The organism is Pseudomonas sp. NyZ201 (assembly GCF_049860765.1).
In the GTDB taxonomy this organism is placed as follows: Bacteria; Pseudomonadota; Gammaproteobacteria; order Pseudomonadales; family Pseudomonadaceae; genus Aquipseudomonas; species Aquipseudomonas bharatica.
Map to the genome: position 1 here is coordinate 6,205,870 of NZ_CP187557.1, position 112,664 is coordinate 6,318,533.

The following is a 112,664-nucleotide window of genomic DNA, read 5'->3' on the forward strand; positions in this document are numbered from 1 at the left end:
CCCGCCTGCTTTTGCATCGCACACAACAGCAACTCCAGCCTCAGCGGTTCGAACCAGGGCGAGGGATCACCGGCCTCGTCGGCGGTGGTATAGCAACGGGCGGCGATATGAGCCGCGACGACCTCCAGCGGCTCCCGACTGGTCAGCCAACCGCAGATGTAGCGTTCGTCGTAGTTCAGGTCCCAGGCGGAATAGTCGGCGCTGAGGTCGAGATAATCCTTCGACACCCCTTCCCCCGGCGTCGCCAACTGGATCAAAGCCGGGCAGTGATCCTGCTCGTGGGACATATCCGGCCGCGGCACACGGGTGACGGCTGCCTCGCCAAATGACCGGGTCAGGGACGGCACGCTGAGTGGATGATCGAGCGCACATTCGGCCTGGCCGTCCACCAGCAGGTAGAAGTAGTCGCTTGCGGTACGGTGTCGCCGTGCAAAATCGATGACGGTTTCTTTGCTCATGGCCGGGGCTCCCTGCATTTCACCCTTTCTTCCTGTGCGATTTCGCTCGCCAGCACCAGGCTGTTGCCGGAGCCTCCGCCCGACTTGGTCATCGGGCCGATCAGATTGATCACAACGCCATCCAGGGTGATGCCCGAGGCATCGATGCGCAGCGTGCCGCCCGGGCCTTTGATGACCACAGCCTCTGAGGAGTGGATTTCATACACCTTGGTGTGCTGCGTGATGCGCTGGCCGGCCTGCAGATCAACCGTGCCCTGCACCTGCTGATCCAGATTGCCGCCGATCTCCACGCTGTGGTTGGCGGCGGTCTTGTCCAGGCGACTACTACCGACCTCTTCGGTCCGGTCCCCGGCGGTGCTGATGATGTGGTTGCCGCCGATGATCAGGTCGTCGTTGTTGCCGATCTCATGCCGGCGGTTCTCCCCGATCAGCACCTGCTCGTCATTGCCCACGGTTTCCTTGCGGTCGTGGCCGACGGTGAGGCTCTCGTCGTTATCCACCCGCTCGCTGCGGTCGTGCCCGACGTGGGTGGTTTCGTCGTGCTTGACCTCGTTCCTCTGGTTCCTCTGGGCATGGATGAACACCTCTTCCTGCCCGGCCTCGTCCTCGAAGCTCAGCTCGTTGAAACCATCGCCCTTGTGGGTCTGGCTCTTGAGGGTCATGCGCGTCTTGTTGGCGGGCAGTTCATAGGGCGGGCGCTGGATTGCCGTGTAGCATCGACCGGTGATCACTGGCTGGTCGGCATCCCCGTTCTGGTAGCTGACGATCACGCCCTGGCCGATGCGCGGGATCGCCATATGCCCCCACAGCGCACCGGCGATGTTCTGCGAGACCTGTATCCAGCAGGAGCTGTGTTCGTCTTCCTTGCCCAACCGGTCCCACGGGAACTGCACCTTCACCCGGCCGTATTCATCGCAATAGATTTCCTCGCCCTTCGGCCCCACCACCGTGGCCGGCTGCGGGCCGTCGATGCGCGGTTTGGGCAGCGGTTCGGGGCGCCATTCGGCCTCGTGTGGCACCAGCGTGGCGATGCAGTTGTAGTGGGTGCCGCGGTCGGCTTCGGCACTTTCCTCTTCCTGGCTGACGTACTGCTTGCCGCAGTGCTCCAGGCGCACCGGGCGCCAGCCGCGGTTCAATTCCTCGCGAGGATGCCCGACCAGTTCGAAGAACAGGCCCGGCACCATCCGGGCGTCGTCACCCTCGGCAATGACCTGGCAGGCGTCCCTGCGCAGGCCGAGCAGGCGGCTGCGGCTGAAGGCCTCGCCGGGCTTTTCTCCGCGGTAGCGGCCGGGGTAGTCGTAGCGTTCGTAGCTGTCCGCCTGGTGCTCGAGGTCGGTGGCCTTGTACGTGCTCTGTTCAGGGTATCTCGGGTTCTTGAAGCTGTAGTCGCGCTGCACCTGGCGGGCGCTGCGTACGTTTTCGCTGTAGGTGAAGCGGTGCAGCGCGGGACCCGGGCGGTCGGCGCCGGGCTTGGGGTTGTATTCCACCGGCGGGCCGGCCTGCTTGCCGAAGATCCACAGGTAGTCGCAATGGATCAGGCGATGGCCTTCCTCGCTGTGCAGGAAGCCGTAGAAAAAGCCTTCCTCGCGCATGATGCGTTCGACGAAGTGATAGTCGGTGTCGCCGGCCTGCACGCAGTATTCGCGGACAGTGTGGGGCTTGGCCGCGCGCAGTTCGTAGTCGAGGGTGAGGGCGTGCTTTTTCAGCATCTCGTTGGCGATGTCGGGCACGCTGAGGGTCTGGAAGATGCGCCAGTCCGAGCACAGGCGCAGGCGGGCCAGGCGCGGTTCGACGACCGCGCGGTAGCGGGTGCGGCTGAAACCGGTTTCGCCCTGCTGGAAGGAACTCACCAAGCCATGGACATAGCGCACGGGCTGGCCGCCCTGCCAGAGGGTGAACAGCGCGGGGCGGTCGAGGATCTCGCCGAATTTCACCGCGGCATCGTTGCTGCTCAGGTCGACTTCGAGGCGAAAGGTTTCGGAGAGGGCCTCGGTGAGGTGGAATTCGACGACATCGAACTCACCGGCTGCTGCGGTGAAGGTGAAGCGCAGATCGGACTGAACGGCCATGGCGGATGTCCCGGGGAACGAATTCCCGGGAATCCTGACTGCCGGCCAACGGCTGAGATATAGGAAAAATCCTAAGCTAACGCATGAAGCGTCCTTGCTTGCAAAAACACGTTTGCGCGATCAATCAGGGACGGCAACCGCCTCGAAAGCATTGGCCCGACGCGACAACAGCACCAGGACGAAAGCCCCTGCTGCCATGAACCACGGCAACGCATGCCCACTCAGCCACTGGCTCCCCGCCCCCGCCGCCAACGGCCCGATCAGGCAGCCAAGTCCCCACAACTGCGCCACATGCGCGTTGGCCCGCACCAGCGCGTCATCGCGGTAGCGCTCGCCGATGAGGATCAGCGACAGGGTGAACAAGCCACCGGCGCTGGCGCCGAACAACACCCACAGCGGCCAGATCAGCTGGGTTTGCAGGAGCAAGGGGATCATCAGGCTGGACACCGCCAGCGTCACCGCGCAACCACTGAACAAGGTGCGCCGGGACATGCGGTCGGCCAGGGCACCGATCGGCAGTTGCAGCACCGCATCGCCCACGACCACGGTGCTGACCATGAACAGCGCGACTTCCGCAGTGAAGCCCTGTTGCAGGCAGTACACCGGCAGCAGGGTCAGGATCATTGCCTCGAATGCCGCGAACAGGGCAATCGCCCACGCAATCACCGGCAACTTCCGACAGAAGCCGAACAGGTCGAAGAAGGTCACGCTGGCCGCCTCGGTGCTCGGCGCACCGCCGCGCCCGAACAGCAGCAGCGGCGAGACGACCAGCAGGCCGACGCCAATCCAGAAACCGAGGTCGTCGTCCGAGCCCACCACGCCCAGCAACAAAGGCCCGGCCAGTTGGCTAAGGGCGTAGCTGCTGCCATACAGCGCCACCAGGCGGCCGCGCCATTCCTCCACTACCAACTGGTTGATCCAGCTTTCACCGAGGATGAAGACGATAGTCAGGACCACGCCGATCAACAGGCGCAGCACCAGCCACACCGGATAGCTTGGCAACAACGCCAAGGCACCGATGGACAGCGCGCCAGCCCACAGGCACAGGCGCATCAAGCCTGGGGTGCCGAAGCGTGCCGCCAGGCGGCTGGCCAGGCTGGCGCCAAGCAATACGCCGATCGCCGGCATCGCTGCCATCACGCCGATGGCGAAGCTGCCGTACCCCCAGCCTTCCAGGCGCAAGGACACCAGCGGCATGCTGACCCCCAGCGCCAGGCCGACACTGAGCACAGCCGCCAACACGGCGAAGTAAGTCCCCCAACGCATCTCATCTCCCTCGAAGCATTTCCCTACAGCACAGACGACACAGCCGGACCCGCCTGGTGGCAAGGTCCGGCTGCATGACCGGATCGAACTGACGCGGCCTTTCAGCCGCGCAGGGTGCTTACAGCTTGATCCAGGTAGCTTTCAGCTCGGTGTACTTGTCCAGTGCGTGCAGCGACTTGTCGCGACCGTTGCCCGACTGCTTGAAGCCACCGAACGGTGCGGTCATGTCGCCGCCGTCGTACTGGTTGACCCAGACGCTGCCGGCACGCAGGGCTTTGGCGGTCTTGTGCGCCTTGCTGATGTTGGAAGTCCATACACCGGCAGCCAGGCCGTACGGGGTGTCGTTGGCGATGGCGATGGCTTCTTCGACGGTGTCGAAGGTGATCACCGACAGCACCGGCCCGAAGATCTCTTCCTTGGCGATGCGCATGGCATTGGACACGCCGTCGAAGATGGTTGGTTCGACATAGGTGCCGCCGGTCTCTTCGAGGATGCGCTTGCCGCCAACCAGCAGCTTGGCGCCGTCGGCGTGGGCGGACTCGATATAGCCCAGCACGGTGTTCAGTTGCTGGGTGTCGACCAGGGCGCCGACGGTAGTCGCCGGGTCCAGCGGGTTGCCCGGTTTCCAGGCTTTCAGGGCCTCCAGGACCATCGGCAGGAACTGGTCCTTGATCGAGCGCTCCACCAGCAGGCGCGAGCCGGCGGTGCAGACCTCGCCCTGGTTGAAGGCGATGGCGCTGGCAGCGGCTTCGGCGGCGGCCTTCAGGTCAGGTGCGTCGGCAAAGACGATGTTCGGGCTCTTGCCGCCAGCTTCCAGCCAGACGCGCTTCATGTTCGATTCGCCGGCATAGACCATCAGTTGCTTGGCGATCTTGGTCGAACCGGTGAACACCAAGGTATCGACGTCCATGTGCAGGGCCAGGGCCTTGCCCACGGTGTGGCCATAGCCAGGAAGGACGTTGAGCACACCGGCCGGGATGCCGGCATCCACAGCCAGCTGGGCGATGCGAATGGCGGTCAGCGGGGATTTTTCCGACGGCTTCAGGATTACCGAGTTACCGGTGGCCAGGGCCGGACCGAGCTTCCAGCAGGCCATCAGCAGCGGGAAGTTCCACGGCACGATGGCGCCGACAACACCCACCGGCTCGCGGGTGACCAGGCCGAGCTGGTCATGCGGGGTAGCGGCGACTTCGTCGTATACCTTGTCGATGGCTTCGCCGTTCCAGGCCAGGGCATTGGCCGCGCCCGGAATATCGATGGTCGAGGAGTCACTGATTGGCTTGCCCATGTCCAGGGTTTCCAGCAGCGCCAGCTCCTCGACATTCTGCTTGAGCAAGCCGGCGAAGCGGATCAGGGTGGCCTTGCGCTTGGCCGGGGCCATGCGCGACCAGACGCCGGACTCGAAGGTAGCGCGGGCGTTTTCCACGGCGCGCTGGGCGTCGGCTTCGTCGCAGCTGGCGATGTGCGCCAGCAGGCGACCGTCGACCGGGCTGATGCATTCGAAGGTCTGGCCGGAAGCGGCCGCGGTGTATTCGCCGTTGATGAAGGCACGTCCTTCGATCTTCAGTTGCCGGGCACGCTCTTCCCAATCCGCACGCGTCAGGGTGGTCATAGCAAACTCCTCTTGTTGATGTGCAGCGTCGCACGAGAGGTCGTCGACACTGTCAGAAAATTCCGCCGGAGCTGTCATCGCTCTACAGCATCCGACACCCTAAACTACTGGGACCCGGATTATCAATATATTTGACATTAAGCTGTCAAAAGCCTAGTCATGTTCATTTTATTTAACAATCAGGTGAACCCGCGCCATGAATATCCAGCAGATCGTTGATTTCGCTCAGATCTTGACCGAAGCCGAACGCTATCGCCCCGCCGCCGAAAAGATCCTCAAAGGCGACCCCGAGCAGGCGGTCTATAACCACTATTCCAGCCCGTGCGGGCAGTTTGCCGCGGGCGTATGGGAAGGCGAGGTCGGGCAATGGACGGTCAACTACACCGAGCATGAATACTGCGAAATCGTCCAGGGCGTTTCGGTGCTGCGCGATGAGCAAGGCGAGGCCAAGACCTTGCGCGCCGGCGACCGCTTCGTGATTCCGGCTGGTTTCAAGGGCACCTGGGAGGTGCTGGAGCCGTGCCGCAAGATCTACGTGATGTTCGAACAAAAATAGATATGTAGCGCATGACAGGGTGTGCGCTTCGGGATCATGGCCTTGTCCGTCCGGACATCCACTTACAAGGAAGAAAAAGCCATGAACAATGAAGAAGCAAAAGCTGCCCTGGCCAAGCTGATCGGCTGCGAATACACCGCAGCTACCAAGGCCGAGATCACCAAACTGACCGGCCGCGCACGCGTCGTCGGTCCGAATGAGCCGTCCACCATGGAAGTCGACGATGCGCGTATCCATGTCGTGGCCGACGGCAATGGCGTGATCACCGGCTTCCGCTTCGGTTGATCCCCCCCTCGCGTCCGGGACACGGGGGCCAATAGTCCCCGCTGTCTCTGCGCACGAGCACCATCAAGGAAGACAAGATCATGACCAATGAAGAAGCGCTCGTAGCCCTGGCTCCGCTGGTTGGCTGCCCATTCACCGATGAGACCGGTGCCCGTATCACCCGCCTGACCGGACGCCCTCGCGTGGTCGCCCCGAACGGCGTTACCACCAAGGAATTCGACGAATTGCGTATCCATGTGATCACTGGCGGTAACGGCGTGATCACCGGTTTCCGCTTCGGCTGATTCCTCCTCGCCAAAAAAACCGGGGCCGGTGGCTCCGGGCTTTTTACGCCTGGCAAAACACAGGCCCAGCAACGCAAGCCCGTAGTATTCGAAAGATATGTAACGCACGACATGAGGCGTCGTTAGGGAATATGGCGCCGTCCATCCGGACAACCCCAAACAAGGAAGAAAATCATGAGCATCGCAATTTCAATGAGCAACGACGAAGTCAAAGCCGCAGTGAGCAAGCTGATCGGTACCAAATATTCCGAAGCCGTCCGTGCCGAGATCGCCAAACTGACCAACCGCGCTCGCGTCGTTGGTCCGAACGACCCACACACCATGGAAATCGACGACGCGCGCATCCAGGTGTTAACGGACGACAACGGTGTCATCACCGGCGTCTGCTTCGGCTGATCTCGCCTCACAACAAAAACGCCCGGTGCCAATTGGCACCGGGCGTTTTCGTTTTCACGTGATTGGCTTACGAGGACATCCGGAACACAGGCATAAAAAAAGCCCGTATCCGGAAGATACGGGCCTTTCGCGAAAACCGGATCAATTACTTGATCTTGGCTTCCTTGTACATCACGTGCTTACGGACGACCGGATCGTATTTCTTGATCTCGATCTTGTCCGGAGTGGTGCGCTTGTTCTTGTCGGTGGTGTAGAAGTGGCCAGTACCGGCGCTCGACACCAAACGGATCAGTTCACGCATGACGTTCTCCCTTAGACCTTGATGCCGTTACGGCGAATGTCGACCAGAACGGCGTCGATGCCGCGCTTGTCGATGATACGCATGCCCTTGGCGGAAACGCGCAGACGCACGAAACGCTTCTCGGACTCGACCCAGAAGCGGTGATGCTGCAGGTTCGGCAGGAAACGACGACGGGTTTTGTTGTTTGCGTGGGAAATGTTGTTCCCGGTTACTGGACCCTTACCAGTAACTTGACAGACTCTCGACATGCCTCAGCCCTCTAAAACCACATGCCCAACCCGGCATGGGTTGGCCGCTTAATCTCTCAGTTTCTGGCGCCAGGCGCCGTGATTCTTCGGGGTCTTACCGGCTACACCCGAGGATGCTACACACCGGGCCCCTAGAAAAGAGCGCTGCTTTATACCAGAAAGACCAGAGCACAACAACAAACAATATCACTGGCCCCTGTGCCGCCCAGGCCCGCACGGCGTGGCAAACGGGCTGCACGGCAGTTTACCGCTCGTCGTGCGATTCGTTGAAAAAGATGTTGGCGATTTGTAATCCGGGGCACTAGGGTAGGTCTTTTCCAGACTGCACTGGCAGATGGGTCGTCGTTCAGCCTAGGAGTTATCATGCGCCCCGCCGTTCTATCCCTGTTGCTCGCCTCCCTGCTCGGCCCTGCCATGGCCCAGGCCGCCGCCCTCAGCGTATGCACCGAAGCCAGCCCCGAAGGCTTCGACGTGGTCCAGTACAACTCGCTGACCACCACCAATGCCTCGGCCGACGTGCTGATGAACCGCCTGGTGGAATTCGACGCAGCGACCGGCAAGGTGGTGCCGAGCCTGGCCCAGAGCTGGACGGTGTCCGACGACGGCCTGACCTGGGAATTCAAGCTGCGGCCCGAGGTGAAGTTCCATACCACCCCGTACTTCAAGCCAAGCCGCACGCTGAACGCCGATGACGTGCTGTTCAGCTTCCAGCGCATGCTGTACCCGGCGCACTCCTGGCACAAGATCGCCCAGAGCGGCTTCCCCCATGCGCAATCGCTGCAACTGCCCGACCTGATCAAGCAGATCGACGCCCCGGATCCGTTGACCGTGCGTTTCACCCTGAGCCACCCGGACGCTACCTTCCTCGCCACCCTGAGCATGGGCTTCGCCTCGATCTACCCGGCGGAATACGCCGATCAGTTGCTCAAGGCGGGCACCCCGGAAAAGCTCAACAGCCAGCCGGTGGGCACCGGGCCGTTCGTCTTCAACCGCTTCCAGAAGGACGCGGTGGTGCGTTATCGGGCCAACCCGGACTACTTCAATGGCAAGCCGGCAGTCGATCCGCTGATCTTCGCCATCACCCCGGACGCCAACGTGCGCCTGCAAAAGCTGCGACGCAACGAATGCCAGATCGCCCTTTCGCCAAAGCCGCTGGACCTCGCTGCGGCAAGCGAGGACGCCAACCTCAAGGTGGAAAAGACCGAAGCGTTCATGACCGCCTTCGTCGCCATCAACAGCCAGCACCCGCCGCTGGACAAGCCGGAAGTGCGCCAGGCGATCAACCTCGCCTTCGACAAGGACAGCTACCTCAAGGCCGTATTCGAAGGCACGGCAGTCACTGCCAACGGCCCGTTCCCGCCGAACACCTGGAGTTATGACAAGTCGCTGCCGGGCTACCCGACCAACCTCGACAAAGCCCGCGACCTGTTAAAGAAAGCCGGCCTGCCCGACGGTTTCAGCACCACGATCTGGACCCGCCCGTCCGGCAGCCTGCTCAATCCCAACCCGAGCCTCGGCGCGCAGCTGTTGCAGGCAGACCTGGCCAAGGTCGGGATCAAGGCGGAAATCCGCGTCATCGAGTGGGGCGAACTGATCCGTCGGGCCAAGGCTGGCGAGCATGATTTGCTGTTCATGGGCTGGGCGGGCGACAACGGCGACCCGGACAACTTCCTCAGTCCGCAGTTTTCCTGCGCTGCGGTCACCTCCGGGACCAACTTCGCGCGCTATTGCGACTCGCGCCTTGACCAGTTGATCAGCGCCGGCAAGACCACCACCGACCAGAGCGTACGCAGCCGCCTGTACCAGCAGGCCCAGGCGCAGATCCAGCAGCAGGCCCTGTGGTTGCCGCTGGCCCACCCGACCGCTGCGGTGCTGCTGCGCAAGGATGTGGAGGGATACCAGGTGAGTCCATTCGGGCGGCAGGACTTTGCCGGGGTGAAGGTAGAGAAGTAGCGGCCTGGTCGGGCCCTATCGCTGGCTTGCCAGCGATAGGGCCATCAGCCCCCCCTCAGGACGGGTTGCTGAAAAAACACCCCTGCTCCAGCATCGACAACGGCTCGCCGTCGCCGATGATGAAGTGATCGAGCACGCGCACCTCGATGCTTTCCAGGGCATCCACCAGCCGGTGGGTCAGGCGGATGTCGGCCTTGCTTGGCTCGGGGTTGCCCGAAGGATGGTTGTGACACAGGATCAACGCCGCCGCGTTGTAGGCCAGGGCTCGCTTGACCACCTGGCGCGGATACACCGTGGCGCTGTCGATGGAACCACGGAAAAGGATTTCGAAGCCTAGCGGCCGGTGCTTGGTGTCGAGGAACAGGCAGCCGAACACCTCGTTGCGCTCATGCCGCATCTGCGCCTTCAGGTAGGTGCGCACCGCCTCTGGCCGCTCCAGCGCCGAACCCCGCTGCAGGGTTTCCCCCAGGTTCCGGCGCGCCATTTCCATCACCGCCTGCAACTGGGCGAACTTGGCCGGGCCAAGGCCTCGCCCCTGGCTGAAACCACGCTGATCCGCCTCCAGCAACCCACGCAGGCCGCCAAAGCGCTGCAGCAGCTCCCGGGCCAGGTCCACCGCGCTTTTTCCACGTACGCCGATGCGCAGGAAAATCGCCAGCAATTCGGCGTCCGACAGGTTTGCCGCGCCCCGTTCCAACAGCTTTTCCCTTGGCCGTTCCGCCGCAGGCCAGTCCCTGATGCTCATCGCAAATCCCTCTGTCTGTCCGTTACTGCTTCCGGCGCTCTTGCTGGAAGCGGCGCTGTGCTACATTAGCCGCCACTTTTTGCACAGCGATTCGGCCTGGGGAGGCGTCGGCGCGGTGCACAACTTCCATCGGAAAAAGGCAGGCCTATGCAGCGGCTGTATCGGAAACGCATTGTTCTCGGCGTCGGCGGCGGCATTGCCGCCTACAAGAGCGCCGAGCTGGTTCGCCGACTTCTGGAACACGGCGCCCAGGTGCGCGTGGTCATGACCCGCGGCGGAGCCGAATTCATCACTCCGCTGACCATGCAAGCGCTGTCCGGGCACCCCGTGCACATGGACCTATTGGATCCCGCTGCCGAAGCGGCGATGGGCCATATCGAACTGGCCAAATGGGCCGACCTGGTGCTGATCGCACCCGCCACCGCCGACCTGATCGCGCGCCTCGCCCAGGGCGTGGCCGACGATCTGCTGACCACCCTGGTACTCGCCACCGACGCCACCGTGGCCGTCGCTCCGGCGATGAACCAGGCGATGTGGCGCGATCCGGCCACCCAGGCCAACCTCGATACCTTGCAGCAACGCCGGATCCAGGTCTTCGGCCCGGCGTCGGGCAGCCAGGCCTGCGGCGACGTGGGCCTCGGCCGCATGCTCGAAGCCACCGACCTGGCCTGGTGCGCCGCCGAATGCTTCAAGCGCGAGTCGCTGACCGGCAAGCACGTACTGATTACCGCCGGCCCGACCCAGGAAAACATCGACCCGGTGCGCTACATCACCAACCATAGCTCCGGGAAAATGGGCTTCGCCCTGGCCGAGGCCGCAGTGGAAGCCGGCGCCCGGGTAACGCTCGTCACCGGCCCGGTGCACCTGCCGACCCCGGACCGGGTCACCCGGATCGACGTGGTCAGCGCCCGCGATATGCTCGCGGCCTGCGAGGCGGCAATCCCCTGCGATTTGTTCATTGCCTCGGCGGCGGTCGCGGACTACCGCCCGGAAGTCGTCGCCCCGCAGAAACTCAAGAAAGACCCTACGACCGGCGACGGCCTACTGCTGCAGATGGTGCGCAACCCGGACATCCTGGCCACCATCGCCACTCGTCCCGACCGTCCGTTCAGCGTCGGCTTCGCCGCCGAAACCGAACACCTGCTCGATTACGCCGCCCGCAAGCTCAAGGACAAGAACCTCGACCTGATCGTCGCCAATGACGTGGCCAACCCCAGCATTGGCTTCAACAGCGAGGAAAACGCCTGCAGCGTGATCGACCGCCAGCTCCACGAAACCCTTTTCGCGCAGACCAGCAAGGGCAAGATCGCCCGCCAGCTGATCGCTTTCATCGCTGAACGCCTCAACCAGGTTTGATCCACATGCACGCTCTCCAAGCCAAGATCCTCGACCCACGCATCGGCGCAGAATTCCCGCTGCCGCAATACGCCACCCCCGGCTCGGCCGGCCTCGACCTGCGCGCGATGCTCAAGGAAGACACCGTCCTCGAGCCGGGCCAGACCCTGCTGATCCCCACCGGACTGTCGATCTACATCGGCGACCCGGGCCTGGCGGCCATGATCCTGCCGCGCTCCGGCCTGGGCCACAAACACGGCATCGTCCTGGGCAACCTGGTCGGCCTGATCGACTCGGACTACCAGGGCGAACTGATGGTGTCGTGCTGGAACCGCGGCCAGACCGCCTTCAATATCGCCGTCGGCGAGCGCATCGCGCAGCTGGTCCTGGTGCCGGTGGTACAGGCGCATTTCGACATCGTCGAGACCTTCGACGAGACCCAGCGCGGCGCCGGCGGCTTCGGTCATTCCGGTAGCCATTGATCCACTGATCGCCCTCGACGGCCTGTCGAGGGCGAACTCTCCGCCGGAAAGGCCGTCCAAGCGTTCCATACGCCCGAAAGCCTTCGAGACTGGAGTCCCGTGATGAACGATATGGCCCAACTGATCCCCGCACTGCCTGACAGCATCTTCCGCGCCTACGATATCCGTGGTGTGGTCGGAAAGACCCTGCACGCCGAAACGGCTTACTGGATCGGCCGCGCCATCGGCGCCCAGAGCATCGCCCAGGGCGAGCCGAACGTTTCCGTTGGCCGTGATGGCCGCCTGTCCGGCCCGATGCTGGTGGAACAACTGATCAAGGGCCTGGCCGACGCCGGTTGCCAGGTCAGCGATGTCGGCCTGGTGCCGACCCCGGCCCTGTACTACGCGGCCAATGTGCTGGCCGGCAAGTCCGGGGTGATGCTCACTGGCAGCCATAACCCGTCGGACTACAACGGCTTCAAGATCGTCATCGCCGGCGACACCCTCGCCAACGAGCAGATCCAGGCCCTGCTGAACCGCATCAAGAACGAGGACCTGCCGCGCGGCGCCGGCAAGGTGGAAAAGGTCGATATCCTCCCGCGCTATCACCAGCAGATCGTCGGCGACATCAAGCTCGCCCGGCGCCTGAAGGTGGTGGTGGACTGCGGCAACGGTGCAGCCGGGGTCAACGCGCCACAGCTGCTGGCCGCGCTGAACTGCGAGGTCATCCCATTGTTCTGCGAAGTGGACGGCAACTTCCCCAATCACCATCCGGATCCGGGAAAACCGGAGAACCTCGTCGATCTGATCGCGAAAGTGAAGGAAACCGGCGCCGACATCGGCCTGGCCTTCGACGGCGACGGTGACCGCGTCGGCGTGGTGACCAACACCGGCAGCATCGTCTATCCCGACCGCCTGCTGATGCTGTTCGCCCAGGACGTGCTGGACCGCAACCCGGGCGCCGAGATCATCTTCGACGTCAAGTGCACCCGTCGCCTGACCCCGCTGATCGCCGAACACGGCGGCCATGCGCGGATGTGGAAAACCGGCCACTCGCTGATCAAGAAGAAGATGAAGGAAACCGGCGCCCTGCTTGCAGGCGAGATGAGCGGGCACATTTTCATCAAGGAACGCTGGTTCGGCTTCGACGACGGTATCTACAGCGCCGCGCGGCTGCTGGAAATCCTCAGCAAGGCCGAAACGGACGCCGAAACCCTGTTCGCCGGCTTCCCGAATGATATTTCCACGCCGGAAATCAACATTGATGTGACCGACGAGAGTAAATTCGCCATCATTGATGCACTGCAACGCGACGCCGACTGGGGCCAAGCCGACCTGACCACCATCGACGGTGTGCGGGTCGATTATCCCCACGGCTGGGGCCTGGTCCGCGCCTCCAACACCACCCCGGTGCTGGTGCTGCGCTTCGAGGCCGACAATGACGCTGAACTGCAGCGAATCAAGGCTATATTCCACGCGCAGCTCAAGCGCGTAGCCCCTGACCTGCAACTACCGTTCTGACCGAACCACTTGTTCCAACTGGAGCCCTGCATGACCCTCGATCGCGATGCCGCCACCCATGTCGCCAAGGTACTGTCCGAAGCGCTGCCTTATATCCGACGCTTCGTCGGCAAGACCCTGGTGATCAAGTACGGCGGCAACGCGATGGAGAGCGAAGAGCTGAAAACCGGCTTCGCCCGCGACGTGGTGCTGATGAAGGCGGTCGGCATCAACCCGGTGGTGGTGCACGGCGGTGGCCCGCAGATCGGTGACCTGCTCAACCGTCTGTCGATCGAAAGCCGTTTCGTCGATGGCATGCGGGTTACCGACGCCGCGACCATGGACGTGGTGGAAATGGTGCTTGGCGGCCAGGTGAACAAGGACATCGTCAACCTGATCAACCGTCACGGCGGCAGCGCCATCGGCCTGACCGGCAAGGACGCCGAGCTGATCCGCGCGAAAAAGCTCACCGTCACCCGTCAGACCCCGGAAATGACTACCCCGGAAATCATCGACATCGGCCATGTCGGCGAAGTGGTGGGCGTCAACACCGACCTGCTGAACATGCTGGTGAAGGGCGATTTCATCCCGGTCATCGCGCCAATCGGCGTGGGCCCGAACGGTGAGTCGTACAACATCAACGCCGACCTGGTTGCCGGCAAGGTTGCCGAAGCGCTGAAAGCCGAGAAGCTGATGCTGCTGACCAACATCGCCGGCCTGATGGACAAGCAAGGTACCGTGCTGACCGGTCTGAGCACCGAACAGGTCGACGCACTGATCGCCGACGGCACCATCTACGGCGGCATGCTGCCGAAGATCCGCTGCGCGCTGGAAGCGGTCCAGGGCGGCGTGCACAGCTCGCACATCATCGACGGCCGGGTACCGAATGCCGTACTGCTGGAAATCTTCACCGACAGCGGCGTCGGCACCCTGATCACCAACCGCAAACCGCGTCAGTAAGCGTTTTGCGGGCAAGAAAAAGGCGACCCTCGGGTCGCCTTTTTCATTTCCTCCGGCTCAGATGCCGTACTGCGCGCGGTAGGCCTCCACCGCTGGCAGGTGCTGCTTGAGCTGCGGGTCGTCGGCAAGGAACTCGAGGACCTGGGTCAGGGAAACGATGCTGACCACCGGAATGCCGAAGTCGCGCTCCACTTCCTGGATCGCCGACAACTCGCCATTGCCGCGCTCTTCGCGGTTCAGCGCGATCAGCACGCCGGCGGCACGGGCTTGCTGGGCCTTGATGATCTGCATGACTTCGCGGATCGCGGTGCCGGCAGTGATCACGTCGTCGATGATCAGCACGTCACCAGCCAGCGGCGCGCCAACCAGGCTGCCGCCTTCGCCGTGGTCCTTGGCTTCCTTGCGGTTGAAGCACCATGGCACGTCGAGCTGATGCTGCTCGGCCAGGGCGACCGCGGTGGCCGCAGCCAGGGGAATGCCCTTGTAGGCCGGGCCGAACAGCACGTCGAACGGAATCTTGCTGTCGACGATCGCCGCCGCGTAGCAACGACCGAGCTGGGCCAGGGCCGAACCGCTGTTGAACAGGCCGGCATTGAAGAAATACGGGCTGGTACGGCCCGACTTGAGAGTGAACTCACCGAAGCGCAGAACCCCGCGATCGATGGCAAAACGAATGAAGTCGCGCTGATACGGCTGCATGAGGAGTCCCGGATACCACGGATTTAGCTAATTGAGTAGAGCTCGGGTATCATACACGCACGTGATTTTTGGGGCCATTTATGCGGATCATCAGTGTGAACGTTAATGGCATTCAGGCTGCGGTCGAGCGTGGTTTGCTCAGCTGGCTGCAAGCCCAGAATGCCGACGTCATCTGCCTTCAGGATACCCGCGCTTCGGCCTTTGAACTCGACGACCCGGCTTATCAGCTCGATGGCTACTTCCTTTATGCCTGCGACGCAGAAGTACCCGCCCAAGGCGGCGTGGCACTTTATTCGCGGTTGCAGCCCAAGGCAGTCATCAGCGGCCTGGGCTTCGAGACAGCCGACCGCTACGGACGTTACCTGCAGGCCGATTTCGACAAAGTCAGTATTGCTACCTTGCTCCTGCCTTCCGGGCAGAACGGCGACGAAGACCTGAACCAGAAGTTCAAGTTGATGGACGACTTCGCCAAGTACCTGGACAAGCAGCGTCGCAAGCGCCGTGAATACATCTACTGCGGCTCGCTCTACGTGGCGCAGCAGAAGCTCGACATCAAGAACTGGCGCGACAGCCAGCAGTCGCCGGGCTTCCTTGCCCCCGAGCGTGCCTGGATGGACGAGATCGTCGGCAACATGGGTTATGTCGATGCCCTGCGCGAAGTCAGCCGCGAAGGCGACCAGTACAGCTGGTGGCCAGACAACGAGCAGGCCGAGATGCTCAACCTGGGCTATCGCTTCGACTACCAGTTGCTGACCCCGGGCCTGCGCCGCTTCGTGCGCAGTGCACGCCTGCCACGCCAGCCGCGCTTCTCGCAGCACGCGCCGCTGATCGTGGACTACGACTGGACGCTGACGATCTGATCACCAGACGCAAAAAAGCCGACCTCATGGGTCGGCTTTTTTGTGCCTGATATCCCGAAAGACGACGCGGCACCTGTGGGAGCGGGTTCACCCGCGATAGCTGTAGTGAAACCACCATCGCAATCGCGGGTGAACCCGCTCCCACAAGGCCCGCGCTGGATCAATCGGCCAGCGCAGCCTTCTGCAGCTCGAACAGATCGGCCATGCCTTTCTGCGCGATCGCCAGCATGGCGTTCAGCTCTTGCGGCTGGAACGGCGCGCCTTCTGCGGTGCCCTGGACCTCGATGAAGCCGCCCGAGCTGGTCATGACCACGTTCAGGTCGGTCTCGGCGGCGGAGTCTTCCAGGTAGTCCAGGTCGAGGACCGCTTCGCCCTGGTACATGCCCACCGATACGGCGGCGATCATGTGCTTGAGCGGGTCGCCGCCCTTCAGGCCGCCACGCTTCTTGACCACGCGCAGGGCATCGACCAGGGCGACCATCGCACCGGTAATGGATGCGGTGCGGGTGCCGCCATCGGCCTGGATCACATCGCAATCGACATACAGGGTGATGTCGCCAAGCTTGCTCATGTCCAGGGCGGCGCGCAGCGAGCGCCCGATCAGGCGCTGGATTTCCAGGGTCCGGCCGCCCTGCTTGCCACGGCTGGCCTCACGCTGGTTACGCTCGCCGGTCGAACGCGGCAGCATGCCGTATTCGGCGGTCAGCCAGCCCTGGCCCTGGCCTTTGAGGAAGCGCGGAACACCGTTCTCGACGCTGACCGTGCAGACCACCTTGGTGTCGCCGAACTCGACCAGTACCGACCCTTCGGCGTGCTTGGTGTAGTTGCGGGTGATGCGGATCGAGCGAAGCTGATCGGCGGCGCGACCACTTGGACGTTTCATAGGGGTTACCTGTACTGGGGGTTCGAACTGCCGAGCATTATAGAGCGCCAGGGCCGCAGTGGACATGCCTGAAGCTGTATTGGCTGTACCGGCCTCATCGCTGGCAAGCCAGCTCCCACAGGGTCCGGGTCGCTGCAGAACCTGTGGGAGCTGGCTTGCCAGCGATGAGGCCCGGGAGAACAGCCCAAAGCCCCCGGTCGGTATTCACCCTGTCCTTCCACACCGGTTTGTAACATCAGTAGATGGGACCGGGCGGCGCACTGCGTTACAATCCTGCGCCTTTGCAGCCGTCGGCATTCTCCTTCATCCATCTGCGAGGTACTTCCCATGGTGCACAGCATGACCGCCTTCGCTCGTGTCGAACGAGCCGGGACCCAGGGCACCCTCATCTGGGAATTGCGCTCGGTCAACCATCGCTATCTCGAGCCGCATCTACGCCTGCCGGACGCCTTCCGCGACCTCGAAGGCGCGGTACGCGAAGCCCTGCGCCAGGGCATTTCCCGCGGGAAAGTGGAGTGCACCCTGCGCTTCACCGAAGAGAACGCCGGCAAATCGCTACAGGTGGACCAGGAGCGCGCCCGCCAGGTGGTGGAAGCCGCCGAGAGCGTCGCCAGCCTGATCAAGAACCCTGCGCCGCTGAACCCGCTGGCCGTGCTGTCCTGGCCTGGCGTGCTGGTGGCCGATGCTGCCGACCCGCAGGCCCTGAACCAGGAAGCCCTGGCGCTGTTCGAAGACGCGCTCGCCGAACTCAAGAACGGGCGCAATCGCGAAGGCGCCGAGCTGGCCCGGCTGATCAACGAGCGGCTGGACAGCATGAGCCACGAGGTCGCTACCCTGCGCACCCTGGTCCCGCAGATGCTCGCCGCGCAACGGCAGAAGATCCTCGACCGCTTCAACGACATGAAAGCCGAGCTGGACCCGCAGCGCCTGGAACAGGAAATGGTCCTGCTGGCCCAGAAAAGCGATGTCGCCGAAGAGCTCGACCGCCTCAGCACCCACGTCACCGAGGTGCGCCGCGTGCTCAAGTCCGGCGGCGCCGCAGGCCGGCGCCTGGACTTCCTGATGCAGGAGCTCAATCGCGAAGCCAACACCCTCGGCTCCAAAGCCTTCGACCCACGCAGCACGCAATCGGCGGTGAACCTCAAGGTCCTGATCGAGCAGATGCGTGAACAAGTACAGAACATCGAGTAAGGCCACCCCCATCATGAAACACAGCAGCGGCACCCTGTTCATCATTTCCGCCCCGTCCGGCGCCGGCAAGACCAGCCTGGTCAAGGCCCTGACCGACGACCTGAACCACATCCGCGTGTCGGTCTCGCATACCACCCGCGCCATGCGCCCGGGCGAGCGCGATGGGGTCAACTATCACTTCGTCGATCGCGCCGAATTCGAGCGGATGAACGCCCAGGGCGACTTCCTCGAACAGGCCGAGGTCTTCGGCAACTGCTACGGCACCTCGCGCAGCGCCCTGCAGCAGACGCTGGACCAGGGCCACGACCTGATCCTGGAAATCGACTGGCAAGGCGCCCAGCAAGTACGCAAGCTGATGCCGCAGACCCGCTCGATCTTCATCCTGCCACCGAGCCAGCAGGCCCTGCGCCAGCGCCTGACCAACCGGGGCCAGGACAGCGACGAGATCATCGAAGGCAGGATGCGCGAAGCGGTCAGCGAGATGGAACACTACGACGAGTACGAGTACGTCATCATCAACGACGACTTCGCCACCGCGCTGGAAGACCTGAAAGCCGTGTTCCGCGCCAACCGCCTGCAACGGGACGGTCAGCAGCAGCGCCACGGCGAGCTGCTCAAGCAACTGCTGGCTTGAGCCCTCGCCGCCCTGGCCGCCTCAGCGGCGGCTGGGGACAGTGGCGTGACGACGCAGCGTCACGCCCAGGAAGAACGCCGGCGCACGCAGGCGCGACAGCAGCATCAGGACGATGCCCAGCAGCAGGATGATCATCGCGATCACGAACACCAGCCCCAACCCGCCCACATGCGAGCCGCTGCCGAACTCCGGCGAAGCGCTGTCGAAGGCCGTCTGCACGAAGATTACCGACAGGATCGCGCCGCCCAGCAAAGGACACACGCCACGCATGAAGAAGTGGCGCAGGCTGTCGAACAGGCTGTGGCGGAAGTATCAGACGCAGGCGAAGGCCGTCAGCGAATAGTAGAAGCAGATCATCATGCCCAGCGCGGTAATGGTGTCGGCGAGCACGTTCTCGCTGAGGGTACGCATGGTCACGTAGAACACCCCGGCGGCGACCCCGGCGCAGATGGTGGCATAGCGCGGGGTCTGCGAGCGCGGGCAGATACGCGCGAAGCGCTCAGGCACGGCGCCGTAGTAGCCCATGGCGAGCAAGGTCCGCGCCGGCGACACGAAGGTCGATTGCAGTGACGCGGCAGTGCTCGCCAGCACGGCGATGGACATCAGGATCGCCATCGGCCCCATCACCGGCCCGGCCAGATGGGCAAAGACGTTTTCCTGGATGCGCGGATTGTTCAGGCCCAGGCCTTCCTCGCTGATCCCGGCGAACTGCAGGGTGGCGATCGCGGTGACCAGGTACAGGCCCAGAATCAGCAAGACCGTGAGGGTTGCCGCTCGACCGGGAACCTCATCGCTGCCGACCGACTCTTCGCTCACGGTCAGGCAGACGTCCCAGCCCCAGAAAATGAAAATCGACAGCGAAAGCCCGGCTGCGAAGGCCGAGAACGACTCGACACCGAAGGGGTTGAACCAGCTGATATCGAAGTCCATCGGCGGCGTTTGCGCAGCCCCGCCGAACGCGGCCATGGCGAAGCCCACCAGCACCACCAGTTGCAGGGCCACCAGGCCATATTGCACGGTCATGGTGGTACCGATGCCGCGACAGCAGATCCACACCGCCATGGCGATGAACACACAGCAGGTGACCACGTTGACCAGCAGGTTGTCACTGAGCGCAGCCAGCTCGCGGCTGCCGGTCAGTTGCCCGAGGAACAGATAGAAGAAATCCACTGCCACCCCGGCCAGGTTGGACAGCACGATGGTGGTCGCCGTGACCAGGCCCCAGCCGCCGATCCAGCCGATCATCGGGCCGAAGGCCCGCGCCGACCAGGTGAAGGACGTACCGCTGTCCGGCTCTGCGGCGTTCAGCTCACGGTAGCCCAGGGCAACCAGCAGCATCGGCAGGAAGCCGACGATGAACACCGCCGGCAGATGCTGGCCGACCTCCCGTACGGTCGGCCCGAGGGCGCCGGTCAGGGTGTAGACCGGGGCAATGGTGGAAATGCCCAGCACGATGCTGGCGAGCAGGCCGAGCCGGCCCTTGGCCAGCCCCTTGGAGGCTTTGCGAGCCAGTCCCGCCGTGCCCGAGGACAGGCTTGCTTCGAATTCGCTCATGAGATGTCGCCGCTATTGGAATTGTTCTTCAGGGCATCCGGGGATGCCCGCTACAGAGTGGCCTCGCGGTAGCGCTGGCCACCGGCGTAAGCCTCGCAGGCTGCACGGAACGCCTGGAAAAGTCGCAACGAAACCGGGTTCTCGGCAAAACGCCATTCCGGATGCCATTGCACCCCGAGCACGAAGCCGGGTGCGTCCTCCATGGAAACCGCTTCGATCAGACCATCGGGAGCCAATGCCTCGACCCGCAGGCCGTCGGCCAGACGGTCGATGCCCTGGCCGTGGAGCGAGTTGACCATGAAGCTGCGCGGCAAACCCAGTCGCTGGAATTGCCCGTCGGGCTCGACGGTGACCAGGTGGCGCGGGCTGTACTGCACCTCCAGCGGGGCGTCGTGCGGCTCGCGGTGGTCCAGGTAGCCGGGCAGCTCGTGCACGCGCTGGTGCAGGCTGCCGCCCAGCGCCACGTTGAGCTCCTGGAAACCCCGGCAGATGCAGAAGACCGGCACACCGGCGGCGATGGCCGCGCGCAGCAGCGGCAGGGTCAGGCGGTCACGATAAACGTCGTGCCGGGTGCCTTCCGCGCTGGGCGCGCCATTGTAATGATGCGGCTCGACATTTGAAGGCGAACCGGTAAAAACAATGCCGTCGAGGCGTTCCAGCAGGCGCTGTGGCTCCAGCGCCTCGTTGAGCGCCGGCAGGATCAGCGGCACGCCGGCAAAGGCGGCAGCCTCGACGTACTTGTCGCCCACGGTGTGGGAGGCCGTGTGACCGAGCATCTGGCGGCACGCGGTGACGCCGATCAAAGGGGTTCCGACTTGCTTCATTGATCCAGCCTCGCGTGGAACAACATACAATTCATGGTTCGCCACGGACCTTGTGGGAGCGGGTTCACCCGCGATTGAGTCGGTGAATTCACTACCGTCATCGCGGGTGAACCCGCTCCCACAGGGTCCGTGGCGCTTCAGAGATCTCTTAGAGCTTGATCCAGGTCGCCTTCAGTTCGGTGTACTTGTCGAACGCATGCAGCGACTTGTCGCGGCCATTGCCCGACTGCTTGAACCCGCCGAACGGCGCGGTCATGTCGCCGCCGTCGTACTGGTTGATCCACACGCTGCCGGCACGCAGGGCGCGGGCGCAACGGTGGGCCCGGGAGATATCCGCCGTCCACACGGCCGCCGCCAGGCCGAACGGTGAGTCGTTGGCAATGGCAATCGCTTCCTCGGGGGTATCGAAAGTGATCACCGACAGCACCGGGCCGAAGATCTCTTCCCGAGCGATACGCATGGCGTTGGTCACGCCATCGAAGATCGCCGGCTGCACATACACGCCGCAGGTGTCTTCCAGCACACGCTGGCCACCGGTGACCAGGGTCGCGCCATCGGCCTTGCCGGCTTCGACATAGCCGAGCACGGTATCCAGCTGGGTGCCGTCCACCAGGGCGCCGACGCGGGTCTGCGGATCCAGCGCATGGCCCGGCTTCCAGGCCTTGAGCGCGTCCACCACCATCGGCAGGAAACGCTCCTTGATCGAGCGCTCCACCAGCAGGCGCGAACCGGCGATGCAGACTTCGCCCTGATTGAAGGCGATGGCGGCAGCCGCGGCTTCGGCAGCGGCATTCAGGTCCGGCGCATCGGCGAAGACGATGTTCGGGCTCTTGCCACCGGCTTCCAGCCACACGCGCTTCATGTTGGATTCGCCGGCATACACCATCAGTTGCTTGGCGATCCGGGTCGAACCGGTGAATACCAGGGTATCCACGTCCATATGCAGGGCCAGGGCCTTGCCCACGGTGTGGCCGTAGCCCGGCAGTACGTTGAACACCCCGGCCGGAATACCGGCTTCCAGCGCCAGTTGGCCGACACGGATGGCCGTCAGTGGCGATTTTTCCGATGGTTTGAGGATGACCGAGTTACCGGTAGCCAAGGCCGGACCGAGCTTCCAGCAGGCCATCATCAGCGGGAAGTTCCACGGCACGATGGCGGCCACCACGCCGATCGGCTCGCGGGTAACCAGGCCGAGCTGGTCGTGCGGGGTCGGCGCCACTTCGTCATAGACCTTGTCGATGGCCTCGGCAGACCAACGAATCGAGTTCGCCGCCGCCGGAATGTCGATACTCAAGGCGTCGGCGATCGGCTTGCCCATGTCCAGGGTTTCCAGCAGCGCCAGCTCCCTGGCATTGGCCAGCAGCAGGTCGGCGAATGCGATAAGTACGCGCTTGCGCTCGGCCGGGGCCTGGTTGGCCCAGACGCCACTGTCGAAGGTGCGGCGGGCGGCGGCTACCGCCAGCTCCGCGTCGGCGATATCGCAGCTGGCGACGGAAGCGAGGACGCGGCCATCCACCGGGCTGACGCACTCGAACACCTCACCGCCAACGCTGTCGCGGTAGACGCCATCGACGAGGGCACGGCCTTCGATGCGCAGGCTCTGGTAAAGGGATTCCCACTGTTCGCGAGACGGGATTGTCATTGTTGTTCTCCGGGCATCAGACCGTGTGCAGGTACCAGTTGTATTCGAGGTCGGAAATCGACACCTCGAACTCCGCCAGTTCGCTTTCCTTGCAGGCGACGAAAATATCGATGTAGTCGGGGCTGATGTACTGGTTCAGCACCTCGCTGTCGTCCAGCTCGCGCAGCGCATCGCGCAGGTTGTTCGGCAGGCTCTGTTCCAGTTGCTCGTAGGAATTGCCTTCGATCGGCGCACCCGGCTCGATCTTGTTGGTCAGGCCATGGTGAATGCCGGCGAGGATCGCCGACATCATCAGGTAAGGGTTGGCGTCGGCGCCGGCCACCCGGTGCTCGATACGCACTGCATCGCTGCTGCCAGTCGGCACGCGGACCGCGACGGTACGGTTGTCCAGGCCCCAGCTCGGTGCGTTGGGCACGTAGAACTGGGCGCCGAAACGGCGATAGGAGTTGATGTTCGGGCAGAGGAAGGCCATGGATGCCGGCATGGTTTCCAGCACGCCGCCGATGGCGTGGCGCAGGGTTTCGCTCTGCTCGGGATCCTCGCTGGCGAAGATGTTCCTGCCGGTGGCCTTGTCCAGCAACGAGATGTGCACGTGCAGGCCGTTGCCGGCCTGGCCCGGATAGGGCTTGGCCATGAAGGTGGAGTCCATTTCATGGTCGTAGGCGATGTTCTTGATCACCCGCTTGAGCAGCAACGCGTAGTCGCAGGCTTTCATCGGATCGGCAACGTGGTGCAGGTTCACTTCGAACTGCGCCGGGGCACTTTCCTTGACGATGGCGTCGGCGGGGATGCCCTGTTCCTTGGCGGCCTCGAGCATGTCCTGCAGGCAATCGACGTACTCGTCGAGGTCGTCGATGAGGTACACCTGGGTCGATTGCGGACGCTTGCCGGATATCGGCGAACGCGGCGGTTGCGGACGACCGTTGAGGTTGTCCTGGTCGATCAGATAGAACTCCAGCTCGAACGCGGCGCAGATAGTCAGCCCCAGCGCGTCGAATTTCTCGACCACGCCACGCAGCACTTCCCGCGGATCGGCAAAGAACGGCGTGCCATCGAGCTCGTGCATGGTCATCAGCAGCTGCGCGGTCGGCCGTTTTTGCCACGGCTCGAAGCTCAGGGTGCCGGGAATCGGATAACAGATGCGGTCGGAGTCGCCGATATCCAGGCCCAGGCCGGTGCTTTCCACGGTGGAGCCGTTGATGTCCAGGGCGAACAGCGATGCGGGCAGGTTGATGCCCTTTTCATACACCTTTACCAGGCTCGCGCGCTCGATGCGCTTGCCGCGCACTACCCCGTTCATGTCGGCGATCAGCAGATCGACGAATTGCACCTCGGGGTGGGCCTTGAGGAATTCGCCCATTTCATCAACGGGGATGGCGCACGGGGAGACCGACGTCATGGCTAGGCATCCTTTGGAATTTTTATAGGGGCAGCGATGTAAGGAGGTAACGCGGGTATTCGGAGGCGATGGCTGGTCTTGTTCTCGGGTAGTCCATCGGAGGAACGAATGGCGCGACAAACCTTGCTCGACGGCCACGTTCGCACTATAGAATGGCCGTCACGCAAACAGACATTGGCGTTTTGGCAAGCGAAGAGTGCACCGATGCAATATCAGATCAGCCACGCCGACCTCTCCCTGGTTCTCGCCCTGGTGCGTGGTCGCTCCCTGGCCAAAGCGGCGGAACTGCTCAAGGTCGACGTTTCCACGGTGTTCCGCTCGATCCGGCGGATGGAGGCTGCGCTGGGCACGGCCTTGTTCGTCAAGAGCCGCAAGGGCTACATCCCTACCGGTACCGCCCAGGCCCTGGCGGAACAGGCCGAGCGCGCCGAACAGGCCCTGGACGCGGCGCGCGTCGCCCTGGCCCACGGCGAGCAGGTGGTCAGTGGCACGGTGCGCCTGACCTGCACCGATGCCGTGCTGCACAGCCTGCTGCTGCCGGCGCTGGCCGAGTTCATGCCGGCCTACCCGGCACTGAACCTGGAACTGGCGACGTCCAACACCTTCGCCAACCTCAGCCGACGGGATGCCGACTTGGCGCTGCGCCTGACCAATGCGCCGCCCGAGCACCTTGTAGGACGCTGCCTGGGTTCGGCGTCCTACGTTATCTGTGGCCGTGAGGAGTTTCGCCAGCGCCTGACGGAGAATCCGGCGAGCGTGCCGTGGATCGCCCCGGACGACTCCATGCAAGACCACCCTACCCTGGTCTGGCGCAGCGAAAAGCTCCCCGGCGTACTGCCGCGCTACCGCTGCAGCGGAATAGCCTCCATTGCCCAGATGGTCGGTGCCGGCCTCGGTGTTGCCGCGCTGCCCGACTACATGGCGCATACCCTGCCGGGCGTGGAGCAATTGAGCGATGCCCTGCCTGGCTGCGACATTCAGCTTTGGCTGCTGACCCGCCCGGATTGCCGTGCCCTGCGCTCGGTCCAGACGCTGTTCGACGAACTGACGCCGCGTCTGCGCAATGCCTTGATCTGATCCATAGACGAAGACTATTGAAATAGACGCTTACATCTAGGTATCGTCAGCGTATTCAGGGCTCGGGGCCGAAAACAGCGCTTCCCTAACGGCTGGTTATTTTTTAAACTGCCGAGTCCACTCGCCCACTCCCGGGCAGAACACCGCATTCGCTATTCGAGGAACACCATGGCCCGCGTAACCGTTGAAGACTGCCTGGAACACGTTGATAACCGCTTCGAGCTGGTCATGCTGTCCACCAAGCGTGCCCGTCAACTGGCAACCGGCGGCAAAGAGCCGAAAGTGGCCTGGGAAAACGACAAGCCTACCGTCGTAGCGCTGCGTGAAATCGCCGAAGGTATCGTCACCCCCGAGTTCATCGCCGCAGAAGAGATCGTCACCGAAGACCCGGTCTTCCCGACGTTCGAGGACGAGGCCAACGAGGCCGTCTAAGTCCATGCCTGGTCGACGTTGTACGGCGCGGGTCCCTTATCCTCGGCAGGAGGTCGAATCTTGCCGAGCATAGATGCCCTCGCCGATCGCCTATCGACCTATCTGGGTCCCGAGCAGGTCAACCTGGTCCGCCGGGCCTATTTCTACGCCGAACAGGCCCATGACGGCCAACGCCGCCGCAGCGGCGAGGCGTACGTCACGCATCCCCTGGCCGTCGCCAGCATCCTCGCCGACATGCACATGGACCATCAGAGCCTGATGGCAGCCATGCTGCACGATGTGATCGAAGACACCGGCATCGCCAAGGAAGCCCTCAGTTCGCAGTTCGGCGAGACCGTCGCCGAGCTGGTCGATGGCGTCAGCAAGCTGACCCAGATGAACTTCGAGACCAAGGCCGAGGCCCAGGCGGAAAACTTCCAGAAGATGGCCATGGCCATGGCCCGGGATATCCGCGTGATCCTGGTCAAGCTGGCCGACCGCCTGCACAACATGCGCACCCTGGAAGTGCTGTCCGGCGAAAAACGCCGGCGCATCGCCAAGGAAACCCTGGAGATCTACGCCCCCATCGCCAATCGCCTGGGTATGCACAGCGTGCGTATCGAATTCGAGGACCTGGGTTTCAAGGCGATGTACCCGATGCGCTCGGCGCGTATCTACCAGGCGGTCAAGCGCGCCCGCGGCAACCGCAAGGAAATCGTCAACAAGATCGAGGAATCGCTGAGCCATTGCCTGGCCGTCGATGGCATCGAAGGCGAGGTCAGCGGCCGCCAGAAACACATCTATGGCATCTACAAGAAGATGCGCGGCAAGCGCCGGGCCTTCAACGAGATCATGGATGTCTACGCGTTCCGCATCATCGTCGACAAGGTCGACACCTGCTACCGCGTGCTCGGCGCCGTGCACAACCTGTACAAGCCGCTGCCCGGGCGCTTCAAGGACTACATCGCGATCCCCAAGGCCAACGGCTACCAGTCGCTGCACACGACCCTGTTCGGCATGCACGGCGTGCCCATCGAGATCCAGATCCGCACCCGCGAGATGGAAGAGATGGCCAACAACGGCATCGCCGCCCACTGGCTGTACAAGTCCAGCGATGAGGAAAAGCCCAAGGGCACCCATGCCCGTGCCCGGCAGTGGGTCAAGGGTGTGCTGGAACTGCAGCAACGTGCGGGCAACTCCCTGGAATTCATCGAGAGCGTGAAGATCGACCTGTTCCCCGACGAGGTCTACGTGTTCACGCCCAAGGGCCGCATCATGGAGCTGCCCAAAGGCTCCACCGCGGTCGATTTCGCCTACGCGGTACACACCGACGTCGGCAACAGTTGCATCGCCTGCCGCATCAACCGCCGCCTGGCGCCGCTGTCGGAACCGCTGCAAAGCGGCTCCACCGTGGAAATCGTCAGCGCCCCGGGCGCCCGACCCAATCCGGCCTGGCTCAACTTCGTGGTCACCGGCAAGGCGCGCACGCATATTCGTCACGCCCTCAAGCTGCAGCGCCGCTCCGAGTCGATCAACCTCGGCGAACGCCTGCTGAACAAGGTGCTCAACGGTTTCGACAGCGCCCTCGACAAGATTCCGCCGGAACGCATCCAGGCCATGCTCGCCGAGTACCGCCTGGAAGTGATCGAAGACCTGCTGGAAGACATCGGCCTGGGCAACCGCATGGCCTACGTGGTCGCCCGCCGCTTGCTGTCCACCGAGGGCGAGCAGTTGCCCAACCCGGAAGGGCCGCTGGCGATCCGCGGTACCGAAGGCCTGGTGCTCAGCTACGCCAAGTGCTGCACGCCGATCCCGGGCGATCCGATCGTCGGGCACCTGTCGGCGGGCAAGGGCATGGTGGTGCACCTGGAGAGCTGCCGGAACATCAGCGAAATCCGCCACAATCCGGAAAAGTGCATCCAGCTGTCCTGGGCCAAGGACGTTACCGGCGAATTCAACGTCGAACTGCGCGTCGAGCTGGAACACCAGCGCGGCCTGATCGCGCTGCTTGCCAGCAGCGTCAACGCCGCCGACGGCAACATCGAGAAAATCAGCATGGATGAACGCGATGGCCGCATCAGCGTCGTCCAGTTGGTGGTCAGCGTGCACGACCGCGTGCACCTGGCCCGCGTGATCAAGAAACTGCGCGCGCTGACGGGCGTCATCCGCATCACCCGCATGCGCGCGTAGCCCTTCCCTTGCAAGGAGTCCCCATGACCAAGACCGTCATCAACAGCGACAAGGCACCCGCCGCCATCGGTACCTACTCCCAGGCGATCAAGGCCGGCAACACCGTCTACATGTCGGGCCAGATTCCCCTCGATCCGAAAACCATGGAACTGGTCGAAGGCTTCGAAGCCCAGACCGTCCAGGTGTTCGAGAACCTCAAGGCCGTGGCCGAGGCTGCTGGCGGCTCCTTCAAGGACATCGTCAAGCTGAACATCTTCCTGACCGACCTGAGCCATTTCGCCAAGGTCAACGAAGTCATGGGCCGCTACTTCGAGCAGCCGTACCCTGCCCGCGCGGCCATCGGCGTCGCGGCGTTGCCACGCGGTTCGCAGGTCGAGATGGACGCTATCCTGGTACTCGAGTAACACGCCTGCGGCGGGCGATCCGGCCCGCCGCACCTTTTCCTGAAGGACCCCGCCATGCGCCACGCGCTTGCCCTTTCCCTGGTTGCCGCACTGCTGGGCGGCTGCGCCAGCCACAAACCCGAAGACTACAACGGCATCTGGATCAACCAGGCCGCGATCGACGCTGCCGCCAAGGGCACCGGCCTGCGCTATGCGCTGGAGCGCAACGGTCCGAACTTCGAGTGGAAGGTCAATATCGCTGCGGGCCAGGCCAGCTATAGCAACGGCTTCGAACTGGTCGAAGGCCGGCTGAGCGCGGTAGACGAAAATCACTGGCAAGTGCAGCTGGACGGGGACCAGGTGGAGAACCTCGAGCTGGACGGCAAGGAACTGGTCCAGGCCACCAGCGACTGGGCGCCGGAGCAACGCTTCCAGCGCACGACCAATGTGATCGACGCCGATGTTCCGCCGGGTGCGATTTTCGAGAAGGCGCTGTATGGCGCCTACATGAAGGGCGACTGGCGTGTCCTGGAGGGTCCGGGCCAGGGCGGTACCGTACGCTTCCGCGACAACGGCAGCCTGGACGGCCTGCCCAACCTCGACCGCTATGCCCTGTGCCTGGCCGGCGACTGCGCAACCATGACCGGCAAGTACGACAGCATGTGGCTCGAGCGCAACCAGCAAGGCAACCCGTGGATTTTCAAGCGTGATGGCAAGCAACTGGAGATTTTCCAGGCCGTCAACGAAGCGCGACCGGACGAGATGCCGGAACTGCGTCCGGGTGCCCGGCGCTGGTTGCTGGAGCGCAAGTAAACACGCGGACCCTGTGGGAGCGGGTTCACCCGCGATTGCAGTAGTGAAGTCACCATAGCCATCGCGGGTAAACCCGCTCCCACAGGGTCCGCGTTGTGCTTTAGAGCTTTTGCCCTTCAAGGATCGCGGCGTAGCCTTCGCGGTAGCTCGGATAAGTCGGTGCCCAGCCCAGCGCCCGGGCCCGGGCGTTACTGCAACGCTTGCTCCCGGTACGCCTCACCCGCTGCTGCTCCGACCATTCGGTAACGCCCATGTACTCACGCAGCCAGCCCACCACTTCGGCCAGCGGCGCGGGCGCGTCGTCCACACCGATATAGCAGTCGTCCAGCGCCCGCCCGTCGTGATCGGCACGCAACAGGAAAGCCAACAACCCGGCGGCGTCCTCGGCGTGGATACGGTTGCCATACAACGGCGGCTCTTCCGTCACCCGATAGCCCTGCCGCACCTGGCTCAGCAACCATTCGCGACCCGGACCGTAGATCCCGGTCAAGCGCACCACGCTGGCCGGAATCCCGCTCTCCAGGGCCAGGCGCTCCGCCTCCAGCATCACCCGGCCGGAATATTCCTGCGGCGCGGTTTCCGCGGTCTCGTCGATCCATTCCCCATTCTTCTGGGCGAACACGCTGCTGCTGGAGACGAACAGCAGGCGACGCGGCCTCTGGCCACGTTCTGCCAGCCAGCCCAGCACGTTACGCAGCCCCTCGACATAGGCCGAGCGGTAGCCGGGCTCGTCATGCTGGCTGGCAGCCACGCAATAGACCAGGTAATCGGGGCCTATCGTCGGCCAATCTGCGGGGATTTCGCGCCTTTCGAGATCCGCAGCGATAGCCGTGACGCCTGCAGGCACTGCGCTGGCAGTACGCCGCAGACCACTCACCGACCAGCCGCCCGCCAGCAATTGCCTGGCCAGGCGACCACCGACATCGCCACAACCAACGATCAGGACTGAAGGTGCTGACATGCTGAAACTCCCGTAATCAAAGGCTGGACTATCCCGGCAAAATCGATAGGCGGCTAGCGATGAAGTTAAAAAAAGCTACTTTATTACTTTTGCTAACAAGAATTACTTGCAATAATGGCCGCCCATTTTTCTGTTCTCGGCCTGTTTCGAGGCCCTGAAGAGCATCCACCCATTCTTCTTCATCAGGTCCGGCCAGCATGACACGCATCCAACCTTCCGCTTCGCCAACCACATCGCGCGCCCTGCGCGCCATCGCAGCGCTGATGTTCAGCCTGATGCTGGCACCCGCTGCGATGGCTGAAGAGCCAACGACCGCCGCGCCAGCCCCTGCCGCCGCCGCTGCCCCGGCCACTCCGGCTACGCAAGCGGCCGCGCCTGATGCCGAACAACCAGCGGCCGCTCCGGTTGCTGCGCCCGTGGAAGGCACGGCCGAGCCCCTGAATGCGGACGGCGAGCCCCTGGCCGAAGACACCACCCTGGGCATGGGCCACGACCTGTCGCCATGGGGCATGTACCAGAACGCCGACGTGGTGGTCAAAGCGGTCATGATCGGCCTGGCCATCGCCTCGATCATCACCTGGACCATCTGGATCGCCAAGGGCTTCGAGCTGCTGGGTGCCAAACGCCGCCTGCGGGGTGAAATCGCCGCGCTGAAGAAATCGGTATCGCTCAAGGACGCCGCCGACAAGGCCGACAAGCCCGGTACCCTGGCCCATGTGCTGATCCACGACGCCCTGGAGGAGATGCACCTTTCGGCCAACGCCCGTGAGAAGGAAGGCATCAAGGAACGCGTCAGCTTCCGCCTCGAGCGCCTGGTTGCTGCCAGCGGCCGCAATATGTCCAGCGGTACCGGCGTGCTCGCCACCATCGGCTCCACTGCACCGTTCGTCGGCCTGTTCGGTACCGTGTGGGGCATCATGAACAGCTTCATCGGCATCGCCAAGACCCAGACCACCAACCTCGCCGTGGTTGCCCCGGGTATCGCCGAAGCGCTGCTGGCCACCGCCCTGGGCCTGGTCGCGGCCATCCCTGCCGTGGTCATCTACAACGTCTTCGCCCGTTCCATCGCTGGCTACAAGGCCCAGGTGTCCGACGCTTCGGCGCAGGTCCTGCTGCTGGTCAGCCGTGATCTGGACCACCAGCCAGGCGAGCGCTCCGCTCAGCCGCACATGGTGAAAGTGGGGTAAGCCATGGGCCTGCATCTTAATGAAGGTGGCGACGATCTCGCCGAAAACCACGAAATCAACGTAACGCCGTTCATCGACGTCATGCTGGTGCTGCTGATCATCTTCATGGTCGCAGCGCCGCTGGCGACGGTCGACATCAAGGTCGACCTGCCCGCCTCGACCGCGAAACCTGCGCCGAGGCCGGAAAAGCCGGTGTTCCTCAGCGTCAAGGCCGACCAGAAGCTGTACCTGGGCGACGATCTGGTCCAGCAACATGACCAGTTGGGCGCGTTGCTGGATGCCAAGACCAAGGGCGACAAGGAAACCACGATCTTCTTCCAGGCCGACAAGGGCGTGGACTACGGCGATCTGATGGATGTCATGAACATTCTGCGCGCCGCCGGCTACCTCAAGGTCGGCCTGGTCGGGCTTGAGACGGCAGCGAAGAAATGATCGAGACCCGGTACAAGCTGGGGCGTTACGGCGGTAGCCTGTTGATCGTGCTGGCGGTGCATGCCGTTGCCATTGCGCTGACCCTGAACTGGTCAAAGCCCGAGGCTATCGAATTGCCGCCTGCGGCCATGATGATCGCAATGCCACCGATGCCGGAGCCGGCACCGCCACCGCCGCCCAAGGTGGTGACACCGCCACAGCCACCGGCACCGGTGGAAGAGCCGCCGCTGCCGAAGCTGGTCGAGGCGCCAAAACCAAAGATCGCCATTCCCAAGCCCGCCAAGCCGAAGGCCAAGCCCCAGCCGCCCAAGCCCGAGCAGAAGGAAGAGCCGAAGCAGAAGCCGGTCGAGCAGGAAGTCGCCAACGCACCGCCTAGCCCCGCCCCGGCTACCAAGCCGGCAGCCGCGGCACCTAGCGTGGCGAGCAACAGCGAGGCCAAGGCGACCTGGCAGAGCGACCTGCTGAACCATCTGGCGAAGTACAAGCGCTATCCGGAAGATGCACGCCGCCGGGGCCAGACGGGCATTACCCAGCTGCGTTTCGTGGTCGATTCCGAGGGCCGCGTGGTGTCCTACGAACTGGTGGGCAAGTCCGGCAGCGCCTCGCTGGACCGTGCGACCCTGGAGATGATCCGCAGGGCCCAGCCGCTACCCCCGCCGCCGAAGGACATCCTGACCAACGGCGTGATCGACCTGAAGGCACCGTTTGTCTTCTCCCTCGAGAAGGGCCGGCGCTAGATCGGATTGGGGCCGCGTTGCGGCCCCATGATTTATTGCCAATCATCATTTCTGTCGCACGCAAGCAAGTCTGATAACGTGCGTCTATCGGTTGCAGCCGCTATGCTGGGGCCGCTACTTCATGGACGCACGTTATGACCCTTACAGAATTGCGCTACATCGTCACTCTTGCCCAGGAACAGCACTTCGGCCACGCCGCCGAGCGCTGCCACGTCAGCCAGCCGACGCTGTCGGTGGGCGTGAAAAAGCTGGAGGACGAACTCGGCGTGCTGATCTTCGAGCGCAGCAAGAGCGCGGTGCGCCTGACCCCGGTCGGCGAGAGCATCGTGGCCCAGGCGCAGAAGGTCCTGGAACAGGCCCAGGGCATCCGCGAGCTGGCCCAGGCCGGCAAGAACCAGCTGACTGCGCCACTCAAGGTCGGGGCGATCTATACGGTCGGGCCCTACCTGTTCCCGCACCTGATTCCACAACTGCACCGGGTCGCCCCGCAGATGCCGTTGTACATCGAGGAAAACTTCACCCACGTATTACGCGACAAACTGCGCAACGGCGAACTGGATGCAGTGATCATCGCCCTGCCGTTCAACGAAGCGGACGTGCTGACCCTGCCGCTCTATGACGAGCCGTTCTACGTGCTGATGCCCAGCGGCCACCCCTGGACCCGCCAGGAAACCATCGACGCCAGCCTGCTCAACGACAAGAGCCTGCTGCTGCTCGGCGAAGGCCACTGTTTCCGCGACCAGGTCCTGGAAGCCTGCCCGACCCTGGGCAAGGGCAGCGAAGGCGCCAAGCACACCACGGTGGAATCCAGCTCGCTGGAGACCATCCGTCATATGGTCGCCTCTGGCCTGGGCGTGTCGATCCTGCCGCTCTCGGCCGTGCACAGCCATCATTACGCCCCGGGCGTGATCGAAGTGCGCCCGTTGAGCCCACCCGCACCGTTCCGTACCGTGGCCATCGCCTGGCGCGCCAGCTTCCCGCGGCCCAAGGCGATCGAGATCCTCGCCGACTCGATTCGCCTCTGCTCCGTGGCCAAGCCGCCAGCGAACGGGTAGGCCGGCGCCATGACCGAGTTGTCCCATGTGTCGGTCACGGCACTGAAAGGTGTTGGTGAAGCCCTGGCCGAGAAACTGGCCAAGGTCGGCCTGGAAACCCTCCAGGACGTACTGTTCCACCTGCCCCTGCGCTACCAGGACCGTACCCGCGTGGTGCCGATCGGCGCCTTGCGCCCGGGTCAGGACGCGGTGATCGAGGGTGTCGTCAGCGGTGCCGACGTGGTCATGGGCAAGCGCCGCAGCCTGGTGGTGCGGCTGGGTGATGGCAGCGGCGTGCTCAGCCTGCGCTTCTATCACTTCAGCATGGCGCAGAAGGACGCGCTCAAGCGCGGCACCCACGTGCGCTGTTACGGCGAGGCGCGTCCCGGAGCCTCCGGCCTGGAGATCTACCATCCGGAATACCGCACCCTCAACGGCAACGAGCCGCCGCCCCCGGTGGACCAGACCCTGACGCCGATCTACCCGACCACCGAAGGCCTGACCCAGCAGCGCCTGCGCCAGTTGAGCCAGCAGACCCTGGCGATGCTCGGCCCGCGCAGCCTGCCGGACTGGCTGCCGGAAGAGCTGGCCCGGGACTATCACCTCGGCCCGCTGGACGAAGCCATCCGCTACCTGCATCAGCCGCCGGCGGATGCCGATGTCGATGAGCTCGCCGAAGGCCAGCATTGGGCCCAGCATCGCCTGGCCTTCGAAGAGCTGCTGACCCACCAGCTGTCGCAACAACGCCTTCGTGAAAGCATGCGTTCGCTGCGCGCGCCGGTCTTGCCACGGGCCAGCCGGCTGCCGCAACAATTCCTCGCCAACCTGGGCTTCCCGCCGACCGGTGCGCAGCAACGGGTCGGCAACGAGATCGCCTACGACCTGAGCCAGCAGGAGCCGATGCTGCGTCTGGTCCAGGGTGACGTTGGCGCGGGCAAGACCGTGGTCGCCGCCCTTGCCGCCCTGCAGGCGCTGGAAGCGGGTTACCAGGTTGCCCTGATGGCGCCCACCGAGATCCTCGCCGAGCAGCATTTCATCACCTTCAAGCGCTGGCTCGAGCCGCTGGGCATCGAGGTCGCCTGGCTCGCCGGCAAGCTCAAGGGCAAGGCCCGCACCGCGGCACTCGAACAGATCGCCACGGGCACGCCGATGGTGGTCGGCACCCATGCCTTGTTCCAGGAAGAAGTGAAGTTCCATAACCTGGCCCTGGCGATCATCGACGAGCAGCACCGCTTCGGCGTGCAACAGCGCCTGGCCCTGCGGCAGAAGGGCGTGGGCGGGCGCTTCTGCCCGCACCAGTTGATCATGACCGCGACCCCGATCCCGCGGACCCTGGCCATGAGCGCCTACGCCGACCTCGATACGTCGATCCTCGATGAACTGCCCCCGGGCCGAACGCCGGTGAACACCGTGCTGGTCGCCGATAGCAGGCGCTTCGAAGTGGTCGAGCGGGTCCGCGCCGCCTGCGCCGAAGGACGGCAGGCCTATTGGGTGTGCACCTTGATCGAGGAATCCGAGGAGTTGACCTGCCAGGCCGCCGAAACCACCTTCGAAGAGCTGTCGAGTGCCCTGGGCGAGCTGCGCGTAGGATTGATCCACGGGCGGATGAAAGCAGCGGAAAAAGCTGCGGTAATGGCCGAGTTCAAGGAAGGCCACCTGCAATTGCTGGTGGCGACGACGGTGATCGAGGTAGGCGTGGACGTTCCCAACGCCAGCCTGATGATCATCGAAAACCCCGAGCGCCTGGGCCTGGCCCAACTGCACCAGCTACGCGGCCGGGTCGGACGCGGCAGCGCAGCGAGCCATTGCGTGCTGCTCTATCATCCACCGCTGTCGCAGATCGGCCGGGAACGCCTGGGGATCATGCGCGAAACCAATGATGGTTTCGTCATTGCCGAGAAGGACCTGGAACTGCGCGGCCCCGGAGAAATGCTCGGCACCCGCCAGACCGGCCTGCTGCAATTCAAGGTCGCCGACCTGATGCGCGATGCCGACCTGCTGCCCGCCGTACGCGACGCAGCCCAGGCGCTGCTGGCGCGCTGGCCCGATCACGTCAGCCCGCTGCTGGAACGCTGGCTGCGTCATGGCCAACAATACGGCCAGGTGTGATGCGCTCGACGGAATTGGATCCAGCCGGCCGGCCAAGCTGGTTATAATCTCGACACTGTGAAGAATTTGGATACAGACCATGATTGAAGTTGCCCTCGAAACCGCAACCCCACAGGTTCCGTCTGTTATCCGGCTGCTGCTCGACAAGCTGGGTGTCGCCTACCGCGAAGTGGCCGATCACCCGCAGCTGCCGCCCGAAACCCGCGTTCAGGCCGTTCTTCTCGACGACACGGTCGGCGCGCTGATGGTGCTGTTCCCGCAGAGCCAGTTGCTCGACCTGAGCCGTCTCACCGAGCTGACCGGCCGCAAGCTCGCCGCCGTGCCGCTGGAGCGCCTGCAGGGCATGCTGGACAAGCACGGGCTGAAAATCCTTCCCGGTATCCCGGCCCTTACCAGTTCGCCCTGCCTGTACGAGGAAAGCCTGCTCAAGCCGGACGCCCTGCTGGTGCAGTCGGGTGAACCCGGGCTGCTGCTGGAGATCGAGCGCGACGACTTCCGCAAGATGCTCAACAAGGCCAGCGCCGGCCAGTTCGGCGAGCTGCTGAGCAAGATCCATCCGAACCTCGACCGCCCCCTGGACGACCGCGACGAGATCACCCAGGCGGTCCAGGCCTTCACTGCGCGGCGTATCCAGCAGCGCCTGGAGTCGACCATCGAGATCCCGCCACTGGCCGAAACCGCGCAGAAAATCATCAAGCTGCGGGTCGACCCCAACGCGACCATCGACGACATCACCGGCGTGGTAGAGACCGACCCGGCCCTGGCGGCGCAGGTCGTCAGTTGGGCGGCATCGCCTTACTATGCGTCGCCGGGCAAGATCCGTTCGGTGGAAGACGCGATCGTCCGCGTGCTTGGCTTCGACCTGGTGATCAACCTGGCGCTCGGCCTGGCCCTGGGCAAGACCCTCAGCCTGCCGAAGGACCACCCGCAACACACCACGCCGTACTGGCAGCAATCGATCTACACCGCCGCGGTGATCGAAGGCCTGACCCGCGCCATGCCCCGGGCCGAGCGTCCCGAGGCCGGCCTGACCTACCTGGCGGGCCTGCTGCACAATTTCGGCTACCTGCTGCTGGCACACGTCTTCCCGCCGCATTTCTCGTTGATCTGCAGGCACCTGGAGGTCAACCCGCACGTCTGCCACAGCTATGTCGAACAACACCTGCTAGGCATCAGCCGCGAGCAGATCGGCGCCTGGCTGATGCGCTTCTGGGACATGCCGGACGAGCTGGCCACGGCCCTGCGCTTCCAGAACGACCCGCACTATGCCGGTGACCATTCGCCGTTCGCCAACCTGGTATGCCTGTCGGTGCGTCTGTTGCGCGGACGGGGCATTGGCTCGGGGCCGGATGAGGCGATTCCGGATGAACTGCTCGATCGCCTGAACATCAGCCGCGAGAAGGCCGAGGATGTGGTGAACAAGGTGCTGGAAGCGGAAGTGATGTTGCGCGAACTGGCCTCGCAGTTCAGCCAGCACTAGAAAGACCGCCACGGACCCTGTGGGAGCGGGTTTACCCGCGATTGCGGCAGTGAATCCACCTTAGCAATCGCGGGTAAACCCGCTCCCACAGGGTCCGCGATCAACTTCAGCTTTTCTTCTTAGGTTTCAGGTACTTCATCAACCCCTGGAACCAGATCACCAGCGCCGGATTACCCTTGATCTGGATGCTCTTGTCCTGAATCCCCTGCATGAACGCCAATTGCTTGTTCTTCGCCTGCAGGGTTTCGAAACCGAAGGCCGCGTCCTTGAACGCAATGGCGAAGGCCGGCTCCGGGTGAGTTCCGCCACTGCTGCGGATACGGCTGTCCTTCACGATGAAATGACGAGCAACCTTGCCGTCCAGCGTCTGCAACTGGAACACCAGCTCCTTGTCCTTGAGTTGCTGCTGGAACGCCGGGTTGTTGCGACTGGCCCGGGCCATCAACAGCCCCATGGCCCAAAGAAGAAAGCGGAACTTCATGAATGCGCCTCGGTGAAAAAATGACTGCCGGGCGCAGTTTATCCTTTTAATGAACGAAAGCTACTGATCCCGCAAACAAAACGGGCATCCCCAGGATGCCCGTTTGACTGCATTCGACGAATCACGCCATCAGTTGACGCTTTCCTTCAGGGCCTTGCCTGGTTTGAACGCCACGGTATTGCTGGCCTTGATTTTCACCGGCTCGCCGGTTTGCGGGTTCTTGCCGGTGCGGGCGCCGCGGTGGCGCTGTTCGAAGGTGCCGAAGCCGACCAGGGTCACGGTGTCCTTCTCGCTCAACGCCTTTGTGATCTGCTCCAGGACCGCGTCCAATACCACGCTGGCCTTGGCCTTGGTGAGGTCGGCCTTTTCGGAGATGGCTGCGACGATTTCGTTTTTGCGCATGGTGAAGCCTCTTTGACGGAATTTTTGTTGTTATGCCGTGCTGCCCTCGAAGGCAGCGCCCAAGGCACCGCAGGCTCTAGCCTGCGGCAGACGGAAGTGAGGATGGCACGCCGCCAAGGACCGCGCCAGTCTCGAGGCGGCCATTGAACGGGCAATGGAATGGTAAAACCGACAGAACGACTGGTATTTACGCCAGCAGGGGCGGAAGCTGGCGATTCAGGGCCAATTTCTCCATGACCGCCGCACCGGTAAGGGCATAACCGAGTAACTGGCCCCGGGCATCGTGGCAGAGCACCTTCAGGTCGCTGCCCTGACCTTCCACGGTCCATGTGCCCTCGTTGCCGAACGGTGGCGGCGATACCACCAGGGGACAAACCGGCGTCTTCACCGTGATCGGCATAGGTCCATAGGCAACCGTGGCGGGATGCCCGGCCAGCGTCTGTGCCAATGCACGCGCGCAGCTCATCAGCGGCATCACGTAGAGCAGATTGAGCCCCTCGACCTCGGCACAGTCACCTAAAGCGAAGATATTGGCGTGGGAAGTGCGCAACTGCCGATCCACCACCACCCCGCGGTTGATGCGCAAGCCGGCCGCTGCAGCGAGGTCGGTACGTGGTCGCAAACCGACCGCCGATACCACCAGATCGCAGGCAATCACCGAACCGTCCGACAGGTGCGCCTCCAGGCCCTCGCCTGCCCGTTGCAAGCGGGTCAGCACCGGCCCCAGGTGGAATCGCACTCCCAGCCCTTCCAGGCCGGCCTGGACCGCCGAGGCAGCAGCCGGGTGCAGCAAGGTCGGCATGACCTGCTCGCACGGTGCCACGACGTCCACCTCGAAGCCGCCCAGGCTCATGTCGTTGGCGAACTCGCAGCCAATCAATCCGGCACCGAGAATCAGCACCCGGCGCTTGCCTGCCGCGGCGACACGGAAGCGCGCATAGTCCTCCAGGTCATTGATCGGGAACACGGCGTCAACGCCGTCGCCCTCCACCGGCACCCGCACGGTTTCCGCGCCCCAGGCCAGCACCAGGTCGCGGTAGTGCACCTGCTCTTCACCGATCCACACACGCTTGTGCCCCGGATCGATGCCGCTGATGCGAGTGTGGGTGCGGATCTCGGCCTTGAGTTGCTCGGCCATGGCCCCGGGCTCGGCCATGCTCAGGCCGTCGGCGTCCTTGTGCTTGGCAAAACCGGTAGACAGCATCGGCTTGGAATAGGAGCGACCGTCGTCCGCAGTGATCAGCAGCAACGGCGTTTCGCCGTCGAGCTTGCGAAATTCGCGAGCGAGGTTATAGCCCGCCAGTCCGGTGCCGATTATCACTACGGGATCGGTCATGCCTTGAAAATCCTTGTCGGGGGTGGAATAGGGATCAGCCGATGGCGATCATTTCGAAGTCGGTCTTGCCGACGCCGCAGTCCGGGCACAGCCAGTCTTCCGGTACGTCTTCCCAGCGCGTGCCAGGCGCGATACCGTCATCCGGCCAGCCCTCGGCTTCGTCGTAGATCAGGCCGCACACTACGCATTGCCACTTTTTCATCACTGCTTCTCCTCGGGTTCAGGCCAGGCCCGATCATGCTTTTGTGGAAATGGCGATCGGGTCGTCAGCGGGCTTTGTACTGAGCCCGGCCAGGGGATGCAAGCCGGTGCAAGCAAACATGTTAAGCTTCGCCGCTTCTCTGGCCTGTAACCCTCTACCTACCGTGCCAAACGAATACCCGCAAGTTTCCGTCGGGCGCTGGGCGCCATATGCCGAGCGGCTCGCCACGACGACGCCGGCCGCCATCCTCGATTGGTTGTTCGACCAGGGCTCCCTGACCCGCCGCTTGACCCGCCTTTCCCGCGACCATTTTTCCGTAACCCCGCTTTTCGAAGGCTGGCAGGCCCTGCGCGATGACGAATGCCTGGCCTTGGGCCTGGCACCCGGCAGCGAGGGCTGGGTGCGCGAGGTGTATCTGCGCGGGCACGGTGAGCCCTGGGTGTTCGCCCGCAGCGTTGCCGGACGCCAGGCCCTGCGTGATGACGGGCTGGACCTGGAAGCGCTCGGCAGCCGCTCGCTGGGCGAGTTGCTGTTCTGCGACCAGGGCTTCGTCCGCCAGGCCATCGAGGTCTGTCATTATCCGCGCGCCTGGCTGCCTGCCGGGCAGGCTGCAGACAATCTCTGGGGTCGCCGTTCGCGTTTCGATCGTGGCGCCCTCGGCGTGCTGGTGGCGGAAGTGTTCCTGCCCGGCCTGTGGCACGCCGCCGAAGCGTTCAAGGAGACCCGCTGATGTACCTGAGCCTGCTCAAATCGCTCAACCGCCTGCACCCCCGGGCCTGGGACTTCATCCAGCTCAGCCGCATGGACAAGCCGATCGGCATCTACCTGCTGCTGTGGCCGACCCTGTCGGCGGTGTGGATCGCCGGCAACGGCTCGCCCTCCGTCGCCAATGTCCTGATCTTCTTCTTCGGCGTAGTGCTGATGCGTGCCGCCGGGTGTGCGATCAACGACTTCGCCGACCGCAAGGTGGATGGTCATGTGAAGCGCACGGCCGAACGTCCGCTGGCCGCCGGGCGCATCAGCGCCCGCGAAGCCCTGGCACTGTTCGCCCTGCTGGTCGGCATCAGCTTCCTGCTGGTGCTGTGCACCAACCAGAAGACCGTGCTGCTGTCATTCGGCGCCGTCGCCCTGGCAGCCTGTTATCCGTTCATGAAGCGCTACACCTACTACCCGCAGGTGGTACTGGGTGCGGCGTATTCGTGGGGCATTCCCATGGCGTTCACGGCGGCCAACGGCGAGCTGCCAGCGATCGCCTGGCTGCTGTACATCGCCAACCTGTTGTGGACGGTGGGATACGACACCTATTACGCCATGGTCGATCGGGACGACGACCTGAAGATCGGGGTGAAGTCCACCGCGATCCTGTTCGGCGAGGCCGACCGCACCATCATCCTGTCGCTGCAAGGTGCGTCATTGCTGTGCTTGCTGCTCGCGGGCAACCAGTTCGGACTGGGCGGATGGTTCCACCTCGGGCTGCTGGGTGCAGCGCTGTGCTTCGCCTGGGAATACTGGTCGACCCGGGGACTGGAGCGGGAGGCCTGTTTCAAGGCGTTCCTGCATAACCATTGGGCCGGGTTCATCATTTTCGTCAGCATCGTGGTCGATTACGCCATCCGCTGAAGCGACGCGGATCCTGTGGGAGCGGGTTCACCCGCGATTGATATGGTGGATTCACTACCGCAATCGCGGGTGAACCCGCTCCCACAGGGTCCGCATCTGCCTTTCTATGGTTTGGCCGCGTGCCAGACATCCTTCATGCCATCGCCGGTAGTGTCGCCGGCTTTCTTGTCCTTGATGAAGGTATACAGCGGCTTGCCGTCGTAGGCCCATTGCATGCTGCCGTCGTCGCGCTTGATCTGCGTCCACTTGCCCTCGGCCTTCTCGCCAGCCTGGACCACCAGCGGTGGCCAGTTCTTGGCGCATTCGCCAGCACACATCGACTTGCCACCACTGTCCTTGTCGAAGGTATAAAGCGTCATTCCGGCGTGGTCCACCAGCATGCCGTTCTTCTCCATGGCCGGCGCGGCCAGTGCCACGCCCGGCAGCGCCAGGGTTGCACAGAGAGCCATCCAGTTCAGCGTATGTCGTGTCATTGGATTCACCGTGTCGTTCTTGAAGTGCGGGATCTTAAGCCTAGCCCAGTAACCGAATGTTGCTGCAACGCCCCCGGACTTGTCACACAGCTGCAATAATTCCGTTATCTAATGCGGGCCAAGACACCTGAAGCTGGGAAGAGGTTTGAGCATGGTTGGCAGGAACATTCTGATCGTCGACGACGAAGCGCCCATTCGCGAAATGATCGCCGTTGCCTTGGAAATGGCCGGCTATGACTGCCTGGAGGCGGAGAACTCCCAGCAGGCCCACGCCATCATCGTCGACCGCAAGCCGGACCTGATCCTGCTCGACTGGATGCTGCCGGGCACCTCCGGCATCGAACTGGCCCGGCGCCTGAAACGCGACGAGCTGACCAGCGACGTACCGATCATCATGCTGACCGCCAAGGGCGAGGAAGATAACAAGATCCAGGGCCTGGAAGTCGGCGCCGACGACTACATCACCAAGCCATTCTCGCCCCGCGAGCTGGTCGCTCGCCTCAAGGCGGTGCTGCGCCGCGCAGGCCCGACCGACGGCGAAGCGCCGATCGAGGTCGGTGGCCTGCTGCTCGACCCCATCAGCCACCGCGTGACCATCGACGGCAAGCCGGCCGAGATGGGCCCGACCGAATATCGCCTGCTGCAATTCTTCATGACCCACCAGGAGCGCGCCTATACCCGCGGCCAGTTGCTGGACCAGGTCTGGGGCGGCAACGTCTACGTCGAGGAGCGCACCGTCGATGTGCATATCCGCCGCCTGCGCAAGGCGTTGGGTGATGCCTACGAAAATCTGGTACAAACCGTCCGTGGTACCGGCTACCGCTTCTCGACCAAGGGCTGACAAGCGCCCAGGCCCCAAGCAAGAGCACAGGGAGATCGGCTCCGGCCTCTGATACGGAGCCGATCCGCAAGGATTCCAATTGAACCAGAACTGGCACGGCACCCTGATTCGCCACATGCTGCTGCTGATCAGCGTGTGCCTGATCATCGGACTGATCAGCGGATACTACGGCTGGGCCCTGGCCCTGGGCCTGGCCGTCTACCTGGGCTGGACCCTCAAGCAGATGCTGCGCCTGCACCATTGGCTGCAGGCGCACAAGCCCGACGAGCCACCGCCGGATGGCTACGGCCTGTGGGGAGAAGTGTTCGACAGCATCTATCACCTGCAGCGCCGCGACCAGCGCGTGCGCGGGCGCCTGCAAGCGGTGATCGACCGTGTCCAGGAGTCCACCGCGGCGTTGAAGGACGCGGTGATCATGCTCGACAGCGAAGGCAACCTGGAATGGTGGAACCGCGCCGCCGAGACACTGCTGGGCCTGAAGACCCCACAGGATAGCGGCCAGCCGGTGACCAACCTGGTCCGCCATCCGCGCTTCAAGGAATATTTCGAGCAGGAAAACTACCTCGAACCCCTGGAAATCCCGTCGCCGATCAGTGACCGGGTGCGCATCCAGTTCCATATCACCCGCTATGGCAACAGCGAGCACCTGATGCTGGTGCGTGACGTGACCCGCATCCACCAACTGGAACAGATGCGCAAGGATTTCGTCGCCAACGTATCCCACGAACTGCGCACGCCGCTGACGGTGATCGCCGGCTACCTGGAAACCTTGCTGGACAACGTCGAAGACGTGAATCCACGCTGGGTGCGTGCCCTGCAGCAGATGCAGCAACAGGGCGGGCGCATGCAGACCCTGCTCAACGACCTGCTGCTGCTGGCCAAGCTGGAGGCCACCGATTACCCCTCGGACAACCACCCCGTCGCCATCGACAGCCTGCTGAACTCGATCAAGGGCGATGCCCAGGCCCTGTCCGGCCAGCGCAACCAGCGCATCAGCCTGGAAGCCGAACCAGGCCTGCGCCTGAAGGGCAGCGAGACGGAACTGCGCAGTGCCTTCTCCAACCTGGTGTTCAACGCGGTCAAGTACACCCAGGACGGCGGCACTATCCGTATCCGCTGGTGGGCCGACGAGCAGGGTGCGCACCTCAGCGTGCAGGATTCCGGGATCGGTATCGACGCCAAGCACCTGCCGCGCCTGACCGAGCGCTTCTACCGGGTCGACTCCAGCCGCGCCTCCAACACCGGCGGCACCGGCCTGGGCCTGGCGATCGTCAAGCATGTGCTGCTGCGCCATCGCGGTCGCCTGGAGATCAGCAGCGTACCGGGCCACGGCAGCACGTTCACCTGCCATTTCCCGGTCGCCCAGCTGGCCCCGGCCAAGGCCAGCTGATCCAGCGCGCTTTGCATTTGCGCCCCCAGCCGCTACATTGGCGGATCGTGCCAGCGCAAGCTGGCACCTATTTCTTTCTATTTCAAGAACACGGAATCCTTTAAAACTCCATCATGGAACCTTCCAGTATTAGCCTCGCCTCCCTCTTTGCCGACTTCGGCATGATTCTTTTCGCCCTGCTCCTGGTTCTGCTTAACGGCTTCTTCGTCGCCGCCGAGTTCGCCATGGTCAAGCTGCGCTCGACCCGGGTCGAAGCGATCGCCGAGCAGCACGGCTGGCGCGGCAGCATCCTGCGCACCGTCCACAGTCAACTCGACGCTTACCTGTCCGCCTGCCAATTGGGTATCACCCTGGCTTCGCTGGGCCTCGGCTGGGTCGGCGAGCCGGCCTTCGCCCACCTGCTGGAGCCGCTTTTGGCCGCAGTCGGCGTGCAGTCGCCGGAAATCATCAAGGCGGTGTCCTTCTTCAGCGCCTTCTTCGTAATTTCCTACCTGCATATCGTGGTCGGCGAGCTGGCCCCGAAATCCTGGGCGATCCGCAAGCCGGAGCTGCTGTCGCTGTGGACCGCCGTGCCGCTGTACCTGTTCTACTGGCTGATGTACCCGGCCATCTACCTGCTCAACGCCAGCGCCAACGCCATCCTGCGCATCGCCGGCCAGGGCGAGCCCGGCCCGCATCACGAGCATCACTACAGCCGTGAAGAGCTGAAGCTGATCCTCCATTCCAGCCGCGGCCAGGACCCGAGCGACCAGGGCATGCGCGTACTCGCCTCGGCCGTGGAGATGGGTGAGCTGGAAGTCGTCGACTGGGCCAACTCCCGGGAAGACATGATCAGCCTCGACGTCAATGCGCCGCTGAAAGAGATCCTGGCGATGTTCCGCCGGCACAAGTTCAGCCGTTACCCGGTGTTCGACGCCGAACGCGGCGAGTTCGTCGGCCTGCTGCATATCAAGGATTTGCTACTGGAACTGGCGGCCCTGGACCATGTACCGGAGTCGTTCAACCTGGTCGAGCTGGTCCGCCCGCTGGAGCGCGTTTCCCGGCACATGCCGCTGTCGCAGTTGCTCGAGCAGTTCCGCAAGGGCGGCGCGCACTTCGCCCTGGTCGAGGAAGCCGACGGCAAGGTCATTGGCTACCTGACCATGGAAGACGTGCTGGAAGTGCTGGTCGGCGATATCCAGGACGAACACCGCAAGACCGAGCGCGGCATCCTCGCCTACCAGCCGGGCAAGCTGCTGGTGCGCGGCGATACGCCGCTGTTCAAGGTCGAGCGCCTGCTGGGCATCGACCTTGACCATATCGAGGCGGAAACCCTCGCCGGCCTGGTCTACGAGACCCTCAAGCGGGTCCCGGAAGAGGAAGAAGTGCTGGAAGTCGAAGGCCTGCGCATCATCATCAAGAAGATGAAGGGGCCGAAGATCGTCCTGGCCAAGGTGCTCAAGCTCGATTGAGCCCCCTCAAGGGTTGCCGGCGGTGAAGTTCGGCAACCCGCCGATGGGCTGGTTGAACTGGTAGGGAATCGACTCCACCGCCAGCCCGACATTGCGCTGCACCACGAAATGCAGGTGCGGCGCAGTGCTCCTCCCGGTATTCCCCGAGCGCGCCAGCGGCGTGCCATAGGCCACCTGCTGGCCCTCGCGCACCACCACCGAACCGCGCTGCAGATGCAGGTACACGCCCATGGTGCCGTCGTTATGCAGGACCCTGACGAAATTGCCTGACGGCTGGGTTCCCCGCCCGCTCTGCCGGTTTTCCACCTTCACCACCACCCCGGCCCGCGCCGCTATGATCGGCGTGCCTTCGGGCATGGCGATATCCATGGCGTAACGGCCCTTGGGGCCGAAATGGCTGAAGCGGCCGTTAGGGCCTTGGGTAAGACGGAAGGGCCCGCCGCGCCAGGGCAACGGATAGCGATAGGCCTGCGGCCGCAGGGCGGGATCGCCGAGGGCGGTACGCAGGGTTTCCTTGTAGCTGATCTTCTGCCCTGGCTGGATCGCCGTCAGCCCGGCCAGCGCCACCGTGGCCCGCGCCGGAATCACCCGGCGCACCACCCGCGGCCCCGCTTCCCGGGCATTGCCCAGGCGCTCCAGGCGCAATTCGACCTCCACCGGGGCGTACAGCTCGTTGTAGACGGAGAAATGCACGCCGCCGGGATGGGGCGTGACTTGCAGATGGACCTGGCTATCGAGTTTCTCGTCCATGCGGTCGCGGAAGATGAACGGCCGCGAGCCGGCGATCGGCCGGTCGGAATAGGTGACCACGCCGAAGGCGTCCCTGTGTTGGTAGATGGTCTTGGCCAGCGCCGGTCCGGCGGCGAACAGCAATGCGCAGAACAGCAGCAGGCGAACGGGCATGACGGGAGGCCCTCCGACGACGGTTTTTCTTGGGGTTGTCGTCGAAGACTAGCAGCGGGGGATCGCGCGGGAAGCCGTGGAAATGGCTTGAGAGGGTTGCAGCCGATCAGCGGTGGCAATTTGCCGCTAAACGGCCATATCTCTGAAAGCGACGCGTACCCTGTGGGAGCGGGTTCACCCGCGATTACGGTAGTGAATTCACCGACGTAATCGCGGGTGAACCCGCTCCCACAGGGTACGCGTTGCCTTTAAGTCAGGCGCTCGGAATGTACTGCTTCTGCGCCGTACCGCGAGCGATCAACCGCGACAGGTAGTCGAGCTTCTGCGCATCCTGGTCGACGAAGCGGAAGATCAGTTGCAGCCAGTCGCTGTCCGGCTTCGGCTCCATGGCCGCGACCGAGTGCAGGTAGCCGTTGAGACGGGCGATCTCGGAGTTCTCGCCTTGCTCCAGGTCGAGCACGGCGCCTTCCAGCACTTGCGGCAGGGCGTCGCTGCGGCGTACTACCAGCGAGGCTTCCTTGAGGGTCAGGGCCTTGATGATGCACGGCTGGTTGCCGCTGGACAGGCGCAATTGACCCTGGCCACGGCCACTGGGAGACGCCGGCTGGGCCTGGGGCGCAGGCGCGTTGATCAGCGGCTTGGCAGCAGGCGCCGGAGCGGTCGTTGCCGCGGCGGTCTTGGGTGCATTGCCGGTCAGGGCCGACAGCGAATCATTGGCGAAGCCGGTGGAGGTACGCGCCGGGCCACCCGCCATGGCGGCTTCCAGCTTGCCGACCTTGGCCAGGGCCTTCTTCACCTTGGTCAGCAACTGCTCGTTGGTGAACGGCTTGCCGACATAGTCCGAGACGCCGGCGTGAATGGCCTGCACCACGTTTTCCTTGTCGCCACGGCTGGTCACCATGATGAACGGCAGGGCCTTGAGCGCGTCCTGCTGGCGGCACCAGGTGAGCAACTCGAGGCCGGACATCTCCGGCATCTCCCAGTCGCACAGGACCATATCGAAGACGTCCTTGGTCATCAGGGTCTGGGCCTTGCGCCCGTTGACCGCATCCTCGATGACCATGCCGGGAAAATAGTTACGCAGGCATTTCTTTACCAGGTCACGGATGAACGGCGCATCATCCACAACAAGCACACTGACTTTACTCATCGCCACTCCTTCCATATCCCGACTAGCATAACGTTGACTGATGGCCATTTGCCAAAACTTCGGTCACGCCGGGACAACGACACATTCGTTCGCGGGTGCCTTCAATTGCGCTGCCGCAAACGAAAACGCCCGGCCAAAAGCCGGGCGTCAGTTCTTGGGGCAGTCTTATTTATCGTCAGATTCGGCCGGAACATTAGCTTTTTCGACGCCCTGCACCTCTTCTTTCATGCGCTTGAGGCCCATGTGCCGGACGTCGGTGCCACGCACCAGGTAGATCACCAGCTCGGAGATATTGCGCGCGTGGTCGCCGATCCGCTCCAGCGAGCGCAGCGCCCAGATCACGCTGAGCACGCGGGAGATCGAACGCGGGTCTTCCATCATGTAGGTGACCAGCTCGCGCAGGGCGGTCTTGTACTCGCGGTCGATGGTCTTGTCGTACTGGGCCACGGACAGCGCAAGGTCGGCATCGAAGCGGGCGAAGGCATCCAGCGCGTCACGCACCATGTTGCGCACCTGGTCACCGATATGCCGGACCTCGACATAGCCACGTGGCGACTCGCCTTCCTCGCACAACTGGATGGCGCGGCGGGCGATCTTGGTCGATTCGTCACCGATGCGCTCCAGGTCGATCACCGACTTGGAAATGCTGATGATCAGGCGCAGGTCGGACGCAGCCGGCTGGCGACGGGCAAGAATGCGCACGCACTCTTCGTCGATGTTGCGCTCCATCTGGTTGATCTGTTCGTCGACTTCACGCACCTGCTGGGCCAGGCCGGAGTCGGCCTCGATCAGCGCGGTGACCGCGTCGTTGACCTGTTTCTCGACCAGGCCGCCCATGGCCAGAAGATGGCTGCGCACCTCCTCGAGCTCGGCGTTGAACTGCTGGGAGATGTGATGGGTGAGGCTGTCTTTATCGATCATGCTTTCGCTCCGCGAGGAAGCTTCCAGCCACAGGCTGCAAGCTCCAAGTCATTCGTTTCTGTCCTGCGAACCGCGCGCTGCCCGGGCCGGACCTAGCCGTAGCGACCGGTGATGTAGTCTTCGGTCTGCTTCTTCGCCGGGTTGGTGAACAGGGTGTCGGTGTCGCCGAATTCCACCAGTTTGCCCATGTACATGAACGCGGTGTAGTCGGAGACCCGCGCTGCCTGCTGCATGTTGTGGGTCACGATGACGATGGTGTACTTGGACTTCAGCTCGTAGATCAGCTCTTCGACCTTGAGGGTGGAGATCGGGTCGAGGGCCGAGCAGGGTTCGTCGAGGAGCAGGACTTCCGGCTCGACGGCAATGGTCCGGGCAATGACCAGACGCTGCTGCTGGCCACCGGACAGGCCCAGTGCCGAGTCGTGCAGGCGGTCCTTCACTTCGTCCCACAGCGCGGCGCCCCTCAGGGCCCATTCGACGGCTTCGTCGAGCACGCGCTTCTTGTTGATGCCCTGGATGCGCAGGCCGTAGACCACGTTCTCATAGATGGTCTTGGGGAACGGGTTGGGCTTCTGGAACACCATGCCGACGCGGCGACGCAGCTCGGCGACGTCCTCGCCTTTGCGGTAGATGTTGTTGCCGTACAGGTTGATGGCGCCCTCGACGCGGCAACCATCGACCAGGTCGTTCATGCGGTTGAAGGTGCGCAGCAAGGTCGACTTGCCGCAGCCGGACGGGCCGATGAACGCGGTCACGCGCTGCTTGGGGATGTTCATGCTGACATCGAACAGGGCTTGCTTGTCGCCGTAGAACAGGCTCAGGCCCGGGACTTCGATGGCCACGGTTTCTTCGGCCAGGCGCAGGCTCTGCTTGTCGCGACCCAGGGCGGACATATCGATGCCGTGGGCGTGGGATTCATGCTGCATGGTAAGACTCCATACGCTATCAATTTCGTTTCATCGGGCCGCCCGGGACGGGACACGGACGGCGCTAGCAAGGGTGCGGCGATCAGCTGTCCAGCGCCTTGTACTTCTCGCGCAGGTGGTTGCGGATCCATACGGCCGACAGGTTCAGGGTGGCGATCACCAGGACCAGCAGCAGCGCAGTGGCGTACACCAGCGGACGGGCCGCCTCGACGTTCGGGCTCTGGAAGCCCACGTCGTAGATGTGGAAGCCCAGGTGCATGATTTTCTGGTCCAGGTGCAGGTACGGGTAGTTGCCGTCCACCGGTAGCGAAGGTGCCAGCTTGACCACGCCCACCAGCATCAGCGGCGCCACTTCGCCAGCGGCGCGGGCCACCGCCAGGATCATGCCGGTCATCATCGCCGGGCTGGCCATCGGCAGGACGATCTTCCACAGCGTCTCGGCCTTGGTCGCACCCAGGGCCAGCGAGCCCTCGCGCACGGTGCGCGGGATACGCGCCAGGCCTTCCTCGGTGGCCACGATCACCACCGGCACCGCCAGCAGTGCCAGGGTCAGCGAGGCCCAGAGCAGGCCCGGGGTGCCCAGGGTCGGTGCCGGCAGCGCTTCGGGGAAGAACAGGCGGTCCAGCGAACCGCCCAGCACGTAGACGAAGAAGCCCAGACCGAACACGCCGTAGACGATCGCCGGCACGCCGGCCAGGTTGTTCACGGCGATGCGGATCAGCCGGGTCACCGGGCCCTGGCGCGCATATTCGCGCAGGTAGACCGCCGCCAGCACGCCGAACGGGGTGACGATCACGGCCATGATCAGGGTCATCATCACGGTGCCGAAGATCGCCGGGAAGATACCGCCCTCGGTGTTGGCTTCACGCGGGTCGTCGCTGAGGAATTCCCAGACCTTGGCGAAGTACACCCCAAGCTTGGTGAACAGGCCCATGCCGTTGGGCTGGTAGGCATGCACGATCTTGCTCAGGTTGATTTCCACTTCGCGGCCGTTGCCGTCACGGGCGACCATCGAGTCGCGGGCGAAGTCCCGGTGCAGGTTGCCGAGGCGCTCCTCGATGGCCTTGTAGCGGTTGTTCAGCTCGGCGCGCTCGGATTCGATGTCGGCTTGGGCAGCGGCGTCCAGCTTGCCTTCCAGTTCCAGCTTGCGGCTGTGCAGGCGCAGGCGTTCGAGGCCATGGTTGATGGCGCCGATATCCTTCTTCTCCAGCGTCTGCAGGTCACTGGCCAGCTTGTCGGCACGGGCCAGGCGGCTTTGCAGTTCGGCCCAGGCGGCCGGGCCGTCGGCGACCACCTTGCCGTTTTCCTTGACGCTGACCAGGTAGCCGTAGAAGTTGCCCCACTCGCGACGCTCCAGGGCGATCAGCTCGGCCGGACGCTGCTCGTCGGCCAGCCACTCACCGACCACCCAGGTGAAATCACTGCCGTTGAGGTCGCGGTTGCCGACCTTGATCAGCTCGCGGGTCATGAATTCCGGGCCGTCGTCCGGCACCGGAAGGCCGGCACCCTTGAGGCGCGCGCGTGGCACTTCTTCTTTCTGAACCACCTCGCCCACCACCACCTGCGCCGGCTGGCCCGGCACGTTGTAGCTGGCCTGGACCAGGTCGGCGGGCCAGAAGTGGCCCAGGCCGCGCACGGCGATGACGGCGAGCAGGCCGATGGTCATGATGACCGCGATGGCGACCGAGCCACCGCTGATCCAGACACCGGGAGCGCCGCTCTTGAACCAGCTTTTAAGGGAATCCTTTTTCACGGATCGCTACCTTCTCTATCAAAGCGACGAGTATTTCTTGCGCAGACGCTGGCGAATCAGCTCGGCCAAGGTGTTCATGACGAAGGTGAACATCAGCAGCACCAGCGCCGCCAGGAACAGCACGCGGTAATGGCTGCCGCCGACTTCCGACTCGGGCATTTCCACGGCGACGTTGGCCGCCAGGGTGCGCATGCCCTCGAACAGGTTCAGCTCCATCACCGGCGTGTTGCCGGTGGCCATCAGCACGATCATGGTTTCGCCCACGGCGCGGCCCATGCCGATCATCAGCGCCGAGAAGATGCCCGGGCTGGCAGTCAGGATGACCACCCGGGTCAGGGTCTGCCAGGGCGTGGCGCCCAGCGCCAGCGAGCCCAGGGTCAGGCTGCGCGGCACGCTGAACACGGCGTCCTCGGCGATCGAGTAGATGTTCGGAATCACCGCGAAGCCCATGGCGATACCGACCACCAGGGCGTTGCGCTGGTCATAGGTGATGCCCAGGTCGTTGGTGATCCATAGGCGCATGTCGCCGCCGAAGAACCAGGTTTCCATGAACGGGCTCATGTACAGGGCGAACCAGCCGGTAAACAGGATCACCGGGATCAGGATCGCCGCTTCCCAGCCATCCGGCACGCGCAGGCGGATCGACTCCGGCAGGCGGCTCCAGCCGAAGCCGGCGACCAGGATGCCCAGCGGCAGCAACAGCATCAGGCTGAATACGCCCGGCAGGTGAGCCTCCAGGTACGGTGCGAGGAACAGGCCGGCGAAGAAACCGAGGATCACCGTCGGCATCGCTTCCATCAGTTCGATCACCGGCTTGACCTTGCGCCGCATGCCCGGGGCCATGAAGTAAGCGGTGTAGATGGCGGCGGCAATCGCCAGCGGAGCGGCCAGGATCATGGCGTAGAAGGCGGCCTTGAGGGTGCCGAAGGTCAGCGGCGAGAGGCTCAGCTTGGGTTCGAAGTCGGTGTTCGAGGCGGTGGATTGCCAGACGTACTTGGGCTCGTCGTAGTTCTCGTACCAGACCTTGCCCCACAGGGCGCTGAAGGAAACTTCCGGATGCGGGTTCTTCAGGCTCAGCGGCTGCAGCTTGCTGCCGTCCTCGATGAACACCCGGTTGGCCCGCGGCGACAACGCCAGGATGCCCGGGCCGTCGACCACCTGCTCGATCAGCAGGGTACGGTGCGCGGTGCTGTGGAATACGCCGAGCTTGCCGCTGGCATCGAGGGCGATGAAGCCCTTGCGGCGCTCTTCGGCGTCGATCTGCACGATCGGCGAGTCGCCCATCCTGAAATCGCGGATGCGCTTGAGATGCTGCTCGCCGTCCGGGTCACGGGCCATGAACCACTGGGTCAGGACGCCCTTGGAGTCGCCGGTGATCAACGAGATGCCGCCGACCAGCTGGGCGCTGGCGGTGATCTCGGCGTTGCCGTCCTCGGCCAGCTTGTAGCGGCCGTTGAGGCTTCTCTCGCGCAGGCTGAACACATCGGCCTGGGCGCGACCGTTGATGACGTACAGCCATTGCTGGCGCGGATCGACGAAGATCTGCTTCACCGGCTCGGTCATCTGCGGCAGGTCGATGCGTTCCTGCTCGTTGCTGACCTCACCGGTCATCATGTTTTCCGAGCGGCTCAGCCGCAGCACCTGCAGATGCGCGCCGGCAGACCCGGTCAGCAGCAGGGTATCGCCATTGACGTTGAGGCTTACGTGCTCCAGCGCCCTTCCCTGCTCGTCCAGGGCAATGGGCTCCTGGCCGTACGGGTAGTCGATGGCGGGGGTGATGGTCTTTTTGTTGTCCGGGTAGGTGATCTTGTAGGTGTGGTGGAACACCAGCACCTGGCCATTGGAAAGGCCCAGCACGACCAGCGGGCTACCTGGCTGGTCGGCACCGATGGAGGTCACCTGGACACCGGCCGGCAGGGGCAGATCGACACGCTTGAGCTCGGCGCCGCTCCTGGTGTCGAAGAACAGGGCCTGGCCCTTGTCGGAAACCCGCATGCCGACCAGGTTCTGCTCTTCCAGGGCAATCATCAGCGGCTTGCCGGCGTCCTGCTGCAGCCAGGCGGGCTGCAGGGCCGGCTTGCTGGTCAGGCTCGCCCCCTGGAACAGCGGCACTACCACATAGGCCAGATAGAAGAAGATCAGGGTAATGGCCGCCAATACAGCGAGCCCGCCCACCAGTACATACCAGCGGGTCAGGCGATCCTTGAGCGCACGGATGCGGCGCTTGCGTTGCAGCTCGGGCGTATTGAAGTCAATCCGCACGGGAGAAGAATTTTGGGTCATTGTGGAGTTGGCCAGATCATTCATGCGCACACACCCTAGCGGTCCCATATGACAGAAACATGACAATGCGGTGACGCAAAAAAGCCCGCCGCACAGGTGGTTCTGGCAGCGGACTGGAAATTTGCCGCTGGGGCCCGGCGTCCACCGGGCCCCACGAGATCACAGGTTAGTTTTTCGCGACACCGGCGCTGTGGGACAGGCCCAGGTCAGCCAGGGCTTTTTCGGCCACTTTGGCTGGCAGCGGGATGTAGCCGTCCTTCACCACGACCTGCTGACCGGCCTGGGACAGGACCAGCTTGACGAACTCGGCTTCCAGCGGGGCCAGAGGCTTGTTCGGCGCCTTGTTGACATACACGTACAGGAAGCGCGACAGCGGGTAGGTGCCGTTCAGGGCGTTGGTTTCGTTGTCTTCGACGAATTCGCCGCCTTCTTTCTTGGCCAGGGCTACGGTCTTGACGCTGGCGGTCTTGTAGCCGATGCCGGAGTAGCCGATGCCGTTCAGCGAGGAGCTGATCGACTGCACCACGGAAGCCGAACCTGGCTGCTCGTTGACGTTAGGCTTGAAGTCGCCTTTGCACAGGGCTTCTTCCTTGAAGTAGCCGTAGGTGCCGGATACCGAATTGCGGCCGAACAGCTGCACCGGCTTGTTGGCCAGGTCGCCGGTCACGCCCAGGTCGCCCCAGGTCTTGACGTCGGCCTTGGCGCCGCACAGGCGGGTCGAGGAGAAGATCGCATCGACCTGGGCCATGGTCAGGCCCTTGATCGGGTTGTCCTTGTGCACGAACACGGCCAAGGCATCGACGGCCACTGGGATGGCGGTAGGCTTGTAGCCATATTTCTGCTCGAAGGCCTGCAGCTCGACGTCCTTCATCTTGCGGCTCATCGGGCCCAGGTTGGCGGTGCCTTCGGTCAGCGCGGGCGGTGCGGTGGAGGAGCCGGCGGCCTGAATCTGAATGTTTACGTTCGGGTACTCTTTCTTGTACGCCTCAGCCCACAGCGTCATCAGGTTGGCCAGGGTATCGGAACCAACGCTGGACAGGTTGCCCGACACACCGGTGGTCTTGGTGTAGGTCGGAATGGCTGGATCAACAGCGGCGACCGCATTGGCGGTGGCAACGCCAGCGGCGACAAAGGTCAGGGCCGCCATCAAACGCTTCAGTTTCATGCCTTGCTCCTAGCAGGAATTCGGGGGTGAGATGGATCGGGGCCCAGTATCTGCAGGGCGCATGTCTAATCTATGACTGGATTGTGACAATTAGATTAAAGGCCATCATTCATTATGCCGGAACGCCCCTGCCGCGCTTGCACATAAGATACAGCGGCTCCAGGCCGCTGCCTGTCGGGAAGACCAGGATGCAGTCATCGAACCTCACCTGGCCGACAGCGCTCAGGGGCTCCAGCAAGGGCGTCTCGGGCAGGTCGATCACGCCGCCCACCTGACGTGCTGCGGACTGGCCGACGATCGCCGCGCTCCAGCGCAGTTCCATGGACGACAACCCTGAAACCGCATGGCTGAGCGCCTGCCCCACCGCTACCACCTTGACCTTCGCAGACAACTCGCTGCCGCTGGTGGGTGTCAGGCAGATCTGTTGCATTGCCGTGATCTCTTTCAGCCCGACAACGATCTTCCGCCGTTCGACCGGAGCGGATCGGGAGAACAGGCGATAAGGCAGATCGACCTCGGCGCCGGAGCGGGCCAGCGCTTCCCAGTCGTGGCCATCAATGGGCATCAGATCACCAAGCGGCACGCTGACCGCGTACTCGCTGCGCTCCTTCCAGTGCTCGAAGAAGAAGCCGGCGACACCGCAGAAGGTGCCCGGATGTTCGTCCTTGAGTGAGGTCGCCTGCCAACTGAACTCGGCCACGGCGGAACGGATGGACTTTTTCATGGCGGTGAGCGGTGCAGGGTCATCGATTGCAATGGCTTCGGCGAACATCAATGCCGGACGCAACTGGCAAGCTCGGGATGAAAGCGTCACGACCCTCGCTGTACTTCCGACCTGCACCCCGGGCGCGGACAAGCGGCGGACAAGGTGCTCCTCCGCTGCCGCGAACAGCAGCGTGCAGTGCTCGTGCAACTGCCGATGGCGCTGCTCGGTAGCGGCCATTGATGCCAGATAGCGGCTGCTGCCCGCAGTGATAAGGGCAAGCACCTGGGCCTGGATAGCCGGATCACGGAAAGGACTGGTGAGGTTGCGCTCGGCGCCGGACTTGGCGAACTGAACCTTCAGTGTCATGGACTCGAGTGCCTTTATCGCCCGGACCATGTCGGTTTGCGCGCTCTCGAGCGCGCTCATTTCCTCTATATGTGCGGCAATGGACCGCGAGTCGAGAGTTTGCGCCTGCCAGAGGTCCAGCAACCGGGCAACCTGCTGCACGCCGTCATCGACTGACTTCACCGCCGCATCGATCTGGGCGATCAGTTGGTTGGTCTTGTCCAGTTCCTTGTTCGACTCGGCGACCTTGCGCTCCTGCTGGCTCAAGCGAACAGGCGGCTTGGGCGGGGCCGGTACCGGGTCGTTGCGGAAAGCGGCCTTGCCCTGGCGGTGATGCCACTGACGGACATGAAATACGATGCTATCGACCGAGTGGGCCGTGCCGGTTTCCAGATAAGGCGGATAGAACAGCAGGTCGGCACCGATGGGGTCGCCGATGATCTTGTCGAAATGGTCGATCAGTCGGGCGTGGGTGGCGTTGTCCAGGTCGGCGTTCCAGAGGGTCTGGACGAGGGATTTGAATTCTTCGGGGGTGTAGTCGCCTAAGACGTTCTTCATTTCCATTTTCAACATTCCTTGTTGAAAGGGCGCCCTGTCATCAGACATGACGCCCTTTTTATATTCATATATTTTTCTTGAAGACCAATGTTACAACTTCCATTTCGGCGGAATACTTGAATACCAAGGTGATCTCTGGGAACAGCGAACTGTCGTAATCATAGGTATCCCACCCACCCGTCCAACCCGTTGGCTGGGGAAGCCTCACCGGACCGTGGGTTTCCTTAGGCACCCCGAAAACCTCGCGAACCCAATTCTGGTCCATGTGTTTTTGTAACTTTCCGGGAAGCTCACCTTCGTACTCAAGCGTCGACGGCGTCGTTTCCTTGAGCAGGATGAACAATTTTATGAACACGTTTTCCTCCGAGGAGAATGTCATCTCGACCCCCTCCTCCGGTTCGAAATAGACGCCCTCTGACTCAGGGAATATCTGCAGAAGCGGCTCATCGGGGATGACTCCACCAGCCAACAGGTCGAGATGTGAGCTCCCAAGAAAACGAATGATTTTCTCGATTTCTTCAGTTTTCATTCGTACCATCCTTGCAGCCTGTGAAGTGTATGTAATTTCTCGCGCGCGGCTTCTATGTCAGATTCCAAGAGTCCATGTTTCAGAAGGCCCACCTTTATTGCATCAAAGTTACTATTCACTGCGGCTTCCGGATCAAGCGAGTCCTGTAGCTGCTTGGCCTTTGTATTTCTTCCGCCATAGGTCTCACTGAATTTTTTGTGAACTTCAGCAGGAATGGCGATACTCGGGGCATTCAGGATGTAATCCACAATCTGGTTCTTAGGCATATCGGGATCAATTCGCCTGATCAGCATCTCTAGCGCCCTTCTCGAAATGATGTGATCCACATCCAGACCATCATTTTTACTGTTCCGATGCACCTCATCAAAAGGCCCGACATCCAGCGGCTCTGAAAAAACCAACCCCGGCGACGGCAGATCACTACCGTCACCATAACCAGGAAGCTTGGACCCGATCTCACTCTCGTCCAGTCCTGGAAGTGTTTCAATTTGCGGTCGATGCGGATCGAGTTCGGCGCCTGGAATGGTCCCGGGTAGTGGTGGCACCAAGGGCAGATCGGTCGGGCCGAGCAGTTCGCTGCCCGGCGGCACCAGCGGAGTCCAGGTACGCCGCCCTCCCGAGGAGTGCGCCAGCGATTTCGCAGCCTCGAGTGAAATCGGTTCGCCCAGTTGCAGCCAGGGCGCAAATGGCTGGGGCTGGGCTCGCACACCGAAGGCGCTGGCCGGGCTGTGCAGGCTGAGGCGATCCAGGTCATACGGCGCGTTGCCCAACGCCGCGCTCTGCGAGTACCGCACCTCGAACTCGCGGCGCTCACCTACCCAGGTGCTTCTCGGCGCATAAGGCGCGAGTCCGTTGGCAATACGCCGCTGGTTGATCTCGCTGAACGTCCCGCCGGGCGCGGCTTCTTCGCCGATAGACCGCCACAGCGCCTGCTCGAAACCGGCAAACGACGCGAATTCCCTGCCCCGCAACGTGTCGGCCGCCTGCGCAGGAATCGCCGCCCCGCTCGCCCGGGCGCTGGCATCCCACCAACCCGGAGCGGCAACCTGGCCACCACCACCGACAATGCCCGTGCCGGCTGGCGGTACGTCAAACGAGAAATAGAGAGGCGCCCTGCCGGGGATACAGACGACGCAGTCGTTGATCCGGGTGTCGACACCGGCGGGAATCGCAAGCGCTTGCGGTTCGGAGGACAGCAGGCCGGACGCCGTCTGCACCTGCGGCTTGAGCGGGTCCGCCAATGCGCTGTCAGCCGTGAACACCAGGTCCCGGTCGGTTGCCGCCTGGCCTTCAGCCCGGTAGGTGTTGGTCAACGGATCGAACACCGCGGTTCTCACCGGGACCCCGGAAGAGATTTCATCACCGGTGCTGGCAACGATGATGGCGGTGCTGTTGCCGTGGGCTTCCAGCCTGACCCGATAATCGACCTCGGCCATCCCGCCGCGCTCGGCCAGGGCCTGCAGGTCCTGTCCTGCACGCAGGCCTATGCCCTCGGCAGGGATTCCGATCCCTTGAAGAAGGCGGCGCTGCTCCGGCATCAGCTCGCCGTTGCCCAAGGCCGTGGAATAGGTCGCCGCAGTTACAAATGTCCCAAGCGCCTGACCGGTGCGAATGGCCGCAACCCGGGCAATTTCCCTGATCGAGTCGCCAACCGCTCGCTCGATCGCCGACACCACACCTTCCGCCACCCGGACGCCGTCCCAGGTGAGCAGGCTTCCAGCGGCGGTGGCCGCCATCGGCATGGTCAGCGAATTGGCCTCGCGGATCCGCTTCAGCCGCAGGTTTTCATCCGCCAGCTGCTTGAACCGGACCCGTGCCTCACGCAGTTCCTTGTACTGACGCTGCCGCTCCCATTCCTCCTCGCGGGCCTTCCACACGACTTTCTGCTCGGCGTGACGAGCCGCCAACGCATTGGATCGCTCGGTCAACTGGCGAATGGCTTCGGAGAGCAACTGCGCTTCCTGGGCCGCGATATAGGCCGCTTCCCAGGCCTGGTGGAGTTGCTGGAACGACTGGCTGGAGCTTTGCTGCGCCAGGCGCTCGGCGTAGTCCTGCGGGGAATGCTGGAGCGGATCATGACCGTCGAAAGCCCGAGCCTGCTGGTTCTTGCGCTGCAACTCGGCGGCTTTCGCCGCGATCATCTCCTCGATCACCTGCCGTTCCCGGGTGATCAGGTGCAACTGCCAGCGCTCGCTACCGTCATTGGCGGGATACTTGCGTACGGCCTCCAACTCGGCTTTCAACGTTTGACCAACGTTGCCGAGATTGGCCGCGTAGTGCCTGTCTATCGTTGCCCGGGTGGCTTGCTGGGTCTGCGCGAAGTGCTGCACCCATTGCTGATGAGCAGCGGCCTGGGCGGCGGCCTGGGCAGCGAGTTGTGCCTGCCGCGCCGCTTCGGTTGCGGCTTGTTGCTCGGCGCGGCGCTTGGCGATGGCCGCTGCCCTGGCCTTGGCACGCTTCTTCGCGCGCTTGCGGCTCGATCCGCCAAAGCCACCGGAAAATCCACTTCCGCCGCCTATGTCGAAAAAGCCCGCGTCCCTCGGTCCTTGCGTTTCGACGGTGCCGTCGCGGATAACCACATCGCCCGTCGTCCTATCGGGAAATAACTTGTCCATACAGAATCTCCTTGTCTGTATGGCGCAGGGTGGCGAGCTGGAGGGGTGCGGCTGGGGTACATGTTTATGGCCGCAAGGCGGCCATATGCATCAATGTATTTCGCAAAGCCCGTTGCAGGATTGCCCTGCAACGGAGGCGTGGCGGATCAGCGCTTGGTCGCCAGCAGATACAGGCCGACCAGCAAGCCGATGGTGCAGATCCCGGCAACGTAGAGCGCCGGGGCCATCGGGCTGAACTTGAGCAGCGCGGTCACGGCCATCGGGGTCAGGCCGCCGAAGATGGCGTAGGCCACGTTGTAGGAGAACGACAGGCCGCTGAAGCGCACCACCGGCGGGAAGGCGCGGACCATGACGAAGGGCACGGCGCCGACGATGCCGACGCACAGCCCGGTCAGGGCGTACATCGGGAACAGCAGGTCCTTGTGCTCGGCAAGGGTGTGGTAGAAGGTCCAGGAGCTGACCAGCAGCGCCAGGCTACCGGCGACGAACACACGACCCGCGCCGAAGCGGTCGACCAGCCTGCCCGCACCGATGCAGCCCAGGGTCAGCAGGACGATGGCCAGGCTGTTGGCCTGCAGCGCCACGCTCGGGGTGAAGCCGTAGACGGTCTGCAATATGGTCGGGGTCATCAGGATGACCACGATGATGCCGGCGGACAGCAGCCAGGTCAGCAGCATCGACAGGACGATGGCGCCACGATGGTCACGCAGCACGGCGCGCAGCGGTACTTCCTCGGCCAGGGCCTTGCGCTGCTGCAGTTCGGCGAATACCGGGGTCTCGTGCAGCCAGCGACGCAGGTACACCGAGAACAGGCCGAACACGCCACCCAGCAGGAACGGGATCCGCCAGGCGTAGTCGGCGACTTCCTCCGGGCTGTAGACGCTGTTGATCAGGGTCGCGACCAGCGAGCCGAGGAGGATGCCGGCGGTCAGGCCGGCGGTTAGGGTGCCACAGGCGAAGCCGGTATTGCGTGCCGGCACGTGCTCGGACACGAACACCCATGCCCCCGGCACCTCGCCGCCGATTGCCGCGCCCTGGATCACCCGCATGAGCAGCAGGAGGATCGGCGCCGCCATGCCGATCTGCGCGTAGGTCGGCAGCAGGCCCATGATCAGGGTCGGCACGGCCATCATGAAGATGCTCAGGGTGAACATCTTCTTGCGCCCCAGCAGGTCGCCGAAGTGGGCCATGACGATGCCACCCAGCGGACGCGCCAGATAGCCTGCGGCGAAGATGCCGAAGGTCTGCATCAGGCGCAGCCACTCGGGCATGTCCGCCGGGAAGAACAACTTGCCCACCACCGTGGCGAAGAACACGAAGATGATGAAGTCATAGAACTCCAGCGCACCACCGAGGGCGGAGAGCGACAGGGTCTTGTAATCGTTGCGGGTCAGCGGCCGGGCCGGCTGGTCGAGGCTGGAGGGAACCGATGTCATTTTGACTTCTCTTAATGGAAGGTAGAAGCGGGCAGCAAGGCTTATGGAGGCCGGAAAGAACCCCGCACGATAACAAATTGTCCGAAAGCGACACAGATCTACATATTCCGCGCAGATAATCATGACTGCATGGTCGTCGCTGTCTGCGAGGCTCTATATACTGGCCCCTCGTCGAAACCGGTTGCACCCAAGGTGGGATATTGTGCGAAAACGCTGCCAGGCTTGGCCTGGTCGGTTTCGCAGAGTTTCCCTCCGCCGCCTTCGAAGCGAAAACAGTGTAGTGAGTGGGCTGGATCGTTTTTTTGCGGCGTTACTGCGTCAACCAACGAAGCGTCACGGGTCAGAGGCACCCCCGGCATGATTGAGCTCGAACAAGAAGATCCTATCCCGCAAGGCGACCTGGCCTTGCAAATCACCGCACTTCCCCGCGAAACCAACGGTTTCGGCGATATTTTCGGCGGCTGGCTGGTCGCCCAGATGGACCTTGCCGGCACCGCCATGGCCAGCCGTGTCGCCGGCGGGCGCGTCGCCACCGTGGCGATCGATCGCATGGCCTTCCTGGTTCCGGTAGCGGTCGGCGCGCAGCTGTCGTTCTATACCCAAACCCTGGAGATCGGCCGCAGCTCGATCCAGATGATGGTCGAAGTGTGGAGCGACGATCCGCTGTCCAGCGAATGGCGCAAGGTTACCGAGGCGGTGTTCGTCTTCGTCGCCATCGATGGCAGCGGCCGCACCCGCTCCGTCCCGCCTCGTCGCTGACCAGGGCTCGCGCTAAACTCGCAGGTTCTTGCAAGGTCGAAGACCTCACGGCATATCCAACGAGAGCAGCGCATGTCCACACCCAAGGTCGAATCGGAACAACACGGCGAACTCAACTGCTGGCGCATCACCACTGACAGCGCCGAGCTGCTGGTGGCCCAGCAGGGTGCGCAGGTGCTGAGCTACCAGCGACTGGGCGAACCGCCCCTTCTCTGGCTGAGCGACCAGGCCCTGTTCAACCGCGGCAAATCGGTGCGCGCCGGCGTTCCGGTGTGCTGGCCGTGGTTCGGTAATCTGCAGCGCAACCCGCTGGCCGTTCAGCAACAGTTCCAGGGCAGTGACGCCCCGGCCCACGGGCTGGTGCGCGGGCGCGACTGGCAGTTGCTCGGCATCGACAGCACTGGCGACGAGGTGCAACTGTCGTTCGGGCTGCCTGAAACCCAGGGCGCATTGGCCGGCTGGCCGCACAAGGTCGAACTGACCCTCGAGATCCGCCTGGGCGCGCACCTGGCCTTCAACCTCACCAGTCGCAACCTGGGCGATGAAAAAGTCACCCTCAGCCAGGCGCTGCACAGCTACTTCGCGGTCAGCGACGTGCGCTCGGTGCGGGTGGAAGGGGTGAAAGGCCGGGATTACATCGAGACGCTCGCCGACTGGGAACAGCGTACCCAGCAGACGGACCTGGCGTTCAGCGGCGAAACCGACCGTATCTACCTGGATACGCCTGCGGAACTGAGCATCATCGATCCCGCGTGGGAGCGACGTATCCGCATCAGCAGCAGCGGCTCGCGCTCGGCGGTGATCTGGAACCCCTGGACCGAACGCGCCGCGCAACTGCCGGACATGGCCGACGACGGCTGGCAGCGCATGCTGTGCATCGAAACGGCAAATGTGTGGGATGACATCGTCGAGCTGGCGCCGGGCGCGAGTCACACCCTCGGCCTGACGCTCTCCAGCGAACCCCTCTGAACCTGTGCTGTTGCTGATTGCCTCATCGCCGGCAACGCCGGCTCCCACAGGGTGCTGAGCCTGCCGCAGAATTTGTGCCCGACGCGCAAGTTGTGGGAGCTGGCATTGCCAGCGATTGGCCCGACCGGATATACAAGGTCGTGCTTCAGCACTACAGGTCCGCATCCTCCACAACCCGCACTTTCGCCGCATCCATGGCATAGGCCGCATCCGCCAGGTCGTTGCTGACCTTCTCGACCTTCAAGGTCCCGCTGACCCACAGCGGCGTGTAGATATCCGCCAGCTTCACACCTTTCGGATAACGCACCAGCACCAGCTGGTTCGGCGGCGGCGGCGGCACGTGGATGCAGGCGCCCGGGTAAGGCACGAGGAAGAACAGGGTGCTGTTGCCCTTGGCATCGGCCTCCAGCGGTACCGGATAGCCACCCAGACGGATGGACTTGCCGTTCATGCCGGGCACGGTCTTGGTCGAGTACATCACCGCCGGCAGCCCCTTGCTCTGCTTCAGGCCGCCCTTGGCGGTGAAGGTGCCCTGGGCCTCGGGCGAGTTGTGGTCGATCTCGGGCATTTCTTCCAGGGCTTTCTGGTCCGACCTGGGCATCAGGTCCAGCCAGTCGGTTTCAGGCAGTTCGGCCCGGGCAAGGGTGCTGCACAACAGCAGTGGGATCAGGAAAAGCGCGCGCATGAAAAAGCTCGGCAACCGTAGGAAAAGTTGCCGAGCATTCTATCCCGCAATCAGTTTCTTTTGATCAGGCCGTAGATCACCAGCAGGATGATCGCGCCCACCACCGCGCCGATGAAACCGGCCGCCTCACCCGCCTGGTAGATACCCAGGGCCTGGCCACCGTAGGTCGCCGCGAGCGAGCCGCCGATGCCGAGCAGAATGGTCATGATCCAGCCCATGCTGTCGTCGCCGGGCTTGAGGAAGCGCGCGACGAGTCCGACGATCAGGCCGATGAAGATGGTTCCGATGATTCCCATGGCAATCCCTCTGAGTGAGTCCACCACCAAAAGCCTAGTCAGCGCTTCGGTGTCCTGCCATCAGAGGGCTGCCGGGCGGGGAGGTTCAACCCGTGATCAGGGCTTCGACCTGCTGGATCTTCTGTTCCAGCGTGGTCATGTCGGCGCAGCGCAGGGTGGCATGACCGACCTTGCGCCCGGCCTTGAAGGCCTTGCCGTAGTGATGCAGGTGGCAATCGTCGATAGCGACGACCTTGTCCACCGCCGGCACTTCACCGATGAAGTTGAGCATGGCGCTTTCGCCGACCTTGGCGGTCGAGCCCAGCGGCAGGCCGGCCACGGCGCGCAGGTGGTTCTCGAACTGGCTGCACTCGGCGCCTTCGATGGTCCAGTGCCCGGAGTTGTGCACCCGTGGAGCGATCTCGTTGGCCTTCAGGCCGCCATCGACCTCGAAGAACTCGAAGGCCAGCACGCCGACGTAGTCCAGCTTCTCCAGCACGCGACCGGCGTAGTCCTCGGCCAGCGCCTGCAACGGGTGCTCGCTGCTGGCGATCGACAGGCGCAGGATGCCGCTCTCGTGGGTGTTGTGCACCAGCGGGTAGAAGCGGGTTTCGCCATCGCGGGCACGTACGGCGACCAGCGAGACTTCACCGGTGAACGGCACGAAGCCTTCCAGCAGGCAAGGCACGCTGCCCAGCTCAGCGAAAGTGCCGACCACATCGGCGGCGCTGCGCAGGACCTTCTGGCCCTTGCCGTCATAGCCCAGGGTGCGGGTTTTCAGCACGGCCGGCAGGCCGATGCTGGCCACGGCGGCGTCCAGGTCGGCTTGCGACTGGATATCGGCGAAGGCCGGGGTCGGAATGCCCAGGTCCTTGAACATGCTCTTTTCGAACCAGCGGTCACGGGCGATGCGCAGGGCTTCGGCACTCGGGTAGACCGGGACGAACTGCGAGAGGAAGGCGACCGTTTCCGCCGGCACGCTTTCGAACTCGAAGGTCACCAGATCGACTTCATCGGCCAGCTGGCGCAGGTGGTCCTGGTCGCCGTAGTCGGCACGCAGGTGCTCGCCCAGCGGCGCGGCGCAAGCGTCCGGCGCGGGGTCGAGGAAGGCGAAGTTCATGCCCAGCGGAGTGCCCGCCAGGGCCAGCATGCGGCCGAGCTGGCCGCCACCGATTACACCGATCTTCATGGCAGCGACCTCAGGCCTGGCGCGGGTCTGGATTGTCCAGAACGCTGTCTGTCTGTTCTGCGCGGAACTGCTTCAGCACAGTATGGAATTGCGGATGCTTGGCACCGAGGATGCTCGCCGAGAGCAATGCCGCGTTGATCGCACCGGCCTTGCCGATCGCCAGGGTGGCGACCGGGATGCCGGCGGGCATCTGCACGATGGACAGCAGCGAGTCGACACCGGACAGCATCGACGACTGCACCGGCACGCCCAGCACCGGCAGGTGGGTCTTGGCCGCGCACATGCCCGGCAGGTGGGCAGCGCCACCGGCTCCGGCGATGATCACTTCGATCCCGCGACCTTCCGCCTCTTCGGCGTACTGGAACAGCAAGTCCGGGGTGCGGTGGGCGGAAACCACCTTCACTTCGTAGGGAATGCCGAGTTTTTCCAGCATATCGGCGGTGTGGCTAAGGGTGGACCAATCGGACTTGGAGCCCATGATCACGCCAACCAGTGCACTCATCGTCGAGCCTCTCCTGCAAGCGTCTTGTGACGCGCCAAAAGCAACGAGCCACGCGGGAAGACCGGCGTGGCTCGTCATACGGATTCTGAATCGACCGGGTCGGCCGAAGGCGCGGGATTATAGCGCAGTCGGGGCAAAGCCGCCCAGCCCCGTTGGTAAGGTCGGGCGATGGCCCGCTGAGAGGCTTCCAGATGCTCGGGCACCAGCCTTGGGGACTACTGTCGAGGCGCACTACCCCAATTGCCAAGGATGTCCTTATGCGCAAACGAATACGTATCACCCTGCCCCTGGCCTTCGCCGCCCTGTACCACGCCGCCTTCGTCAATGCCGACAGCGCGTTGACCGTCTGGGTGTTTCCCCACGATGAACTGGTGGACATTTCCAACGAACAGCTCCGGCTGGACTATTTCGACCCCTGGCTGGCAGAGATGCGCGAAATCACCGATCTGCCCGTGCAAATCCGCTTTCAGCGCAACGTTCCCGGCCTGACCGACCTCGACTATCACGCCGACGATCCCTCCCAGTCCCTCGCGGCCTGGTCGGATGCCGCCTGGACATGGCGCCGGCAACAGAACGCGCCAGGCGGCGTCCTGCACAACAAGTACCTGCTGCTGACCCGCCTGCCGCTGGATCCCGGCAACGAAACCCTGGGCCTGGCCCACCAGACCGGCCACGCCGCGATCGCTTCGATACACTCCTACGCCACCCCTGGCCACGAGCTGGGCCATACGCTCAGCGCCACCCACGAGGCGGCCGAAGTCAATTTCAACGGTTGGTTCTGCGAAACCTACATGTTCCCCACCCGTCTGAACGTGCGCTCCAATTGCTACCGCTATTCCGAGGAAAACCGCGCCAACATCGCCCGCTACCTCAGGCGTTCGGGGAACTGACCGGTGCCTGCTCCTGCATGCCCGACTCCAGCTTGCGCCAGAGCAAGCGCACATTGGCCTTGCGTACCAAGGCACATCGATAAAGGCGGATCTCCAGTGGCACATGCCACTGGGGACCGCCACAGATCACCAGTTCGCCCCGCTCCAGCTCGGCCCGTGCCGACAAGCGCGGGACCCAGGCGATCCCAAGGCCTTCCAGGGCCATGCTCTTCAGGCTGTCGGCCATGGCCGTCTCGTAGACCGTGGTGAAACGCAGGTTGCGCTGACGCAGCAGCAGGTTCACCGAGCGGCCGAGAAACGCGCCGGCGCTGTACGCCAGCAAGGGCACGCTGCCCTCGCCTTCAAGATCGAACAAGGGCTTGCCGTCGGGCCCGGCGGCGCACACCGGCAACATCTCGGTGTGGCCCATATGCAGGGACGGGAAGATCTCCGCATCCATCTGCAGCGCCGCATCCGGATCGTAGAACGCCAGCATCAGGTCGCAGCCGCCCTCGCGCAGGGCATGCACGGCATCGCCGACGTTGGTGGCCACGAGGCGCGTGGCGATATTCAGCCCGTCGTTGCGCAACTGGGCGATCCAGCGCGGGAAGAAACCCAGGGCCAGGGAGTGCGCGGCAGCAACCTGGATGACCTCACCCTGCCCACCTTCGAGATGATGCAAATGGCGGAGAACTTCGCTCAACTGGTCGACAACGGTACGTGCCGTGACCAGGAACAACTGCCCGGCGGCGGTGAGTTCTATGGGCGTGCGCGAGCGGTTGACCAGGGTCAGCCCGAGCGCCGCCTCAAGGCTGCGGATCCGCCGGCTGAACGCCGGCTGGGTGACGAAACGGCGCTCGGCGGCCTGGGAAAAGCTGCGGGTGGCTGCCAGCGCACTGAAGTCTTCCAGCCATTTGCTTTCAAGGTTCATGAAACTCTCTCCGAAAGCATGCACCAAATTGGAACACGCTTGATTTCGACAAAACGTCACATGAGACGTTATGCCGTTTGTGCATAGGTTAGCGTGCAACAGCATTGGCCGCAAAAGGGGGCTCACCCCTAGGATTAGCGCCATTCCGGCATGTGCCGGGTTAATTCGAGATGATATCCATCATGTCCGCTGCTGCATCGTTCCGCATTGAAAAAGACCTGCTTGGCACCCTGGAAGTCCCTGCCGACGCCTACTACGGCATCCAGACCCTGCGTGCTGCCAACAACTTCCATCTGTCCGGTGTTCCGCTGTCGCACTACCCGAAGCTGGTCGTGGCCCTGGCCATGGTCAAGCAGGCCGCTGCCGACGCCAACCGTGAGCTGGGTCACCTGAGCGATGCCAAGCACGCCGCCATCAGCGAGGCCTGCGCCCGTCTGATCCGTGGCGACTTCCACGAGCAGTTCGTGGTGGACATGATCCAGGGCGGTGCTGGTACTTCGACCAACATGAACGCCAACGAAGTGATCGCCAACATCGCGCTGGAGGTCATGGGCCACCAGAAGGGCGAGTACAAGTACCTGCACCCGAACAACGACGTGAACATGGCGCAGTCGACCAACGACGCCTACCCGACCGCGATCCGCCTGGGTCTGCTGCTCGGTCACGATGCCCTGCTGGCCAGCCTCGACAGCCTGATCCAGGCCTTCGCGGCCAAGGGTGAAGAATTCAACCACGTACTGAAGATGGGCCGTACCCAGCTGCAGGACGCGGTACCTATGACCCTGGGCCAGGAATTCCGTGCCTTCGCCACCACGCTGACCGAAGACCTGAACCGCCTGCGCACCCTGGCGCCGGAAGTGCTGACCGAAGTGAACCTGGGCGGTACCGCCATCGGTACCGGCATCAACGCCGACCCGGGCTACCAGGCCCTGGCGGTACAGCGCCTGGCCACCATCAGCGGCCAGCCGCTGGTTCCGGCTGCCGACCTGATCGAAGCCACCTCGGACATGGGCGCCTTCGTCCTGTTCTCCGGCATGCTCAAGCGCACCGCGGTCAAGCTGTCGAAGATCTGCAACGACCTGCGCCTGCTGTCCAGCGGCCCGCGTACCGGCATCAACGAGATCAACCTGCCGGCGCGCCAGCCAGGCAGCTCGATCATGCCAGGCAAGGTCAACCCGGTTATCCCGGAAGCGGTGAACCAGGTGGCCTTCGCCATCATGGGCAACGACCTGGCCCTGACCGTCGCTGCCGAAGGCGGCCAACTGCAGCTGAACGTCATGGAACCGCTGATCGCCTACAAGATCTTCGACTCCATCCGCCTGCTGCAGCGCGCCATGGACATGCTGCGCGAGCACTGCATCGTCGGCATCACCGCCAACGAACAGCGCTGCCGCGAACTGGTCGAACACTCGATCGGCCTGGTCACCGCCCTGAACCCGTACATCGGCTATGAAAACGCCACCCGTATCGCCCGCGTCGCCCTGGAAACCGGCCGCGGCGTGCTGGAACTGGTGCGCGAGGAACAGCTGCTGGACGAAGCGATGCTCAACGACATCCTGCGTCCGGAAAACATGATCGCTCCGCGTCTGGTTCCGCTGAAGGCGTAACCCCACGCACCAACCGTCTCACCAGGTCGAGGGACTAGACACCTCTCACCTTTGAGGGCCCAGGGCTTACACCCCGGGCCCTTTTTTTATGCCTGACAGAAACGCCCCGGATGTCGTAACGTGCCCGGCTACGAACAAGACCGACCATGGAGAATGGCGCATGAATCCGGCGTCCCCCCGTCCCGCCCGCAGCATCATGGTGCTGTACACCGGTGGCACCATCGGCATGCAGGCCAGTGCCGACGGCCTGGCCCCTGCTTCCGGTTTCGAGCAGCGCATGCGTGAAGCGTTATCCACAAGGACGGACCTGGCGCCCTGGCGTTTCCGGGAAATGGCGCCATTGGTCGACAGCGCCAACATGACGCCTCATTACTGGTTGCGCCTGCGCGATGCCGTCATCGATGCCGTGGATGGCGGCTGCGATGCCGTATTGGTCCTCCATGGCACCGATACCCTGGCCTACAGCGCGGCGGCCATGAGCTTCCAGCTGCTCGGGCTGGAAACGCCGGTCCTGTTCACCGGCTCGATGCTGCCGGCCGGCGTGCAGGACAGCGATGCCTGGGAAAACCTCACCGGGGCCTTGCAAGCCCTGACCGATGGACAGCCGGCCGGCGTGCAACTGTTCTTCCATGGCGAGTTGCTGCCACCCCAGCGCACCACCAAGGTGCGCAGCTATGGGCGAAACCCGTTCGTGGCGCTCAAGCGCAATGCCCTGACCACTACCGCTTCCACCTTGCCCGCCGCATTGAGCTACCGCCAGCCACGGCAGCCTGTGGATATCGCCGTGCTTCCCCTGGTCCCGGGGATTTCCGCGGATCTGCTGCGGGCAGTTATCCACAGCGGCGCCCAAGGCCTGGTTCTGGAATGCTACGGCAGCGGTACGGGGCCAAGCGACGACCAGGACTTTATCCACGCTCTCGAACAGGCCCATTCCCGTGAACTCGTGGTGGTGGCGATCAGCCAATGCCATGAAGGCGGTGTCGAGTTCGATATCTATGCGGCCGGCAGCCGCCTACGCCAGGCCGGCGTGCTATCGGGTGGCGGGCTGACCCGCGAAGCGGCTTTCGGCAAGCTGCAATGGTTGCTGGGCAGCGGCCTGCCGTTCGAGGAAGTGCGCCGCCTGATGGAACTGGACCTGGTGTGAAGGCATGCAAATTGCTCGTTTTCCGCACAGTCCACCAGCCCGGTAATCGAGCATGCTGCACTCCCACCTGACCACGCTGCACGCGGTATCCCTGGTCGTGCAGACCTTCCGCGACGAAGCCCTGCTCCAGGGCAGCGGTATCAGCACCGCCGACCTTGGCCGTGCCGACTCGCGCATCACCACGCGCCAGGAAATGCAGGTGTGCGCCAATGCGGTGGCCCGGCGCCGGGATATCGGCCTGGAACTCGGGCGGCGCATGCATGTTTCTTCCTACGGCATGCTCGGTTATGCCCTGCTGTCCAGTGCCACTTTGGGTGACGCTTTGCGCCTGGCGCTGCGCTACCCCGCGCTGCTGGGAACACTTTTCCGCCTGCGCCTGGTCGAGGAAGGCGAGCGCGTCTGGTTCAGCGCCAGCGATTACCGCGAGGAGCCGGAACTGGCGGCGTTCAATGCAGAGTTCTGCCTGGTTTCGCTGAAGGTGATCTGCGATGACCTGCTGGGCAAGCCCCTGCCGCTGCTCGCCGCACGTTTCGCCCATGGTGAGCCGGACTATCGCCAGCAGTACGGGCAAACCTTCACCTGCCCGCTGCACTTCGATGCCGTGGACAACGCCTTCGCGTTCGATCGCAACTGGCTTGAGCAGCCGTTGCCGCTGGCAGACCAGGTTACCCACGGAACCATGAGCGAACGTTGCCGGCAGCTGAACCTGGAATTCACCGGACGCCAGGCCTGGCTCGGGCGGATCCGCCAGTTGCTCGCCGATCAGCTGGGCGCACCCCCGGGGCTGGAGGGCCTGGCGCGACAGATGAACTGCTCGTCGCGCACCTTGCGCCGCCACCTCGGCGAGATGGGCAGCAGCTACCAGCAACTGCTGGACGAGCTACGCTTCGAACGGGCCAAGCATTTGCTCGGTGAAGGGCAGATGCCGATCTACCGGATCGCCGAGGTGCTGGGTTTCAGTGAAACAGCGAGTTTCCGGCATGCGTTCATGCGCTGGAGCGGGGTGGCCCCCAGCCATTTCAGGGCCTGAACCGGCCTCATCGCTGGCAACGCCAGCTCCCACAATGACCGCGTGCACCGCAAGAACTGTGGGAGCCGGCGTTGCCGGCGATCGCCGACACCACAGAAACAAAGCCGGACGCCACCCTTGGCCATATCGATCCCCTTTTGGCCACTTCCACCGTTCAGCCTCACCGCTTTGCACCGCACCATCCGGGAATCAACGCCAGTGCTCCGGAGAACAACAAATGCTGACGATCTATTCCGATGACCACCGCCTGCACCACGGCCGCTGCGAGCTGATCGACGGGCAACTCATGCCCTGCTTCGAAATGCCGTCGCGCGCCGACCACGTCCTTGAGCGGGTCAAGGCACGCAACCTTGGCCCCATCAGCGGCCCTACGGATTTCGGCCGCGCCCCGCTGCAGCGGGTGCACAGCGCCGATTACCTGAATTTCTTCGAAGGCGCCTGGGCGCGCTGGGCCGAACTGGAGCGCGACGGCGACCTGCTGCCGTTCACCTGGCCGGCCCGTACCCTGCGCTCGGTCAAACCCACCAGCCTGCTGGGCGAACTTGGCTACTACAGCTTCGATGCCGGTGCACCGATCACCGCCGGCACCTGGCAGGCCGCCTACAGCGCAGCGCAGGTCGCCCTGACCGGCCAGGCCGCGATCCAGGCCGGTGCCCATAGCGCCTTCGCCCTTTGCCGTCCGCCAGGGCACCACGCCGCCAGCGACGTGATGGGCGGCTATTGCTACCTGAACAATGCTGCCATTGCCGCCCAGGCCTTCCTCGACCAGGGCCACCAGCGCGTGGCGATCCTCGATGTCGACTACCACCATGGCAACGGCACCCAGGAAATCTTCTATACGCGCAGCGACGTGTTGTTCGCCTCGATCCACGGCGATCCGCAGGCGGAATTCCCGTTCTTCCTCGGCTATGCCGACGAACACGGCGAAGGCGATGGCAAGGGTTACAACGTCAACTACCCGCTGCCCGCCGGCAGCGACTGGGCCACCTGGAGCGCCGCCCTCGACCAGGCCTGTGAGCGGATCGATGCCTACGCCCCGGACGTGGTGATCGTGTCCCTCGGCGTCGACACCTTCAAGGACGACCCGATTTCCCAGTTCAAGCTCGACAGCCCCGACTACCTGGCCATGGGCGAGCGCATCGCGCGCCTGGGCAAGCCGACCCTGTTCGTGATGGAAGGCGGCTACGCGGTGGAAGAAATCGGCATCAATGCCGTGAACGTTCTCGAAGGTTTCGAACGCAGTCAACAGGAAGCCCAAGCATGACCCGACTCAAGCGCCTGCTCGCCCCCCTGCTGTGTACCTCCCTGCTCGCCGGCAGCCTCCAGGCCGCCGCCGAACCGCGTACCTTGCGGGTCTACAACTGGTTCGACTACATCACCCCACAGACCCTGACCGACTTCCAGAAGGACGGCCAGGTCAAGCTGGTGTACGACATCTTCGACACCAACGAGGCCCTGGAAGCCAAGCTGCTTACCGGCAACTCCGGGTATGACGTGGTGGTGCCGTCCAACGTGTTCCTGGCCAAGCAGATCGAAGCCGGGGTATTCCAGCCACTGGATCGCAGCAAGCTGCCGAACTGGCAGCACCTGGATCCGGCCTTGATGAAGCTGATCGAAGCCAACGACCCGGGCAACAAGTTCGCCGTGCCCTACATGTATGGCACCGTGCTGATCGGCTTCAACCCGGCCAAGGTCAAGGCCGCGCTGGGCGACAACGCACCGGTGGACAGCTGGGACCTGATCTTCAAGGAAGAGAACATCGCCAAGCTCAAGCAATGCGGCGTGGCGCTGCTCGATTCGCCGTCGGAAATCATGCCGCTGGCCTTGCAGTACCTGGGCCTGTCGCCGAACAGCAGCAAGCCCGAGGACTACAAGAAAGCCGAAGCGCTGATGCTGAAGATCCGCCCGTACATCACCTACTTCCACTCCTCCAAGTACATGGCCGACATCGCCAACGGCGATATCTGCGTGGCGGTGGGCTATTCGGGCAGCTTCTCGCAGGCGGCCAACCGCGCGATCGAGGCGAAGAACGGCGTGGTGGTGGATATGCGCCTGCCGAAGGAAGGCGCACCGATCTGGTTCGACATGCTGGCGATTCCGAAGGGCGCGGCCAATCCCGAGGATGCCCATGCGTTCATCAACTACCTGTTGCAACCGAAGGTGATTGCGCCGATCAGTGATTTCGTCGGGTATCCGAACCCGAACAAGGACGCGACGGAGCTGGTGGCGCCGGCGATCCGCAACAACCCGAACCTGTACCCGACGGCAGAGGCGATGACCAGGCTGTACACGTTGCAGCCTTTGGGCCGGGATGCGGAACGGGCTCGGACCCGGGCCTGGACCAAGATCAAGGCCGGGACCTGATGGCCTCATCGCGGGTAAACCCGCTCCCACAGGGATCGCGTGCACCGCAGACCTTGTGGGAGCGGGTTCACCCGCGATAGGGCCCTAATGAACAGCAAATACCTTCACCCGTTCCACACCTTCCTAAGCTTGCCCAAAGCCTCGGCAATCCCGGCCTCCCCCACCGCCGCAAACCCCAGCACCAGCCCCGCAGTCTTATCCACAGTCCCCGGCAGCCAGTAATCCCCCAACCCATTCAGCTCCACCCCTGCCTCCAGCGCCTTTTCCACCAGCCAGCGCTCCCGTTCGGGGTTATCCACATCCACCTTCACATGCAGCCCAGCAACCATTTCCGGCAATGCGCCAACACCGGAGATATCCACAGGCCAGCCCGCGATCAACGCATTGCGGCGGCTCAAGGCCGCCCGACGCATGCGCCGGATATGCCGCTGGAAATGCCCCTGGGCCATGAATTGCGCCATCACCGCCTGCGTCCCTGCTTCCGAATGCCGCACCATCAGCGCCCTGGCGCGGGAGAACGGTTCCACCAGTTGCTTCGGCAATACCAGGTAGCCCAGGCGCAACGCCGGAAAGGCCACCTTGCTGAAGGTGCCGACGTACAGCACCCGCCCGCTGCGATCAAGTGCCGCCAGCGGGGCCAACGGCGCGCCGCTGTAGCGGTACTCGCCGTCATAGTCGTCCTCGACGATCCAGCCATCGCTGCGCTCGGCCCAGGCCAGCAACTCCAGGCGCCGGGCCAGGCTCATGACCACCCCGGTGGGGTACTGGTGAGACGGCGTGACATAGGCCATCCGGCAGTTCTTCAACGCTGCCAGTGCGGTGCAATCCAGTCCCTCGCTATCCACCGCAACACCGTGCACCGTCGCCCCCGTCAACCCGAAGGCACACCCGGCAGCCCGATACCCCGGGTTTTCCACAGCCACCCCCACTCCAGGCTCCAACAGCAGCTGTGCACAAAGGCTGATTGCCTGCTGCGCGCCGGTGGTGATCACAATTTGTTCAGGCGTGCAGGAAAGCCCCCGCGAACGCCGCAGGTAGGCGGCGATGAGTTCCCGAAGCAGCGGTTCCCCCGCCGGGTCGCCGTAACCGAGCGATTGCGCATGCGGATTTCGCCAGAAACCCGCCTGCAGCTTGGCCCAGACCTCGAACGGGAACAGATCGAACGCCGGTACGCCAACGCGAAATGCCCGGGGCGGACCGCTTCGTGGCGTAGGCAAATGGTGGGTTTCGAGGCGAAAAATCGGAGCATTGTGGATAACTTCACTGGATGAATCGCCAGTATTTCCCAGCAGAAATGTGGATAAACCTGTTGATAAACCCCGGGATAACCCTGTGGACATTTTTGTGGATACTTTCGTGGACAGCTTCGGCAGCTGGCTGACGTAGGTTCCATCACCAACCCGGCTTTCGATGAAGCCCTCGGCGTAGAGCTGGTCGTAGGCGCGCACCACGCTGTTGCGCGACAAACCGAGGATCGCCGCCATGTCCCGGCTCGCCGGCAAGCGCGTGCCACTGCCGAGGCGTCCGTCCAGCACCCGTGCACGCAGGGCTTGGTAAAGCTGGCGGGTCAGGCCCTGGCGGCGGTCGAGGACAATACCCGAGGGATCGAAAGGCAGGGAAACGGACGGCTCGTTCATAACGATTGGACCCAGAAAACTGACCTGAAATGGCTCTTACACTGAACCAATAGCCTGCCTAGGATGAAGCCATTCGCCAAGGAAAAATTCTCCATGTACACACCCAGCGCGTTCAGAGACGACGACCTGCAAAGCCTGCACGCCCATATCGGCAACACCCGCCTGGCCGTATTGATTACCCACGGGGAACAGGGCCTGCTGGCCACTCATGTGCCACTGCTGCTGGATCCGCAGTCGGGCGAGAAAGGCACGCTCTATGGCCATATGGCCCGCGGCAACAAGCAGTGGCGTGACCTGGAAAGCGGTGCCGAGGTGCTGGTGGTGTTCCCGGGCGCCGATGCCTATGTCAGCCCCGGCTTCTACCCGAGCAAGGCGCAGGACCCACGCACCGTACCAACCTGGAACTACGTCGCCGTGCACGCCTGGGGCATACCGGAAGTTATCCACGATGCAGAACCGTTGCTGGCGATCGTCCGCCGCCTCAGCGACCGCCACGAGCAGGGCCGCGAGCGTCCCTGGTCGGTGGACGACGCCCCTGCCGACTACCTGGACGGCATGCTCAAGGCCATCGTCGGGTTCGCCATCCCCATCGAACGCCTGCAATGCAACCGCAAACTCAGCCAGAACCGCTCGGCCATCGATCGCGAAGGCGTGCGCAGCGGCCTGGCCGCCAGCGCCGATCCGCTGGACAACCACCTCGCTGCCCTGATGCAGCAACCCTGAAGGAACGTGTCACATGCCAACCGTACAGATTCTCCCGGTCAGCGCCGCCAGCCATGAGGCCTGGTACCCGTTGTGGCAAGCCTACCTGCGCTTCTACCAAACCGCCCTGCCCGACACGGTCAGCGCCGTGACCTGGCAGCGCTTCCTCGAGCCGTCCGAGCCGACCAATGCCGCCCTGGCCTGGGTCGATGGCGAGGCGGTGGGCATGGTCCACTGGATCTACCATCGTTCCAACTGGTCCGTGGAAAACGCCTGCTACCTGCAGGACCTGTACGTAGAGAGCACGCAGCGCGGCCTGGGCATCGGTCGTCAGTTGATCGAGCACGTCTACGCCCAGGCCGCCGAAGCAGGCTGCGCCAAGGTCCACTGGCTGACACACGAAACCAATGCCACCGCGATTTCCCTGTACGAGCAGGTCGCCGAACGCCCTGGCTTCATCCAGTTCCGCAAGCAGATTCCGTAAGCCGAGGTGCATCGATGAGCAACAATCTGAACTGGCATCCGGCCAGGGAGCCGCAGGCCGAGCCGTTGACCGGCCGCTTTATCCGTCTGGAAAAACTCGATCCGCGCCAGCATGGCGATGATCTCTGGGAGGTGCTGCAAGGTCGTGAGTCAGACGGCAAGCTGTGGGACTACCTGCCTTATGGTCCGTTCACCGAGCGTGCGCCGTTCGATCAATGGCTGGAAGGCAATGCCGCCAGTCGCGATCCGCTGTTCTACAGCGTGATCGACCTGGCCAGCGGGCAGGTGCAGGGCATTCTCAGCCTGATGTCCATCGTGCCGGCCCAGGGCCGTATCGAGGTCGGGCACATTGCCTTCGGTGCGGCGATGCAGCGCACGCCCAAGGGCACCGAGGCGGTGTACCTGTTGAGCAAGCTCTCGTTCGAGCTGGGCAATCGCCGGCTGGAATGGAAATGCAACAACGCCAACGCCCGCTCCAAGCGCGCGGCGGAGCGTTTCGGCTTCACCTACGAGGGGGTGTTCCGCAAGCATATGGTGGTCAAGGACCAGAACCGCGATACAGCCTGGTACTCGATCACCGATGACGAATGGCCGGCGATTGCCGCCGCCTATGAACGCTGGCTGAGCGCCGACAACCAGCGCCCCGAGGGTCAGCTCAGGACGCTGGAAGCCTGTCGCGCCGAAGCCTAGCGGCTTACTTCAGCTGCTTGGCCAGGAGTTCGATATGCTCCGGGCCGATACCGCAGCAACCACCCAGCAGACTGGCGCCGCGTTGGCGCCAGTTCTGCGTCCAGTGCAGGTAGCCCGGTGGGTCGAGATCTTCACGAAGCTCGTCGAGGCCATCGTTGGCAGTGGCATCCTTCGGCTGCGGCGGGAAGGCGTTGGCATAGGCACCAACGGAGATATCCACAGCCAGGCGCTTGAAGGTGGCCAGGGCCGCATCGATGGCATCGCCGATCACTTCCGGTTGGCTGCAGTTGAACAGCAGGGTCTGCACGCCCAGTGCCGCCACGGCTTCGGCCGCTTCGCTGACCGGCTCGCCGGAACGCAGGCGCGGTACGTTATCCACATCCTCGTCCTGCAAGGTGAACGAGACCCAGAACGGCTTGCCGTCCTGCGGCAGGCCGGCACGGATCGCCTGGACCTCGGCAATGGCGCTCTGGGTTTCCGCCAGCCATAGGTCGACGTGCTCGGACAGGCCTTCGACCAGCGGAGTCAGGACTTCGCCAACCCGCTCGGGCTGGTAAAGATCCGGGCGATAGGAACCGAACAGCGGCGGCAGCGAGCCGGCGACACGAACCTTCTGCGGTCCGGCATCGGCCGCCGCGCGGGCCAGTTGCCCGGCGGTACTGGCCAGGGCGCGGCCCTCGTTCTTGAACCGCTCCTCACCAATATGGAAAGGCACCACCGCGTAGCTGTTGCTGGTGATCACCTGCGCACCGGCATCGATATATGCCCGATGCACCGCCACCACTGCCTCCGGCGCCTCGCTCAATGCGAGCGCCGACCACTCCGGCTGGCGGAACGGCGCACCGCGGCGCGCCAGTTCCCGGCCCATGCCGCCATCAAGAATGACCAACGACTTTTCGCCCATATAACACTCGCTTCTATAAATATAAATAAAACGTATTAGTGCGCACCTACTTATAACTATTTAATACCTGATACGTTTTGTCTTACAACTTTTCCGGTGATTCCCATGCAACTTTCCTCCCTGTTGGGCGCGGGCCTGCTGGCCTTGACCGCTGCCACCCAAGCCTTCGCCGGCGCCACCCTGGACCGTGTGGAATCCCGCAAGGAACTGGTCAACGTGCTGATGGAAAGTTATCCACCGTTTTCCTTCCTCAACGAACAGAACCAGCTGGATGGCTTCGACGTGGACGTGGCCAAGGCCGTGGCCGAAAAGCTGGGCGTGAAACTGCGTCTGGAAACGCCATCGTGGGACGTTATCGCCGCCGGCCGTTGGAGCGGTCGCTATGACATCTGCATTTGCTCCATGACCCCGAGCAAGGCTCGCGCCGAGGTGTTCGATTTCCCGGTCGAATACTACGCCTCGCCAGCGGTGATCGTGGTCAACGCCAAGGATGAGCGCATCCACTCGGCCAAGGACCTGAACGGCCTCAAGGTCGGCCTGACCAGCGCCTCCAGCTACGAAAGCTACCTGAACAAGAACCTGGTGATCGAAGGTGCCGAGGACCAGAAGATCGATTACCCCTTCGATGCGGTACAGATCGCCCCGTACGACACCGACAACGTGGCCTTCCAGGACCTGGGCCTCGGCGCTGGCGTGCGCCTGGATGCCATCCTTACCAACCTGGTCACCGCCCAGCCGCGCCTGAACGAAGACAAGCGCTTCAAGCTGGCCGGTGCGCCGCTGTATGAAGAGCCGAACTCGGTCGCCATCGAGAAAGGCGACGCCGAATGGAACGCCAAGGTCCGCGAAGTCTTCGCCCAGCTCAAGGCGGACGGCACCCTGGCCAGGCTGTCGAACAAATGGATCGGCGCCGATATCAGCAAATGAGTGCCCACGAACCCTCGCCCAAGCCCGCCGCCTCGCGCGCGGGCCTGCCGCTACCGGGCTTCCGGACGCGGCTGTACCTGACCTGGCTGGTCCTGCTGCTGGTGTTCGTAGGTTTCTTCCTGAGTTTTGATCTGAAGTTTTCGATCATCGTCGAGAAGTTTCCAAACCTGGCGGGCTTCAAGCTCGGGCCGAACGGCTTCCTCCAAGGGGCGGCGCTGACCCTGTTCCTCTGCCTGTGCTCGATGGTCTGCTCGGTAGCGCTGGGCTTCGCCGCTGCACTGGCGCGCCTGTCGAGCAGCGCGGTGCTGCTGGGCGTAGCGAGCTTCTACACCTCGTTCTTCCGCGGGACGCCGCTGCTGATCCAGATCCTGCTGATCTACCTCGGTCTGCCGCAGATCGGCCTGGTACCGGGCGCGATCAGTGCCGGGATCATCGCCCTGTCGTTGAACTACGGCGCCTACCTCAGTGAAATCTTCCGCGCCGGCATCCTCGGCGTCGCGCCGGGCCAGCGCCAGGCCGCACTGGCGCTGGGCATGAAGCCGGCGACCATCTTCTGGCACATCACCCTGCCCCAGGCCATGCGCACCATCATTCCGCCGGGCGCCAACCAGTTCATCTCGATGCTCAAGGACTCGTCGCTGATCTCGGTGATGGGTGTGTGGGAAGTGATGTTCCTGGCGCAGTCGTATGGACGCTCGAGCTATCGGTACCTGGAGATGCTGACCACCGCGGCGTTGATCTACTGGTTGCTGTCGGTGGCGCTGGAATTGGTGCAGGCGCGGCTGGAGGGGCATTTCGGCAAAGGCTTCGAGCGGTAACCGCCTGGTTGTGAAGCACCACGTACCCTGTGGGAGCGGGTTCACCCGCGATTACTTCAGTGAATTCACCGCCGCAATCGCGGGTAAACCCGCTCCCACAGGGTACTGCGTCGTCTTAGCGATCCTTGAGCCTATCAGGCCGCCGCAGCACCCCCATCTGCAACCCGAACGGCCGAAACACCGCATTCAACGAGTTGAGCGTCGGATTCCCCTCCCCCTGCTCGATCTGGATCAGGGTCCGCACGGAAATCTTGCACATGCGGGCGAACTGGGTCTGCTGCAGCTTCGCCACCTCCACCCGCAACTTACGCACCGCCTGGCCCAGCTCCAACGAGCCATCGGCAATCCCCTGCAGTACGCCTTCGATCAGCAAAGCGCGAATCTCGATCGAAACCGTCATAGCAATCCCCAACCTTTCATACGTTGTTCAAGGTTCTTCAACGCGATGGCCGGGTGGTTCATGACCGCATCCGGCAAGCCCACCAGCAAATCCGGCAGTGCCATCAACCCAAGGGCATCCTGGCGCAGACGTTCGAATGCCTGCTGCGGGTCCACAAGCGGCGCCAGCAACTGGCAAGCCGCGAGCCAATCGACCTCGCCGCCCCGCTCCACGGGCGAAGGCCACTTGGTCGTGCGGGTGATGCCTTCCGCATCCATGACCATGGGTGCCAGGTCGTAGATCGGCGCCAGCCGCAGTTGGGCATCGCTACGGATGATCGCGGTGTTGCGGCCATGGTTGTCGGAGTTGCCGAGGATCTTGTTGATCAGGTCGCGGCGCAGGTACTCCGCTACCAGGTCAGGCACCTGGGCCTTCTGCCCGGCTTTTATCCATAGCTCGGCAAGAGACTGAATAACTTCCAGATGGTCCATCCGGCTGCCCGGCTCGGTTACCCCGGCCAGCGAATACACGGACTCCACGGCCAGTCGCTCGACACCTTCGGCACCGATCCGACGGTCGAATCGCTTCATCCAAAGGCTGGGTCTATGACCCTCCTTCAGCTCGGGCGTCGTCACCGTGTCGATACCCAAGCTTTGCAGCGCCTTGTAGTACAGGTATTCGGCACGCAGGATGGTCTGATCATTGTCCAGCGCCTGGTTGCGGGCGAACTTCACGAACCAGTGGCAGGTAGCCCGGTCATCCTTCAGCACCGCGTCCGGATAGAGCTGACCGTCGCCGCCTTCGGTCAGCAACAGCTTGGGCGCCTCGCCACCCGCCCCCGTCGCGCCGCCGATGGCCGCGCCTTGCTCGTAGGCGTATTCAAGAAAGCGCTGATCGCGGCTGACCACATCATCGAAGCTGAAACCCATGGGCGCCGTGCTATCCAGCCCTTCCATCGACTCCTTGATACGCAGGTTGCCGATCGGTGCCGGGGTGCTGCGAGCCAGCAGGAAAAGGTCGTCAGCCAGACCTTCCGGCTTTTCCCGACCCATATGCCTGAGGAGAAAGCGTTTGGCTGCACCGGACGGCGCGATGTCATGCAGGAAGGCCGGGGCCTTTTTCCCATGCTGAGGACCGAAATCCACCGGCAACCGGACACTGACCGCCTTGTCGAACGTGCTTTCGTAGGCATCCAGATTGGCGCCAACGTAAGCCGAGGTGTAACCGTACTGGCAGGAGCCGAGGAAGCCCTTCTCGGGCTCGGCAAAATTCAAGGCCATGGCGTCCTGCCATTTGCCTTGGGCGTGGAGCTGTAGGGTCAAGGTGTACATGGAGGCTCTATCAGCGTGAACGGGCTTATCTGCAATATAGTGCAATTCACGCAAACAAACATGGCATGTATCTGCATTAAAGTGCAGAAATACCAGAAATTTGGCTGTAGATCTGCATTTAAATGCAGATAATCAGAATAAAAAAAGGGGAGCAATCCGCTCCCCGATGAGGTTAACCGTTTACCGCCGAAGGCTGTCTCAGCCTTCGATCTCGATGAGGATTTCGCCCGGATTGACGCGGTCGCCCTTGGCGATGTGGATGGCGGCAACCTTGCCGGCGATCGGCGATTGCACTTCGGTTTCCATCTTCATCGCTTCGGTGATCAGTACTGCCTGACCGGCCTTGACCACGTCGCCTTCCTTGACCAGCACATCGACGATGTTGCCCGGCATGGAGGTGCTGATATGGCCCGGTTCGCTGGCCTGCTTGCGCTTGCTGCCGCCGCCGCCGACGAATTCGTTGAGCGGTTCGAACACCACTTCTTCCGGCATGCCGTCGATGGACAGGTAGAAGTGACGCTTGCCTTCGGCCTTGACGCCGACACCGGTGATGTCGACGCGGTAGGTTTCACCGTGGACGTCGATGACGAACTCGGTCGGCACGCCTTCGCCGCTGGCCGAGGCCACCGCGCCAGCTTCCGGAATCGGCAGCAGCACTTCCGGAGTCAGGGTGCCGGCTTCGCGTTCTTCGAGGAACTTGCGTCCGATATCCGGGAACATGGCGAAGGTCAGCACGTCTTCTTCGGAGTGCGCGAGGTTGCCGATATCGGCACGCAGCTTGGCCATTTCCGGCTTGAGCAGGTCGGCCGGACGTACGTCGATGACCTCTTCGCTACCGATGGCCTGGCGCCGCAGTTGTTCGTTGACCACGCCCGGAGCCTTGCCGTAGCCGCCTTGCAGGTACAGCTTCACCTCGTTGGTGATGGTTTTGTAGCGTTCGCCGGCCAGCACGTTGAAGAACGCCTGGGTGCCGACGATCTGCGAAGTCGGGGTAACCAGCGGCGGGAAACCAAGGTCTTCGCGAACCCGTGGAATCTCTGCCAGCACTTCGTTCATGCGATTGAGTGCGCCCTGCTCCTTGAGCTGGTTGGCGAGGTTGGAAATCATGCCGCCCGGCACCTGGTTGACCTGCACGCGGGTGTCGACCGAAGTGAATTCGCTTTCGAACTGGTGGTACTTCTTGCGCACGGCGTAGAAGTACAGGCCGATTTCCTGCAGCAGTTCCAGGTCAAGGCCAGTGTCGAACTCGCTGCCCTTGAGTGCGGCGACCATGGATTCGGTACCCGGGTGGCTGGTACCCCAGGCGAAGCTGGAGATGGCGGTGTCGATGTGGTCCGCGCCGTTCTCCACCGCCTTGAGCTGGCACATGGCGGCCAGGCCGGCGGTGTCGTGGGAGTGGATGAACACCGGCAGCGATTGCTCGGCCTTCAGCGCCTTGACCAGCTCGCCGGTGGCGAACGGGGTCAGCAGGCCGGCCATGTCCTTGATCGCGACCGAGTCGCAACCCATGGCTTCCATCTGCTTGGCCTGGGCGACGAAAGCGTCGATGGTGTGCACCGGGCTGGTGGTGTAGGCAATGGTGCCCTGGGCGTGCTTGCCGGCAGCCTTCACCGCTTCGATGGCGACGCGCAGGTTACGCACGTCGTTCATGGCGTCGAAGATGCGGAACACGTCGATGCCGTTGACTGCGGCCTTGGCCACGAAAGCCTTGACCACGTCATCGCTGTAGTGGCGGTAGCCCAGCAGGTTCTGACCACGCAGAAGCATCTGCAGGCGCGTGTTGGGCAGCGCGGCGCGCAGCTTGCGCAGGCGCTCCCACGGGTCTTCCTTGAGGAAGCGTACGCAGGCGTCGAAGGTCGCGCCACCCCAGACTTCCAGCGACCAGTAGCCAACCTTGTCGAGCTTGTCGCAGATCGGCAGCATGTCTTCGGTGCGCATGCGGGTGGCCAGCAGGGACTGGTGGGCGTCGCGCAGGATAGTGTCGGTTACGAAGATCTTCTTGGACATTATGGGTTCCTCACAGGCCTGCATGCGCGGCGATGGCGGCGGCGATGGCGAGCGCCAGCTCTTCGGGTTTGCGCTTGATCGAGTAATTGGTCAGTTCCGGATGGCTTTCCACGAAGCTGGTGTTGAACTGGCCACTGCGGAATTCCGGATTGCGCAGGATTTCCTGGTAGTACGCGGCGGTGGTCTTGACCCCTTGCACGCGCATGTCGTCCAGGGCGCGCAGGCCGCGGTCCATGGCTTCTTCCCAGGTCAGCGCCCAGACCACCAGTTTCAGGCACATGGAGTCGTAGAACGGCGGAATGGTGTAGCCGGTGTAGATCGCCGTGTCGGTACGTACCCCGGGGCCGCCGGGGGCGTAGTAACGGGTGATCTTGCCGAAGCTTGGCAGGAAGTTGTTCTTCGGGTCTTCGGCATTGATGCGGAACTGCAGGGCGAAGCCACGGTGCTGGATATCTTCCTGCTTGACCGAAAGCGGCAGGCCCGAGGCGATGCGGATCTGTTCGCGAACGATATCGATGCCGGTGATTTCCTCGGTGATGGTGTGTTCCACCTGCACCCGGGTGTTCATTTCCATGAAGTACACCTCGCCCTCGGCGAGCAGGAACTCCACGGTACCGGCGTTCTCATAGCCGACCGCCTTGGCCGCGCGCACCGCCAGGTCGCCGATGTAGGCGCGCTGCTCCGGGGTGAGCTGCGGGCTCGGGGCGATCTCGATCAGCTTCTGGTTGCGGCGCTGGATCGAGCAATCACGCTCGAACAGGTGCACCACGTTGCCGAAGCTGTCGCCAATGATCTGGGCTTCGATGTGCTTTGGGTTGACGATGCATTTTTCCAGGAAGACTTCCGCCGAACCGAAGGCCTTGGTGGCTTCGGAGATCACCCGCGGGAAGGCCTGTTCCAGCTCCTCGCGGCTGTTGCAGCGACGGATACCGCGGCCGCCACCGCCGGAGGTGGCCTTGAGCATCACCGGGTAACCGATGCGGTCGCCTTCGTTCAAGGCTTCGTGGATGTCGGCGACGTTGCCTTCGGTGCCCGGGGTCACCGGGACGCCGGCCTTGATCATGCTGCGGCGGGCTTCGGTCTTGTCGCCCATGCGGCGAATGACTTCCGCTGCCGGGCCGATGAACTTGATCCCGCGTTCGGCACAGATATCCGCCAATTCCGCGTTTTCCGAGAGGAAACCGTAGCCGGGGTGCAGGGCGTCGCAACCGGTTTCCACCGCCAGGTTCACAAGCTTGCGCGGGTTCAGGTAGCCGGCCAGGGGCTCGGCACCGATGCTGTGGGCCTCGTCGGCGCGCTTGACGTGCAGGGCGTGCCGGTCGGCGTCGGAATAGATCGCTACCGAGCGGATGCCCATCTCGGCGCAGGCCCGCACGATCCGAACTGCGATTTCACCCCGGTTGGCGATCAGGATTTTTTTTATCACTGGAGTCTTCCCAAAGCCGCTGGACAATCGACCCGAATTGGCGGGTCGGCGCGTGACCAGAATCACCTGGCCAGTCGTGCAATCACCCTAGCGCCGTGTGTGAATAAACAAAAATCAATAATTATTAGGGACTCCATTAACAATTGCTTATAGTGCAGTAACAAGGTTTTTCACAGGGCTGGGGATAACGTGCGTAAGTCATTGATGCGTATGACATTGCGTCAATTGCAGATCTTCAATGAAGTGTGTGATTTGCGGTCGTATAGCCGCGCTGCGGAAGAGATGGCGCTGACGCAACCCGCCGTTAGTCTACAGATTCGCCAGTTGGAAGAATTGGTCGGCCAACCCTTGTTCGAGTATGTCGGCAAGAAGCTGTACCTCACCGAAGCCGCCGAAGCCTTGCAACGCGCCAGCCGAGACATCTTTGGCCGCCTGGAAAGCCTCGACATGCAGCTGTCGGACATGCAGGGCTCGCTCCAGGGCCAGTTGAAGCTGGCCGTGGAATCCAGCGCCAAGTATTTCGTGCCGCACCTGTTCGCGGCGTTCAAGCGGCTGCACCCGGAGGTCAACCTGACCCTGACCGTGGTCAACCGTGCCCAGGCGATCCGCCGCCTATCCGACAACCGCGACGACCTGATCATCATGTCCATGGTCCCGCAGGACATGGGCCTGGAGTTCCTGCCGTTCCTCAACAACCCCATCGTTGCCGTCGCCCCGCCGGATCATCCGCTGTGCAAGCTGGACAGCCTGCGCCTGCAGGACCTGGAGCCGCATACCTTGCTGGTCCGCGAGCAGGGCTCGGGTACGCGCAAGGCGTGTGAAGAGTATTTCAAGGAGAAGCGCGTGCACTTCACCCAGACGCTGGAAGTGGCGTCAGCCGACGCCCAGCGCGAGTGCGTGATTGCCGGCCTGGGAATCGCCTTGCTGACCCGCCACGCGCTGAATCTGGAACTGGCTACCGGCGTGTTGCGCGAGCTGCCGGTGGAAGAGCTGCCGCTGTATCGCAGCTGGTGCGTGGTGCAATCCAAGGCCAAGCGGCAATCGCCGGTGGCCCTGGCCTTTCTTGCATTCATTCGCAGCGAACGTGCGCAGATCAGCTGCCTTGTTGAACGCTTCTCCGGGGTTCTGCCGCCGACACCTGCCATACGTTGAAGCGTTGCAGATCACCGAAATCGGTGATGTCCTGAAGCAGGCGACGCTGCTCGGACCAGCTTTCGATCGCGCGGCGGTACTCCATGCGACGCTGGTCCTTTTCCTGCTGCTTGCGGGATTTGGCGCTGGGTTGATACGAGCCATCGAAGTCACGAGCCATTTCATATCTCCCTGATCGAGTGCGTACGGGAGTTTCAAAATGAATCGTGAAGTTGACGGTTTAACGGCGGGAGGGTGACAGGGGTGTTAAGGGTGATAAAACGCTGGCGCAGTTTGCAGGAACCTGTGGGAGCGGGTTCACCCGCGATTACGGTAGTGAATTCCCCATCGCTATCGCGGGTAAACCCGCTCCCACATTTGAGCCAATGAGCCCTTAATCTTCCATGTTCTTCAATGACTTCGGCGACAGCCGCAGGCTGCGCAGGCTGCGCTTCACGCTCTTCAGGTGATTGACCAGGCTCGGCCCACGGGCCATGGCCACGCCCATCGCCAGCACGTCGATCACCACCAGGTGGGCGATGCGCGAGGTCAGCGGCGTGTAGATTTCGGTGTCTTCGTGCACGTCGATGGCCAGGTTGACCGTCGACAGCTCGGCCAGCGGGGTCTGGCTCGGACACAGGGTGATCAGGTTGGCGCCGCTTTCCCGCACGATATTGGCGGTGATGAGCAGGTCCTTGGAGCGGCCGGACTGGGAAATGCACACCGCGACATCGCCCGGTTTCAGGGTCACCGCCGACATCGCCTGCATGTGCGGGTCGGAATAGGCCGCCGCGCTGAGCAGCAGGCGGAAGAACTTGTGCTGGGCATCCGCAGCCACCGCACCCGACGCACCGAAGCCATAGAATTCGACACGCTGGGCCTGGGCCATGGCCGTCACCGCGCGTTGCAGGGCCACCGGATCGAGGTGCTCGCGCACTTCCATCAGCGTATGCAGGGTGGTGTCGAAGATCTTCAGGCTGTAGTCGGCGACCGAGTCGTCCTCATGAATCGCGAACTGGCCGAAACTGGCGCCGGCGGCCAGGCTTTGCGCCAGCTTGAGCTTGAGGTCCTGGAAGCCGGTGCAGCCGATCGCCCGGCAGAAGCGCACGATGGTCGGCTCGCTGATGCCGACGCTGTGGGCCAGGTCAGCCATGGAGCTATGCATGACCGCCGCAGGGTCAAGCAATACGTGGTCGGCAACCTTGAGTTCCGACTTGCGTAGCAGATGCCGCGACTGGGCGATGTGTTGCAACAGATTCAATGGCGGGACTCGGTTATGATCGGCTGGCCGGTTGTAGCAATCTTGTAGTTATACTACATGACTGGCGAACCGCCCAGCTAAACGAGACAGGAGTGTGGTGGGTTTGACTATTCCTTGTGACATTCTGGTCTTCGGCGGTACTGGTGATCTGGCCCTGCACAAGCTGCTTCCAGCGCTCTACCACCTGTATCGCGAGGGCCGCCTGCACCCGGCGGTGCGCATCGTCGCCCTGGCCCGCAGCCCAATGCCGCGCAATAGTTTTCAAAAGCTTGCAGAACGCCGTTGTCGCGCCCAGATCGCCCGCAACGACTTCGATGAAGACACCTGGGACCGCTTCTCCACCCGCCTCGACTACTTTTCCATGGACGCCTCGCAGAGCGCCGATTTCGGTCGCCTGTCGCACTTTCTTGGCGAGCCCGGGGGCCTGGCGCGGATCTATTACCTGGCCACCGCGCCCAACCTCTTCGTGCCCATCGTCACCCACCTGAATATCGCCGGGCTGGTAGACAGCGAATCGCGCATCGTCCTGGAAAAACCCATCGGCCATTCCCTGGAATCGGCCACGGCGATCAACAGTGCCATCGGCGCGGTATTCGACGAATCCCAGGTGTTTCGTATCGATCACTACCTGGGCAAGGAAACCGTGCAGAACCTCATGGCCCTGCGCTTCGCCAACGCCCTGCTGGAACCGGTATGGCGCGCCAGCCAGATCGACCATGTGCAGATCAGCGTCTGCGAGACCCTCGGCGTGGAAAACCGCGGCGCCTACTACGACCGTGCCGGTGCTACCCGCGACATGCTGCAGAACCATCTGCTGCAACTGCTCTGCCTGGTGGCCATGGAGCCACCGGCGCAGTTCGAGGCCGAGGCGGTGCGGGACGAGAAGGTAAAGATTCTTCGCGCCCTCAAGCCGATCACCGGCCAGGACGTGCAGGACAAGACCGTGCGCGGCCAGTACAGCGCGGGCAAGATCGGCGGCCAGGAAGTGCCGGCCTATTACTTCGAGAAGGATGTGGATAACGACAGCGATACCGAGACCTTCGTCGCTGTCGAAGCCCACATCAACAACTGGCGCTGGGCCGGGGTACCGTTCTACCTGCGCACCGGCAAGCGCCTGGCCAAGCGCTCGTCGCAGATCGTCATCCAGTTCAAGCCGGTGCCGCATCGCCTGTTCGAGAGCGACCGCGCCAACCAGTTACTCATCCAGTTGCAGCCGGACGAGCGCATCAGCCTGCAGATGATGACCAAGACCCCCGGCAAGGGCATGCGCCTGGAGCCGGTGGAACTCAACCTGAACCTGGCCCAGGTGTTCGGCCAGACGCGGCGCTGGGACGCTTACGAGCGCCTGTTGCTGGATGTGCTGGACGGCGATTCGACGCTGTTCATGCGTCGCGACGAGGTGGAGGCTGCCTGGGCCTGGATCGACCCGATCCTCAACGGCTGGCTGGAACACTTCCAGACGCCGCGCCCCTACCACGCCGGCACCAATGGCCCGGAACAGGCCCACAGCCTACTGGCCCGGCATGGGCGGGAGTGGCACGGCTAGCGCTTTACCAGACCGTCTGCTCGCTCAACAGCCGCGCCAGCGCATCGGCCTGCAACGGCCGGCTGATCAGGTAACCCTGGACTTCATCGCAGTCCTGCTCGCGCAGGAAGCGCAGTTGTTCCTCGGTTTCCACGCCTTCGGCAACCACCATGAGGTCCAGGCTGTGGGCCATGATGATGATCGCCCGGGTGATCGCCGCATCTTCACTGCCTTCCTCAAGCCCGCGGATAAAGGCCTGGTCGATCTTTACGTAGTCCACTGGCAGGCGTTTCAGATAGCTGAGCGAGGAATATCCCGTGCCGAAGTCATCGATTGCCAGCTTCACCCCGAGCCCGTGTAGCTGCTTGAAGGTGGCGATGATGTGTTCGACGCTGTCCAGCAACTGGCTTTCGGTCAGTTCCAGCTCCAGTAGATGCGGCGCCAGGCCGCTTTCCTCCAGGACCTGGCGCACCAGGCTGACCAGCTTGCCCTGGCGCAACTGGTAGACCGACAGGTTTACCGAAACCCGGATCGGCTCCAGGCCCTGACGTTGCCATTCGCACGCCTGCCAGCACGATTGGCGAAGAACGAACTCGCCCATGGGCGCGATCAGCCCGGTTTCCTCCGCCAGGCCGATGAACTCCCCGGGCGGCACCATGCCCATGGCCGGGTGGTTCCAGCGCACCAACGCTTCGGCAGCCTCGATGCGCCCGCTCGCCAGGCAGACCTTGGGCTGGTAGTAGACCTCCAACTGGCCCTCGTCGATGGCCTTGCGCAACTGGTTCTCCAGTTGCAGACGGTCCAGGGTGCTGGCCTGCAGGCTTTCGGTGTAGAACTGGAAATTATCGCCGCCCAGGTGCTTGGCATGCTGCATGGCCATGTTGGCCTGGCTGACCAGCACGTTGAGGTCGAGACTCATGTCCGAGTGCAGGGCGATGCCCACCGAAGCGCTGATCACCAGCTCATGATTGTCGAAGCGCACCGGCACCCGCAGTTTCTCCAGCAGGCGGGTCGCCACCCGGACCAGGCTGGACAGGCTGCTGTAGCCGTCGAACAGCACCACGAACTCATCCCCGGACAGTCGTGCGACCGTATCCGCTTCGGCCATGGCATTGCCGATACGCATGGCGATCTGCTTGAGCAACTGGTCGGCCACTTCATGGCCGAGGCTGTCGTTGAGCAGCTTGAAACGGTCGAGATCGATGTGCATCAGCGCCAGGCAGCGCCCGCTGGTTCGCAGGCGCTGGCCGGCCTCGAGCAGACGCAGCCGGAACAGAGCGCGATTGGCCAAGCCGGTCAGCTCGTCGTAATGGGCGAGATAACGCAGGCGTTCCTCGGATTCACGGCGCTCCGACAGGTCGCTGAAGAAACCCACCACGTTGCTGATCTTGCCGCGGCTGTCGAATACGCCGTTGAGTTGCAGCCATTGTGGATAAAGCGTCCCGTCCTTGCGTGCCTCAACCAGTTCGCCCTGCCAGCGGCCGTTCTGCTCCAGCGCCTGGTCGATGGCACCGTAATGCCGTCGCGCATCGAGGCTGCACGGCAGCTCAAGAGCGTTGCGGCCGAGCAATTCATCGCGACCGTAACCTGTCATGCGGCAGAACGCCTGGTTCAGGGCCAACAGCTCATAGTCGGGGCCGAGGATGGCGATCCCCTCGCTGGCCGCCTCGAACACTGTCGCCGCCAGGCGCTGCTGCTCTTCCTGGGCGCGACGCGCGCTGATATCGCGGCGGGTACCGATCATCCGTACCACCCGGCCTTCGGCATCGCGCTCGACAGCACGTCCACGGTCCTCGATCCAGCACCAGTGGCCATCGTTGTGGCGGAAGCGGTACTCGATGCGGTAATCCTCGGTCCGGCCCTTGAGGTGCTCGACCAGGGTGCGCTTGAGCGCCTGCACATCGTCCGGGTGCAGGCGCGGCTTGAGGTGCACCAGCATGGCCTTGACCGCATCCGGGTTCAGGCCGAACAGCTCGCGCAACTGGGTGTGATGGACTTCATCGGTTTGCAGGTTCCAGTCCCACAGGCCCAGTTCGCTCGCCTCCAGGGCCAGGGCCAGGCGCTGTTCGCTCTTGCTCAGGGCCTGGTTGGCCGCGTCCAGCTCGGCACTGCGCTGGGCGACACGGGTTTCCAGCCCGGCCTGGGCCTCGCGCAACTGGTCCTCGACGCCGCGACGCTGCTCCACTTCGGCACCCAGCGCCTTGTTCAACTGTTCGCTGCGGGTATGGGCCGCTTGCAAGTGCTCGATCAGCGCCTGGTTCTGGAAGCGCCGCAGCAAGCTGTTCTCGATCAGCCGGTTGACTTGCCAGGCCACTACCAGCAAGGCGCCCAGCAACAAGAGGCCGAGCAGGCCCCAGCCCCGCTGCTGTTGATCGCCGCTCCAGAACAGGAAGGCGATCGGCGGTAACAGGCAGGGCAGCACGAAACTCAGGAATGCCGGGAGGCTTACCGCATAGGCCACGCTGGCCGAGAGCGCGGCGGCGCCGAGCAGGCCGAACACCCAGGCCTGCTGCACGAAGTTATCCACAGGCACGAGGGCGATCGCCGCGCTGGCCAGGGTCAGCCCGCTGAACGCCGAACCGAGCAGGAACATGCGCCGCCAATGCGGCCTGGCCTGGCGATCCGGCATGGCGGCGTCGAAGGCGGCGACCTGGATGACCCGCAGGGCGACCAGTGCCATCAGCCATACCACCCACACGCTGACCAGCAAATAACGCTGCGGGCTCCACAGCAGCCAGGCACAGACCAGGCCGTTCAACAGCATGAATATCGTGGGTAGCAGGGAGCCTTGGTACAACAGACGGATACGCTCGACCGCCAATTGCGTGGCAAATTGCTTGCGAATGCCGCGACGTGCCTCGATCGGCACACCGACGGGTCCTGGTGCGAGTGTCATGGGCAGTGTTCTTGTAATGGTTAGCCACAAACGTGGACGGAGCATACACAAGCAATGCCCGGTGCCAAACTGCTCTGTGTCATAAATTCGCACCTCCGGAATCTCCTTCCTTGGTACAAGGCAACCGCTCAAGCACGCGGGCCAAGGGCCGCCTCGGATGACCGGGCGGTCGCGCCATACGGTCTTTTTGCCGAGCGGGTTTGCCCAGGGATCCATTGCCCCCATAGAATGGCCGGATGCATGACGACCTCTCTCTCCTTTTGAATTCCCTCAACGATGCCCAGCGCCAGGCGGTAGCCGCGCCGGTCGGGCGTCAGTTGGTCCTGGCCGGTGCCGGCTCCGGCAAGACCCGCGTGCTGGTACACCGCATCGCCTGGTTGATCCAGGTCGAGCAGGCCTCGCCGCACTCGATCCTGTCGGTGACCTTCACCAACAAGGCCGCCGCCGAGATGCGCCACCGCATCGAGCAACTGCTGGGTATCAACCCGGCGGGCATGTGGGTAGGCACCTTCCACGGCCTGGCCCATCGCCTGTTGCGCGCGCACTGGCAGGAAGCAGGTCTGGTACAGAATTTCCAGATCCTCGACAGCGATGACCAGGGCCGCCTGGTCAAGCGGGTGATCCGCGACCTCGGCCTCGACGAGCAGCGCTGGCCGGTGCGCCAGGCCCAGTGGTTCATCAACGGACAGAAGGACGAGGGCCTGCGGCCGCACCATATCCAGGTCAATGGCGACCTGTTCCTCGGCACCATGCGCAGCATCTATGAAGCCTATGAAGCCGCGTGCCAGCGCACCGGCGTAATCGACTTCTCCGAGCTGCTGCTGCGCGCCCTGGACCTGTGGCGCGACCATCCGGGCCTGTTGCAGCACTATTCCCGCCGCTTCCGTCATCTGCTGGTGGACGAGTTCCAGGACACCAACGCCGTGCAGTACGCCTGGCTGCGCCTGCTGGCGCAGGGTGGCGACAGCCTGATGGTGGTGGGCGACGACGACCAGTCCATCTACGGCTGGCGCGGCGCACGGATCGAGAACATCCAGCAGTTTTCCAGCGACTTCCCCGACGCCGAGCTGATCCGCCTGGAGCAGAACTACCGCTCCACCGCCGGCATCCTCAAGGCAGCCAACGCCCTGATCGCCAATAACAGCGGGCGCCTGGGCAAGGAGCTATGGACCGAGGGCGGCGACGGCGAGCCATTGAACCTTTACGCCGCCTTCAACGAGCATGACGAAGCCCGCTACGTGGTGGAAACCATCGAAAGCGCGTTGAAGACCGGCCTGGCGCGCAGCGATATCGCCATCCTGTACCGCTCCAACGCCCAATCGCGGGTGCTCGAAGAAGCCCTGCTGCGCGAGCGCATTCCCTACCGCATCTATGGCGGCCAGCGCTTCTTCGAACGCGCCGAGATCAAGAACGCCATGGCCTACCTGCGTCTGCTCGAAGGCCGCGGCAACGACGCGGCGCTGGAGCGGGTGATCAACGTGCCGCCCCGCGGCATCGGCGAAAAGACTGTCGAAACGATCCGCGAGCATGCCCGCCATGCCCAGTTGTCGATGTGGGAAGCCATGCTCCAGTTGCTGGCCAACAAGGCCCTCAAGGGCCGCGCCGCCAGCGCCCTGGGCGCGTTCATCGAGCTGCTGGACAACCTGTCCGCCAAAGTCCTCGATATGCCCCTGCACCTGATGACCCAGACAGTTATCGAGCAGTCCGGGCTGATCGCCTATCACCAGGAAGAAAAGGGTGAAAAGGGCCAGGCACGGGTAGAGAACCTGGAGGAGCTGGTCAGCGCCGCACGCAACTTCGAGCCCAGCGAGGAAGATGGCGAGCTTTCCGCGCTGTCCGCCTTCCTTGGCCACGCCTCGCTGGAGGCCGGCGACGCCCAGGCCGACGAGCATGAAGACAGCATCCAGCTGATGACCCTGCACAGTGCAAAGGGCCTGGAGTTCCCCTACGTGTTCCTGGTGGGCATGGAGGAAGGCCTGTTCCCGCACAAGATGAGCCTCGAAGAGCCCGGCCGTCTCGAAGAAGAACGCCGCCTGGCCTATGTCGGGGTGACCCGGGCCATGCAGAACCTGGTCATGACCTACGCCGAGACCCGTCGCCTGTATGGCAGCGAGACCTACAACAAGGTATCGCGCTTCGTTCGCGAGATTCCTGCCGGCCTGGTCCAGGAAGTGCGCTTGTCCAACAGCGTCAGCCGCCCGTTCGGCGGCGCGAAGCAAACCGCCAGCAGCCTGTTCGCCGACGCCAACATCCCGCAGACCGCCTTCAACCTGGGGCAGCGGGTGCAGCATGCGGTATTCGGCGAAGGCGTGATCCTCAACTTCGAAGGCTCCGGCGCGCAGGCACGGGTCCAGGTGAATTTCGCCGAGGGCAGCAAGTGGCTGATGCTCGGCTACGCCAAGCTCGAAGCGATCTAGTCGAATATCCGACCGCTGGTGTAGGCCTTTTCTTCAGCAATGAAGAAAGGGCCTACAGCCCATTACGCAGGCCGTCCGCCTTTTCAGGCAAAAGATAGAAACATCTTGTCGCTGTCATGGGTCCAAGAACTTGTGCAACATGGCGCGCGTGTAATCCACAAAACGGGAATACCCTTCTATGCAACGTTTTCTCAGCATCGCCCTGGCGCTGTGCATCGGTCTCACCATGAGCCTCGACGCCAACGCCAAGCGCTTCGGCGGCGGCAAGAGCTCAGGCGCCGCGCCGACGCACCAGGCCCGCCAGGCCACTCCTGCCACCCCTGCCGCCACCCCGACTGCGCCAGGCCGTGCACCTGCCGCTGCCAGCGGCGCCTCGAAATGGCTCGGCCCGCTGGCCGGCATCGCCGCCGGTGGCCTGCTCGCCTCGATGCTGATGGGTGATGGCTTCGAAGGCATGCAGATCTTCGACATCCTGATCATGGCGCTGATCGCCTTCCTGGTGTTCCGCTTCATCGCTGCCCGCCGCCGCAAGCAGCAGCCGCAGATGGCTGCCGCTGGCCACCCGGCCTACCAGCGTGAAGTCCACGAACAGCCAGCCCAGCCGTCGATCTTCGGTGGTTCTGCAGCGCCTGCCGCTGCCGCCCGCCCGGTGATCAACGCTCCGGCCTGGTTCAACGAGCAGAGCTTCCTGGCCGCCGCGCGCAATCACTTCCAGTCGCTGCAGCAGCACTGGGATGCCAATGAAATGGACAAGATCGCCGAGTTCGTCACCCCGCAGATGCTGGAGTTCCTCAAGCGCGAGCGTGCCGACCTGGGTGATGGTTTCCAGTCCACCTACATCGATAACCTCGACGTACAACTGGAAGGCGTCGACGATCGCGCCGACAAGACCATCGCCACCCTGACCTTCACTGGCGTGTCGAAGACTTCCCGTTTCGACCAGGGCGAAGTGTTCAGCGAGAGCTGGAACATGGAGCGCGCCCAAGGCGAAAACCAGCCCTGGCTGGTCGCGGGTATCCGCCAGAACGGCTGATCTTGAGCCGTTTGCAGAAAAAACCCCGGGCTTGCCCGGGGTTTTGCTTTTAGCGCAGCGCCCTACTAGGGTATAACCCGCAGCATTTGCACAAGGCCAGGATAGAGAGGACGCGAACCGTGGAAGAAGTCATTGAACAGCTTCGTGAAGCCAACGAGCCGGTACCGGTACCGCTCGAACTGCCCGACGAAGACATGCTGGTCGAGGTCGAAGAGCAGTTGTTCATCAATATCCCGTTCGTGTTCAAGGAGTTTCTCCTTACGGTCAGTGATGTCGTATACGGCAGCCTCGAGCCGGTGACCGTGACCGACCCGCAATCCCACACCTATCTGCCGGAAGTGGCCGCCAATGCGTGGGACGCCGGCGTACCTCGCGACCTGATACCACTGTGCCAGGACGGCGACGACTACTATTGCGTCGAGGAAGACGGCACCGTGGTGCTGTGGTCCGGCGAGGAAGAAATCGTTACCGAGGAAAGCTGGGAATCGGTCTGGCACTGGGCTCGGGATGTCTGGCTGGAAAGCTGAGTCGTTTCCCACACAAAAATAATGGCCTAGCGCCATCAATGTTCGTAGAATCGCCACGCCTTCCTGTGCGTGGCGGGCCGCTACCGCTCCATCCCCTCGGACATTCGTCCCGCTCGCACATGAAGCCTATTTCTGGGACCGCGAAGGGTCGCAAAGCGGCCCCAAGAGATCTGGATGTCAAACCGATATCTCCTGCCCCTCGCCCTGCTCCTGCTCTCCGGCTGCCAGTCCCCCATGACCCAGCTCCAACAGCTCAGCAGCCAGAACGCTCACCAGGTCAGCATCCAGCCCACCCGGACCTTCCCGTTGGCGATGAGCGTACCGTCGGTCAAACCTGGCAGCGCCCGACTGCGCATCTACCTGGAAGGTGATGGCCATGCCTGGGCCACGCCTTCACAACCGAGCCTGGACCCAAGCCCGCAGAACCTGCTCATGGCCCGCCTGGCAGTGACCGACCCGCAACCCAGCCTCTATCTTGCCCGCCCCTGTCAGTTCGTCAGCGCTCCGGCCTGCAACACCCAGGTCTGGACCGACCAGCGCTTCAGCCAGGCCGTGCTCGACAGCCTGGATCAGGCGTTGAACGAGGTGCGCCGGCAATATGGCAATCGGGATTTCGAACTGATCGGCTATTCCGGCGGCGCTGCCCTGGCCCTGCTGCTGGCCGCTCAGCGTAACGATATTGCGGTGGTGCAGACCCTGGCCGGCAACCTTAGCCCGCGACAATGGGCACAATCGCTGGACCTGACCCCCCTGAGCGGTTCGCTGGAGCCGCTGGACCGCGCCGAACGCCTGCGCCATGTGGCCCAGCGGCATTTCATCGGGTTCGAAGACCGCACCGTACCGCCGATCCTCTACCAGCATTACCGCCGCACCCTTGGCCCGGCGGATTGCATGGAAGTCATCCGCCTGCCCGGCGTGGACCATGCCAATGGCTGGACCGAAGCCTGGGCGCAGTGGCGTTACAAGCCACTGCGCTGCGCACCTCAGTGATGGTGCTCCTTCTGGTTTTCCAGGGTTTCCAGCAATGCGATCTGCATTTTGGTATGCACCCGGATAAACCAGCGCCATAGCAACGCCACCACTCCGGCGGCCACTACACCGATCAGCAACAACAGCTCGCTGGTCGGCAGGATGCTCGCCGACAGTGCCGAAAGCAGCAGGAAGATCACCAGCAGCGAGATCAGCGGGATCACTTCGGCAATCACCCGGCGCACGCGCTGGGTATGTCGCCCGGCCATCTCCGGCTTGACGCCCATCTCCGCCAGCAGCATCGACAGTGCCTTGAGCTTGCGATAGGCCGCGATCAGGAACGGCAGCGACAGCAGCAGCGCCAAGCCCCAGATCAGTGCTTTCTGCTGGCCGACATCGGTGAGCCAGTCACTCAGGTAGTCACCAATCTGCGCGGCGAAGTAACCGCCGCTGAAGAAGATCGCCACCACCAATGCCAGGTTCACCCCGACCTGCAGAAGGATGCGCCGGATCATCGAGGCCAGCATCGCCCCCTCGCCTTGCGGCTGGATGCTGCGCAGCCACTCGCCGTACAGCGACAGCACCCGTGACAGACGGCTCGGCACCACCTTCGCCAGCTTCAGCGACAGCGGATCGGCGGCACGGATCAGGTAGGGGGTGAGCAAGGTGGTAATGGCGGAAACCGCCACGGCCACCGGGTAGAGAAAGTCGCTGGTGACCTGCAGGGTCATGCCCAGGGCGGCAATGATGAAGGAGAACTCGCCAATCTGCGAAAGACCCATCCCGACCCGCAGCGAGGTGCGTCCATCGTTACCGGCGATAAAGGCGCCCATGCCGCAGGAGAGCATCTTGCCCAGCACCACGGCAATGGTGATCACCACGATCGGCCAGATGTATTCCACCAGTACGTTCGGGTCGATCATCAGGCCGATGGCCACAAAGAAGATCGCACTGAACATGTCGCGAACCGGCTCGATCAGGCGTTCGATCTTCATCAACTGACGCGACTCGGCCATGATCGCGCCAATCAGGAACGCCCCCAGGACCATGCTGTATTCCAGCTTGACCACCAACAGGCAGAAGCCGAAGCACAGGCCGAGCACGGTGATCAGCAGCATCTCGTTACTTTCGAACCTGGCCACGTAGGCCAGCAGCCGCGGTACCAGGAGAATGCCCACCACCAGCGCGACGATCATGAACAGCGACAGCTTGCCGACCGTGGAGAAGACTTCGCCTGAACTGACCGTACCGCTCACGGCGATGCCGGAAAGCAGGGCGATGATGCCGATGCCAAGGATGTCCTCGACGATCAGTACGCCGAAGATAAGTTGCGCGAAGCGCTCGTTCTTCATCTTCAGGTCGTTGAGTGCCTTGACGATGATGGTGGTCGAGGAAATCGCCAGGATCGCGCCGAGGAACAACGAATCCATGGTGCTCCAGCCAAACCAGCGACCGATCTCGAAACCGATCCAGATCATAAGGACGATTTCCAGGAAGGCCGCGATGAACGCGGTCGCGCCCACCTTGAACAGCTTGCCGAGGCTGAACTCAAGACCCAGGCAGAACATCAGGAAGATCACCCCGAGCTCAGCCAGGGTCTTGATCGTATCTTCGTCGTGGATCAGACCGAAAGGTGGTGTGTGGGGGCCGATGATGAAGCCGGCGACGATGTAGCCAAGCACCACGGGCTGTTTAAGACGATGAAAAAGAATGGTGACCACACCGGCAACCAGCATGATCACCGCCAGATCCTGGATAAAGCTGATGGCATGCACGGCGGGACGCTCCTTACTCCACGACGAAGACCAAAGCGCAGCTCAGCCGTCAGATCTGGTTGAGCCGCGGAAATTTCTGAATTAAATGTAGGAAACGGCCTGATTGCAGGGCCGTCCACGCAGGTTAACATCGACGCCATGGGCGAAAAGGCTGTGCAATATGTAGAAACAGATCGGCACTTTCCTCGTCGCAAATGGCATGAATCACGTGACGACAGGCATGCGGTCAGCGTCCCGTTTCAAGATGGCAACCCACATGGGGGAAGAAGCGCGAGCAGCGCGCCGCCCCGCCTCAGCGCAATCTCACCGTGAGCACACTATGGAACCCGGAAACGCCCAACTGTCGATGACCGTCCTGATGACCCCGGACATGGCCAACTTCTCCGGCAATGTCCACGGCGGCACCCTCCTCAAGTATCTCGACGAAGTGGCTTATGCCTGCGCCAGCCGGTATGCCGGTCGCTACGTGGTGACCCTGTCGGTGGACCAGGTGGTGTTTCGCGAACCGGTGCATGTCGGCGAGCTGGTCACCTTCCTGGCCTCGGTCAACTACACCGGCAACACCTCGATGGAGGTGGGCATCAAGGTGGTGACCGAGAACATTCGCGAGCGCTCGGTGCGTCACAGCAACAGTTGCTTCTTCACCATGGTCGCGGTGGACGATGATCGCAAGCCGGTAGCCGTACCGCCGCGCCAGCCGCAGACCGGCGAGGAAAAGCGCCGCTTCCTGCAGGGCAAGCAGCGCCGCTTGATCCGCCAGGAGCTGGAAAAGCGCTATCAGGAACTGAAGACCGAGAGCGACACGGTCTGATGAACCCTGTGAGGCCCGGGCAATGATGTTGTCTGTCCGGGCCAATCGCTGGCAACGCCAGCTCCCACAGGTTCGGCAGCGCCGCGGACCCTGTGGGAGCCGGCGTTGCCGGCGATGAGGCCATTAGCAGCAGAGGAGATCCGTGGCGTTCAGAGTTTACGTGCTTCGAAGCGCAGCCGCGGGTGGACGATGCGGTCCTGCGCTCGCACCACTTCCAGCTCATAGCTGCCGCAGGCCTGGGTTTCCAGCAGCACTTCATGCACCGCCGCCGCGGTGAACTCGAAAGCAACGACCGGCTCGTCCCCGAGCAGCAACCGGGCCAGGAACAACCCCGCCGTCAGATCCCCCACGCCCACCGGCTGCCGCGGGAACGCCAGCAACGGCCGTTGCAAGTGCCAACTGCCCTCGGCGGTCACCAGCAGCATTTCGAAATCGTCCGGATTCTTTCCGGCATAGACCAGGTGCTTGACCAGCACCATCTTCGGCCCACGGACCAACAGCTCGCGGGCCATGCCGACACAATCCTCCAGCGACTGCGCACGCCGCCCGGCAAAGCTGTCCAGCTCCAACTGGTTCGGGCACAGCAGGTCGGCTGCGGCAACGGCTTCCTCGAGCAGAAACTCGCTGACCTGCGCAGGCACGATGCAACCCTTTTCCGGATGCCCCATCACCGGGTCGCACAGGTACAGCGCCCGCGGGTTCGCCTGCTTGACCCGCTGCACCACGCTGAGGATCGCCCGGCCCTGGTCGGCACTGCCGAGATAACCCGATAGAACTGCGTCGCAATTGCCTAGCTCACCGATATTGCTAATCCCTTCCACCAACGCAGGAATTTGCTCCGGAGCAAGCACTTCACCCGTCCACTGGCCATACTGAGTGTGGTTGGAAAACTGCACGGTATTGAGTGGCCAGACATTCACCCCGACCCGCTGCATCGGAAACACTGCGGCGCTATTGCCGGCGTGGCCGAACACGACGTGGGACTGGATCGCAAGCAGGTGCGGTGTGCGTTTCATGCGGGACGTCCAAAGCAATGAAATGACAAACAAGGCGCGTAGTATGGCGCCAAATGCCACCTGTACGACAGGCCGGGGTGGCAGTTAAGCTGGCACACCTCGTTGGAGCACGTGTAGATGGTTACCCTCGAAAACATCCTGGTGTTGATGGTCCTGGCCACGGCGGGTGCCTGGCTGTGGCATAACCACGGATTGCGGGAAAAGGCCCTGGAAAGGGTCAAGCAGCATTGCGCCAAGCTCGACCTCGAATTGCTCGACGGTGCCGTGGCGTTGAAGAAGATCGCCTTCGTCCGCGATGCCAACGGTCGCAAGCGTCTGGCCCGGGTCTACGCCTTCGAATTCACCGTGACCGGCGAGCAACGCCATCCGGGCACGGTCACCCAGTTCGGCGCCCACAGCGTACAGATCGAACTGGCGCCCTATCCGTTCGAGATCAAGCCGCCGGTGCATGGCGACAATGTGATCGAAATGAAGCAGTGGCGCCAGGAACACAACCGCTGGCGTCAGTGATCCACAGGCGTGCGGCAGGCCAGCATCCCCCGCTCCAAAGCCGCATGATCCTGGGGTTCGTGGAAAATCAGCTCGATCCGCGAGTCGCGCCGCCAGGCGCTCTCCTCCCAGACCAGCCGCTGGCCCCCAAGGGCGTTAGCCGAGCGCCAGCCCTGCACGCTGTGGATAACCATCTTGGCCCGGCGCCACTCCTGACCTTCGAGGAATGCCTGCAACTGGCCGATGTCCAGAACTTGCTGTGGATGAAAGCGCCAGCCGATGCTCCAGCCTTCTGCCCCCTGTTGATAACTGCACAAAGGCTGCCGCGAATCTGTCCACAGGGCTGGAATGGAAGCTGTTCCGACAGGGATAAGGTTATCCACAGCGCCTTTTTCCGTGGCGGCGCCATTGCTAATCGGTAGCTGCGACAGGGAAATCCGGCCGTGGTCGACCCAGCAAAGCGGTACTTTTGGCAAGGTCGAGGTTATCCACAGGCGACTCGCTTCATCCACCCCGCAGGCCTTGTTCATGACCAGCAGGCCGGCATCGGCCAGCGCCTGTTTCTGCGCCTCTGGCAATCCGGCTCCCATCGCCATTGCTTGCGCATCCAGCACCAGCACCGCAGGCTGCACCGCCAGCACACCGGTCCATGGCGGCGACCGTAACTGCGCCAGCACCTGAGCCGGGTGCCCAAGGCCGGAAGGTTCGATAAACACCCGGTCCGGCCGCGCCTTGCGCAGCAACCGACCCAGCCCTACCTGAAAGGGCGCACCGTTCACACAGCAGAGGCAGCCACCCGCCACCTCGCCCATGCTCACGCCATCGTCGTCGCTACTGAGCAATGCCGCGTCGAGGCCGATCTGGCCGAATTCATTGATCAACACCGCCCAGCGTTCGTTGGCCGGGCGCTGGCCGAGCAAGTGGCGGATCAGGCTGGTCTTGCCGGCGCCAAGCGGGCCGGCAATCAGATGGGTCGGAATGTTATGCAGCATAGGCGCAGTCTGGTCGGGGAATCGTTACCACTATGCTCCGGACTCAGGCCAGCCAGTCAAGGGTCAGGATCAGACGACGCTCGCCATTGACCGGCGACGGCGAACGATGCACCAGCCCGGCGCCCTCGTTGCCCAGCCACTTCTCGCCCTTGAGCAAGGCCACATCACCGCAGGCCAGGTGCCGTATATGCGCCGGATCGACCTCCTCCTGCGCCAGGCGGCGGCGATTGATCACGCCTTCCTCCAGCCATTCGCTGGCCGGGCCGGCATAGGTGGTGATCAGCCGCAGCGACACATGATCGACATGGAAACGCGGGCACATGGCGCCATCCAGCACCCTCAAGCGCAAACCGACGCTACGCGCATCGAGCAGGCAGGCGTAGGCGCCGACCAACCACCTCAGGTCGGCGACAAAGCCTTCATAGCCAGCCAGGTCGGCGTAGGCGCTGGCGACCCCGTCCAGCGTGGGTACTTCACCATCCTTGCCGATCTCCAGGGTGCGTGCATCGGCCAGCGGCTCGCCGAGCGACAGCAGCAAGCGGGCGAAATCCTCGATATGCGCCGGCAGCCGGCGCTGCCAGACCGCCAGGTTGACCCCGTCCTGCAAGGCTTCGGTCAGCACCTTCGGCGTCTCGCCGAAGGCCTGGCGTACAGGCACCAGCGTCTCGGCAAGCTGCATCAGGCGACCTCCTCTTCATCGTGCCAGGCGCCGAACGGATCCGGCAGGCGCAGCCAATGGGTGGCGCCCAGGGCCATTTCGTCGTCGTTCAACAGGCAGGCGTCCAGTTCGGCATGCAGGCGCGCAACATCGATATGCTGGCCGATAAAGACCAGTTCCTGGCGGCAATCACCGCATTCCGGGTCCCACTGCTTAAGGATCGCTGCGGTACTTTCCTGATCCTGCGGCCAGTGGGCCTTGGGCACGAAGCGCCACCAGCGTCCGGCAAAGCCATGCCGCATCATGCCGCCGGCCTGCGACCAACTGCCGGCTTCCTGGTACTTGCTGGCCAGCCAGAAGAAGCCCTTGGAACGCAGTAGGCGGCCGTTCTCCCAGGGCCTGTGGATAAAATCGAAGAAGCGCTGCGGGTGCAGGGGCCGGCGGGCCTGCCAGGTGCTGGCGGTGATGCCGTATTCCTCGGTTTCCGGGACGTGTTCGCCACGCAACTCCTGCAACCAGCCCGGCGCACTGGCGGCGCGGTCGAAATCGAACAGGCCGGTATCGAGGATCTCCTTGAGGTCCACCTGGCCCATCACCATCGGCACGATGCGCGCATGGGCATTGAGGCGGCGAAGGATGGCGCTGAGCTCTTCGCGCTCGTGGCTGCTGATCAGATCGATCTTGCTGAGGAGGATGACGTCGGCGAATTCCACCTGGTCGATCAGCAGGTCGCTGATCGAGCGCTCGTCGTCTTCGCCGAGGGTTTCACCACGGGACGCGAGGCTTTCAGCGGCTTGATAGTCGCGCAGGAAGTTCAGGCCATCGACCACGGTGACCATGGTGTCGAGACGGGCCATTTCGGCCAGGCTGCGGCCCTGTTCATCGCGGAAGGTGAAGGTCTCGGCCACCGGCAATGGCTCGGCGATGCCGGTAGATTCAATGAGGAGGTAATCGAATCGGCCTTCGGCAGCGAGGCGGCCGACTTCTTCCAGCAGGTCTTCGCGCAAGGTGCAGCAGATGCAGCCGTTGCTCATCTCGATCAGTTTTTCTTCGGTGCGGTTAAGGCTGACGTTGCGCTGCACCTCGGTGGCGTCGATATTGATCACGCTCATATCGTTGACGATGACCGCCACCCGCAGATTGTCGCGGTTGCGCAGCACATGATTGAGCACCGTGCTCTTGCCGGCACCAAGGAAGCCGGACAGCACGGTTACGGGAAGACGATCGGACATGGCGCGGTTCCTCATCAGGGCGGCAAAGTGCATTCGAACGATGCTTTGGTGGAATGTTATATTATAACAATGCACTTTAGCCAACCGCCTGTCCGCCATCCATGGGTTCAAGGGTGAAGAGATGTTCACGAAGTCATTCAAGCGCGGCCTGTGGATAACCCTGCTGTGCACCGTCGGCAGCACTCAGGCCATGCCCCGCGTCGAACTGGCCAACTGCACGCGTAGCGCCAATCTGCTGGCCTGTGACGACCGCCAGGGCAGCTACTACGGTGTGCAAACCCAAGGCAGCACCATTTACTTGCGCGGCTACGACGCCCCGAGCGGGCGACGCTGGGCGCAGACCACCAGTCGCTATGGCCTGCTGAATTTCTATACCGGTATCGCCAGCGACGGCGAGGCCTGGGTGGGCTACAGCCGCAGGGTGGGCTGGACCACCCTCAACCGCGTTTCCAGTTCCAGCGGTCAGCGCTTCAGCCTGCGCTGCAATCGCCTGAATGGCTGTCAGTGAAGCGGTGGAAAAAATGCTGGCAATCGAATTGTTATAATGTAACGTATTGCGACTTTCTTGCCGATGGTTCGCAACATGACCGCCCTGACTCTCCCCGATATCGCCGCCCAGGCCAGCGGACAATCCCTGCCACTGGACTGGGTCGGCATGTGCGGGATCGCCCTGCCGATCCGTCTTGATCAACTCAGCCTCCAGGCCATGGCAGATGCCGGCGTCGATCTGGCCGATGGCTCCTCTCGCGGCATTCATATGTCGCGGTTGTACCTGGCCTTGTCTGCTTTCAAGGATGAAGCGCTGTCGGTGTCGCTGATCCGCCGGGTGCTGCAACAGTTCCTCGACAGCCATGAGGGGTTGTCCACCTGCGCTTACCTGACCTTGCGCTTCGATGTACAGCTTGAGCGATCAGCGCTGGTCAGCTCCGAATCGGGCCACAAGCGCTATCCGCTGGTCATCGAAGCGAAGCTCTCCGATGAAATGTTCCACGTGGAACTATCTGCCGACGTGGCCTATTCCTCGACCTGCCCCTGCTCGGCCGCGCTAGCCAGACAGTTGATTCAACAGCAGTTCCTCAGCGATTTCGCCAATCGCAGCCTGAGCCACGAAGAAGTGTTGAGCTGGCTCGGCAGTCCGCAAGGGATCGTCGCCACGCCCCACAGCCAGCGCAGCACGGCGAAACTACGGATACGCTTGAAGAAGGGCTGCAATGAGCTACCCGTTCGGGAACTGATCGATCAGGCCGAAGCCGCCTTGGGTACCGCCGTGCAAACGGCAGTGAAGCGCGCCGACGAACAGGCGTTCGCCCTGGCTAACGGGCAGAACCTGATGTTCTGCGAGGACGCCGCACGGCGCCTCAACCTGGCATTGCGACACCTGCCTGCGGTGGCCGGCTTCCAGTTGCGTGTGGAACACGCCGAGAGCCTGCACGCCCACGATGCTGTCGCCCAAAGCCAGTGGAACTGGTAACCGAACGGAGAGACCTCGATGATCCGCAAGAACCCGACCGGCGACCTGCCGGTCATTGCCGAGTCGGCCTACATCGATCACACCGCGATCATCTGCGGCAAGGTGGTGATTGGCGAGAACGTGTTCGTCGGCCCTTACGCGGTGATCCGTGCCGACGAGGTGGATGACAGCGGCTCGATGCAGCCGATCACCATCGGCTGCAACTCGAATATCCAGGACGGCGTGGTGATCCACTCCAAGTCCGGCGCCGCGGTGACCATCGGCGAGTTCACCTCCATCGCCCACCGCTCCATCGTGCATGGCCCATGTGTGGTGGGCGACCGGGTGTTCATCGGCTTCAACAGCGTGCTGTTCAACTGCGTGGTCGGCAATGGCAGCGTAGTGCGGCACAACTCGGTGGTGGACGGCCGCGACCTGCCGGAAAACTTCTACGTGCCCTCCACCACACGCATCGGCCCCCTCACCGACCTGAGCCAGTTCCCACCCGTGAGCGTCAGCGCCTCGGAATTCTCGGAGGACGTCGCCCATACCAATATCGACCTGGTGAAGGGCTACAAGGCCCTGCAGAACGAGTTCTAGCTGCGCGGCTTGACCGTGCCGCAGTCTGCTCCGAGCCATACCGCCCGGGTGTTCATGCTGCCCTGCTGCTGAACCCCCGAGGCGTTGAAGGTACCTTGCACCTTGGTGACGAACTCGCGATCGCTGAGGAATTGTGCCTGGCCAGTGCCCCGGGCCTTGGGGCAACTGAACTCGAAATTCCAGGTCTTGCCGTTGCGATCGGTGATCCGCTGGGTGCAACCGGACTGTGGATCCTGCAGCGGAATGTCATCGGTCTTTACCTGCTCGGGGGTCAGGCACGAGCGCACACCCTTGCCGGCCACCGTGATGCCCTGCTTGGCCAGCACGCCTTCCATCATCGCCCGCTGTTCCGGCGGCAGGTTCTTCAACTGGCCGAGCATGAACTCCATGTCCGGCAGTGGTTTGCCATCGACCTGCATATTGCTGGTGGTCAGCTCCCACAGGCCCGGTTGCAGCATCTGCGCCTGAACCAGGGGACTCGACAGGCCAATCAGCAGCGCCAGCGCCGATACACGAATGTTCATCTAATGACTCCTGAAAATTTCCGGCCCGATGCCGGACTGTGGCTTAGACGTCGAAATGCCGTCCGGGTTGCAAGACCAGTCCGGAACATGCTCTGTTAGGCGACTGATTGGCGGACGTCACAGGACGTGTATGGATTACCACAGCCCCCAGTTCTTCGCCTACCTCATTGGCGCGACCCACTTCATCGGTGCCATCGCCGCACTGCATGCGGTTTTCACCGTGCGGACCGCCCAGGGCTCGATTGCCTGGGCACTCTCGCTGCTGTTCATCCCCTACCTGACCCTGATTCCTTACCTGGTATTCGGCAGCCGCACCTTCGACGCCTATATCCAGGCCCGACGCCAGGCCAACCAGGAAATGCACGTTGCCATGGCCGACCTCAACTGGCGCCCCTGGGTCGAGGAAGCACTGGCCGCCAGCAATTCGCCGGCCTATGCAGGCCTGCGTGCCTTGAGCAAGCTCGGACGCATGCCATGCCTGGCAAACAACCGGGTCAGTCTTCTTGTCAATGGCAAGGCCACCTTCGATGCCATCTTCAGCGCTATCGAACAAGCCCGCGATACCGTGCTGGTGCAGTTCTTCATCATCCATGACGACCTGCTCGGCCGACGCCTGCATGACCTGCTGCTGAGGAAGGCCGCCGAAGGCGTAAAGATCTACGTGCTTTACGACCGGGTAGGCAGCCATGCCCTGCCCACCAGGTACAGCCAGAGCCTGCGCGAGGGTGGAGTGGAGATTCGCGCGTTCGCTACCAAGCGCGGCTGGTTCAATCGATTCCAGGTCAATTTCCGTAACCATCGCAAGATCGTCGTGGTGGACGGTGTCCAGGGTTTTCTCGGCGGGCACAACGTCGGCGACGAGTACCTTGGCGCCAGGATGCCGCTATCGCCCTGGCGCGATACCCATGTGCAAGTGACCGGCCCGGTGCTGGCCTGCCTTCAGGAATCCTTTGCCGAAGACTGGTACTGGGCCGCACGGAAATTGCCGCCCCTGATCCTTCCGGAAACCTATCCGGACAACGGCGTACTCTGTCAGGTGCTGGCCAGCGGGCCGGCAGATCCGCAGGAAACCTGCTCGCTGTTTTTCGTCGATGCGATCCAGGCGGCACAACATCGGGTATGGATCACCAGCCCCTACTTCATCCCCGACGAGGCGGTATTCGCCTCGCTGCGGCTGGCCGTGATGCGCGGCGTGGATGTGCGCATCCTGATTCCAGCACGCCCCGACCACCGCATCGTCTATGCGGCCTCAAGCCTGTTCGCCTTCGAAGCGGTGCGCGCCGGGGTACGCATGTTCCGTTACCAGCCCGGTTTCCTGCATCAGAAAGTCATGCTGGTGGACGACGACGTCGCCGCTATCGGCAGCGCCAACCTGGACAACCGCTCGTTCCGCCTGAACTTCGAGATCACCTTGGTAACCATCGATCCAGGCTTTGCCGGCACCGTGGAAAGCATGCTGCTCGAGGATTTCGAACAATCCCGCGAAATCACGCTGGAAGACAGCCGCGACACGCATCGCCTGCAACAGCTGGGGATGCGCATCGCTCGGCTGATTTCACCCATTCTGTGATCAGCGGTAGAGGTCTTCGCGGGTCAGTGGCAGATCATGGCTGCCGTCGGCCTTGGGTTTGACCGCGAGGATCTGGTGCAGATTGATCCAGCCGCGAGAGAAGGCATAGGAACAACCAGCCAGGTAGAGGCGCCAGATCCGCAGGGCTTTTTCCGGGACCATGGCCGCAGCCTTGTCGAGATTGCCTTCGAGATTATCACTCCAGAATTTCAGGGTCCGTGCGTAATGCAGGCGCAGGCTCTCAACGTCCACCACTTCCAGCCCTGCTTCGCTGACGAAGCCGCTGATCATCGACAGGTGTGGCAGCTCGCCATGCGGGAAGACGTAGCGCTCGATGAAGTTGCCAGCCCCGCGGCCGACCGGGCGGCCGTCAATGTGCTTGGCCGTGATGCCGTGGTTCATCACCAGGCCGCCCTCACGCACCGCACCGAACAGGCGCTGGCAATACAGTTGCAGATTGGCGTGGCCGACATGTTCGAACATGCCGACGCTGACCACCTTGTCGAAGCGACCATCCTGGGGCAGATCGCGGTAGTCGAGGATCTGCAGATCGACCTGCTTCTCCAGGCCTTCCGCCGCCACCCGCTCACGCCCGAGCTTGAGCTGCTCCTTGCTCAGGGTGATGCCGAACACCCTGGCCCCATACTCGCGCGCGGCAAAACGCGCCAGCCCGCCCCAGCCACAACCGACATCCAGCAAGTAATCGCCGGGCTGCAGGCGCAGCTTGCGGCATAGATGATCGAATTTGTTCTGCTGGGCCTGGTCGAGGCTATCCTCAGGAGTCTTGAAATACGCACAGGAGTAGGCCATGTCGCGGTCGAGCCACAACTGGTAGAACTCGTTGGAGAGGTCGTAATGGTAGGAAATGGCCGCCGCGTCGGTGGCCTTGTCATGCTCGCTGCGCACCGGCAGCGCTTCCTCTTCGTCCTTGAGCAGCGCCTCGCTGAGTTGATCGCACAAGCGGATGACCTCGCTCATGGCCCCTTCCAGTTCAAGCTTGCCTTCGACGAACGCCGAGCCCAGATCGTCCAGGCCCGGATGGGTCAACTGGCTGATGAGCGCCGGGTCCTTGAGCATGATGGTGACCTGGGGCTGCGGGCCCAGATCGAACTCATGGCCGTCCCAGAGACGCAGACGGAGTGGAAGATGCAGGCTTTGCAGAACCGAGAGTTGCGCATGCATGAGTGAGCCTCCCCATTTATACAGATGGACGTCAACGGATCAGGGTAGTTCATACGCAGGATCTTTCCGGCTATCGAGACCATAGTCGGAGGCTATCGAAAGGCTTTCGCTACAGAAACATCCTCAAATTGTATACAAAACTCAACGCGAGCCATTAACCTTGGCGCCAGTCGATTCTTCATCCGGGAGCACAACAATGAAAAACTACGATGTCATCATCATCGGTGGTGGCCCCGGCGGCTACAACGCCGCCATTCGCGCTGGCCAGCTGGGCCTGAGCGTGGCCTGCATAGAAGGTCGCGCTACCCTCGGCGGTACCTGCCTGAACGTTGGCTGCATGCCTTCCAAGGCGTTGCTGCATGCATCCGAACTCTATGAGGCCGCTGCCAGTGGAGAACTCGGTCACCTCGGTATCGAGGTCAAGCCGAGCCTGAACCTGGCGCAAATGATGAAGCAGAAGGATGAAAGCGTGACCGGCCTCACCAAAGGCATCGAGTTCCTGTTCCGCAAGAACAAGGTCGACTGGATCAAGGGCTGGGGCAAGCTGGACGGCGTTGGCAAGGTCAAGGTCAGCGACGCAGAGGGCAACGTCAGCGAGTACCAGGCCAAGGACATCGTTATCGCCACGGGTTCCGAACCCACGCCCCTGCCCGGCGTGACCATCGATAACCAGCGCATCATCGACTCCACCGGCGCCCTGTCGCTGCCGGAAGTACCCAAGCACCTGGTGGTTATCGGTGCAGGGGTGATCGGCCTCGAACTGGGCTCGGTGTGGCGCCGCCTCGGTGCCGAAGTGACCGTGATCGAATACCTCGACCGCATCTGCCCGGGCATCGATGAAGAAACCGCCAAGACGCTCCAGCGCTCCCTGGCCAAGCAAGGCATGACCTTCAAGCTGGGCAGCAAGGTGACCCAGGCCACGCCTTCGGCCGATAGCGTCAGCCTGACCCTGGAACCCGCCGCCGGCGGCGAAGCGCAAACCCTGCAGGCGGACTACGTGCTGGTCGCCATCGGTCGTCGCCCTTATACCCAAGGCCTGGGCCTGGAAAGCGTCGGTCTGCACACCGATAAGCGCGGCATGCTGGAAAACCAGGGGCATCGCACACAGGTGCCGGGTATCTGGGTGATCGGCGACGTCACGTCCGGACCGATGCTCGCGCACAAGGCCGAGGATGAGGCCATCGCCTGCATCGAACTGATCCATGGCAAGCCGCACCAGGTGAACTACGGCCTGATTCCCGGGGTGATCTACACCAAGCCTGAACTGGCCACCGTCGGCAAGACCGAAGAACAACTGAAAGCCGAGGGCCGTGCCTACAAGGTCGGCAAGTTCCCGTTCCTCGCCAACAGCCGGGCCAAGATCAACCACGAAACCGAAGGCTTCGCCAAGGTCATCGCCGACGCCAATACCGATGAGGTGCTGGGCGTGCACCTTGTCGGGCCAAGCGTCAGCGAGATGATCGGCGAATATTGCGTAGCGATGGAGTTTGCCGCGTCGGCGGAAGACATCGCGCTGATCTGCCACCCGCACCCGACCCGCTCCGAAGCGCTGCGCCAGGCGGCGATGAACGTGGACGGGATGGCGATGCAGATCTGATAGCCGGGTTGCCTGTACCGGCCTCATCGCTGGCAAGCCAGCTCCCACAGGGGAATTGTGGGAGCTGGCTTGCCAGCGATCAGGCCGGTGCTGACAACCGGGAAATCAGGTCCTGAACCGGGACACTAGGCTGCCGAACTCCTGCGACAACGCCTTCAACTGTTGCGAGTCCGCCTGTGCCGTCCCTGCCAGTTGCTCGATCAACTGTGCATCCGCCTGGATCTGGATGATGTGGTGGTTGATGTCCTCGGCCACCTGGTGCTGCTCTTCCGCCGCCGTGGCGATCTGATTGCTCTGGTCGCGGATGGCATCCACCGAAGTCCGGATATCCTCGAAACTGTCACGCGCCTCGCGGATCGAACTGACACTCTGCTGCGACATTTCCAGGCTGCTGTGCATCTGTTGGGTGACATCCTGCGCGCGCCGCGCCAGGCCACCCAGCAAGCCATCGATTTCTCCGGTGGAGTCGGCAGTGCGCTTGGCCAGTGCCCGCACTTCATCCGCCACAACGGCAAAACCACGCCCTTGCTCGCCGGCCCGCGCCGCTTCGATGGCTGCGTTGAGCGCCAGCAGGTTGGTCTGTTCGGCGATCGAGCGGATGGTACCGAGAATGGTGTTGATGTCCTGGCTTTCCTTTTCCAACGCCTGCATGGCCTCGGTCGCCTGCAACAGGTTCTCGCTCAGGCGCGCGACGCTGCTGGTGGCCTGCTCGATCTGCTGCTGGCCGGCGCTGACATGGCGCTGGCCGGCATCGGCGGAGGTCGCCGCATGGCTGCACGACCTGGCCACTTCGTTGGCCGTGGCGACCATCTCGTTGAACGCCGTGGACACCAGTTCCACCGCCTGGCGCTGGCGGCCGGTCGCATCACCCATGTTCGAGGCGACCTGGCTGTTGGTCTCCGAGGCAGTCTGCAAGTCGGCGGAAGCATGGCCAATACGCTGAACCAACGAGCGGATGCGCTCGACGAACTGGTTGAACCAGCCGGCCAGCGCTGCGGTTTCATCGTTGCCTTTCACTTGCAGGGAGCGGGTCAGGTCGCCCTCGCCCTGGGCGATATCCTCGAGGCTGTCGGCAACGCCCTTGATCGGGTTGACGATCAGATTCGAGAAGGTCGCACCAACCACCGCAAACAGCAGCGCCAGTACCAGGGCGATGGCAACGATGGTCCAGGTCAGGCTGGTAACGTCGGCCATCACTTCGCTTTTTTCGATCAGGCCGATGAAGCGCCAGCCCAGGGTGGGTGAAGTCCAGACGTTGGCCATGTAGTGCTTGCCGCCCAGTTCCACCTCGATCAGGCCCTTGGCGGTGTTGCCCAGCAGCGCGTAATCGCCGCCCAGCTCCTTGAGCTGCTTGAAGGCATTGCCCGGATTGCTCGGGTCCACCAGCACCGCACCGGTGTCTTCGACCAGCATCAGGTAGCCGCTTTCTCCCAGCTTGGTCTTGCCGATGAAGCCGGCCAGCTGTTCCAGCGATACGTCGATACCCATCACGCCGAGCACTTCGCCATTGGCTCCGTGAACCGTGCGCACGGTGCAGATCAGCGGCTGGCTACCCCACAGGTAGGCACTGGTCCGCATGACCTTGCCGGGATTGGCGATCCCCAACTGGTACCACGGGCGCTTGCGCGGCTCGTAGTTCTTCAGCCCCGGCTCATCGGGCCACGAGGCATAGCTGCCATCATCGTTGCGGGCATACGAAACGAAAGCAGTCGTCGGATGTGCCTTGGCATAGCGCGTGAAATGTTCCAGAAGCACACGGTTGGCTTGGGGTAGCGGTGTAGCCGGCGCATTGTCACTGCTGTAGACCTTCAGATCCCTGGCGTTGACGATCAACGGATCGTCCGCCCACTGCGTGACGTTCTGGGCGATGGAATCGAGGAAGACATTCACCGTGTTATCGATCTGCCGGATCTCCCGGCTCGAGGTTTCCACAAAGCCTTCACGGGCCTGCTGGTTGAGGTTGTAAACCACCAGACAGGCGATCAAAGCCACGGGAATCACGGCGATTACGCCGAATGCACACGTCAGCTTCTTTTTTATATTCATTCGATGGCTTCCGATACGACGTGCCACAAGCGGGCCCAAGGGATACAGGATCTGTTTCGCGCTGCTCGGGGGCGAGGCAAGCGCTCTGCTGAGCGATTCAGCAAGGCGCAGAATGGCAACTTGATGCCCCCTGCGCAAGGCACCGAAACGGCCTCATGCCCCCGAATCTACGGGGTTTCCGGCAAAGCTGATCGTGTGGACAGGACACATTCCTGTCTGTTTCAACGCGTTTTGTGCGGCAGATCGCCTCGCCTCGCAGCAGTTCGACGTGCAATGGCTATGCTTGCCCGGGTGCGTCAAGCGTCAGGAAAAAATTCGTTAGCCAACATGGAAATCAGGCGATGAAAATCATTCGTTCTCTAGCGTACGTGGTTGCTCTGAGTAGCGGTCTGTCCACCGCCCACGCGGTCGACATCCCGCTGGGCAGCAAAGCCATCGAAGGCGAGATCACCACCAAGGTACTGGCGGTGGATGTACCCAATCGGGTAGTCACCATTGCCGACACCGACAACAGCCCGCTCCAGGTGCAACTCACCGAGCAGGCCAAGGACCTGCACAATCTGAACGTCGGCGATACGGTGAACATCAAGGTGTCCCGCGCGGTTGCCTACGTTCTTGATACACAGGTCGGGGGCGCGCCAAAGGTCACCGACGAAGCCATGACCGTGCGCGCCACCAAGGACAACCCCAACCCTGGCGGCGAAGCGGTACGCCAGGTGAAAGTAACCTCGAAGATCACCCATATCGACCTGAAGAACCATGAAGTGACGCTGCTGCCGCCGGAAGGCAAGGTCGCCGTGGTCAAAGTCGAAAACCCCGAGCTACAGGCAAGGATGAAAAACCTGAAGGAGGGCCAGACGGTCGATGCGATCTACACCGAGGTTCTGCAGGTGAAAACCTCGCGCTAGGTTGTCTCTGAA

106 protein-coding genes and 3 pseudogenes (1 of these 109 running past the window's edge) are annotated in these 112,664 nt (G+C 63.1%); 55 read left to right on the forward strand and 54 right to left on the reverse strand.

What is annotated here, in order from left to right; translation table 11 throughout:
* The 4 genes from ACPFMA_RS27970 to ACPFMA_RS27985 all read right to left on the reverse strand — a co-directional run.
* On the reverse strand, positions 1-458 hold the 5' end (the start) of the coding sequence (locus tag ACPFMA_RS27970) for a hypothetical protein (protein ID WP_425929447.1). Its footprint begins 484 nt before the window's first position; 458 of the gene's 942 nt are visible here — the first part of the coding sequence; the start codon lies at positions 456-458; the stop codon falls past the left edge of the window.
* Complete coding sequence (locus tag ACPFMA_RS27975; protein ID WP_425929448.1) at positions 455-2,527, reverse strand: type VI secretion system Vgr family protein; 2,073 nt, start codon at positions 2,525-2,527, stop codon at positions 455-457. The genes ACPFMA_RS27970 and ACPFMA_RS27975 overlap by 4 nt, the downstream gene beginning before the upstream one ends.
* Before the next feature lie 120 nt (positions 2,528-2,647).
* Positions 2,648-3,793 carry an MFS transporter gene (locus ACPFMA_RS27980; protein WP_425929449.1) on the reverse strand — a complete coding sequence of 382 codons (1,146 nt, stop codon included), beginning with the start codon at positions 3,791-3,793 and terminating at the stop codon, positions 2,648-2,650.
* A 118-nt stretch (positions 3,794-3,911) separates the two neighbouring features.
* Positions 3,912-5,405 carry an aldehyde dehydrogenase gene (locus ACPFMA_RS27985; protein WP_420059328.1) on the reverse strand — a complete coding sequence of 498 codons (1,494 nt, stop codon included), beginning with the start codon at positions 5,403-5,405 and terminating at the stop codon, positions 3,912-3,914.
* Between the two features lie 196 nt (positions 5,406-5,601).
* Between ACPFMA_RS27985 and ACPFMA_RS27990 the strand changes: the two genes are divergently transcribed.
* The 4 genes from ACPFMA_RS27990 (at position 5,602) to ACPFMA_RS28005 (ending at position 6,926) form a co-directional block, all read left to right on the forward strand.
* Entirely contained in the window at positions 5,602-5,961 is a 360-nt protein-coding gene (locus ACPFMA_RS27990) for a cupin domain-containing protein (RefSeq protein ID WP_420059327.1), read from the forward strand.
* Between the two features lie 81 nt (positions 5,962-6,042).
* The gene (locus ACPFMA_RS27995) at positions 6,043-6,246 is read left to right on the forward strand and encodes an I78 family peptidase inhibitor (protein WP_420059326.1); all 204 of its coding nucleotides are present in this window, start codon (positions 6,043-6,045) and stop codon (positions 6,244-6,246) included.
* 80 nt (positions 6,247-6,326) lie between these two features.
* Positions 6,327-6,530: an I78 family peptidase inhibitor gene (locus ACPFMA_RS28000; RefSeq protein ID WP_425929450.1), complete on the forward strand. Its 204-nt coding sequence runs from the start codon at positions 6,327-6,329 to the stop codon at positions 6,528-6,530.
* A 174-nt stretch (positions 6,531-6,704) separates the two neighbouring features.
* Positions 6,705-6,926: an I78 family peptidase inhibitor gene (locus ACPFMA_RS28005; protein WP_425929451.1), complete on the forward strand. Its 222-nt coding sequence runs from the start codon at positions 6,705-6,707 to the stop codon at positions 6,924-6,926.
* 145 nt (positions 6,927-7,071) lie between these two features.
* Here the strand turns inward: ACPFMA_RS28005 and rpmG are convergent, their stop codons facing one another.
* Positions 7,072-7,227: a 50S ribosomal protein L33 gene (rpmG, locus tag ACPFMA_RS28010; protein WP_003242516.1), complete on the reverse strand. Its 156-nt coding sequence runs from the start codon at positions 7,225-7,227 to the stop codon at positions 7,072-7,074.
* A gap of 11 nt (positions 7,228-7,238) precedes the next feature.
* Positions 7,239-7,475, reverse strand: a complete 237-nt coding sequence (gene rpmB / locus ACPFMA_RS28015; protein ID WP_037058999.1) for a 50S ribosomal protein L28 — start codon at positions 7,473-7,475, stop codon at positions 7,239-7,241.
* 363 nt (positions 7,476-7,838) lie between these two features.
* Between rpmB and ACPFMA_RS28020 the strand changes: the two genes are divergently transcribed.
* Positions 7,839-9,428, forward strand: coding sequence for an ABC transporter substrate-binding protein (locus ACPFMA_RS28020; RefSeq protein WP_064305073.1), 1,590 nt, complete (start codon positions 7,839-7,841; stop codon positions 9,426-9,428).
* A 55-nt stretch (positions 9,429-9,483) separates the two neighbouring features.
* Here ACPFMA_RS28020 and radC read toward each other — a convergent pair whose 3' ends face one another.
* Positions 9,484-10,173, reverse strand: a complete 690-nt coding sequence (gene radC, locus ACPFMA_RS28025) for a RadC family protein (protein ID WP_425929452.1) — start codon at positions 10,171-10,173, stop codon at positions 9,484-9,486.
* A gap of 147 nt (positions 10,174-10,320) precedes the next feature.
* Here radC and coaBC point away from each other — a divergent pair, with 147 nt between their 5' ends.
* The 4 genes and pseudogenes from coaBC (at position 10,321) to argB (ending at position 14,429) form a co-directional block, all read left to right on the forward strand.
* A complete protein-coding gene (gene coaBC, locus ACPFMA_RS28030) occupies positions 10,321-11,529 on the forward strand; it encodes a bifunctional phosphopantothenoylcysteine decarboxylase/phosphopantothenate--cysteine ligase CoaBC (RefSeq protein ID WP_009395881.1) in 1,209 nt (402 codons plus the stop codon).
* Positions 11,530-11,534: 5 nt separating this feature from the next.
* The gene (gene dut, locus ACPFMA_RS28035; protein WP_064305046.1) at positions 11,535-11,990 is read left to right on the forward strand and encodes a dUTP diphosphatase; all 456 of its coding nucleotides are present in this window, start codon (positions 11,535-11,537) and stop codon (positions 11,988-11,990) included.
* A gap of 126 nt (positions 11,991-12,116) precedes the next feature.
* Positions 12,117-13,490, forward strand: a pseudogene (locus ACPFMA_RS28040) (phosphomannomutase/phosphoglucomutase); the annotation flags it as partial.
* A 30-nt stretch (positions 13,491-13,520) separates the two neighbouring features.
* Positions 13,521-14,429: an acetylglutamate kinase gene (gene argB / locus ACPFMA_RS28045; protein ID WP_009395884.1), complete on the forward strand. Its 909-nt coding sequence runs from the start codon at positions 13,521-13,523 to the stop codon at positions 14,427-14,429.
* A gap of 57 nt (positions 14,430-14,486) precedes the next feature.
* Here argB and pyrE read toward each other — a convergent pair whose 3' ends face one another.
* Positions 14,487-15,128: an orotate phosphoribosyltransferase gene (pyrE, locus tag ACPFMA_RS28050; protein ID WP_009397031.1), complete on the reverse strand. Its 642-nt coding sequence runs from the start codon at positions 15,126-15,128 to the stop codon at positions 14,487-14,489.
* Positions 15,129-15,208: 80 nt separating this feature from the next.
* On the opposite strand from pyrE, the gene ACPFMA_RS28055 reads away from it, so the two are divergent.
* Entirely contained in the window at positions 15,209-15,988 is a 780-nt protein-coding gene (locus ACPFMA_RS28055) for an exodeoxyribonuclease III (RefSeq protein ID WP_009397034.1), read from the forward strand.
* Positions 15,989-16,148: 160 nt separating this feature from the next.
* Here the strand turns inward: ACPFMA_RS28055 and rph are convergent, their stop codons facing one another.
* Positions 16,149-16,871, reverse strand: coding sequence for a ribonuclease PH (rph, locus tag ACPFMA_RS28060; protein WP_009397035.1), 723 nt, complete (start codon positions 16,869-16,871; stop codon positions 16,149-16,151).
* A gap of 327 nt (positions 16,872-17,198) precedes the next feature.
* On the opposite strand from rph, the gene ACPFMA_RS28065 reads away from it, so the two are divergent.
* On the forward strand, positions 17,199-18,062 hold the full coding sequence (locus ACPFMA_RS28065; RefSeq protein WP_009397037.1) for a YicC/YloC family endoribonuclease: 864 nt from the start codon (positions 17,199-17,201) through the stop codon (positions 18,060-18,062).
* Between the two features lie 13 nt (positions 18,063-18,075).
* Entirely contained in the window at positions 18,076-18,696 is a 621-nt protein-coding gene (gene gmk, locus ACPFMA_RS28070) for a guanylate kinase (RefSeq protein ID WP_064302220.1), read from the forward strand.
* Between the two features lie 21 nt (positions 18,697-18,717).
* On the opposite strand, the pseudogene ACPFMA_RS28075 reads toward gmk, so the two are convergent.
* The 4 genes and pseudogenes from ACPFMA_RS28075 to ACPFMA_RS28090 form a co-directional block, all read right to left on the reverse strand.
* A pseudogene (locus tag ACPFMA_RS28075) lies at positions 18,718-20,250 on the reverse strand (APC family permease).
* Positions 20,251-20,300: 50 nt separating this feature from the next.
* The gene (locus ACPFMA_RS28080; RefSeq protein WP_420059321.1) at positions 20,301-21,074 is read right to left on the reverse strand and encodes a gamma-glutamyl-gamma-aminobutyrate hydrolase family protein; all 774 of its coding nucleotides are present in this window, start codon (positions 21,072-21,074) and stop codon (positions 20,301-20,303) included.
* Between the two features lie 148 nt (positions 21,075-21,222).
* Complete coding sequence (locus ACPFMA_RS28085) at positions 21,223-22,716, reverse strand: aldehyde dehydrogenase (protein ID WP_425929453.1); 1,494 nt, start codon at positions 22,714-22,716, stop codon at positions 21,223-21,225.
* Between the two features lie 16 nt (positions 22,717-22,732).
* Entirely contained in the window at positions 22,733-24,115 is a 1,383-nt protein-coding gene (locus ACPFMA_RS28090; RefSeq protein ID WP_064302216.1) for a glutamine synthetase family protein, read from the reverse strand.
* Positions 24,116-24,319: 204 nt separating this feature from the next.
* Here ACPFMA_RS28090 and ACPFMA_RS28095 point away from each other — a divergent pair, with 204 nt between their 5' ends.
* The 5 genes from ACPFMA_RS28095 (at position 24,320) to ACPFMA_RS28115 (ending at position 28,989) form a co-directional block, all read left to right on the forward strand.
* A complete protein-coding gene (locus ACPFMA_RS28095; protein ID WP_064302215.1) occupies positions 24,320-25,192 on the forward strand; it encodes a LysR family transcriptional regulator in 873 nt (290 codons plus the stop codon).
* Positions 25,193-25,360: 168 nt separating this feature from the next.
* A complete protein-coding gene (gene rpoZ, locus ACPFMA_RS28100; RefSeq protein WP_009394405.1) occupies positions 25,361-25,624 on the forward strand; it encodes a DNA-directed RNA polymerase subunit omega in 264 nt (87 codons plus the stop codon).
* A gap of 60 nt (positions 25,625-25,684) precedes the next feature.
* Positions 25,685-27,793, forward strand: a complete 2,109-nt coding sequence (gene spoT / locus ACPFMA_RS28105) for a bifunctional GTP diphosphokinase/guanosine-3',5'-bis pyrophosphate 3'-pyrophosphohydrolase (RefSeq protein WP_009394406.1) — start codon at positions 25,685-25,687, stop codon at positions 27,791-27,793.
* Between the two features lie 23 nt (positions 27,794-27,816).
* Positions 27,817-28,197 carry a RidA family protein gene (locus ACPFMA_RS28110; protein WP_009394407.1) on the forward strand — a complete coding sequence of 127 codons (381 nt, stop codon included), beginning with the start codon at positions 27,817-27,819 and terminating at the stop codon, positions 28,195-28,197.
* Positions 28,198-28,251: 54 nt separating this feature from the next.
* Entirely contained in the window at positions 28,252-28,989 is a 738-nt protein-coding gene (locus tag ACPFMA_RS28115; protein ID WP_009394408.1) for a hypothetical protein, read from the forward strand.
* A gap of 100 nt (positions 28,990-29,089) precedes the next feature.
* Here ACPFMA_RS28115 and ACPFMA_RS28120 read toward each other — a convergent pair whose 3' ends face one another.
* A complete protein-coding gene (locus ACPFMA_RS28120) occupies positions 29,090-29,950 on the reverse strand; it encodes an SDR family oxidoreductase (RefSeq protein WP_420059318.1) in 861 nt (286 codons plus the stop codon).
* 28 nt (positions 29,951-29,978) lie between these two features.
* Complete coding sequence (locus tag ACPFMA_RS28125) at positions 29,979-30,158, reverse strand: hypothetical protein (protein WP_158467730.1); 180 nt, start codon at positions 30,156-30,158, stop codon at positions 29,979-29,981.
* Here ACPFMA_RS28125 and exbB point away from each other — a divergent pair.
* The 6 genes from exbB to ACPFMA_RS28155 all read left to right on the forward strand — a co-directional run bounded on the left by exbB (position 30,148) and on the right by ACPFMA_RS28155 (position 36,929).
* Positions 30,148-31,137, forward strand: a complete 990-nt coding sequence (gene exbB, locus ACPFMA_RS28130) for a tonB-system energizer ExbB (RefSeq protein ID WP_425929454.1) — start codon at positions 30,148-30,150, stop codon at positions 31,135-31,137. The two genes, ACPFMA_RS28125 and exbB, sit on opposite strands and share 11 nt — an antisense overlap.
* A gap of 3 nt (positions 31,138-31,140) precedes the next feature.
* Positions 31,141-31,569, forward strand: coding sequence for a TonB system transport protein ExbD (gene exbD, locus ACPFMA_RS28135; protein ID WP_064302212.1), 429 nt, complete (start codon positions 31,141-31,143; stop codon positions 31,567-31,569).
* A complete protein-coding gene (locus tag ACPFMA_RS28140; protein WP_009394412.1) occupies positions 31,566-32,306 on the forward strand; it encodes an energy transducer TonB in 741 nt (246 codons plus the stop codon). The genes exbD and ACPFMA_RS28140 overlap by 4 nt, the downstream gene beginning before the upstream one ends.
* Before the next feature lie 134 nt (positions 32,307-32,440).
* Positions 32,441-33,361: a hydrogen peroxide-inducible genes activator gene (locus ACPFMA_RS28145; RefSeq protein WP_009394413.1), complete on the forward strand. Its 921-nt coding sequence runs from the start codon at positions 32,441-32,443 to the stop codon at positions 33,359-33,361.
* A 9-nt stretch (positions 33,362-33,370) separates the two neighbouring features.
* Positions 33,371-35,449 (forward strand): ATP-dependent DNA helicase RecG, encoded by a 2,079-nt coding sequence (gene recG, locus ACPFMA_RS28150; RefSeq protein WP_009394414.1) that lies wholly within the window; start codon positions 33,371-33,373, stop codon positions 35,447-35,449.
* A 79-nt stretch (positions 35,450-35,528) separates the two neighbouring features.
* Positions 35,529-36,929, forward strand: coding sequence for an aminoacyl-tRNA deacylase and HDOD domain-containing protein (locus ACPFMA_RS28155; protein ID WP_064302211.1), 1,401 nt, complete (start codon positions 35,529-35,531; stop codon positions 36,927-36,929).
* Between the two features lie 106 nt (positions 36,930-37,035).
* On the opposite strand, the gene ACPFMA_RS28160 is transcribed toward ACPFMA_RS28155, so the two are convergent.
* From ACPFMA_RS28160 to ACPFMA_RS28175, 4 genes are all read right to left on the reverse strand, one after another.
* A complete protein-coding gene (locus ACPFMA_RS28160) occupies positions 37,036-37,410 on the reverse strand; it encodes a hypothetical protein (protein WP_064302210.1) in 375 nt (124 codons plus the stop codon).
* A gap of 129 nt (positions 37,411-37,539) precedes the next feature.
* Positions 37,540-37,812, reverse strand: coding sequence for an HU family DNA-binding protein (locus tag ACPFMA_RS28165; RefSeq protein WP_064302209.1), 273 nt, complete (start codon positions 37,810-37,812; stop codon positions 37,540-37,542).
* 187 nt (positions 37,813-37,999) lie between these two features.
* Complete coding sequence (locus ACPFMA_RS28170) at positions 38,000-39,148, reverse strand: NAD(P)/FAD-dependent oxidoreductase (RefSeq protein WP_425929455.1); 1,149 nt, start codon at positions 39,146-39,148, stop codon at positions 38,000-38,002.
* A gap of 34 nt (positions 39,149-39,182) precedes the next feature.
* Positions 39,183-39,350, reverse strand: a complete 168-nt coding sequence (locus ACPFMA_RS28175) for a rubredoxin (RefSeq protein WP_009394419.1) — start codon at positions 39,348-39,350, stop codon at positions 39,183-39,185.
* Between the two features lie 118 nt (positions 39,351-39,468).
* Here ACPFMA_RS28175 and ACPFMA_RS28180 point away from each other — a divergent pair, with 118 nt between their 5' ends.
* Together ACPFMA_RS28180 and ubiA are read left to right on the forward strand one after the other, a co-directional pair.
* The gene (locus tag ACPFMA_RS28180) at positions 39,469-40,080 is read left to right on the forward strand and encodes a chorismate--pyruvate lyase family protein (protein WP_420059315.1); all 612 of its coding nucleotides are present in this window, start codon (positions 39,469-39,471) and stop codon (positions 40,078-40,080) included.
* A complete protein-coding gene (ubiA, locus tag ACPFMA_RS28185) occupies positions 40,080-40,970 on the forward strand; it encodes a 4-hydroxybenzoate octaprenyltransferase (RefSeq protein WP_064302206.1) in 891 nt (296 codons plus the stop codon). The genes ACPFMA_RS28180 and ubiA overlap by 1 nt, the downstream gene beginning before the upstream one ends.
* Before the next feature lie 104 nt (positions 40,971-41,074).
* On the opposite strand, the gene ACPFMA_RS28190 is transcribed toward ubiA, so the two are convergent.
* Positions 41,075-41,443, reverse strand: a complete 369-nt coding sequence (locus tag ACPFMA_RS28190) for a COG4315 family predicted lipoprotein (protein ID WP_064302205.1) — start codon at positions 41,441-41,443, stop codon at positions 41,075-41,077.
* Positions 41,444-41,594: 151 nt separating this feature from the next.
* Here ACPFMA_RS28190 and phoB point away from each other — a divergent pair, with 151 nt between their 5' ends.
* From phoB to ACPFMA_RS28205, 3 genes are all read left to right on the forward strand, one after another.
* Positions 41,595-42,284, forward strand: coding sequence for a phosphate regulon transcriptional regulator PhoB (gene phoB, locus ACPFMA_RS28195; protein WP_009394423.1), 690 nt, complete (start codon positions 41,595-41,597; stop codon positions 42,282-42,284).
* A 115-nt stretch (positions 42,285-42,399) separates the two neighbouring features.
* Positions 42,400-43,674 (forward strand): phosphate regulon sensor histidine kinase PhoR, encoded by a 1,275-nt coding sequence (gene phoR / locus ACPFMA_RS28200; protein WP_425930633.1) that lies wholly within the window; start codon positions 42,400-42,402, stop codon positions 43,672-43,674.
* Between the two features lie 113 nt (positions 43,675-43,787).
* Entirely contained in the window at positions 43,788-45,125 is a 1,338-nt protein-coding gene (locus ACPFMA_RS28205; protein ID WP_009402405.1) for a hemolysin family protein, read from the forward strand.
* Positions 45,126-45,131: 6 nt separating this feature from the next.
* Here ACPFMA_RS28205 and ACPFMA_RS28210 read toward each other — a convergent pair whose 3' ends face one another.
* The 11 genes from ACPFMA_RS28210 to ACPFMA_RS28260 form a co-directional block, all read right to left on the reverse strand.
* Complete coding sequence (locus ACPFMA_RS28210) at positions 45,132-46,028, reverse strand: peptidoglycan DD-metalloendopeptidase family protein (RefSeq protein ID WP_425929456.1); 897 nt, start codon at positions 46,026-46,028, stop codon at positions 45,132-45,134.
* Between the two features lie 253 nt (positions 46,029-46,281).
* Positions 46,282-47,178: a response regulator gene (locus ACPFMA_RS28215; protein ID WP_064302202.1), complete on the reverse strand. Its 897-nt coding sequence runs from the start codon at positions 47,176-47,178 to the stop codon at positions 46,282-46,284.
* Positions 47,179-47,343: 165 nt separating this feature from the next.
* Positions 47,344-48,099, reverse strand: coding sequence for a phosphate signaling complex protein PhoU (gene phoU / locus ACPFMA_RS28220; protein ID WP_009402408.1), 756 nt, complete (start codon positions 48,097-48,099; stop codon positions 47,344-47,346).
* A 92-nt stretch (positions 48,100-48,191) separates the two neighbouring features.
* Positions 48,192-49,025 (reverse strand): phosphate ABC transporter ATP-binding protein PstB, encoded by an 834-nt coding sequence (pstB, locus tag ACPFMA_RS28225; protein ID WP_064302201.1) that lies wholly within the window; start codon positions 49,023-49,025, stop codon positions 48,192-48,194.
* Positions 49,026-49,107: 82 nt separating this feature from the next.
* Complete coding sequence (pstA, locus tag ACPFMA_RS28230; protein ID WP_425929457.1) at positions 49,108-50,778, reverse strand: phosphate ABC transporter permease PstA; 1,671 nt, start codon at positions 50,776-50,778, stop codon at positions 49,108-49,110.
* A gap of 18 nt (positions 50,779-50,796) precedes the next feature.
* Positions 50,797-53,085 (reverse strand): ABC transporter permease subunit, encoded by a 2,289-nt coding sequence (locus tag ACPFMA_RS28235; protein WP_420059309.1) that lies wholly within the window; start codon positions 53,083-53,085, stop codon positions 50,797-50,799.
* A 142-nt stretch (positions 53,086-53,227) separates the two neighbouring features.
* The gene (locus ACPFMA_RS28240) at positions 53,228-54,226 is read right to left on the reverse strand and encodes a phosphate ABC transporter substrate-binding protein PstS (RefSeq protein ID WP_009402416.1); all 999 of its coding nucleotides are present in this window, start codon (positions 54,224-54,226) and stop codon (positions 53,228-53,230) included.
* A gap of 112 nt (positions 54,227-54,338) precedes the next feature.
* Positions 54,339-55,835: a bacteriocin immunity protein gene (locus tag ACPFMA_RS28245; protein ID WP_425929458.1), complete on the reverse strand. Its 1,497-nt coding sequence runs from the start codon at positions 55,833-55,835 to the stop codon at positions 54,339-54,341.
* Positions 55,836-55,899: 64 nt separating this feature from the next.
* Positions 55,900-56,364 (reverse strand): DUF6392 family protein, encoded by a 465-nt coding sequence (locus ACPFMA_RS28250; protein WP_425929459.1) that lies wholly within the window; start codon positions 56,362-56,364, stop codon positions 55,900-55,902.
* Complete coding sequence (locus ACPFMA_RS28255; RefSeq protein WP_425929460.1) at positions 56,361-58,979, reverse strand: S-type pyocin domain-containing protein; 2,619 nt, start codon at positions 58,977-58,979, stop codon at positions 56,361-56,363. Before ACPFMA_RS28255 ends, ACPFMA_RS28250 begins: the two co-directional genes overlap by 4 nt.
* Before the next feature lie 146 nt (positions 58,980-59,125).
* Positions 59,126-60,415, reverse strand: coding sequence for an MFS transporter (locus ACPFMA_RS28260; protein ID WP_420059305.1), 1,290 nt, complete (start codon positions 60,413-60,415; stop codon positions 59,126-59,128).
* Between the two features lie 357 nt (positions 60,416-60,772).
* On the opposite strand from ACPFMA_RS28260, the gene ACPFMA_RS28265 reads away from it, so the two are divergent.
* Together ACPFMA_RS28265 and ACPFMA_RS28270 are read left to right on the forward strand one after the other, a co-directional pair.
* On the forward strand, positions 60,773-61,174 hold the full coding sequence (locus ACPFMA_RS28265; RefSeq protein WP_009402429.1) for an acyl-CoA thioesterase: 402 nt from the start codon (positions 60,773-60,775) through the stop codon (positions 61,172-61,174).
* A gap of 72 nt (positions 61,175-61,246) precedes the next feature.
* A complete protein-coding gene (locus ACPFMA_RS28270; RefSeq protein ID WP_420059304.1) occupies positions 61,247-62,143 on the forward strand; it encodes a D-hexose-6-phosphate mutarotase in 897 nt (298 codons plus the stop codon).
* A gap of 151 nt (positions 62,144-62,294) precedes the next feature.
* Here ACPFMA_RS28270 and ACPFMA_RS28275 read toward each other — a convergent pair whose 3' ends face one another.
* The 4 genes from ACPFMA_RS28275 to purE form a co-directional block, all read right to left on the reverse strand.
* Positions 62,295-62,828: a DUF3299 domain-containing protein gene (locus ACPFMA_RS28275; RefSeq protein ID WP_064302195.1), complete on the reverse strand. Its 534-nt coding sequence runs from the start codon at positions 62,826-62,828 to the stop codon at positions 62,295-62,297.
* 50 nt (positions 62,829-62,878) lie between these two features.
* The gene (locus tag ACPFMA_RS28280; protein ID WP_009402432.1) at positions 62,879-63,124 is read right to left on the reverse strand and encodes a GlsB/YeaQ/YmgE family stress response membrane protein; all 246 of its coding nucleotides are present in this window, start codon (positions 63,122-63,124) and stop codon (positions 62,879-62,881) included.
* 85 nt (positions 63,125-63,209) lie between these two features.
* Entirely contained in the window at positions 63,210-64,292 is a 1,083-nt protein-coding gene (locus ACPFMA_RS28285) for a 5-(carboxyamino)imidazole ribonucleotide synthase (protein WP_064302194.1), read from the reverse strand.
* A 10-nt stretch (positions 64,293-64,302) separates the two neighbouring features.
* Positions 64,303-64,794 (reverse strand): 5-(carboxyamino)imidazole ribonucleotide mutase, encoded by a 492-nt coding sequence (gene purE / locus ACPFMA_RS28290; RefSeq protein WP_009402441.1) that lies wholly within the window; start codon positions 64,792-64,794, stop codon positions 64,303-64,305.
* Positions 64,795-65,051: 257 nt separating this feature from the next.
* Between purE and ACPFMA_RS28295 the strand changes: the two genes are divergently transcribed.
* On the forward strand, positions 65,052-65,684 hold the full coding sequence (locus ACPFMA_RS28295; RefSeq protein WP_425929461.1) for a hypothetical protein: 633 nt from the start codon (positions 65,052-65,054) through the stop codon (positions 65,682-65,684).
* Here the strand turns inward: ACPFMA_RS28295 and ACPFMA_RS28300 are convergent.
* Positions 65,665-66,594 (reverse strand): LysR substrate-binding domain-containing protein, encoded by a 930-nt coding sequence (locus ACPFMA_RS28300; RefSeq protein ID WP_064302193.1) that lies wholly within the window; start codon positions 66,592-66,594, stop codon positions 65,665-65,667. The genes ACPFMA_RS28295 and ACPFMA_RS28300 overlap by 20 nt on opposite strands.
* Positions 66,595-66,776: 182 nt before the next feature.
* On the opposite strand from ACPFMA_RS28300, the gene aspA reads away from it, so the two are divergent.
* From aspA to ACPFMA_RS28325, 5 genes are all read left to right on the forward strand, one after another.
* Positions 66,777-68,201 carry an aspartate ammonia-lyase gene (gene aspA, locus ACPFMA_RS28305; RefSeq protein WP_009402447.1) on the forward strand — a complete coding sequence of 475 codons (1,425 nt, stop codon included), beginning with the start codon at positions 66,777-66,779 and terminating at the stop codon, positions 68,199-68,201.
* A gap of 160 nt (positions 68,202-68,361) precedes the next feature.
* Complete coding sequence (locus ACPFMA_RS28310; protein WP_425929462.1) at positions 68,362-69,345, forward strand: asparaginase; 984 nt, start codon at positions 68,362-68,364, stop codon at positions 69,343-69,345.
* A 52-nt stretch (positions 69,346-69,397) separates the two neighbouring features.
* The gene (locus tag ACPFMA_RS28315) at positions 69,398-70,375 is read left to right on the forward strand and encodes an AraC family transcriptional regulator (protein WP_064302191.1); all 978 of its coding nucleotides are present in this window, start codon (positions 69,398-69,400) and stop codon (positions 70,373-70,375) included.
* Between the two features lie 217 nt (positions 70,376-70,592).
* Entirely contained in the window at positions 70,593-71,639 is a 1,047-nt protein-coding gene (locus ACPFMA_RS28320) for a histone deacetylase family protein (RefSeq protein ID WP_064302190.1), read from the forward strand.
* Positions 71,636-72,739 (forward strand): polyamine ABC transporter substrate-binding protein, encoded by a 1,104-nt coding sequence (locus ACPFMA_RS28325; RefSeq protein ID WP_425929463.1) that lies wholly within the window; start codon positions 71,636-71,638, stop codon positions 72,737-72,739. Before ACPFMA_RS28320 ends, ACPFMA_RS28325 begins: the two co-directional genes overlap by 4 nt.
* Positions 72,740-72,843: 104 nt before the next feature.
* Here ACPFMA_RS28325 and ACPFMA_RS28330 read toward each other — a convergent pair whose 3' ends face one another.
* Positions 72,844-74,376 (reverse strand): PLP-dependent aminotransferase family protein, encoded by a 1,533-nt coding sequence (locus ACPFMA_RS28330; RefSeq protein WP_425929464.1) that lies wholly within the window; start codon positions 74,374-74,376, stop codon positions 72,844-72,846.
* A 93-nt stretch (positions 74,377-74,469) separates the two neighbouring features.
* Here ACPFMA_RS28330 and ACPFMA_RS28335 point away from each other — a divergent pair, with 93 nt between their 5' ends.
* The 3 genes from ACPFMA_RS28335 to ACPFMA_RS28345 are packed head-to-tail and all read left to right on the forward strand — an operon-like array spanning position 74,470 to position 76,251.
* Positions 74,470-75,099, forward strand: coding sequence for an FMN-binding negative transcriptional regulator (locus ACPFMA_RS28335; RefSeq protein ID WP_064302188.1), 630 nt, complete (start codon positions 74,470-74,472; stop codon positions 75,097-75,099).
* 13 nt (positions 75,100-75,112) lie between these two features.
* Positions 75,113-75,562 carry a GNAT family N-acetyltransferase gene (locus tag ACPFMA_RS28340; protein ID WP_064302187.1) on the forward strand — a complete coding sequence of 150 codons (450 nt, stop codon included), beginning with the start codon at positions 75,113-75,115 and terminating at the stop codon, positions 75,560-75,562.
* 14 nt (positions 75,563-75,576) lie between these two features.
* Complete coding sequence (locus tag ACPFMA_RS28345) at positions 75,577-76,251, forward strand: GNAT family N-acetyltransferase (protein ID WP_009402459.1); 675 nt, start codon at positions 75,577-75,579, stop codon at positions 76,249-76,251.
* A 4-nt stretch (positions 76,252-76,255) separates the two neighbouring features.
* Here the strand turns inward: ACPFMA_RS28345 and ACPFMA_RS28350 are convergent, their stop codons facing one another.
* The gene (locus ACPFMA_RS28350) at positions 76,256-77,155 is read right to left on the reverse strand and encodes a homocysteine S-methyltransferase family protein (protein ID WP_064302185.1); all 900 of its coding nucleotides are present in this window, start codon (positions 77,153-77,155) and stop codon (positions 76,256-76,258) included.
* Between the two features lie 105 nt (positions 77,156-77,260).
* On the opposite strand from ACPFMA_RS28350, the gene ACPFMA_RS28355 reads away from it, so the two are divergent.
* Together ACPFMA_RS28355 and ACPFMA_RS28360 are read left to right on the forward strand one after the other, a co-directional pair.
* On the forward strand, positions 77,261-78,082 hold the full coding sequence (locus ACPFMA_RS28355; protein ID WP_009402462.1) for an ABC transporter substrate-binding protein: 822 nt from the start codon (positions 77,261-77,263) through the stop codon (positions 78,080-78,082).
* Complete coding sequence (locus tag ACPFMA_RS28360; RefSeq protein WP_420059299.1) at positions 78,079-78,900, forward strand: amino acid ABC transporter permease; 822 nt, start codon at positions 78,079-78,081, stop codon at positions 78,898-78,900. The genes ACPFMA_RS28355 and ACPFMA_RS28360 overlap by 4 nt, the downstream gene beginning before the upstream one ends.
* 115 nt (positions 78,901-79,015) lie before the next feature.
* Here the strand turns inward: ACPFMA_RS28360 and ACPFMA_RS28365 are convergent, their stop codons facing one another.
* The 4 genes from ACPFMA_RS28365 to ACPFMA_RS28380 form a co-directional block, all read right to left on the reverse strand.
* On the reverse strand, positions 79,016-79,300 hold the full coding sequence (locus ACPFMA_RS28365; RefSeq protein WP_064302182.1) for a helix-turn-helix domain-containing protein: 285 nt from the start codon (positions 79,298-79,300) through the stop codon (positions 79,016-79,018).
* Complete coding sequence (locus tag ACPFMA_RS28370; RefSeq protein ID WP_064302181.1) at positions 79,297-80,610, reverse strand: type II toxin-antitoxin system HipA family toxin; 1,314 nt, start codon at positions 80,608-80,610, stop codon at positions 79,297-79,299. Before ACPFMA_RS28370 ends, ACPFMA_RS28365 begins: the two co-directional genes overlap by 4 nt.
* A gap of 198 nt (positions 80,611-80,808) precedes the next feature.
* A complete protein-coding gene (gene oadA, locus ACPFMA_RS28375; protein ID WP_009402467.1) occupies positions 80,809-82,617 on the reverse strand; it encodes a sodium-extruding oxaloacetate decarboxylase subunit alpha in 1,809 nt (602 codons plus the stop codon).
* A gap of 10 nt (positions 82,618-82,627) precedes the next feature.
* Positions 82,628-84,043, reverse strand: a complete 1,416-nt coding sequence (locus ACPFMA_RS28380) for an acetyl-CoA carboxylase biotin carboxylase subunit (RefSeq protein ID WP_009402468.1) — start codon at positions 84,041-84,043, stop codon at positions 82,628-82,630.
* Between the two features lie 204 nt (positions 84,044-84,247).
* Here ACPFMA_RS28380 and ACPFMA_RS28385 point away from each other — a divergent pair, with 204 nt between their 5' ends.
* Positions 84,248-85,195 (forward strand): LysR family transcriptional regulator, encoded by a 948-nt coding sequence (locus ACPFMA_RS28385; RefSeq protein ID WP_420058473.1) that lies wholly within the window; start codon positions 84,248-84,250, stop codon positions 85,193-85,195.
* Here ACPFMA_RS28385 and ACPFMA_RS28390 read toward each other — a convergent pair.
* Both ACPFMA_RS28390 and hexR read right to left on the reverse strand, forming a co-directional pair.
* Positions 85,137-85,355 carry a PA3496 family putative envelope integrity protein gene (locus tag ACPFMA_RS28390; protein WP_420058474.1) on the reverse strand — a complete coding sequence of 73 codons (219 nt, stop codon included), beginning with the start codon at positions 85,353-85,355 and terminating at the stop codon, positions 85,137-85,139. The genes ACPFMA_RS28385 and ACPFMA_RS28390 overlap by 59 nt on opposite strands.
* A 213-nt stretch (positions 85,356-85,568) precedes the next feature.
* Entirely contained in the window at positions 85,569-86,435 is an 867-nt protein-coding gene (hexR, locus tag ACPFMA_RS28395) for a transcriptional regulator HexR (RefSeq protein WP_009402472.1), read from the reverse strand.
* 103 nt (positions 86,436-86,538) lie between these two features.
* On the opposite strand from hexR, the gene zwf reads away from it, so the two are divergent.
* Positions 86,539-87,981 carry a glucose-6-phosphate dehydrogenase gene (gene zwf / locus ACPFMA_RS28400; protein ID WP_064302177.1) on the forward strand — a complete coding sequence of 481 codons (1,443 nt, stop codon included), beginning with the start codon at positions 86,539-86,541 and terminating at the stop codon, positions 87,979-87,981.
* Positions 87,982-87,985: 4 nt separating this feature from the next.
* Here the strand turns inward: zwf and ACPFMA_RS28405 are convergent, their stop codons facing one another.
* On the reverse strand, positions 87,986-90,856 hold the full coding sequence (locus tag ACPFMA_RS28405) for an EAL domain-containing protein (RefSeq protein WP_420058475.1): 2,871 nt from the start codon (positions 90,854-90,856) through the stop codon (positions 87,986-87,988).
* A gap of 236 nt (positions 90,857-91,092) precedes the next feature.
* Between ACPFMA_RS28405 and uvrD the strand changes: the two genes are divergently transcribed.
* The 4 genes from uvrD to ACPFMA_RS28425 all read left to right on the forward strand — a co-directional run bounded on the left by uvrD (position 91,093) and on the right by ACPFMA_RS28425 (position 95,823).
* Positions 91,093-93,273 carry a DNA helicase II gene (gene uvrD / locus ACPFMA_RS28410; protein ID WP_425929465.1) on the forward strand — a complete coding sequence of 727 codons (2,181 nt, stop codon included), beginning with the start codon at positions 91,093-91,095 and terminating at the stop codon, positions 93,271-93,273.
* A 178-nt stretch (positions 93,274-93,451) separates the two neighbouring features.
* The gene (locus ACPFMA_RS28415; protein ID WP_420058476.1) at positions 93,452-94,306 is read left to right on the forward strand and encodes a Tim44 domain-containing protein; all 855 of its coding nucleotides are present in this window, start codon (positions 93,452-93,454) and stop codon (positions 94,304-94,306) included.
* A 119-nt stretch (positions 94,307-94,425) separates the two neighbouring features.
* A complete protein-coding gene (locus ACPFMA_RS28420; RefSeq protein ID WP_009402480.1) occupies positions 94,426-94,833 on the forward strand; it encodes an SMI1/KNR4 family protein in 408 nt (135 codons plus the stop codon).
* A gap of 174 nt (positions 94,834-95,007) precedes the next feature.
* The gene (locus ACPFMA_RS28425) at positions 95,008-95,823 is read left to right on the forward strand and encodes an alpha/beta hydrolase (RefSeq protein WP_420058477.1); all 816 of its coding nucleotides are present in this window, start codon (positions 95,008-95,010) and stop codon (positions 95,821-95,823) included.
* On the opposite strand, the gene ACPFMA_RS28430 is transcribed toward ACPFMA_RS28425, so the two are convergent.
* Complete coding sequence (locus ACPFMA_RS28430) at positions 95,817-97,577, reverse strand: cation:proton antiporter (protein ID WP_009402483.1); 1,761 nt, start codon at positions 97,575-97,577, stop codon at positions 95,817-95,819. The two genes, ACPFMA_RS28425 and ACPFMA_RS28430, sit on opposite strands and share 7 nt — an antisense overlap.
* Positions 97,578-97,896: 319 nt before the next feature.
* On the opposite strand from ACPFMA_RS28430, the gene ACPFMA_RS28435 reads away from it, so the two are divergent.
* Positions 97,897-98,388 (forward strand): acyl-CoA thioesterase, encoded by a 492-nt coding sequence (locus tag ACPFMA_RS28435; RefSeq protein WP_064302173.1) that lies wholly within the window; start codon positions 97,897-97,899, stop codon positions 98,386-98,388.
* Between the two features lie 149 nt (positions 98,389-98,537).
* Here the strand turns inward: ACPFMA_RS28435 and pdxY are convergent, their stop codons facing one another.
* Complete coding sequence (gene pdxY / locus ACPFMA_RS28440) at positions 98,538-99,404, reverse strand: pyridoxal kinase PdxY (protein WP_425929466.1); 867 nt, start codon at positions 99,402-99,404, stop codon at positions 98,538-98,540.
* A 117-nt stretch (positions 99,405-99,521) separates the two neighbouring features.
* Between pdxY and ACPFMA_RS28445 the strand changes: the two genes are divergently transcribed.
* A complete protein-coding gene (locus ACPFMA_RS28445; protein WP_425929467.1) occupies positions 99,522-99,914 on the forward strand; it encodes a DUF3301 domain-containing protein in 393 nt (130 codons plus the stop codon).
* Here ACPFMA_RS28445 and ACPFMA_RS28450 read toward each other — a convergent pair.
* Genes ACPFMA_RS28450 through zigA form a run of 3 tightly spaced genes read right to left on the reverse strand, consistent with a single transcriptional unit; the run spans position 99,908 to position 102,775 of the window.
* Complete coding sequence (locus tag ACPFMA_RS28450; protein ID WP_425929468.1) at positions 99,908-100,885, reverse strand: CobW family GTP-binding protein; 978 nt, start codon at positions 100,883-100,885, stop codon at positions 99,908-99,910. The genes ACPFMA_RS28445 and ACPFMA_RS28450 overlap by 7 nt on opposite strands.
* 43 nt (positions 100,886-100,928) lie before the next feature.
* On the reverse strand, positions 100,929-101,564 hold the full coding sequence (locus tag ACPFMA_RS28455) for a DUF1826 domain-containing protein (protein ID WP_064302170.1): 636 nt from the start codon (positions 101,562-101,564) through the stop codon (positions 100,929-100,931).
* Entirely contained in the window at positions 101,564-102,775 is a 1,212-nt protein-coding gene (gene zigA, locus ACPFMA_RS28460) for a zinc metallochaperone GTPase ZigA (protein ID WP_425929469.1), read from the reverse strand. The genes ACPFMA_RS28455 and zigA overlap by 1 nt, the downstream gene beginning before the upstream one ends.
* A gap of 121 nt (positions 102,776-102,896) precedes the next feature.
* Here zigA and ACPFMA_RS28465 point away from each other — a divergent pair, with 121 nt between their 5' ends.
* From ACPFMA_RS28465 to ACPFMA_RS28475, 3 genes are all read left to right on the forward strand, one after another.
* Positions 102,897-103,283: a glutamine synthetase gene (locus ACPFMA_RS28465; protein WP_081263114.1), complete on the forward strand. Its 387-nt coding sequence runs from the start codon at positions 102,897-102,899 to the stop codon at positions 103,281-103,283.
* 75 nt (positions 103,284-103,358) lie between these two features.
* Positions 103,359-104,246, forward strand: coding sequence for a GTP cyclohydrolase FolE2 (gene folE2, locus ACPFMA_RS28470; RefSeq protein WP_420058484.1), 888 nt, complete (start codon positions 103,359-103,361; stop codon positions 104,244-104,246).
* 18 nt (positions 104,247-104,264) lie between these two features.
* Entirely contained in the window at positions 104,265-104,825 is a 561-nt protein-coding gene (locus ACPFMA_RS28475; protein WP_064302167.1) for a carbonate dehydratase, read from the forward strand.
* Here ACPFMA_RS28475 and ACPFMA_RS28480 read toward each other — a convergent pair.
* Complete coding sequence (locus ACPFMA_RS28480; RefSeq protein ID WP_420058486.1) at positions 104,822-105,349, reverse strand: DUF3617 domain-containing protein; 528 nt, start codon at positions 105,347-105,349, stop codon at positions 104,822-104,824. The genes ACPFMA_RS28475 and ACPFMA_RS28480 overlap by 4 nt on opposite strands.
* A gap of 130 nt (positions 105,350-105,479) precedes the next feature.
* Between ACPFMA_RS28480 and cls the strand changes: the two genes are divergently transcribed.
* Complete coding sequence (cls, locus tag ACPFMA_RS28485) at positions 105,480-106,919, forward strand: cardiolipin synthase (protein ID WP_425929470.1); 1,440 nt, start codon at positions 105,480-105,482, stop codon at positions 106,917-106,919.
* Here cls and cfaB read toward each other — a convergent pair whose 3' ends face one another.
* The gene (gene cfaB, locus ACPFMA_RS28490; protein ID WP_279899237.1) at positions 106,920-108,101 is read right to left on the reverse strand and encodes a C17 cyclopropane fatty acid synthase CfaB; all 1,182 of its coding nucleotides are present in this window, start codon (positions 108,099-108,101) and stop codon (positions 106,920-106,922) included. It lies immediately after the preceding gene.
* Between the two features lie 196 nt (positions 108,102-108,297).
* Here cfaB and lpdA point away from each other — a divergent pair, with 196 nt between their 5' ends.
* Entirely contained in the window at positions 108,298-109,698 is a 1,401-nt protein-coding gene (gene lpdA, locus ACPFMA_RS28495) for a dihydrolipoyl dehydrogenase (protein WP_425929471.1), read from the forward strand.
* Between the two features lie 105 nt (positions 109,699-109,803).
* Here the strand turns inward: lpdA and ACPFMA_RS28500 are convergent, their stop codons facing one another.
* A complete protein-coding gene (locus tag ACPFMA_RS28500) occupies positions 109,804-110,571 on the reverse strand; it encodes a methyl-accepting chemotaxis protein (protein ID WP_376699774.1) in 768 nt (255 codons plus the stop codon).
* Between the two features lie 90 nt (positions 110,572-110,661).
* Positions 110,662-111,744 (reverse strand): annotated as a pseudogene (locus tag ACPFMA_RS28505) (cache domain-containing protein); the annotation flags it as partial.
* Between the two features lie 341 nt (positions 111,745-112,085).
* On the opposite strand from ACPFMA_RS28505, the gene ACPFMA_RS28510 reads away from it, so the two are divergent.
* Positions 112,086-112,652, forward strand: coding sequence for a hypothetical protein (locus tag ACPFMA_RS28510; RefSeq protein WP_425929472.1), 567 nt, complete (start codon positions 112,086-112,088; stop codon positions 112,650-112,652).
* The last annotated feature ends 12 nt before the right edge of the window (positions 112,653-112,664 follow it).

Bases quoted from the DNA above. Each gene is read 5' to 3' on its own strand.
- ACPFMA_RS27975 (WP_425929448.1), bottom strand. From the start codon at position 2,527: ATGGCCGTTCAGTCCGATCTGCGCTTCACCTTCACCGCAGCAGCCGGT.
- ACPFMA_RS27980 (WP_425929449.1), bottom strand. From the start codon at position 3,793: ATGCGTTGGGGGACTTACTTCGCCGTGTTGGCGGCTGTGCTCAGTGTC.
- ACPFMA_RS27985 (WP_420059328.1), bottom strand. From the start codon at position 5,405: ATGACCACCCTGACGCGTGCGGATTGGGAAGAGCGTGCCCGGCAACTG.
- ACPFMA_RS27990 (WP_420059327.1), top strand. From the start codon at position 5,602: ATGAATATCCAGCAGATCGTTGATTTCGCTCAGATCTTGACCGAAGCC.
- ACPFMA_RS27995 (WP_420059326.1), top strand. From the start codon at position 6,043: ATGAACAATGAAGAAGCAAAAGCTGCCCTGGCCAAGCTGATCGGCTGC.
- ACPFMA_RS28000 (WP_425929450.1), top strand. From the start codon at position 6,327: ATGACCAATGAAGAAGCGCTCGTAGCCCTGGCTCCGCTGGTTGGCTGC.
- ACPFMA_RS28005 (WP_425929451.1), top strand. From the start codon at position 6,705: ATGAGCATCGCAATTTCAATGAGCAACGACGAAGTCAAAGCCGCAGTG.
- rpmG (WP_003242516.1), bottom strand. From the start codon at position 7,227: ATGCGTGAACTGATCCGTTTGGTGTCGAGCGCCGGTACTGGCCACTTC.
- rpmB (WP_037058999.1), bottom strand. From the start codon at position 7,475: ATGTCGAGAGTCTGTCAAGTTACTGGTAAGGGTCCAGTAACCGGGAAC.
- ACPFMA_RS28020 (WP_064305073.1), top strand. From the start codon at position 7,839: ATGCGCCCCGCCGTTCTATCCCTGTTGCTCGCCTCCCTGCTCGGCCCT.
- radC (WP_425929452.1), bottom strand. From the start codon at position 10,173: ATGAGCATCAGGGACTGGCCTGCGGCGGAACGGCCAAGGGAAAAGCTG.
- coaBC (WP_009395881.1), top strand. From the start codon at position 10,321: ATGCAGCGGCTGTATCGGAAACGCATTGTTCTCGGCGTCGGCGGCGGC.
- dut (WP_064305046.1), top strand. From the start codon at position 11,535: ATGCACGCTCTCCAAGCCAAGATCCTCGACCCACGCATCGGCGCAGAA.
- argB (WP_009395884.1), top strand. From the start codon at position 13,521: ATGACCCTCGATCGCGATGCCGCCACCCATGTCGCCAAGGTACTGTCC.
- pyrE (WP_009397031.1), bottom strand. From the start codon at position 15,128: ATGCAGCCGTATCAGCGCGACTTCATTCGTTTTGCCATCGATCGCGGG.
- ACPFMA_RS28055 (WP_009397034.1), top strand. From the start codon at position 15,209: ATGCGGATCATCAGTGTGAACGTTAATGGCATTCAGGCTGCGGTCGAG.
- rph (WP_009397035.1), bottom strand. From the start codon at position 16,871: ATGAAACGTCCAAGTGGTCGCGCCGCCGATCAGCTTCGCTCGATCCGC.
- ACPFMA_RS28065 (WP_009397037.1), top strand. From the start codon at position 17,199: ATGGTGCACAGCATGACCGCCTTCGCTCGTGTCGAACGAGCCGGGACC.
- gmk (WP_064302220.1), top strand. From the start codon at position 18,076: ATGAAACACAGCAGCGGCACCCTGTTCATCATTTCCGCCCCGTCCGGC.
- ACPFMA_RS28080 (WP_420059321.1), bottom strand. From the start codon at position 21,074: ATGAAGCAAGTCGGAACCCCTTTGATCGGCGTCACCGCGTGCCGCCAG.
- ACPFMA_RS28085 (WP_425929453.1), bottom strand. From the start codon at position 22,716: ATGACAATCCCGTCTCGCGAACAGTGGGAATCCCTTTACCAGAGCCTG.
- ACPFMA_RS28090 (WP_064302216.1), bottom strand. From the start codon at position 24,115: ATGACGTCGGTCTCCCCGTGCGCCATCCCCGTTGATGAAATGGGCGAA.
- ACPFMA_RS28095 (WP_064302215.1), top strand. From the start codon at position 24,320: ATGCAATATCAGATCAGCCACGCCGACCTCTCCCTGGTTCTCGCCCTG.
- rpoZ (WP_009394405.1), top strand. From the start codon at position 25,361: ATGGCCCGCGTAACCGTTGAAGACTGCCTGGAACACGTTGATAACCGC.
- ACPFMA_RS28110 (WP_009394407.1), top strand. From the start codon at position 27,817: ATGACCAAGACCGTCATCAACAGCGACAAGGCACCCGCCGCCATCGGT.
- ACPFMA_RS28115 (WP_009394408.1), top strand. From the start codon at position 28,252: ATGCGCCACGCGCTTGCCCTTTCCCTGGTTGCCGCACTGCTGGGCGGC.
- ACPFMA_RS28120 (WP_420059318.1), bottom strand. From the start codon at position 29,950: ATGTCAGCACCTTCAGTCCTGATCGTTGGTTGTGGCGATGTCGGTGGT.
- exbB (WP_425929454.1), top strand. From the start codon at position 30,148: ATGACACGCATCCAACCTTCCGCTTCGCCAACCACATCGCGCGCCCTG.
- ACPFMA_RS28125 (WP_158467730.1), bottom strand. From the start codon at position 30,158: ATGCGTGTCATGCTGGCCGGACCTGATGAAGAAGAATGGGTGGATGCT.
- exbD (WP_064302212.1), top strand. From the start codon at position 31,141: ATGGGCCTGCATCTTAATGAAGGTGGCGACGATCTCGCCGAAAACCAC.
- ACPFMA_RS28140 (WP_009394412.1), top strand. From the start codon at position 31,566: ATGATCGAGACCCGGTACAAGCTGGGGCGTTACGGCGGTAGCCTGTTG.
- ACPFMA_RS28145 (WP_009394413.1), top strand. From the start codon at position 32,441: ATGACCCTTACAGAATTGCGCTACATCGTCACTCTTGCCCAGGAACAG.
- recG (WP_009394414.1), top strand. From the start codon at position 33,371: ATGACCGAGTTGTCCCATGTGTCGGTCACGGCACTGAAAGGTGTTGGT.
- ACPFMA_RS28155 (WP_064302211.1), top strand. From the start codon at position 35,529: ATGATTGAAGTTGCCCTCGAAACCGCAACCCCACAGGTTCCGTCTGTT.
- ACPFMA_RS28160 (WP_064302210.1), bottom strand. From the start codon at position 37,410: ATGAAGTTCCGCTTTCTTCTTTGGGCCATGGGGCTGTTGATGGCCCGG.
- ACPFMA_RS28165 (WP_064302209.1), bottom strand. From the start codon at position 37,812: ATGCGCAAAAACGAAATCGTCGCAGCCATCTCCGAAAAGGCCGACCTC.
- ACPFMA_RS28170 (WP_425929455.1), bottom strand. From the start codon at position 39,148: ATGACCGATCCCGTAGTGATAATCGGCACCGGACTGGCGGGCTATAAC.
- ACPFMA_RS28175 (WP_009394419.1), bottom strand. From the start codon at position 39,350: ATGAAAAAGTGGCAATGCGTAGTGTGCGGCCTGATCTACGACGAAGCC.
- ACPFMA_RS28180 (WP_420059315.1), top strand. From the start codon at position 39,469: ATGTTAAGCTTCGCCGCTTCTCTGGCCTGTAACCCTCTACCTACCGTG.
- ubiA (WP_064302206.1), top strand. From the start codon at position 40,080: ATGTACCTGAGCCTGCTCAAATCGCTCAACCGCCTGCACCCCCGGGCC.
- ACPFMA_RS28190 (WP_064302205.1), bottom strand. From the start codon at position 41,443: ATGACACGACATACGCTGAACTGGATGGCTCTCTGTGCAACCCTGGCG.
- phoB (WP_009394423.1), top strand. From the start codon at position 41,595: ATGGTTGGCAGGAACATTCTGATCGTCGACGACGAAGCGCCCATTCGC.
- phoR (WP_425930633.1), top strand. From the start codon at position 42,400: ATGCTGCTGCTGATCAGCGTGTGCCTGATCATCGGACTGATCAGCGGA.
- ACPFMA_RS28205 (WP_009402405.1), top strand. From the start codon at position 43,788: ATGGAACCTTCCAGTATTAGCCTCGCCTCCCTCTTTGCCGACTTCGGC.
- ACPFMA_RS28210 (WP_425929456.1), bottom strand. From the start codon at position 46,028: ATGCCCGTTCGCCTGCTGCTGTTCTGCGCATTGCTGTTCGCCGCCGGA.
- ACPFMA_RS28215 (WP_064302202.1), bottom strand. From the start codon at position 47,178: ATGAGTAAAGTCAGTGTGCTTGTTGTGGATGATGCGCCGTTCATCCGT.
- phoU (WP_009402408.1), bottom strand. From the start codon at position 48,099: ATGATCGATAAAGACAGCCTCACCCATCACATCTCCCAGCAGTTCAAC.
- pstB (WP_064302201.1), bottom strand. From the start codon at position 49,025: ATGCAGCATGAATCCCACGCCCACGGCATCGATATGTCCGCCCTGGGT.
- ACPFMA_RS28235 (WP_420059309.1), bottom strand. From the start codon at position 53,085: ATGAATGATCTGGCCAACTCCACAATGACCCAAAATTCTTCTCCCGTG.
- ACPFMA_RS28240 (WP_009402416.1), bottom strand. From the start codon at position 54,226: ATGAAACTGAAGCGTTTGATGGCGGCCCTGACCTTTGTCGCCGCTGGC.
- ACPFMA_RS28245 (WP_425929458.1), bottom strand. From the start codon at position 55,835: ATGAAGAACGTCTTAGGCGACTACACCCCCGAAGAATTCAAATCCCTC.
- ACPFMA_RS28250 (WP_425929459.1), bottom strand. From the start codon at position 56,364: ATGAAAACTGAAGAAATCGAGAAAATCATTCGTTTTCTTGGGAGCTCA.
- ACPFMA_RS28255 (WP_425929460.1), bottom strand. From the start codon at position 58,979: ATGGACAAGTTATTTCCCGATAGGACGACGGGCGATGTGGTTATCCGC.
- ACPFMA_RS28260 (WP_420059305.1), bottom strand. From the start codon at position 60,415: ATGACATCGGTTCCCTCCAGCCTCGACCAGCCGGCCCGGCCGCTGACC.
- ACPFMA_RS28265 (WP_009402429.1), top strand. From the start codon at position 60,773: ATGATTGAGCTCGAACAAGAAGATCCTATCCCGCAAGGCGACCTGGCC.
- ACPFMA_RS28270 (WP_420059304.1), top strand. From the start codon at position 61,247: ATGTCCACACCCAAGGTCGAATCGGAACAACACGGCGAACTCAACTGC.
- ACPFMA_RS28275 (WP_064302195.1), bottom strand. From the start codon at position 62,828: ATGCGCGCGCTTTTCCTGATCCCACTGCTGTTGTGCAGCACCCTTGCC.
- ACPFMA_RS28280 (WP_009402432.1), bottom strand. From the start codon at position 63,124: ATGGGAATCATCGGAACCATCTTCATCGGCCTGATCGTCGGACTCGTC.
- ACPFMA_RS28285 (WP_064302194.1), bottom strand. From the start codon at position 64,292: ATGAAGATCGGTGTAATCGGTGGCGGCCAGCTCGGCCGCATGCTGGCC.
- purE (WP_009402441.1), bottom strand. From the start codon at position 64,794: ATGAGTGCACTGGTTGGCGTGATCATGGGCTCCAAGTCCGATTGGTCC.
- ACPFMA_RS28295 (WP_425929461.1), top strand. From the start codon at position 65,052: ATGCGCAAACGAATACGTATCACCCTGCCCCTGGCCTTCGCCGCCCTG.
- ACPFMA_RS28300 (WP_064302193.1), bottom strand. From the start codon at position 66,594: ATGAACCTTGAAAGCAAATGGCTGGAAGACTTCAGTGCGCTGGCAGCC.
- aspA (WP_009402447.1), top strand. From the start codon at position 66,777: ATGTCCGCTGCTGCATCGTTCCGCATTGAAAAAGACCTGCTTGGCACC.
- ACPFMA_RS28310 (WP_425929462.1), top strand. From the start codon at position 68,362: ATGAATCCGGCGTCCCCCCGTCCCGCCCGCAGCATCATGGTGCTGTAC.
- ACPFMA_RS28315 (WP_064302191.1), top strand. From the start codon at position 69,398: ATGCTGCACTCCCACCTGACCACGCTGCACGCGGTATCCCTGGTCGTG.
- ACPFMA_RS28320 (WP_064302190.1), top strand. From the start codon at position 70,593: ATGCTGACGATCTATTCCGATGACCACCGCCTGCACCACGGCCGCTGC.
- ACPFMA_RS28325 (WP_425929463.1), top strand. From the start codon at position 71,636: ATGACCCGACTCAAGCGCCTGCTCGCCCCCCTGCTGTGTACCTCCCTG.
- ACPFMA_RS28330 (WP_425929464.1), bottom strand. From the start codon at position 74,376: ATGAACGAGCCGTCCGTTTCCCTGCCTTTCGATCCCTCGGGTATTGTC.
- ACPFMA_RS28335 (WP_064302188.1), top strand. From the start codon at position 74,470: ATGTACACACCCAGCGCGTTCAGAGACGACGACCTGCAAAGCCTGCAC.
- ACPFMA_RS28340 (WP_064302187.1), top strand. From the start codon at position 75,113: ATGCCAACCGTACAGATTCTCCCGGTCAGCGCCGCCAGCCATGAGGCC.
- ACPFMA_RS28345 (WP_009402459.1), top strand. From the start codon at position 75,577: ATGAGCAACAATCTGAACTGGCATCCGGCCAGGGAGCCGCAGGCCGAG.
- ACPFMA_RS28350 (WP_064302185.1), bottom strand. From the start codon at position 77,155: ATGGGCGAAAAGTCGTTGGTCATTCTTGATGGCGGCATGGGCCGGGAA.
- ACPFMA_RS28355 (WP_009402462.1), top strand. From the start codon at position 77,261: ATGCAACTTTCCTCCCTGTTGGGCGCGGGCCTGCTGGCCTTGACCGCT.
- ACPFMA_RS28360 (WP_420059299.1), top strand. From the start codon at position 78,079: ATGAGTGCCCACGAACCCTCGCCCAAGCCCGCCGCCTCGCGCGCGGGC.
- ACPFMA_RS28365 (WP_064302182.1), bottom strand. From the start codon at position 79,300: ATGACGGTTTCGATCGAGATTCGCGCTTTGCTGATCGAAGGCGTACTG.
- ACPFMA_RS28370 (WP_064302181.1), bottom strand. From the start codon at position 80,610: ATGTACACCTTGACCCTACAGCTCCACGCCCAAGGCAAATGGCAGGAC.
- oadA (WP_009402467.1), bottom strand. From the start codon at position 82,617: ATGTCCAAGAAGATCTTCGTAACCGACACTATCCTGCGCGACGCCCAC.
- ACPFMA_RS28385 (WP_420058473.1), top strand. From the start codon at position 84,248: ATGCGTATGACATTGCGTCAATTGCAGATCTTCAATGAAGTGTGTGAT.
- ACPFMA_RS28390 (WP_420058474.1), bottom strand. From the start codon at position 85,355: ATGGCTCGTGACTTCGATGGCTCGTATCAACCCAGCGCCAAATCCCGC.
- ACPFMA_RS28405 (WP_420058475.1), bottom strand. From the start codon at position 90,856: ATGACACTCGCACCAGGACCCGTCGGTGTGCCGATCGAGGCACGTCGC.
- uvrD (WP_425929465.1), top strand. From the start codon at position 91,093: ATGCATGACGACCTCTCTCTCCTTTTGAATTCCCTCAACGATGCCCAG.
- ACPFMA_RS28415 (WP_420058476.1), top strand. From the start codon at position 93,452: ATGCAACGTTTTCTCAGCATCGCCCTGGCGCTGTGCATCGGTCTCACC.
- ACPFMA_RS28425 (WP_420058477.1), top strand. From the start codon at position 95,008: ATGTCAAACCGATATCTCCTGCCCCTCGCCCTGCTCCTGCTCTCCGGC.
- ACPFMA_RS28435 (WP_064302173.1), top strand. From the start codon at position 97,897: ATGGAACCCGGAAACGCCCAACTGTCGATGACCGTCCTGATGACCCCG.
- pdxY (WP_425929466.1), bottom strand. From the start codon at position 99,404: ATGAAACGCACACCGCACCTGCTTGCGATCCAGTCCCACGTCGTGTTC.
- ACPFMA_RS28445 (WP_425929467.1), top strand. From the start codon at position 99,522: ATGGTTACCCTCGAAAACATCCTGGTGTTGATGGTCCTGGCCACGGCG.
- ACPFMA_RS28450 (WP_425929468.1), bottom strand. From the start codon at position 100,885: ATGCTGCATAACATTCCGACCCATCTGATTGCCGGCCCGCTTGGCGCC.
- ACPFMA_RS28455 (WP_064302170.1), bottom strand. From the start codon at position 101,564: ATGCAGCTTGCCGAGACGCTGGTGCCTGTACGCCAGGCCTTCGGCGAG.
- zigA (WP_425929469.1), bottom strand. From the start codon at position 102,775: ATGTCCGATCGTCTTCCCGTAACCGTGCTGTCCGGCTTCCTTGGTGCC.
- ACPFMA_RS28465 (WP_081263114.1), top strand. From the start codon at position 102,897: ATGTTCACGAAGTCATTCAAGCGCGGCCTGTGGATAACCCTGCTGTGC.
- folE2 (WP_420058484.1), top strand. From the start codon at position 103,359: ATGACCGCCCTGACTCTCCCCGATATCGCCGCCCAGGCCAGCGGACAA.
- ACPFMA_RS28475 (WP_064302167.1), top strand. From the start codon at position 104,265: ATGATCCGCAAGAACCCGACCGGCGACCTGCCGGTCATTGCCGAGTCG.
- ACPFMA_RS28480 (WP_420058486.1), bottom strand. From the start codon at position 105,349: ATGAACATTCGTGTATCGGCGCTGGCGCTGCTGATTGGCCTGTCGAGT.
- cls (WP_425929470.1), top strand. From the start codon at position 105,480: ATGGATTACCACAGCCCCCAGTTCTTCGCCTACCTCATTGGCGCGACC.
- cfaB (WP_279899237.1), bottom strand. From the start codon at position 108,101: ATGCATGCGCAACTCTCGGTTCTGCAAAGCCTGCATCTTCCACTCCGT.
- lpdA (WP_425929471.1), top strand. From the start codon at position 108,298: ATGAAAAACTACGATGTCATCATCATCGGTGGTGGCCCCGGCGGCTAC.
- ACPFMA_RS28500 (WP_376699774.1), bottom strand. From the start codon at position 110,571: ATGGGTGATGCGACCGGCCGCCAGCGCCAGGCGGTGGAACTGGTGTCC.
- ACPFMA_RS28510 (WP_425929472.1), top strand. From the start codon at position 112,086: ATGAAAATCATTCGTTCTCTAGCGTACGTGGTTGCTCTGAGTAGCGGT.